Annotated in this window: 98 protein-coding genes and 1 tRNA gene (1 of these 99 running past the window's edge); 56 read left to right on the top strand and 43 right to left on the bottom strand. The window is 50.1% G+C overall.

Going from position 1 to position 115,343, the window contains the following annotated elements; translation table 11 throughout:
- The 7 genes from DUT67_RS12265 to DUT67_RS12235 all read left to right on the top strand — a co-directional run.
- Nucleotides 1-1,692, top strand: partial view of a ComEC family protein gene (locus tag DUT67_RS12265; protein WP_113631902.1) — the 3' portion only. Its footprint begins 582 nt before the window's first position; 1,692 of the gene's 2,274 nt are visible here — the last part of the coding sequence; its start codon lies beyond the left edge, outside the window; its stop codon occupies nt 1,690-1,692.
- A gap of 37 nt (nt 1,693-1,729) precedes the next feature.
- A complete protein-coding gene (gene msbA / locus DUT67_RS12260) occupies nt 1,730-3,478 on the top strand; it encodes a lipid A ABC transporter ATP-binding protein/permease MsbA (RefSeq protein WP_113625923.1) in 1,749 nt (582 codons plus the stop codon).
- On the top strand, nt 3,475-4,476 hold the full coding sequence (lpxK, locus tag DUT67_RS12255) for a tetraacyldisaccharide 4'-kinase (protein WP_113625815.1): 1,002 nt from the start codon (nt 3,475-3,477) through the stop codon (nt 4,474-4,476). Before msbA ends, lpxK begins: the two co-directional genes overlap by 4 nt.
- Nucleotides 4,477-4,585: 109 nt before the next feature.
- Nucleotides 4,586-4,768: a Trm112 family protein gene (locus tag DUT67_RS12250; protein WP_005967647.1), complete on the top strand. Its 183-nt coding sequence runs from the start codon at nt 4,586-4,588 to the stop codon at nt 4,766-4,768.
- On the top strand, nt 4,765-5,517 hold the full coding sequence (gene kdsB, locus DUT67_RS12245) for a 3-deoxy-manno-octulosonate cytidylyltransferase (protein ID WP_113625816.1): 753 nt from the start codon (nt 4,765-4,767) through the stop codon (nt 5,515-5,517). The genes DUT67_RS12250 and kdsB overlap by 4 nt, the downstream gene beginning before the upstream one ends.
- 301 nt (nt 5,518-5,818) lie before the next feature.
- Nucleotides 5,819-7,132: a pectate lyase PelN gene (gene pelN, locus DUT67_RS12240; RefSeq protein ID WP_113625817.1), complete on the top strand. Its 1,314-nt coding sequence runs from the start codon at nt 5,819-5,821 to the stop codon at nt 7,130-7,132.
- Between the two features lie 200 nt (nt 7,133-7,332).
- Nucleotides 7,333-8,226, top strand: coding sequence for a YcbJ family phosphotransferase (locus DUT67_RS12235; RefSeq protein WP_113625818.1), 894 nt, complete (start codon nt 7,333-7,335; stop codon nt 8,224-8,226).
- An 8-nt stretch (nt 8,227-8,234) separates the two neighbouring features.
- On the opposite strand, the gene elyC is transcribed toward DUT67_RS12235, so the two are convergent.
- Nucleotides 8,235-9,026 (bottom strand): envelope biogenesis factor ElyC, encoded by a 792-nt coding sequence (gene elyC / locus DUT67_RS12230; RefSeq protein WP_113625819.1) that lies wholly within the window; start codon nt 9,024-9,026, stop codon nt 8,235-8,237.
- A 167-nt stretch (nt 9,027-9,193) separates the two neighbouring features.
- On the opposite strand from elyC, the gene cmoM reads away from it, so the two are divergent.
- From cmoM to DUT67_RS12195, 7 genes are all read left to right on the top strand, one after another.
- Nucleotides 9,194-9,979: a tRNA uridine 5-oxyacetic acid(34) methyltransferase CmoM gene (gene cmoM, locus DUT67_RS12225; protein WP_048260517.1), complete on the top strand. Its 786-nt coding sequence runs from the start codon at nt 9,194-9,196 to the stop codon at nt 9,977-9,979.
- A complete protein-coding gene (gene mukF, locus DUT67_RS12220; protein WP_048260516.1) occupies nt 9,976-11,301 on the top strand; it encodes a chromosome partition protein MukF in 1,326 nt (441 codons plus the stop codon). The genes cmoM and mukF overlap by 4 nt, the downstream gene beginning before the upstream one ends.
- Nucleotides 11,282-12,004 carry a chromosome partition protein MukE gene (gene mukE, locus DUT67_RS12215; protein ID WP_048260514.1) on the top strand — a complete coding sequence of 241 codons (723 nt, stop codon included), beginning with the start codon at nt 11,282-11,284 and terminating at the stop codon, nt 12,002-12,004. The genes mukF and mukE overlap by 20 nt, the downstream gene beginning before the upstream one ends.
- Nucleotides 12,005-12,023: 19 nt before the next feature.
- Entirely contained in the window at nt 12,024-16,463 is a 4,440-nt protein-coding gene (gene mukB / locus DUT67_RS12210; RefSeq protein ID WP_113631903.1) for a chromosome partition protein MukB, read from the top strand.
- 418 nt (nt 16,464-16,881) lie between these two features.
- Entirely contained in the window at nt 16,882-18,624 is a 1,743-nt protein-coding gene (gene ldtD, locus DUT67_RS12205; protein WP_113631904.1) for a L,D-transpeptidase, read from the top strand.
- 178 nt (nt 18,625-18,802) lie between these two features.
- Entirely contained in the window at nt 18,803-19,351 is a 549-nt protein-coding gene (locus DUT67_RS12200) for a YcbK family protein (protein WP_039300556.1), read from the top strand.
- Between the two features lie 81 nt (nt 19,352-19,432).
- Nucleotides 19,433-20,080, top strand: a complete 648-nt coding sequence (locus DUT67_RS12195) for an MBL fold metallo-hydrolase (RefSeq protein ID WP_113625822.1) — start codon at nt 19,433-19,435, stop codon at nt 20,078-20,080.
- A 71-nt stretch (nt 20,081-20,151) separates the two neighbouring features.
- On the opposite strand, the gene DUT67_RS12190 is transcribed toward DUT67_RS12195, so the two are convergent.
- The 4 genes from DUT67_RS12190 to pncB form a co-directional block, all read right to left on the bottom strand.
- Complete coding sequence (locus DUT67_RS12190; RefSeq protein ID WP_113625823.1) at nt 20,152-21,342, bottom strand: amino acid aminotransferase; 1,191 nt, start codon at nt 21,340-21,342, stop codon at nt 20,152-20,154.
- A gap of 300 nt (nt 21,343-21,642) precedes the next feature.
- Nucleotides 21,643-22,707 (bottom strand): porin, encoded by a 1,065-nt coding sequence (locus DUT67_RS12185; RefSeq protein ID WP_317616498.1) that lies wholly within the window; start codon nt 22,705-22,707, stop codon nt 21,643-21,645.
- Nucleotides 22,708-23,002: 295 nt separating this feature from the next.
- Nucleotides 23,003-24,403, bottom strand: a complete 1,401-nt coding sequence (gene asnS / locus DUT67_RS12180) for an asparagine--tRNA ligase (protein ID WP_113625824.1) — start codon at nt 24,401-24,403, stop codon at nt 23,003-23,005.
- 192 nt (nt 24,404-24,595) lie between these two features.
- A complete protein-coding gene (pncB, locus tag DUT67_RS12175; protein WP_113625825.1) occupies nt 24,596-25,801 on the bottom strand; it encodes a nicotinate phosphoribosyltransferase in 1,206 nt (401 codons plus the stop codon).
- A 223-nt stretch (nt 25,802-26,024) separates the two neighbouring features.
- On the opposite strand from pncB, the gene pepN reads away from it, so the two are divergent.
- The 3 genes from pepN to DUT67_RS12160 all read left to right on the top strand — a co-directional run bounded on the left by pepN (nt 26,025) and on the right by DUT67_RS12160 (nt 30,643).
- Nucleotides 26,025-28,640, top strand: a complete 2,616-nt coding sequence (pepN, locus tag DUT67_RS12170; protein ID WP_113631905.1) for an aminopeptidase N — start codon at nt 26,025-26,027, stop codon at nt 28,638-28,640.
- A 203-nt stretch (nt 28,641-28,843) separates the two neighbouring features.
- Entirely contained in the window at nt 28,844-29,854 is a 1,011-nt protein-coding gene (gene pyrD, locus DUT67_RS12165; RefSeq protein ID WP_048260499.1) for a quinone-dependent dihydroorotate dehydrogenase, read from the top strand.
- Between the two features lie 201 nt (nt 29,855-30,055).
- Nucleotides 30,056-30,643, top strand: a complete 588-nt coding sequence (locus tag DUT67_RS12160) for a cell division protein ZapC (RefSeq protein WP_113631906.1) — start codon at nt 30,056-30,058, stop codon at nt 30,641-30,643.
- A 242-nt stretch (nt 30,644-30,885) separates the two neighbouring features.
- Here the strand turns inward: DUT67_RS12160 and DUT67_RS12155 are convergent, their stop codons facing one another.
- Nucleotides 30,886-31,989 carry a YcbX family protein gene (locus DUT67_RS12155; protein ID WP_113631908.1) on the bottom strand — a complete coding sequence of 368 codons (1,104 nt, stop codon included), beginning with the start codon at nt 31,987-31,989 and terminating at the stop codon, nt 30,886-30,888.
- Between the two features lie 112 nt (nt 31,990-32,101).
- Here DUT67_RS12155 and rlmKL point away from each other — a divergent pair, with 112 nt between their 5' ends.
- The 7 genes from rlmKL to DUT67_RS12120 all read left to right on the top strand — a co-directional run bounded on the left by rlmKL (nt 32,102) and on the right by DUT67_RS12120 (nt 42,255).
- Complete coding sequence (gene rlmKL / locus DUT67_RS12150; protein ID WP_113632005.1) at nt 32,102-34,219, top strand: bifunctional 23S rRNA (guanine(2069)-N(7))-methyltransferase RlmK/23S rRNA (guanine(2445)-N(2))-methyltransferase RlmL; 2,118 nt, start codon at nt 32,102-32,104, stop codon at nt 34,217-34,219.
- 3 nt (nt 34,220-34,222) lie between these two features.
- The gene (locus tag DUT67_RS12145) at nt 34,223-36,133 is read left to right on the top strand and encodes an ABC transporter ATP-binding protein (protein WP_048260494.1); all 1,911 of its coding nucleotides are present in this window, start codon (nt 34,223-34,225) and stop codon (nt 36,131-36,133) included.
- A gap of 196 nt (nt 36,134-36,329) precedes the next feature.
- Nucleotides 36,330-37,574, top strand: coding sequence for a membrane integrity-associated transporter subunit PqiA (gene pqiA, locus DUT67_RS12140; RefSeq protein WP_368350141.1), 1,245 nt, complete (start codon nt 36,330-36,332; stop codon nt 37,572-37,574).
- The gene (gene pqiB / locus DUT67_RS12135) at nt 37,561-39,201 is read left to right on the top strand and encodes an intermembrane transport protein PqiB (RefSeq protein WP_113631910.1); all 1,641 of its coding nucleotides are present in this window, start codon (nt 37,561-37,563) and stop codon (nt 39,199-39,201) included. Before pqiA ends, pqiB begins: the two co-directional genes overlap by 14 nt.
- Nucleotides 39,201-39,767, top strand: a complete 567-nt coding sequence (gene pqiC, locus DUT67_RS12130; RefSeq protein WP_113631911.1) for a membrane integrity-associated transporter subunit PqiC — start codon at nt 39,201-39,203, stop codon at nt 39,765-39,767. The genes pqiB and pqiC overlap by 1 nt, the downstream gene beginning before the upstream one ends.
- Before the next feature lie 330 nt (nt 39,768-40,097).
- Nucleotides 40,098-40,265, top strand: coding sequence for a ribosome modulation factor (gene rmf, locus DUT67_RS12125; protein ID WP_010276992.1), 168 nt, complete (start codon nt 40,098-40,100; stop codon nt 40,263-40,265).
- A gap of 430 nt (nt 40,266-40,695) precedes the next feature.
- Nucleotides 40,696-42,255 (top strand): methyl-accepting chemotaxis protein, encoded by a 1,560-nt coding sequence (locus DUT67_RS12120; protein WP_113631912.1) that lies wholly within the window; start codon nt 40,696-40,698, stop codon nt 42,253-42,255.
- A 99-nt stretch (nt 42,256-42,354) separates the two neighbouring features.
- Here the strand turns inward: DUT67_RS12120 and DUT67_RS12115 are convergent, their stop codons facing one another.
- Both DUT67_RS12115 and DUT67_RS12110 read right to left on the bottom strand, forming a co-directional pair.
- A complete protein-coding gene (locus DUT67_RS12115; protein WP_113631913.1) occupies nt 42,355-42,939 on the bottom strand; it encodes a hypothetical protein in 585 nt (194 codons plus the stop codon).
- 327 nt (nt 42,940-43,266) lie between these two features.
- Nucleotides 43,267-43,356: transfer RNA gene (locus DUT67_RS12110), tRNA-Ser, on the bottom strand.
- 276 nt (nt 43,357-43,632) lie between these two features.
- On the opposite strand from DUT67_RS12110, the gene DUT67_RS12105 reads away from it, so the two are divergent.
- Entirely contained in the window at nt 43,633-44,370 is a 738-nt protein-coding gene (locus tag DUT67_RS12105) for a phosphatase (protein WP_048260488.1), read from the top strand.
- Between the two features lie 61 nt (nt 44,371-44,431).
- Nucleotides 44,432-45,013, top strand: coding sequence for a molecular chaperone (locus DUT67_RS12100; protein WP_113631914.1), 582 nt, complete (start codon nt 44,432-44,434; stop codon nt 45,011-45,013).
- A 63-nt stretch (nt 45,014-45,076) separates the two neighbouring features.
- On the opposite strand, the gene DUT67_RS12095 is transcribed toward DUT67_RS12100, so the two are convergent.
- The 3 genes from DUT67_RS12095 to mdtH form a co-directional block, all read right to left on the bottom strand.
- Nucleotides 45,077-45,643: a lipoprotein gene (locus DUT67_RS12095; RefSeq protein ID WP_113631915.1), complete on the bottom strand. Its 567-nt coding sequence runs from the start codon at nt 45,641-45,643 to the stop codon at nt 45,077-45,079.
- Between the two features lie 185 nt (nt 45,644-45,828).
- Nucleotides 45,829-46,476, bottom strand: coding sequence for a glutaredoxin 2 (gene grxB / locus DUT67_RS12090; protein WP_048260482.1), 648 nt, complete (start codon nt 46,474-46,476; stop codon nt 45,829-45,831).
- A 181-nt stretch (nt 46,477-46,657) separates the two neighbouring features.
- The gene (gene mdtH / locus DUT67_RS12085; protein ID WP_048260479.1) at nt 46,658-47,863 is read right to left on the bottom strand and encodes a multidrug efflux MFS transporter MdtH; all 1,206 of its coding nucleotides are present in this window, start codon (nt 47,861-47,863) and stop codon (nt 46,658-46,660) included.
- 314 nt (nt 47,864-48,177) lie between these two features.
- On the opposite strand from mdtH, the gene rimJ reads away from it, so the two are divergent.
- The 4 genes from rimJ (at nt 48,178) to murJ (ending at nt 52,068) form a co-directional block, all read left to right on the top strand.
- Complete coding sequence (gene rimJ, locus DUT67_RS12080) at nt 48,178-48,762, top strand: ribosomal protein S5-alanine N-acetyltransferase (protein ID WP_113631916.1); 585 nt, start codon at nt 48,178-48,180, stop codon at nt 48,760-48,762.
- 9 nt (nt 48,763-48,771) lie between these two features.
- Nucleotides 48,772-49,410, top strand: a complete 639-nt coding sequence (locus tag DUT67_RS12075) for a YceH family protein (protein WP_113625840.1) — start codon at nt 48,772-48,774, stop codon at nt 49,408-49,410.
- A gap of 29 nt (nt 49,411-49,439) precedes the next feature.
- The gene (locus DUT67_RS12070) at nt 49,440-50,405 is read left to right on the top strand and encodes a Gfo/Idh/MocA family protein (RefSeq protein WP_113631917.1); all 966 of its coding nucleotides are present in this window, start codon (nt 49,440-49,442) and stop codon (nt 50,403-50,405) included.
- 127 nt (nt 50,406-50,532) lie between these two features.
- Complete coding sequence (gene murJ / locus DUT67_RS12065) at nt 50,533-52,068, top strand: murein biosynthesis integral membrane protein MurJ (protein ID WP_048260470.1); 1,536 nt, start codon at nt 50,533-50,535, stop codon at nt 52,066-52,068.
- A 164-nt stretch (nt 52,069-52,232) separates the two neighbouring features.
- On the opposite strand, the gene argS is transcribed toward murJ, so the two are convergent.
- Nucleotides 52,233-53,963: an arginine--tRNA ligase gene (argS, locus tag DUT67_RS12060; RefSeq protein ID WP_113631918.1), complete on the bottom strand. Its 1,731-nt coding sequence runs from the start codon at nt 53,961-53,963 to the stop codon at nt 52,233-52,235.
- A 657-nt stretch (nt 53,964-54,620) separates the two neighbouring features.
- On the opposite strand from argS, the gene DUT67_RS12055 reads away from it, so the two are divergent.
- Both DUT67_RS12055 and cutC read left to right on the top strand, forming a co-directional pair.
- Entirely contained in the window at nt 54,621-55,169 is a 549-nt protein-coding gene (locus DUT67_RS12055; protein WP_048260466.1) for a VOC family protein, read from the top strand.
- A gap of 278 nt (nt 55,170-55,447) precedes the next feature.
- Entirely contained in the window at nt 55,448-56,206 is a 759-nt protein-coding gene (gene cutC / locus DUT67_RS12050; protein ID WP_048260463.1) for a copper homeostasis protein CutC, read from the top strand.
- Between the two features lie 148 nt (nt 56,207-56,354).
- On the opposite strand, the gene cmoB is transcribed toward cutC, so the two are convergent.
- The 5 genes from cmoB to DUT67_RS12025 all read right to left on the bottom strand — a co-directional run bounded on the left by cmoB (nt 56,355) and on the right by DUT67_RS12025 (nt 60,943).
- Nucleotides 56,355-57,341, bottom strand: coding sequence for a tRNA 5-methoxyuridine(34)/uridine 5-oxyacetic acid(34) synthase CmoB (gene cmoB / locus DUT67_RS12045; protein WP_113631919.1), 987 nt, complete (start codon nt 57,339-57,341; stop codon nt 56,355-56,357).
- The gene (cmoA, locus tag DUT67_RS12040; RefSeq protein ID WP_113631920.1) at nt 57,338-58,081 is read right to left on the bottom strand and encodes a carboxy-S-adenosyl-L-methionine synthase CmoA; all 744 of its coding nucleotides are present in this window, start codon (nt 58,079-58,081) and stop codon (nt 57,338-57,340) included. The genes cmoB and cmoA overlap by 4 nt, the downstream gene beginning before the upstream one ends.
- 192 nt (nt 58,082-58,273) lie before the next feature.
- Nucleotides 58,274-58,669 carry an MAPEG family protein gene (locus DUT67_RS12035; RefSeq protein ID WP_048260454.1) on the bottom strand — a complete coding sequence of 132 codons (396 nt, stop codon included), beginning with the start codon at nt 58,667-58,669 and terminating at the stop codon, nt 58,274-58,276.
- A 153-nt stretch (nt 58,670-58,822) separates the two neighbouring features.
- The gene (locus DUT67_RS12030) at nt 58,823-59,635 is read right to left on the bottom strand and encodes a DUF72 domain-containing protein (protein WP_113632006.1); all 813 of its coding nucleotides are present in this window, start codon (nt 59,633-59,635) and stop codon (nt 58,823-58,825) included.
- 90 nt (nt 59,636-59,725) lie between these two features.
- Nucleotides 59,726-60,943 (bottom strand): EAL and HDOD domain-containing protein, encoded by a 1,218-nt coding sequence (locus tag DUT67_RS12025; RefSeq protein WP_048260450.1) that lies wholly within the window; start codon nt 60,941-60,943, stop codon nt 59,726-59,728.
- 543 nt (nt 60,944-61,486) lie between these two features.
- Here DUT67_RS12025 and aspS point away from each other — a divergent pair.
- The 6 genes from aspS (at nt 61,487) to ruvB (ending at nt 66,818) form a co-directional block, all read left to right on the top strand.
- Entirely contained in the window at nt 61,487-63,283 is a 1,797-nt protein-coding gene (aspS, locus tag DUT67_RS12020) for an aspartate--tRNA ligase (protein WP_048260448.1), read from the top strand.
- A 1-nt stretch (nt 63,284) separates the two neighbouring features.
- The gene (gene nudB / locus DUT67_RS12015; RefSeq protein WP_048260446.1) at nt 63,285-63,728 is read left to right on the top strand and encodes a dihydroneopterin triphosphate diphosphatase; all 444 of its coding nucleotides are present in this window, start codon (nt 63,285-63,287) and stop codon (nt 63,726-63,728) included.
- A gap of 23 nt (nt 63,729-63,751) precedes the next feature.
- Nucleotides 63,752-64,498: a YebC/PmpR family DNA-binding transcriptional regulator gene (locus DUT67_RS12010; protein ID WP_048260444.1), complete on the top strand. Its 747-nt coding sequence runs from the start codon at nt 63,752-63,754 to the stop codon at nt 64,496-64,498.
- Between the two features lie 77 nt (nt 64,499-64,575).
- Nucleotides 64,576-65,097, top strand: coding sequence for a crossover junction endodeoxyribonuclease RuvC (ruvC, locus tag DUT67_RS12005; protein ID WP_048260442.1), 522 nt, complete (start codon nt 64,576-64,578; stop codon nt 65,095-65,097).
- 91 nt (nt 65,098-65,188) lie between these two features.
- Complete coding sequence (ruvA, locus tag DUT67_RS12000) at nt 65,189-65,806, top strand: Holliday junction branch migration protein RuvA (RefSeq protein WP_113631921.1); 618 nt, start codon at nt 65,189-65,191, stop codon at nt 65,804-65,806.
- Nucleotides 65,807-65,813: 7 nt separating this feature from the next.
- The gene (gene ruvB / locus DUT67_RS11995; protein WP_048260438.1) at nt 65,814-66,818 is read left to right on the top strand and encodes a Holliday junction branch migration DNA helicase RuvB; all 1,005 of its coding nucleotides are present in this window, start codon (nt 65,814-65,816) and stop codon (nt 66,816-66,818) included.
- Between the two features lie 63 nt (nt 66,819-66,881).
- On the opposite strand, the gene DUT67_RS11990 is transcribed toward ruvB, so the two are convergent.
- The 3 genes from DUT67_RS11990 to DUT67_RS11980 all read right to left on the bottom strand — a co-directional run bounded on the left by DUT67_RS11990 (nt 66,882) and on the right by DUT67_RS11980 (nt 70,225).
- Nucleotides 66,882-68,261, bottom strand: a complete 1,380-nt coding sequence (locus DUT67_RS11990) for a carbohydrate porin (protein ID WP_113631922.1) — start codon at nt 68,259-68,261, stop codon at nt 66,882-66,884.
- Nucleotides 68,262-68,420: 159 nt separating this feature from the next.
- The gene (locus DUT67_RS11985; protein ID WP_143485664.1) at nt 68,421-68,723 is read right to left on the bottom strand and encodes a PTS lactose/cellobiose transporter subunit IIA; all 303 of its coding nucleotides are present in this window, start codon (nt 68,721-68,723) and stop codon (nt 68,421-68,423) included.
- Between the two features lie 173 nt (nt 68,724-68,896).
- Nucleotides 68,897-70,225 (bottom strand): PTS sugar transporter subunit IIC, encoded by a 1,329-nt coding sequence (locus tag DUT67_RS11980; protein ID WP_113625850.1) that lies wholly within the window; start codon nt 70,223-70,225, stop codon nt 68,897-68,899.
- Nucleotides 70,226-70,684: 459 nt separating this feature from the next.
- Here DUT67_RS11980 and DUT67_RS11975 point away from each other — a divergent pair, with 459 nt between their 5' ends.
- On the top strand, nt 70,685-71,644 hold the full coding sequence (locus tag DUT67_RS11975; protein ID WP_048260430.1) for a LacI family DNA-binding transcriptional regulator: 960 nt from the start codon (nt 70,685-70,687) through the stop codon (nt 71,642-71,644).
- 93 nt (nt 71,645-71,737) lie between these two features.
- On the opposite strand, the gene znuB is transcribed toward DUT67_RS11975, so the two are convergent.
- A complete protein-coding gene (znuB, locus tag DUT67_RS11970; RefSeq protein WP_048260428.1) occupies nt 71,738-72,523 on the bottom strand; it encodes a zinc ABC transporter permease subunit ZnuB in 786 nt (261 codons plus the stop codon).
- Complete coding sequence (znuC, locus tag DUT67_RS11965) at nt 72,520-73,278, bottom strand: zinc ABC transporter ATP-binding protein ZnuC (RefSeq protein ID WP_048260608.1); 759 nt, start codon at nt 73,276-73,278, stop codon at nt 72,520-72,522. The genes znuB and znuC overlap by 4 nt, the downstream gene beginning before the upstream one ends.
- 76 nt (nt 73,279-73,354) lie before the next feature.
- Here znuC and znuA point away from each other — a divergent pair, with 76 nt between their 5' ends.
- From znuA to lpxM, 3 genes are all read left to right on the top strand, one after another.
- A complete protein-coding gene (znuA, locus tag DUT67_RS11960) occupies nt 73,355-74,356 on the top strand; it encodes a zinc ABC transporter substrate-binding protein ZnuA (RefSeq protein ID WP_048260427.1) in 1,002 nt (333 codons plus the stop codon).
- Between the two features lie 12 nt (nt 74,357-74,368).
- Nucleotides 74,369-75,691 (top strand): murein DD-endopeptidase MepM, encoded by a 1,323-nt coding sequence (gene mepM / locus DUT67_RS11955; protein WP_048260425.1) that lies wholly within the window; start codon nt 74,369-74,371, stop codon nt 75,689-75,691.
- 176 nt (nt 75,692-75,867) lie between these two features.
- On the top strand, nt 75,868-76,845 hold the full coding sequence (gene lpxM / locus DUT67_RS11950; RefSeq protein WP_113625851.1) for a lauroyl-Kdo(2)-lipid IV(A) myristoyltransferase: 978 nt from the start codon (nt 75,868-75,870) through the stop codon (nt 76,843-76,845).
- A gap of 110 nt (nt 76,846-76,955) precedes the next feature.
- Here lpxM and pyk read toward each other — a convergent pair whose 3' ends face one another.
- Both pyk and DUT67_RS11940 read right to left on the bottom strand, forming a co-directional pair.
- Nucleotides 76,956-78,398, bottom strand: a complete 1,443-nt coding sequence (gene pyk / locus DUT67_RS11945; protein WP_011094029.1) for a pyruvate kinase — start codon at nt 78,396-78,398, stop codon at nt 76,956-76,958.
- A gap of 382 nt (nt 78,399-78,780) precedes the next feature.
- Nucleotides 78,781-79,650 (bottom strand): MurR/RpiR family transcriptional regulator, encoded by an 870-nt coding sequence (locus DUT67_RS11940; RefSeq protein ID WP_010275858.1) that lies wholly within the window; start codon nt 79,648-79,650, stop codon nt 78,781-78,783.
- A 382-nt stretch (nt 79,651-80,032) separates the two neighbouring features.
- Here DUT67_RS11940 and zwf point away from each other — a divergent pair, with 382 nt between their 5' ends.
- Both zwf and DUT67_RS11930 read left to right on the top strand, forming a co-directional pair.
- Nucleotides 80,033-81,508, top strand: a complete 1,476-nt coding sequence (gene zwf / locus DUT67_RS11935) for a glucose-6-phosphate dehydrogenase (RefSeq protein ID WP_048260423.1) — start codon at nt 80,033-80,035, stop codon at nt 81,506-81,508.
- A gap of 167 nt (nt 81,509-81,675) precedes the next feature.
- The gene (locus DUT67_RS11930; RefSeq protein ID WP_048260422.1) at nt 81,676-82,317 is read left to right on the top strand and encodes a bifunctional 4-hydroxy-2-oxoglutarate aldolase/2-dehydro-3-deoxy-phosphogluconate aldolase; all 642 of its coding nucleotides are present in this window, start codon (nt 81,676-81,678) and stop codon (nt 82,315-82,317) included.
- Nucleotides 82,318-82,413: 96 nt separating this feature from the next.
- Here DUT67_RS11930 and purT read toward each other — a convergent pair whose 3' ends face one another.
- Complete coding sequence (purT, locus tag DUT67_RS11925; protein ID WP_113631923.1) at nt 82,414-83,592, bottom strand: formate-dependent phosphoribosylglycinamide formyltransferase; 1,179 nt, start codon at nt 83,590-83,592, stop codon at nt 82,414-82,416.
- Between the two features lie 200 nt (nt 83,593-83,792).
- Between purT and DUT67_RS11920 the strand changes: the two genes are divergently transcribed.
- Entirely contained in the window at nt 83,793-85,832 is a 2,040-nt protein-coding gene (locus DUT67_RS11920) for a S9 family peptidase (protein ID WP_113631924.1), read from the top strand.
- 366 nt (nt 85,833-86,198) lie between these two features.
- Here the strand turns inward: DUT67_RS11920 and DUT67_RS11915 are convergent, their stop codons facing one another.
- Nucleotides 86,199-86,429, bottom strand: coding sequence for a DNA polymerase III subunit theta (locus DUT67_RS11915; protein ID WP_014699768.1), 231 nt, complete (start codon nt 86,427-86,429; stop codon nt 86,199-86,201).
- A gap of 371 nt (nt 86,430-86,800) precedes the next feature.
- On the opposite strand from DUT67_RS11915, the gene ftnA reads away from it, so the two are divergent.
- The 3 genes from ftnA to cspA all read left to right on the top strand — a co-directional run bounded on the left by ftnA (nt 86,801) and on the right by cspA (nt 88,689).
- Entirely contained in the window at nt 86,801-87,307 is a 507-nt protein-coding gene (gene ftnA / locus DUT67_RS11910) for a non-heme ferritin (RefSeq protein ID WP_113625853.1), read from the top strand.
- A gap of 281 nt (nt 87,308-87,588) precedes the next feature.
- The gene (locus tag DUT67_RS11905; protein WP_113631925.1) at nt 87,589-87,945 is read left to right on the top strand and encodes a YebY family protein; all 357 of its coding nucleotides are present in this window, start codon (nt 87,589-87,591) and stop codon (nt 87,943-87,945) included.
- 531 nt (nt 87,946-88,476) lie between these two features.
- On the top strand, nt 88,477-88,689 hold the full coding sequence (cspA, locus tag DUT67_RS11900) for an RNA chaperone/antiterminator CspA (RefSeq protein WP_005967874.1): 213 nt from the start codon (nt 88,477-88,479) through the stop codon (nt 88,687-88,689).
- 218 nt (nt 88,690-88,907) lie between these two features.
- Here cspA and DUT67_RS11895 read toward each other — a convergent pair whose 3' ends face one another.
- Nucleotides 88,908-89,216 (bottom strand): excalibur calcium-binding domain-containing protein, encoded by a 309-nt coding sequence (locus tag DUT67_RS11895; protein ID WP_113625855.1) that lies wholly within the window; start codon nt 89,214-89,216, stop codon nt 88,908-88,910.
- Nucleotides 89,217-89,472: 256 nt separating this feature from the next.
- On the opposite strand from DUT67_RS11895, the gene DUT67_RS11890 reads away from it, so the two are divergent.
- A complete protein-coding gene (locus DUT67_RS11890) occupies nt 89,473-89,619 on the top strand; it encodes a hypothetical protein (protein ID WP_189339478.1) in 147 nt (48 codons plus the stop codon).
- A 42-nt stretch (nt 89,620-89,661) separates the two neighbouring features.
- Here the strand turns inward: DUT67_RS11890 and DUT67_RS11885 are convergent, their stop codons facing one another.
- Both DUT67_RS11885 and DUT67_RS11880 read right to left on the bottom strand, forming a co-directional pair.
- Nucleotides 89,662-90,144, bottom strand: coding sequence for a hypothetical protein (locus tag DUT67_RS11885; RefSeq protein ID WP_113625856.1), 483 nt, complete (start codon nt 90,142-90,144; stop codon nt 89,662-89,664).
- Nucleotides 90,145-90,422: 278 nt separating this feature from the next.
- Nucleotides 90,423-90,650 carry a YdgH/BhsA/McbA-like domain containing protein gene (locus tag DUT67_RS11880; protein WP_048260412.1) on the bottom strand — a complete coding sequence of 76 codons (228 nt, stop codon included), beginning with the start codon at nt 90,648-90,650 and terminating at the stop codon, nt 90,423-90,425.
- A gap of 292 nt (nt 90,651-90,942) precedes the next feature.
- Between DUT67_RS11880 and DUT67_RS11875 the strand changes: the two genes are divergently transcribed.
- Nucleotides 90,943-91,638: an extensin family protein gene (locus tag DUT67_RS11875; protein WP_113625857.1), complete on the top strand. Its 696-nt coding sequence runs from the start codon at nt 90,943-90,945 to the stop codon at nt 91,636-91,638.
- A gap of 17 nt (nt 91,639-91,655) precedes the next feature.
- Here the strand turns inward: DUT67_RS11875 and DUT67_RS11870 are convergent, their stop codons facing one another.
- From DUT67_RS11870 to yebS, 4 genes are all read right to left on the bottom strand, one after another.
- On the bottom strand, nt 91,656-91,847 hold the full coding sequence (locus DUT67_RS11870; protein ID WP_048260408.1) for a YebW family protein: 192 nt from the start codon (nt 91,845-91,847) through the stop codon (nt 91,656-91,658).
- A 132-nt stretch (nt 91,848-91,979) separates the two neighbouring features.
- Nucleotides 91,980-93,434 (bottom strand): 16S rRNA (cytosine(1407)-C(5))-methyltransferase RsmF, encoded by a 1,455-nt coding sequence (gene rsmF / locus DUT67_RS11865; protein WP_113625858.1) that lies wholly within the window; start codon nt 93,432-93,434, stop codon nt 91,980-91,982.
- A 124-nt stretch (nt 93,435-93,558) separates the two neighbouring features.
- Complete coding sequence (locus DUT67_RS11860) at nt 93,559-96,201, bottom strand: PqiB family protein (protein ID WP_113625859.1); 2,643 nt, start codon at nt 96,199-96,201, stop codon at nt 93,559-93,561.
- A 2-nt stretch (nt 96,202-96,203) separates the two neighbouring features.
- Nucleotides 96,204-97,484, bottom strand: coding sequence for a membrane integrity lipid transport subunit YebS (gene yebS, locus DUT67_RS11855; RefSeq protein ID WP_113625860.1), 1,281 nt, complete (start codon nt 97,482-97,484; stop codon nt 96,204-96,206).
- Nucleotides 97,485-97,776: 292 nt separating this feature from the next.
- Between yebS and DUT67_RS11850 the strand changes: the two genes are divergently transcribed.
- From DUT67_RS11850 to prc, 3 genes are all read left to right on the top strand, one after another.
- Nucleotides 97,777-98,283, top strand: a complete 507-nt coding sequence (locus DUT67_RS11850; RefSeq protein ID WP_048260404.1) for a GAF domain-containing protein — start codon at nt 97,777-97,779, stop codon at nt 98,281-98,283.
- Between the two features lie 84 nt (nt 98,284-98,367).
- Nucleotides 98,368-99,117, top strand: coding sequence for an RNA chaperone ProQ (gene proQ / locus DUT67_RS11845; protein ID WP_113625861.1), 750 nt, complete (start codon nt 98,368-98,370; stop codon nt 99,115-99,117).
- 19 nt (nt 99,118-99,136) lie between these two features.
- Nucleotides 99,137-101,152 carry a carboxy terminal-processing peptidase gene (prc, locus tag DUT67_RS11840; RefSeq protein ID WP_113625862.1) on the top strand — a complete coding sequence of 672 codons (2,016 nt, stop codon included), beginning with the start codon at nt 99,137-99,139 and terminating at the stop codon, nt 101,150-101,152.
- A 117-nt stretch (nt 101,153-101,269) separates the two neighbouring features.
- On the opposite strand, the gene DUT67_RS11835 is transcribed toward prc, so the two are convergent.
- The 3 genes from DUT67_RS11835 to DUT67_RS11825 all read right to left on the bottom strand — a co-directional run bounded on the left by DUT67_RS11835 (nt 101,270) and on the right by DUT67_RS11825 (nt 103,845).
- Nucleotides 101,270-102,136: an AraC family transcriptional regulator gene (locus tag DUT67_RS11835; protein ID WP_113625863.1), complete on the bottom strand. Its 867-nt coding sequence runs from the start codon at nt 102,134-102,136 to the stop codon at nt 101,270-101,272.
- The gene (locus DUT67_RS11830) at nt 102,133-102,765 is read right to left on the bottom strand and encodes a YbhB/YbcL family Raf kinase inhibitor-like protein (protein WP_113625864.1); all 633 of its coding nucleotides are present in this window, start codon (nt 102,763-102,765) and stop codon (nt 102,133-102,135) included. Before DUT67_RS11830 ends, DUT67_RS11835 begins: the two co-directional genes overlap by 4 nt.
- Nucleotides 102,766-103,020: 255 nt before the next feature.
- Nucleotides 103,021-103,845, bottom strand: a complete 825-nt coding sequence (locus DUT67_RS11825) for a helix-turn-helix domain-containing protein (protein WP_113625926.1) — start codon at nt 103,843-103,845, stop codon at nt 103,021-103,023.
- Between the two features lie 141 nt (nt 103,846-103,986).
- On the opposite strand from DUT67_RS11825, the gene DUT67_RS11820 reads away from it, so the two are divergent.
- Together DUT67_RS11820 and DUT67_RS11815 are read left to right on the top strand one after the other, a co-directional pair.
- Nucleotides 103,987-105,237, top strand: coding sequence for an MFS transporter (locus DUT67_RS11820; RefSeq protein WP_113625865.1), 1,251 nt, complete (start codon nt 103,987-103,989; stop codon nt 105,235-105,237).
- 181 nt (nt 105,238-105,418) lie between these two features.
- The gene (locus tag DUT67_RS11815; protein ID WP_113625866.1) at nt 105,419-105,955 is read left to right on the top strand and encodes a methylated-DNA--[protein]-cysteine S-methyltransferase; all 537 of its coding nucleotides are present in this window, start codon (nt 105,419-105,421) and stop codon (nt 105,953-105,955) included.
- A gap of 67 nt (nt 105,956-106,022) precedes the next feature.
- On the opposite strand, the gene potD is transcribed toward DUT67_RS11815, so the two are convergent.
- The 4 genes from potD to potA all read right to left on the bottom strand — a co-directional run bounded on the left by potD (nt 106,023) and on the right by potA (nt 109,889).
- The gene (gene potD, locus DUT67_RS11810) at nt 106,023-107,066 is read right to left on the bottom strand and encodes a spermidine/putrescine ABC transporter substrate-binding protein PotD (protein WP_113625867.1); all 1,044 of its coding nucleotides are present in this window, start codon (nt 107,064-107,066) and stop codon (nt 106,023-106,025) included.
- Between the two features lie 90 nt (nt 107,067-107,156).
- The gene (potC, locus tag DUT67_RS11805; protein WP_113625868.1) at nt 107,157-107,933 is read right to left on the bottom strand and encodes a spermidine/putrescine ABC transporter permease PotC; all 777 of its coding nucleotides are present in this window, start codon (nt 107,931-107,933) and stop codon (nt 107,157-107,159) included.
- Complete coding sequence (gene potB, locus DUT67_RS11800) at nt 107,930-108,790, bottom strand: spermidine/putrescine ABC transporter permease PotB (RefSeq protein WP_113625869.1); 861 nt, start codon at nt 108,788-108,790, stop codon at nt 107,930-107,932. Before potB ends, potC begins: the two co-directional genes overlap by 4 nt.
- Nucleotides 108,774-109,889, bottom strand: coding sequence for a spermidine/putrescine ABC transporter ATP-binding protein PotA (gene potA, locus DUT67_RS11795; protein WP_048260389.1), 1,116 nt, complete (start codon nt 109,887-109,889; stop codon nt 108,774-108,776). Before potA ends, potB begins: the two co-directional genes overlap by 17 nt.
- Before the next feature lie 367 nt (nt 109,890-110,256).
- Here potA and pepT point away from each other — a divergent pair, with 367 nt between their 5' ends.
- Complete coding sequence (gene pepT, locus DUT67_RS11790; RefSeq protein ID WP_113625870.1) at nt 110,257-111,489, top strand: peptidase T; 1,233 nt, start codon at nt 110,257-110,259, stop codon at nt 111,487-111,489.
- 73 nt (nt 111,490-111,562) lie between these two features.
- Here pepT and DUT67_RS11785 read toward each other — a convergent pair whose 3' ends face one another.
- The 3 genes from DUT67_RS11785 to phoP form a co-directional block, all read right to left on the bottom strand.
- On the bottom strand, nt 111,563-112,684 hold the full coding sequence (locus DUT67_RS11785) for a cupin domain-containing protein (protein WP_113625927.1): 1,122 nt from the start codon (nt 112,682-112,684) through the stop codon (nt 111,563-111,565).
- 216 nt (nt 112,685-112,900) lie between these two features.
- Nucleotides 112,901-114,355, bottom strand: coding sequence for a two-component system sensor histidine kinase PhoQ (gene phoQ, locus DUT67_RS11780; RefSeq protein WP_011093997.1), 1,455 nt, complete (start codon nt 114,353-114,355; stop codon nt 112,901-112,903).
- A complete protein-coding gene (phoP, locus tag DUT67_RS11775; RefSeq protein ID WP_011093996.1) occupies nt 114,352-115,041 on the bottom strand; it encodes a two-component system response regulator PhoP in 690 nt (229 codons plus the stop codon). Before phoP ends, phoQ begins: the two co-directional genes overlap by 4 nt.
- Between the last annotated feature and the right edge of the window lie 302 nt (nt 115,042-115,343).

The following is a 115,343-nucleotide window of genomic DNA, read 5'->3' as shown; positions in this document are numbered from 1 at the left end:
AAAGGATTGCCTTGGCGGTCTATTTTACTGGCGCTGACATTTGGTGAGATGAAAACGGTTAGCCCAGAACTCAAGGCGTTACTTCAGAATACCGGAACGATGCATCTGATGGCGATCTCCGGTCTCCATATCGTGCTCGCGGGTCTGGTTGGTTGGGCAATGGCGCGGGTCTTACAGTATGGCTTTCCTGTAACGTGGATTGGCTACCGTTTCCCATTATTGATGAGCGCTGTGGCCGCATGGGGATATGTCTGGCTGGCAGGGGGGAATCCTCCTGCGGTGCGATCTGCGCTGGCACTTAGCGTATGGATCTGCCTAAAAGTGCGGAGCGTTAACTGCTCAGCCTGGCAGGTTTGGCTGTGGTGTGTCGCGTTGATTCTGGTCAGCGATCCATTAAGCGTGCTGTCAGACAGTTTTTGGCTATCTTGTCTGGCGGTGGCCTCGCTGATTTTCTGGTTTCAGTGGGCACCGCTTCCCCATCGGTTACAGACTCGGCGACGGTGGTTCTGGCTGCGCTGGATCCATTTACAAACAGGTATCACACTGCTATTGATGCCTTTGCAACTGCATATTTTCCATGGTTTCAGCATCACCTCTCTACCTGCAAACCTCTGGGCTGTACCTTTAGTGTCTTTCGTTACCACTCCACTGATTTTGCTGGCATTGACCACTATCGCGTTCGCGCCACTGAGTGAGATTCTCTGGTGGCTAGCGGATTTTTCGCTGCGCGTGGTATTCGCACCGCTGACTTATCTACAGACAGGATGGATTTATCTTGATGCGTCTCTGCTATTAGGGAGTATCGCGGGATGGGGCGCGGTGGTGATATGGCGCTTTAACTGGTGGCGAATCCATCCTATGAGTGTCGGTGCCATGATCCTGGTTTTACTCGTTTTTCGCACAAAGAGTGATGAACCGGATTGGCGTCTGGATATGCTGGATGTCGGTCACGGTCTGGCCATCGTGATCGAACAGCGTGGGAAGGCAGTGCTATATGATACGGGAAACCGCTGGGAAGGCGGCGACATGGCGACGCGAGAAATTCTACCTTACCTGCGATGGCGGGGAGTCGATGTAGAAAAAATCATCTTGAGCCACAGTCATATGGATCACATCGGGGGGCTGGAAACGCTACAGACTGCTTACCCTGAAGCAACGATATATAGCGCTATCAAATCTATAAATCATCGTCCTTGCCAGCGTGGTGAGCGCTGGCGTTGGCAGGATCTCACCTTTACCGTCCTGTGGCCTTTAGCGCTCGTTGAGAGAGCGGAAAATAACGACTCCTGCGTTATCCGCGTTGATGATGGCAAACACAGTGTCTTATTGACGGGCGATCTGGAGGCAGGTGCGGAAAAGGCGTTGATTAATTTAGAACGCAGTGCGCTGCGTGTGAATTTGTTACAAATCCCTCACCATGGCAGCAAAACGTCATCGTCACCTCCCTTTATTCGTGCAGTTAATGCTGAGTGGGCTATGGCCTCAGCGGCACGCTATAACCCGTGGCGACTGCCTTCAGTGAAGATTGTCGAGCGATATCGTCAATATGGTTGCTTGTGGCTGGATACTGCGTCATTTGGACAATTAAGTGCACGTTTTTTCAGCGATTCATGGCATGTTTTACGGTTCAGGGATCACATATCGTCGCGTTGGTATCATCAGTGGTTTGGCGTAGAGCGGTATAATGAGTAAAATGGTCGGCTATTTATTCCCTATTCAGGTTCACTACATGCTGAATGATAAAGATCTCTCCACCTGGCAGACTTTTCGCCGCCTATGGCCGATGATCTCTCCCTTTAAGGCAGGGCTTGCTGCCGCTGCAATCGCACTCATTATTAACGCCGCTGGCGATACACTCATGCTTTCACTGCTTAAACCTTTGCTGGATGAAGGGTTCGGTAAGGCAGACCGCTCAGTATTGCTTTGGATGCCGCTGGTTGTTATTGGGCTAATGTTAGTCAGGGGGGCGTCGGGTTTTGTTTCCAGCTACTGTGTGTCTTGGGTTTCCGGCAAAGTGGTGATGAATATGCGCCGCCGCCTTTTCTCCCATATTATGGGGATGCCGGTGTCGTTCTTCGACCAACAGTCTACTGGGACGCTATTATCTCGCATCACCTATGATTCTGAGCAGGTTGCGGCTTCATCATCTGGTGCGTTGATTACCGTCGTCAGGGAAGGGGCGTCGATTATCGGCCTGTTCATTCTGATGTTCTACTACAGCTGGCAGTTGTCTATCATCCTGATTGTGATTGCGCCGATCGTGTCGATCGCCATGCGTTTGGTGTCCAAACGGTTCCGCAGTATCAGTAAAAACATGCAGGATACGATGGGACATGTGACCACCAGCACGGAGCAAATGCTTAAAGGCCATAAAGAAGTGCTGATGTTTGGTGGCCAGGGCGTTGAAACTAAACGTTTTGATCAGGTTAGTAATCGGATGCGCCAGCAGGGCATGAAAATGGTGTCCGCCTCATCAATTTCCGATCCTATCATTCAGTTGATCGCGTCACTGGCGCTGGCGTTTGTACTGTATGCTGCCAGCTTCCCTAGTGTGATGGAGACGTTGACGGCCGGGACGATCACGGTGGTGTTCTCGTCCATGATCGCGCTGATGCGTCCGTTAAAATCACTGACTAACGTGAACGCTCAGTTCCAGCGAGGTATGGCTGCGTGCCAGACGCTGTTCGCCATTCTTGATATGGAACAGGAGCGCGACACCGGTAAACTGGAAATCGAACGTGCGAAAGGTGAACTTGAATTCCGTCAGGTGAGCTTCGCTTATCCGGCGAGAGAAAATCTGGCACTGAAGAATATCAATCTGCATATCCCAGTGGGTAAAACCGTAGCGTTGGTTGGCCGCTCTGGGTCAGGTAAATCAACGATTGCCAGTTTGATCACGCGTTTTTACGATATTCAGTCTGGAGAAATTCTGCTTGATGGCCATGATTTACGCGAATATCGTTTATCTTCCTTGCGTAATCAAGTGGCGTTGGTTTCTCAAAACGTCCATCTGTTCAACGACACGATAGCGAACAATATCGCTTATGCCCGTAACGAACACTATAGCCGTGAGGAAATTGAGCGTGCGGCGACAATGGCGTATGCGATGGATTTCATCAATAAGATGGAGCACGGTTTGGATACGGTCATTGGTGAGAATGGTGTGATGCTTTCTGGCGGACAACGGCAGCGTATCGCGATTGCCCGTGCGCTGCTGCGTGATAGCCCGATCCTGATCTTGGATGAAGCTACGTCGGCGTTGGATACGGAATCTGAGCGTGCGATTCAGGCAGCATTAGATGAGCTGCAAAAAGATCGTACCGCTCTGGTGATTGCACACCGTCTTTCCACAATTGAAAAAGCGGATGAGATTTTGGTAGTTGAAGACGGCAGAATCATTGAACGAGGCAATCATACCGCGTTACTGGCGACTAACGGCGCCTATGCTCAACTGCATAGAATGCAGTTTGGCGAATGATTGAGCGCATTTGGTCCGGACAATCGCGGCTTTATTGGCTGCTGCTGCCGCTATCGTGGCTCTACGGACTCATCACTTTTCTGATCCGCCAGAGCTATCGGCTAGGATGGCGGAAAAGTTGGCGATCGCCTGTACCCATCGTGGTCGTGGGGAACTTGACAGCGGGTGGCAATGGGAAAACACCGGTAGTCATTTGGCTTGTCGAACAATTGCAGCGCAGAGGCTATCGTGTTGGCGTAGTGTCGCGTGGTTACGGTGGAAAAGCTGAACGCTATCCGCTGCTGCTGGATGAATCGGTGACGACGGCGCAGGCAGGCGATGAGCCAGTGCTGATTTTCCAACGCACGGGTGCGCCCGTTGCGGTAGCCCCGCGTCGCGGGGATGCGGTAAGCGAGTTATTGACAAGGCACACGCTAGATGTGGTGATCACCGACGATGGATTACAGCACTATGCGTTGGCAAGAGATATCGAACTGGTTGTGATTGACGGGATGCGGCGTTTTGGCAATGGGTGGTGGCTGCCAGCGGGTCCGATGCGGGAAAGAGAAAGTCGCCTGGCGTCAGTGGATGCCGTCATTGTTAACGGCGGTGTTCCACAAACAAACGAGATAGGCATGACATTAACGGCGGGTATGGCGGTTAATTTACTGTCAGGTGAATCCTGCCCGCTAAGCCAGTTGCATGATGTCGTTGCGGTGGCGGGCATCGGACATCCTCCTCGCTTTTTTGCTACGCTGCGTGATGCGGGAGTGAACATTGCACGCGAAGTCGCCTTTGCTGATCATCAATCGTACCAGCCAGAACAGCTCGAATCACTGACTAGAGATGCGACACAACCTTTGCTGATGACCGAAAAAGATGCGGTAAAATGTAAGGCATTTGCTCATGATAACTGGTGGTATCTGCCTGTTGATGCGGTGTTAGCTGAGCCCCACGGCACACAATTGCTCGACAAACTAGAAGATATGCTTAATCGGAATGCTGGCAGCAGAACGTAAATCGTCCTTCTGCTACGGTTTTAGGTATCCCCTGTGGGTATCAACTTATTAGATCGCTGCTACGGCGAAAGAAAATGTCGGTCATTGATCGGCCAAAGATGGAGGAAGCATGGATCACCGTTTACTTGAGATTGTTGCCTGTCCTGTTTGTAATGGTCGGCTGTATTTTAATAAAGAGAAACTGGAGCTGATATGCAAGGTCGATGGGTTGGCCTACCCAGTTCGTGATGGTATCCCCGTGCTGCTGGAGAATGAGGCGCGTAAACTTGGGGCTGACGAGATAACACAATGACCTTTACTGTGATCATCCCAGCGCGCTTTGCATCAAGCCGACTGCCGGGTAAACCGCTGGCGGACATCAACGGCAAACCGATGGTCGTTCATGTGATGGAACGGGCTCTGGAATCAGGGGCTCAACGCGTTATTGTTGCCACCGATCATCCTGACGTCGAGGTTGCTGTACGGCAAGCTGGTGGTGAAGTGTGCCTGACTCGCGCCGATCATAATTCTGGCACAGAGCGACTGGCTGAAGTCATCGAGCGCTACGGTTTTACCGATGATGACATCATTGTTAACGTTCAGGGCGATGAACCACTCATTCCTTCCGTTATCATTCGTCAGGTAGCGGAAAATCTCGCAGCCAGTAAAGCAGGAATGGCGACGCTGGCAGTACCGATTGAAACCAGCGAAGAAGCCTTCAATCCGAATGCAGTAAAAGTAGTGACCGATGCTGAGGGATACGCGCTGTATTTTTCTCGTGCGACAATTCCCTGGGACAGAGAACGTTTTGCTCAGTCGAAGGAAACTATCGGCGATCATTTCCTGCGGCATATCGGTATTTATGCTTACCGTGCGGGTTTTGTTCGTCGTTATGTTACGTGGGCCCCGAGCCAACTGGAGCAAATCGAACTACTGGAGCAACTGCGTGTGCTGTGGTACGGCGAGAAGATTCATGTTGCAGTTGCTAAAGCCGTGCCTAGCGTTGGTGTTGATACACCAGAAGATCTGGCCCGTGTGCGACAAGTCATGGCTGGTCAGTAAAACGTATTACGCTAACCGACTATGAGTATTTTATGGGGCGTCTATTCATTACGGAGTAGACACCCATAAAATTCTTCTTAATACCGTCACTTTATTTTTAAATTCTTTAGTATTTATTTAGATAACTATTCTTAAATTTTCTCAAATTACGTTGCATCGCTTTATTTATACAGATACTGCATTCCCATCCTGAATTGAACCGCTGCGAGTGGAACTTTTATTTTCATATTTAAATGCTACTATCAATTCGCCATGTTTTTGCATGGCGTTTTTTGTTATTTCAACTAAGGATGGTAATGATATGAATGCTAAACGTTATATAGCAAAAGTTTTTCTCGGCGGTATGTTAATGGGGGCAGCTGCGAGCAGCAGTGCGGCGGTTTATTACATGGCACCTAACGGTGATGACGCGAGTAACGGCAGTAAAAACTCTCCTTGGAAAACGATCGATCGCGCACAGAAAACGTTAAATCCGGGCGATCGCCTGTGGATCCGTGGCGGTAAATACGTGTTCACTAAGGGGCTGAACGTCTGTGCGACGCGTACCGATGTAGTGAATGCGGTCACGCTGAGTAAGAGCGGTACGGAAGGTAAGCGCATTGAATATTGGGCGTCCAGCGGAGAAGTGCCAGTTTTTGATTTCAGCCAGATGCAGGACGATTGCCGAGTCAAAGGATTCAATGTTGTTGCCGATTGGGTTTCCGTTAAAGGGTTGGAAATAACCGGTGTTCCGCAACGTAATAACCTTAACCATGAATCCTGGGGCGTGTGGAACAGGGGCAGCAATAATATATTCGAGCAATTGAATATCCACCATATTATGGGTACGGGCCTGTTCATCCAGCGTGGAGGAAATAATCTAGTGTTGAATAGCGACTCTCACCATAATTACGATCCACTGACCTCTAATGGTGCAGGTCAAAGCGGAGATGGCTTCGGTGCGCATATCCCTGCTAACCAGCCGGGTAATATTTTCCGTGGTTGCCGCGCATGGGCAAACTCAGACGATGGCTTCGATTTAATCAATGCCTATTCTCCGGTGTTGATTGAAAATTCCTGGGCCTGGTCGCACGGCTATCTACCGGGGACGACACAATCACTGGCTGCGGGTAACGGCAATGGTTTTAAAATCGGCGGCTATGGTGGCGTTTATGTGGCAAATGCGGTGAAACATACCGTGCGTAACTCGGTTGCGTTTTTAAATAAGGCTGCTGGTTTTTATGCCAACCACCATCCAGTAGCGAACGATTTCTTTAACAACACTGGCTATAAAAATAACCCGAACTTTAATATCCGCGGCATTGATGCAAGCGGAAAAGCGATTGGGCTAGGTACGCTGCGCAACAACGTTTCTCACGGCGGTAAAGACTTGTCGTTCTCCGACGGGGCGAACATGCGTTATAACTCGTGGGATCTGAAAATTGTGGTATCAGATGCTGATTTCGAGAGCGTCTCTGTGACCGGATGGGATGCACCGCGTCAGGCGGACGGCAGCTTGCCAGTACTGAAGAGCCTGCATCTTGCTTCGGGTAGCGCGCTGATCAATAAGGGTGGGGATGTCAAACTGCCTTACAAAGGCTCGGCTCCAGACTTAGGTGCCTTTGAACGCGAATAATAATGAAGTATTAGTACACTAGCCCATCATTCACGATATCCCCTGCTGACAAGCAGGGGATATCGCTGCAATAACCTCGACAGGGCGTGTTCCCTGACGTCATTGATCCTCCTTTATTTGATCTGCGTTGAAGTATTTGTCCTTTGCTCGCCGCATCATGGTGGGTGGAGCTATTTGGCTCAGCTGAGGTATAGCCGTTTATGGAACAGTTGAAATCGGAACTCAGTACGGTTTTGGGGGAAAGCCTCAGCCGACTTGAGCGCATAAGCGAACAGCCCTATGCGGATCTGTATGCCTTGTATGATAAAGAAGGTAATGCGATTCCTTTGCTGGCTAAAAGTTATGTTTGCCAGGGGGTGGCGCAGCAGGAAGCTTATAAACTTTCGATGCTGGCGCGTGAAGGCGATGTCCGTTTGCCAACCGTTTACGGGCTGGTAGTGACACAGCAGCAGCCTTATCGAGAACTGCTGCTGATTGAACGCTTGCGCGGTGTGTCGGTAGAGGCACCGCCAAGAAATGGTCAGCGCTGGACGCTGCTGATGGACCAAATTGTTGAAAACGTATTAGCCTGGCACCGGATTGATAGCCATGGTTGCGTGGGCTCTGTCGATAGCACGCAGGACAATGATTGGTTCAGTTGGTATCAACAGCGCCTGGAAGTCCTGTGGTCTACGTTGCTTAATGTCAATGCCCCGCAGCTTACGCAGCAGGACCGTACCGTGCTTTATCGCTCGCGCCAGTGTCTGGAAATGTTGTTTGAGGATTTTGACGATAACTGCGTATTGGTGCACGGTAACCTTTCGCTACGCAGTATGTTGAAGGATGCGCGTAGCGACCAGCTATTAGCGATGATTAATCCGGGGATGATGTTGTGGGCACCCAGGGAGTATGAACTCTTTCGGCTTTGCGAATCCGGCATGCCGGAGCAACTGCTTTATCACTACCTCAAACAGGCACCGGTATCTGAATCTTTCGTCTACCGGCGCTGGCTCTATGTCATTTGGGAAGCAGTATCCCGTTATATCCATACGGGACAGCTAGACCGTCAGCTATTTGATGTGGCTTCCCGCGAGTTGTCTCCCTGGCTGGAATGAGTCTGCGGTTATTCCGCGTCGTGCGGTGTTGCCGTGGTTCCCTTTAGTAACTGCCAGAGTCGACCAAGCGTTTCATACCAGGCTCGCTCGCTGTGCGATAAATAGTAAGCGGACGGGAACACTTTCTCCCACGGATTGAGTGCCGACGTGATCGCCATCTGATTCGCCGGAGCGGGAATTGGCGCTAGCCCCTGAGCCTGGAAAAAACGAATCGCGCGAGGCAGATGGTTAGCCGAGGTCACCAGCAGGAAAGGGCTGTCGCCAACAATTTTAGCGGTTGCCACCGCTTCTTCTTCCGTATCCCTTGGCGTATCCAGTATGACAATATCCTGCTGAGGGATGCCCAAACTTTCTGCTACCAGCGCTGCGGTTTTCGCACTACTGACAGGGTTCCCTTGTGCTGCGCCCCCGGTAAAAATCAATTTTGCACCGGGGTTGGCATGATAAAGGCGAATACCTTCCGTGACGCGCGGGAGGCTGTTACTGATAAGGTTGGAGCTGGGTGCCCATTCCGCGTTATAGGTATATCCCCCGCCTAGCACGACAATATAGTCGGCTTTGCTCGCCTGCGGCGTCTGTTGCCAGGTTGGGTACTGTGATTCCAGTGGTAACAAGAGTCGATCGGCAACAGGTTGTAGGCTGAGTAGAATAAGCATCAGCCAACTGGCTAAAACTATCGTTTTTCCCGTGCGCTGCCGCCGAGTAAACCAGAGCAACAACAGGCCGACACCCATCAAAAGCAGCAGCAATGGCAGGGGTTGTAGAAGGCCACCGACGAACTTTTTGAGTGTGAAAAGCATAAAATCGCATTCCTTTTGAGTGAAAAACCCGCATCTGGGAAGATATCATGCGGTAAGGCCATTTATTCTAAGCCAGCCTGTGCCAAAATGGCAGGCCGGAAAAAATTGCATCGTGCAGACATGTGCTGCACGAGCTTCACCGTTTATATGATGCGGAACAATGACAGATGCAGGATCGCAATTTTAACGATATTGCCGAAAAATTTGCTCAGAATATCTATGGCACAACGAAGGGGAGACTTCGGCTAGCGGTATTATGGCAGGATCTTAGCAATCTTTTGGCCCAGCTTCCGGCACGGCCTTTGCGCATCCTTGATGCGGGAGGCGGTGAAGGGCAGATGGCCTGTCGTCTGGCTGCTTTAGGACATCAGGTATTGTTGTGCGATGTTTCCGATGAGATGATTCAGCGCGCCAAAAACACGGCAGCGGAGCAGGGCGTTACCCATAATATGCGTTTTGTGCAGTGTGCCGCACAGGATATCGCGCAATATATGGAAAGCCCCGCCGATCTGATATTGTTCCACGCGGTGCTGGAGTGGGTTGAGCAACCGCAGCAGGCGCTGAGAATATTGTATGATTGCCTGTCGCCGGGTGGTGCGCTGTCTTTGATGTTTTATAACCATCACGGACTGTTGATGCGTAACATGGTGCTGGGTAACTTTGATTATGTTCAGGTCGGTATGCCGAAGAACAAACGGCGCTCGTTATCGCCAAATCACCCGCTGAATCCGCAAGACGTGTACGGCTGGCTTGATGAGATGGGGATGACCATTAGCGGAAAAACTGGCGTGCGTGTGTTTCATGACTACTTGCAGAATAAGCAGCACCAGATTGATAAGTTTGCCGACATTCTGGAGCTTGAGCAGCGGTATTGCCGACAAGAGCCTTTTGTGAGTTTGGGCCGTTATATCCATGTCATGGCGCATAAACCCCCTTTGAAGGATGCATTATGAGTGATTTTTCCCAGACTGTACCCGAACTGGTCGCCTGGGCACGAAAAAACGATTTCTCCATTTCCCTCCCCACCGAACGCCTGGCGTTTTTGATGGCGATTGCCACGCTTAATGGCGAGCGTATGGATGGTGAAATGAGTGAAGGTGAGCTGATTGATGCCTTCCGTCATGTGAGTCAGGGATTTGATCAGACGAACGAAACCATTACCATCCGCGCCAATAATGCGATTAATGACTTGGTACGTCAGCGGTTGCTTAACCGTTTTACCAGTGAGCAGGCGGAAGGCAATGCGATTTATCGTCTGACGCCGCTGGGAATCGGTATTACCGATTACTACATCCGGCAGCGTGAGTTCTCGACGCTGCGGCTTTCCATGCAGCTTTCTATCGTGGCGCAGGAGCTCAGCCGGGCGGCCGATGCGGCGGAAGAAGACGGCGATGAGTTCCACTGGCACCGCAACGTATTTGCGCCGCTGAAATATTCCGTTGCTGAAATTTTTGACAGTATTGATTTGTCGCAGCGCGTGATGGATGAACAGCAGCAGGGTGTTAAAGACGACATTGCTGCGCTGTTAAATCAGGACTGGCGGGCGGCGATCAGTAGCTGTGAACAACTGCTGACGGAAACGTCATCTACGCTGCGTGAATTGCAGGATACGCTTGAAGCTGCTGGCGACAAATTGCAGACGAGTCTGTTGAGCATTCAGGATGCGATTATGAATAATCCGCATAATCTGGAATTTGTCGATAAGCTAGTATTCGACCTGCAAAACAAACTTGACCGCATTGTGAGCTGGGGACAGCAGACGATAGATCTGTGGATTGGTTATGACCGCCACGTACATAAGTTTATTCGTACCGCCATTGATATGGATAAAAACCGCGTCTTTGCTCAGCGGTTGCGTCAGTCCGTACAGAGCTATTTCGATAACCCATGGGCGCTGACGTTCGCCAATGCGGATCGTCTGCTGGATATGCGTGACGAAGAGCTGACATTGCGTAGTGAAGAAGTGACCGGTGAACTGCCGCCAGAACTGGAATATGAAGAATTTAGTGAAATGCGCGAGCAGTTAATCGCACTGGTCGAGCAGGCGCTGCATAAATATAAGGCGCAGCAGATCCCGCTTGATTTGAGTGAAGTGATGCGTGAATACCTCGCGCAGTATCCTCGCTCGCGGCATTTTGATGTTGCCCGAATCGTGGTCGACCAGGCAGTACGCCTGGGCGTAGCCGACACAGATTTCACCGGATTGCCTGCATTGTGGCAGGCGATCAATGAGTACGGAGCCAAGGTGCAGGCCCATGTCATCGACAAATATTGAACAATTTATGCCAGTAAAACTGGCAACCGCGCTGTCGAATAGTCTCTTTCCTGCGCTGGACAGCCAATTGCGCGCCGGGCGCCATATTGGTATTGAAGAACTGGAAAACCACGTGTTTTTGATGGATTTTCAGGAAGTGTTGGAGGAATTCTACAGCCGTTACAACGTGGAACTGATCCGCGCACCAGAAGGGTTTTTCTATCTGCGTCCGCGCTCTACCACGTTGATCCCGCGCTCTGTGCTGTCTGAGCTGGATATGATGGTAGGGAAAATTCTCTGTTATCTCTATCTGAGCCCGGAACGTTTGGCACATGAAGGCATTTTCAGCCAGCAGGAGCTTTATGAAGAGCTGCTGAGTCTGGCGGATGAAAGTAAGCTGCTGAAATTGGTTAACCAGCGTTCCACCGGTTCCGATCTGGATCGTCAAAAATTGCAGGAAAAAGTCAGAACCTCGCTTAACCGCTTACGCCGGCTAGGCATGATCTACTTTATGGGCAATGACAGCAGCAAGTTCAGAATTACTGAATCAGTATTCCGTTTCGGGGCTGATGTGCGCAGCGGCGATGATGCCCGTGAAGCACAGCTACGAATGATTCGCGATGGTGAAGCGATGCCTGTTGAAGGTAGTTTGTCGCTGAAAGATGACAGCGACGACAATGATCGCACCGATGATACCGCGCCAGAAACGGGCGAGGATGAATAAGTGTTGAGGATGAACAGGAATGATTGAACGCGGTAAATTTCGCTCACTAACGCTGGTCAACTGGAACGGCTTTTTCGCCCGCACCTTCGATCTGGATGAACTGGTTACCACGCTATCTGGCGGTAACGGTGCCGGGAAATCCACCACGATGGCTGCCTTTATTACGGCGCTGATCCCTGACCTGACGCTGCTGCATTTCAGAAACACCACCGAAGCTGGTGCCACCAGCGGTTCACGCGATAAAGGCCTGCACGGTAAACTGCGCGCTGGCGTCTGCTATTCCACGCTGGATGTCGTTAACTCGCGTCATCAGCGCGTGCTGGTTGGGGTTCGTCTCCAACAGGTTGCGGGGCGTGACCGTAAAGTCGATATCAAGCCTTTCACTATCCAGGGATTGCCGACGGCTATTCAGCCGACGCAAATTTTGACGCAGATTGTCGGCGATCGTCAGGCGCGCGTACTTTCGTTGCAAGAGCTGAAAGAGCGCGTCGAGGAGATGGAAGGCGTTCAGTTCAAGCAGTTTAACTCCATCACCGATTATCACTCGCTGATGTTTGATTTGGGTGTAGTGCCGCGCCGCCTGCGTTCTGCCTCCGACCGCAGCAAGTTTTATCGCTTGATTGAAGCCTCGCTATACGGCGGTATTTCCAGCGCGATTACGCGTTCGCTGCGTGATTACCTGCTGCCGGAAAACAGCGGCGTGCGTAAAGCGTTTCAGGATATGGAGGCGGCGCTGCGTGAAAACCGCATGACGCTGGAAGCGATTCGCGTCACCCAGTCTGACCGCGATCTGTTTAAGCATCTGATCTCTGAAGCGACATCCTATGTTGCCGCTGACTACATGCGGCATGCCAATGAGCGTCGCATCCATCTGGATGGGGCACTGGAGTTGCGTCGAGACTTGTTCTCCAGCCGTAAGCAACTGTCGAGTGAGCAATATCGTCATGTGGAAATGGCGAGGGAGTTGGCAGAGCAGAGCGGTGCTGAAGGCGATCTGGAAACGGATTATCAGGCAGCCAGCGACCACCTGAATCTGGTGCAGACAGCGATGCGCCAGCAGGAAAAGATCGAGCGCTACAGTGCCGATCTGGAAGAATTGAGCTATCGCCTCGAAGAACAGAATGAGGTGGTGGAAGAAGCACGTGATCAGCAGGCCGGAAACGAAGAACGTGCTGATGCCGCTGAACTGGAAGTGGATGAGCTGAAAAGTCAGCTTGCTGATTATCAGCAGGCGCTGGACGTTCAGCAAACGCGTGCCATTCAGTACCAACAGGCTCAACAGGCATTGGAACGTGCTCGCACGCTTTGCCAGTTACCGGATTTAACAGCAGACAACGCAGATGAATGGCTGGACAGCTATCAGGCGAAAGAGCAGGAAGCGACAGAAATTCTGCTGATGCTGGAACAGAAATTGAGTGTGGCAGACGCGGCACACGGTCAGTTTGAGCAAGCCTATCAACTGGTGAGCAAGATTGCCGGTGCGGTTAATCGCAATGAGGCCTGGCAGGTTGCGCGTGACTTGTTGCGCGACAGTTCTTCACAACGCTATCAGGCGGAGCGAGTGCAGCCGCTGCGGATGCGGTTGTCTGAGTTGGAACAGCGTCTGCGTGAGCAGCAGGATGCTGAACGGTTATTGCAGGATTTCAGCAAGCGCAACGGTCAGGACTATCAGCCAGAAGAGCTGGAGTCGCTCCAGCAAGAGCTTGATGCCCGTATCGAAACGCTGTCATCGCTAGTGTCGGAGGCGGGTGAACGCCGCATGACACTGCGTCAGGAACTGGATCAAACTCAACAGCGAATTCAGAAGCTGACGGCGCGTGCACCAGTCTGGCTGGCTGCACAGGAAACGCTGACGCAACTCAGCGAGCAGAGCGGCGAAACGTTTGAAGATAGCCGTCAGGTGACGGAATTCATGCAGCAATTGCTGGAACGTGAACGTGAAACGACGGTTGAACGTGATGACATTGCCGCACGCAAACGCCAAATCGAAGCGCAGGTTGAGCGATTAAGCCAGCCGGGTGGCTCAGAAGACCCGCGCCTGAACGCGCTAGCGGAACGTTTTGGCGGCGTGCTGCTGTCTGAAATTTATGATGATGTGACGCTGGATGATGCTCCGTACTTCTCCGCGCTTTATGGTCCATCCCGCCATGCGATTGTGGTGTCCGATCTTTCTCTGGTACGCGATCAACTTGCCGGTCTGGAAGATTGCCCGGAAGATTTGTATCTGATCGAAGGCGATCCGCAGTCGTTCGATGACAGCGTGTTTGCCGTTGACGAGCTGGAACGCGCCGTCGTGGTGAAAGTCGCGGAGCGCCAATGGCGTTATTCTCGTTTCCCAGAAGTGCCGCTGTTTGGCCGTGCCGCGCGTGAAATGCGTCTGGAAGGTCTGCGTGATGAACGCGAAGCGCTGGCAGAGCAGTACGCGACGCTGTCATTTGACGTGCAGAAAACACAGCGCTTGCATCAGTCTTTCAGCCGGTTCATCGGTACCCATCTGGCTGTCGTTTTCGATGAAGATCCTGAAGCGGAAATCCGTACGCTCAGCTCTCGTCGCGGCGAACTTGATCGTGCGATGGCTAGTTTTGATGGTGAAAACCAGCAGCAGCGTCAGCAATACGAACAGGCGAAAGAAGCCAGCGCACAACTGAATAAACTGATTCCGCGTATTAGCCTGCTATGCGACGAAACGTTGCAGGATCGTGTGGAAGAGATTCGTGCGGAGTTGGATGAAACCGAAGAGTCCGCCCGTTTCATTCAACAGCATGGTGCGACGCTGGTTAAGTTGGAGCCGCTGGTTTCTGTCTTGCAAAGCGATCCACAGCAGCATGAGCAGTTGCAGGAAGATTACACTCAGGCGCAGAACGCACAGCGGCAGGCAAAACAGCAGGCGTTTGCACTGACTGAAGTTGTGCAACGCCGTGCGCACTTTAGCTATGCTGATTCGGCTGGGATGTTGGGTGAAAACGCGGGTCTGAATGATAAGCTGCGCCATCGTCTGGAGCAGGCAGAGGCTGAACGGGCAAAAGCACGTGAACAGCTACGTCAGCACCAGACACAGCTGACGCAATACAGTCAGGTTCAGGCATCGCTAAAAAGCTCTTATGATGCCAAACAGGACATGCTGAAGGAACTGACGCAAGAACTTCAGGATATTGGCGTGCGTGCGGATGTGGATGCCGAAGCGCGTGCCCGTCAGCGTCGCGATGAATTGCACGCAGCATTAAGCACTAACCGCTCACGGCGTAATCAGTTGGAAAAGCAGATTACGTTCTGTGAAGCGGAAATGGACAGTTTGCAGAAGAAATTGCGCAAACTGGAACGCGATTATCACCAGATGCGCGAGCAGGTTGTCACGGCGAAAGCAGGCTGGTGTGCGGTCATGCGGTTGGTGAAAGACAACGGCGTTGAGCGTCGTCTACATCGCCGTGAGTTGGCCTATATGGAAGGCGACGAACTGCGTTCCATGTCGGATAAGGCGCTGGGTGCGCTGCGCTTGGCCGTTGCGGATAACGAACATCTACGTGATGTGCTGCGGCTTTCCGAAGATCCGAAGCGACCAGAGCGCAAGATTCAGTTCTACATCGCCGTTTACCAGCATCTGCGCGAGCGTATCCGTCAGGATATTATCCGCACCGATGATCCGGTAGAGGCCATTGAGCAGATGGAAATCGAGCTTAATCGTCTGACCGAAGAGCTGATGGCGCGTGAGCAGATGCTGGCAATCAGCTCGCGCAGTGTGGCAAACATTATTCGTAAAACGATCCAGCGCGAGCAGAACCGTATTCGGATGCTGAATCAGGGGCTGCAAGCGGTATCGTTTGGTCAGGTGAAGAGCGTTCGTCTGAACGTCAACGTGCGTGAAACGCATACCACGCTGCTCAATGTGCTGTCCGAACAGCAGGAAATGCATCAGGATCTGTTTAACAGCAATCGTCTGACCTTCTCGGAAGCGTTGGCAAAACTGTATCAACGTCTGAATCCTGAAATTGATATGGGGCAGCGCACGCCGCAGACGATCGGCGAAGAGCTGCTGGACTACCGAAACTACCTTGAAATGGAAGTTGAGGTTAATCGTGGTGCAGATGGTTGGCTGCGAGCGGAAAGTGGGGCGCTGTCTACTGGGGAAGCCATCGGTACCGGGATGTCGATTCTGGTTATGGTGGTACAGAGCTGGGAAGAAGAGTCTAAGCGTCTACGCGGCAAAGATATCATTCCGTGTCGCCTGCTTTTCCTCGACGAGGCGGCTCGTCTGGATGCCAAATCGATCGCGACGCTATTCGAGCTCTGCGATCGTCTGGAAATGCAATTGGTCATCGCTGCACCGGAAAATATCAGCCCCGAGAAAGGCACCACCTACAAGCTGGTGCGTAAAGTCTACCAAAACAACGAGCACGTCCATGTGGTTGGGCTACGTGGGTTCGGAACGGAAACGCCAGAGACGCAAGAGCAAGCCTCATAGCGATAAACCGTGCTGTTATTTTCTTCTATAATGATAAAGCCGCTTTTTTAAGCGGCTTTATTTTTGCGTAGAGGCTATTTTTGCTTAGAAAGTATGTTTGCGGGGAATCGGTTCATCAACGCGTAAGATAATAACCAGAAGAAGAAGCAAAAATATTTTTCTCTTTATATACTGACGAGAAATGATTACAGGCCGTAGAGGGATTTGCGGTTGTATATTGTAAAGCGGCGTGTCAGTAATAATTTACGCCATATAAAAAACGATCCTATTTCATTCTTTATCGTTTTCTACACGAGAAAAACGAAAGAATGTGTTTACGCCAGAGTGACCGTATGCGAGCGAATTCGGTTTTTTATTTCCATGTTCAACGTGGATTGTCGTGAAAGCATAGTGATTAATGAGTACAGGGGATAAATGGATGTTGTTGTTACATAAGCGAAAAATGGTCAGGCTACTGTTGCGCGTGGGTTGTATTTGGGTCGGAAGCCTGTCTTCTTCGTTTTCGGTGCAGGCAGCCTCTCCGACGGTAATTTCTGGCTTATCACAAAGTTCGGGTGTGGTTTCTGCGGAAAAGAGCCGTGCAGGGCTTCTTTCAGCGCTGCCGCACGGCGTGTCGTTACATTATCTCTCTGATTTATCATCGCTTTATGCCCAACACCAGATGCAACCTATGTGGGCAGACAATCGCGCGGTTCAGCAGTTTCAACAACAGCTGGCCGAATTAGCGATCGCGGGTGTACAGCCGCAGTTCACCACATGGGTGACCTCGCTGACCGATCCTCAATTGACTGGGTTTGCGCGTGATGTCGTGCTATCGGATGCGATGCTGGGCTATTTGCAGTTCGTCTCTGGCGTGGAACGCAGTGGTAATGACTGGCTGTACAGCAGCGTGCCTTATCGCCTGCAATCTCCGGCAGCTAATATTGTTGCTCAATGGCAGCAGGCCGTGAAATCCGGCACCAGCGCGGCCTATGTCGTGTCGCTGGCACCACAGCATTCGCAATACGCCAAAATGCATGAAGCATTGAAGACGATGCTGACGGACAATCGTCCGTGGCCGAACCTGACCCTGACGGAATCGCTACGTCCGGAACAGCAGAGTCAGGGACTGGCGGTACTGCGTGAAATTCTGCAACGTACTGGCATGCTGTCGTCAACAGAGAGTATCACGCTGTTTAACGAAAATACGGCTGCGACAACCACATCACTAACTGAGCAAGCGTCTGTAGTCGATGGCGTCACCAATGCAGACGATCGCTACACGGGCGAATTGGTTGACGCGGTTAAACGCTTCCAGCACTGGCAAGGGCTGGAGGATGACGGCGTTATTGGTAAACGTACCCGCGACTGGCTCAATGTGTCTCCGCAAATGCGTGCCACGCTGCTGGCGTTGAATATCCAGCGGTTGCGCCTGCTACCGGATAATGTTCACACTGGCATCATGGTGAATATCCCCAATTATTCACTGATCTATTATCAGGATGGCGCTGAGCGTTTATCGTCGCGTGTCATTGTTGGGCAACCTAAGCGTAAAACGCCGTTGATGAGCAGCTCGCTGTATAACGTGGTGGTCAACCCGCCGTGGAATGTCCCTACGACGCTGATTCGGCAGGATATCATTCCTAAAGTAGTACGCGATCCTGGCTATCTGGCACGTCATGGCTATACGGTGTTGTCCGGCTGGAGTCAGGATGCAGAAGTGATTGACCCCTCTATGATCGATTGGCCGGGGGTATCACCAGAGCGTTTCCCGTATCGCCTGCGTCAGGCGCCTGGTGCGAACAACTCGCTGGGGCGCTATAAATTCAATATGCCTAACTCAGAAGCGATTTATTTGCACGATACGCCGAATCACAATCTGTTCCAGCGTGATATCCGGGCACTGAGTTCCGGCTGCGTGCGAGTCAATAAGGCATCGGAATTGGCCAGTATGTTATTACAGGATGCGGGATGGAATAATAGTCGTATTTCTTCCACGCTGGATCAGGGAAACACCACCTTTGTTTCAATGAAACATCGGATTCCGGTCAATCTCTATTATCTGACCGCGTGGGTGGCTGAAGATGGCCGACCGCAGTTCCGAACAGATATTTACAATTATGATGATACCGCCCGAGCTGGGACGAAAGTGCTGTCCAGAGCAGGACTGTTGCTTCAGTAAGTATTGAAAACATGGGCATTAGCAGTCTTGGTATTTTATCGTTTTGCGGGGGATCGATGCGATCTCCCGCAAACCCGTAAGCAAAGCGGGTTGACTCACTTTTCTCTGGCAGTTAAGGTTCAAGGCGGTGCGTTTTGTGCCTCCTTTATACCGTTCTTTTAGCCAGGGTACTTGTTCTATGGATCACATTGACAATCATCGCCGTAAGTGGCTTGCACTGGGTGGTGCCGCACTAGGTATCGCACTGCTTCCCGGTCAGGCATTTGCAACGTTATCTACGCCCCGACCACGAATTTTGACACTGGACAACCTGAATACCGGAGAGCGGCTAAAAACGGAATTCTTTGATGGCAAACGGTATAACAAATCAGAACTTTCCCGCCTGAATCATTTTTTCCGCGATTACCGCGCTAATAAAGTCAAAATGATTGACCCCCAACTTTTCGATCAGCTCTACCGTTTACAGGTCATGCTGGGCACCAACAAACCTGTGCAACTGATTTCTGGCTATCGCGCGATAGATACCAATAATGAATTACGTGCGCACAGCCGGGGAGTGGCAAAACAGAGCTACCACACGAAAGGGCAGGCGATGGATTTCCATATTCAAGGTGTTCAACTGGCCAACATTCGTAAAGCTGCCACCAAGATGCGCGCCGGTGGAGTTGGCTACTATCCTCGCAGTGACTTCGTTCATATCGATACTGGCCCCGTCCGCACCTGGTAATTCTCTACCGCAGCCTAAATTTTTTCTGATACGGTTCGTGAATACATCGCGAGCCGTTCAGTTTATTCAACATGGAGTGATATGAAATATCAAATTGTTCCGGTGACGGCATTTAGCCAGAACTGCACGTTATTATGGTGTGAAAAAACCAATGAAGCGGCAATTGTCGATCCCGGCGGTGATGCAGAAAAAATCAAATGCGCTGTCGCAGATGCAGGGATTTTAGTTAAGCAGATCCTGTTAACGCATGGCCATCTGGATCACGTTGGCGCGGCTGCGGAACTGGCGGATCACTATCAGGTCGCGATTATTGGCCCACAGATTGAAGATGCTTTCTGGCTGGAAGGGCTACCAGCACAGAGCCGGATGTTTGGTCTGGAAGAGTATGCGCCGCTGACACCATCACGTTGGCTACAGGAAGGTGATGAGGTCAGTGTGGGGGAGACGACACTGGCGGTTTTCCACTGCCCAGGGCATACACCCGGCCACATTGTCTTCTTTGATGTTGAGTCGCGTCTGGCACAGGTAGGCGATGTTATTTTCAACGGTGGTGTGGGGCGCACGGATTTCCCACAGGGTGATCATCAGGCGCTGATTGCGTCCATCAAAAATAAGTTACTCCCGCTAGGCGACGATGTGACCTTTATTCCTGGACACGGCCCGATGTCGACCTTAGGGCATGAACGTAAAACCAATCCTTTCCTACGTGAAGATGCCGCGATTTGGTAGTGTTTTATAGACTTGAAAAGCAGAAGTAGAAAAGCCGACACAATGTGTCGGCTTTTTTGATCGCAGAAGGATCAGAGTACGGCAACAATCGCTTCGCAGAGCGGTGCCATGTTTTCAGGCGTCATCCCTGCAACGTTGATACGGCCGGAATTCACTGCGTAAACGCCGAATTCGTTACGCAAACGTAGAACCTGCTCCTTGGTCAAGCCGCTGAATGAGAACATCCCATTCTGGTTGATGATGAAGGAGAAATCCTGCTCCGCGCCTTTTTCCTGCAAGGTATTTACGAACAGCTGACGCATACGCTGAATACGCTCACGCATTGCCGTCAATTCCTGTTCCCAAATGGCTTTCAGTGCATCGTTGCCCAGAATGGTAGCAACAATGGTAGCGCCGTGTGATGGTGGGTTAGAGTAGTTGGCGCGAATGGTGGCTTTCACCTGACTGAATGCCTTGTCTGCCGTTGCTGCATCAGCAGCAACCAGCGTGCAGGCACCGACGCGCTCATTGTACAAACCGAAGTTTTTAGAGTACGAGCTGCATACGATCAGTTCATCATGCGTCGCTGCAAAGAGTCGCAGGCCTTCAGCATCTTCTTCTAACCCACGGGCAAAGCCCTGATAGGCGAAGTCAAACAGCGGCAGCCAGCCTTTTGCTACCGAGAGCTCAGCCAGTTTAGCCCACTGCTCAGCGGTAGGATCGATACCGGTTGGGTTATGGCAACAGCCGTGGAACAGCACCACGTCACCCGCTTGTGCGGCGTTCAGGCTGTTCAGCAAGCCATCAAAATCCAGCGCATGATTCGCTGCATCGTAATAGTCATATTGGCAAACTTCCAAACCAGCAGCAGAGAAAACGTTATTGTGATTTGGCCAGGTTGGGTTGCTGATCCAGATACGCTTTGCAGACGTCTGATTTGCAATGAAATCAGCGGCTACACGCAACGCACCGGTTCCGCCTGGGGTTTGTGCCGTACGGGCACGTTTGTCGGCAATGATGGCATTCTGCTTGCCAAACAGCAGTTCCTGTGTGCACTGACCGAATGCTGGCAGACCGTCAATGCCCAGATAGTTTTTGGTGGTTTCATTTTCCAGCAGATAGTGTTCTGCTTTTTTTACGCTGGTCAGAACCGGAGTTTTGCCGGTTTCATCTTTATAGACACCAATACCCAGATTGATTTTATCCGCGCGGTCATCGGCGCGGAAAAGATCGGTCAGCCCGAGAATAGGATCGGCCGGTGCGGCAGAGATATTTTCAAACATTGCCAGAATGTTCCATAACTGAGATGAAATAAGAATTCTCAGAGTACCGTCAGTAAAAGGCTTTGCCAACCGTTGATGTCAAAAAGAAAGGGAAATAACAGGGAGAAGGAGAGAGACGAAATAAAAGACTGGTTAGGCGAGAATAATTGGCGCAAAGCAGAAACAAAAAATACGGAGAGCGTTTTTCAAGTCGCTGGCAACGAGCGCGTGCAATCGGAATGCTATAAAAAAAGACAGAGCCGAAGCTCTGTCTTTTCATGCAATACGAACGATTAACTCGTTACGTTATGCGGTGACAACTTAGAACTGGTAAACAACACCAACGTCTACGCGGTCATTGTTTTCGAGACCGTAAGCGTTGTCTTTATCAAGCAGGCTGATATCGTATTCAACATAAGTAGAGAAGTTTTTGTTGAATGCGTAGGTTGCACCAACGCTTGCATATTTAACGCCGTAGTCGTTTGCGTTCACAGTAGTATTGATTTTGTCTTTACGAGAAACGTAAGCCAGAGTCGGAGTCAAACCAAAATCAAAGTTGTACTGTGCAACTACTTCAAAGACTTTACTTTCGTCAGCTAAAACAGAACCAGTAGTTCTGAAGAAGTTACGACCTTCACCGTAAGTTGCAGCAACGTAGATGTTGTTTGCGTCATATTTCAGGCCAGTAGCCCATACGTCTGCGCGCTCACCACCAGCACTTGACGTGCGTTGAGCAGCGGTACGCTCCTGAGAACCGTAAGAAGCAACAACACCTACACCGAAATCAGTGTCGTAAGATAGAGAAGTTGCCCATGCATCACCGTGGCTGCGATCGATACGTGTGCCACTTTCATTTTTAGCAACGTATTGCAGACCAAATCCTAAATTGTCAACCAGACCAAAGAAGTTAGAGGTGTTGTAGGTTGCGGCACTGCTGACACGACCAGTCAGGGTGTCGGTAACACTGCTGTCGCCGCCGTTTTCTGGCAGTACGTCAGTATAAGCCAAACCGTTGTAAGCCACACCAGTGTTACGGCCGTAGTCAAAAGAACCGAAGTCAGCAAATTTCAGACCAGCAAACGCTTTACGGGTTTTTCCTTCCCCAGCACTAGTGCCTTGTTCTTCAACGCTGTTACCATCAAACTGGTATTCAAAGGTGCCGTAGCCAGTCAGGTCGCTGGTGATTTGAGTTTGGCCTTTAAAGCCCAGACGTGCATAGGTATTGTCTTCGTTTTCTGCACTTTGGTTCATAAATGCATAACCAGCATGTACACGACCAGTTAGATCCAGCTTGTTCGCATCTTTATTATAGATTTCTGCTGCGTTGGCTGCGCCTGCGACTAACAGAGCTGGGATTACTACTGCAAGAATGTTGCGTTTCATCATTATTACCCTCATTGGTGTTATTTAGACACCTGCCACTGCCATAAATAATTCTTTAGGGAACTATTCCTGAAAGTTTGGTGTCTTCCTGTGTCTGAACGCAGTTTTCCATTCACTCGCCCGTTTATCCACCCTAAAGATGCTACAAAGTTCGCAATCGAGTAACAAATGGAAATAATGTGTATCAAAATGTAAAATTCAGGGAACTTTGTGAGACATAACAAAAATTAAAAAAAAAGAGCCGGAAAATCCGACTCTTCTTTTCTACATATTTGTTTTACTTATATTAAATTTTTATTTAGAAACTGGCATTCCTTGGAGTACGCGGGAAAGGGATCACGTCGCGCACATTTTGTACACCGGTAACATAGGCAATTAATCGTTCAAAACCTAAACCAAAACCGGAATGTGGAATGGTGCCGTAACGACGTAAATCACGATACCACCAGTAGTCTTCTTTATTGAGACCCATCTCTTCCAGACGGTTATCCAACTCTGCCAGACGCTCTTCACGCTGAGAACCCCCGATGATTTCACCGATGCCTGGTGCCAGAACATCCATTGCAGCCACGGTTTTACCGTCGTCATTCATGCGCATGTAGAACGCTTTGATGTCTTTCGGATAGTTTTTAACGACAACCGGCGCTTTGAAGTGTTGCTCCGCCAGATAACGCTCATGTTCGGAAGAGAGATCGACGCCCCAGTAAACGGGGTTCTCAAACTGTTGTCCGCAGTTCAACAGAATCTCGACGGCATCGGTGTAATCTACCTGTGCGAAATCGGAACTGACGAATTTCTCCAGTCGAGTGACCGCTTCTTTATCGACGCGCTCAGCAAAGAACGCCATATCATCAGCACGTTCGTTCAGTACGGCCTGGAAAACATACTTCAGCAGATTTTCCGCCAGAGCAGCGACATCATCCAGAGAAGCAAAAGCTACTTCTGGTTCGATCATCCAAAACTCAGCCAGATGACGGCTGGTGTTGGAGTTTTCAGCGCGGAAAGTCGGCCCAAAGGTATACACGTTGGACAGCGCACAGGCGTAGGTTTCACCATTCAACTGGCCGGACACGGTCAGGAATGCTTCTTTCCCGAAGAAATCTTCGCTGAAATCTACTTTACCTTGTTCGGTACGTGGCAAGTTTTCCAGGTCGAGTGTGGAAACACGGAACATTTCACCTGCACCCTCGGTATCAGATGCGGTAATCAGTGGGGTAGACACCCAGAAGTAACCGTTCTCGTGGAAGAAACGGTGGATCGCCTGCGCCAGCGTATGACGAACACGCGCAACGGCACCGATCAGATTGGTGCGCGGACGCAAGTGCGCGACTTCACGAAGGTATTCGATGCTGTGGCGCTTTGCCGCCATCGGGTAAGTATCGGGATCGTCAACCCAGCCGACGACATTAACGTTGGTCGCTTGCAGCTCGAAGCTCTGGCCTTCACCTGGAGAGGCGACGACGTTACCGGTGATTTCAACGGAGCAACCGGTGGTCAGGCGCAGTACGTCATCCTGATAATTCGAGAGATTATTATTAACGACAGCCTGTAATGGATTAAAGCAGGAGCCGTCATAAACGGCGATAAAGGAGATACCGGCTTTAGAATCTCTCCGGGTACGTACCCAGCCGCGCACGGTGACTTCGCTGTCAACGGCGACACGGCCTTGCAGTACATCGACTACAGGCACTACGCTCATAAAATTCTCTCTTTAATTAATCGTGTATAAGAAATGTATCGTGTTTAAAACGGTAAGTGGCCCAATCCGAACCATTTGCTATGTTACTTGCGATGCAACAGGACACAAGCAGAAATCACCGGAATGGCGCGAAGTTTTCGCTCATGTCGGTGAATCTGCTGCAAAGTTGGTCAACCTCTATGAATGAAAGCCTTAACTGGCCTTTTTTACGCGGGGTAAGTCAAACGCTTTGCGTAACTCACACACGAAGTTCTGATCCTGACAGATGGTTTTACCGGGGCTATCGGAGAGTTTTGCCACTGGTTTACCATTGCATTCCACCAGTTTGATAACGATATTCAGCGGCTTCACGCCGGGAATATCACACGTCAGACGCGTCCCCATGCCAAATACCAGATTCACGCGTTGGTCGAAGTGACGATACAACGCCAGCGCTTTATCCAGATTCAAATTGTCGGAGAAGACCAGCGTTTTGCTCATTGGATCAATGTCCAAGCGTTGATAATGAGCAATGGCTTTCTCTCCCCAGTCAACCGGATCGCCAGAATCGTGACGTAGTCCCTGATAGGCTTCGGCGAACGGTAAATCGAAATCGCGCAGGAAGGCATCCATGGTGATGCAATCGGTCAACGCGATGCCTAAATGCGTGGGGTATTCACGTAGCCACATGTGTAGTGCGGCGCGCTGGCTGTTTGCCAGCGTCGGGCTAATTTGCTGATGTGCCTGAAACCACTCGTGCGCCTGCGTACCAACAGGTGTGATACCCAAACGGCGTGCCAGATCGTAATTGCTGGTGCCAATGAGATAAGGAAAATCGGCTTGCAGCGCCGTAACAATAGTTTGCTGAACATCGCGTGAGAAGCGGCGACGTGTGCCGAAGTCCATCAATTTGAACTGGCTGAGATCCACATCTGTGCTGTGTTGACGGAAGCTCTCCAGTGAGGCTGACAGCTGGATCAGCGCTTGATCTGTCGTGACGTTGGGCGAACGATGCCGATGTACGACTTCACTGATCACCGCCAGCAGAGGGACTTCCCACAGAATTACTTCACGCCACGGTCCGGTGATGCGGATATCCAGCTTACCAGCATTATTCTTGATCGAAACCTGCTGCGGATTGAAACGGAAGTCTCGGAGCCAGTGAAGATAGTCCTGCTGAAAGAATGGCAGAGAAGAAAGATAGGTGAACTCATCGTCGCTTAATGACAAGAAACGCATCAGATCAACCTGATGGGCTATCTCGTCGGCGTAAACACCTAATAACTCATCACCGCGACAGCGAAATTCAGCCGCAACGTCGACATCATAATAGTGATGATACACCGCCTGTTGCATGTGCAGCTTGTAGGCATCGGTATCCAGCAATGAGTGTAAAATCGGGGAAGTGTGCAAAGTCATAATGCGTTACAGCATCCTTGTAAGATGCTTATCCACCATCGAGACAATCAGCAATGTCCGGTCAGTATACCTTGATTATCCGTTTATTACATTACGACAACATAGCGAGACGTGCGGGAGTGAAGCACGGTACGATGATTATCCTCATTATTTTGTCGTGGTAACATTAAGATAACAGGCTTAGACTTGATCTTTGATGCTTATGACGAGGTGGAAACTTTATATGAATCAACAGCCGCAAATAAAATATCGCCATGACTACCGTGCGCCGGATTATACCATTACCGATATTGCACTGGATTTCGATCTTCATGCCGAGAAAACTCGCGTAAAAGCGGTCAGTCAGGTGGTGTTGCAGGGGGAAGCAGGAGCGCCGTTGAAGTTGGATGGTGAAGGGCTGACGCTGATTAGCCTGAGCGTTGATGGACAGCCGTGGACACATTACCAGCAGCAGGACGATGGCTTGATTGTGACACAATTGCCTGCGCGTTTTACGCTTAGCATCGAAACGGACATCAATCCTGCCGCCAATAGCGCACTTGAAGGGCTATACCTCTCTGGCGACGCGCTCTGTACGCAGTGTGAGGCCGAAGGTTTCCGCCACATTACCTACTATCTCGACCGGCCGGATGTGCTGGCGAAGTTCACGACGCGTATCACTGCGGATAAAGCTCGCTATCCTTATCTACTCTCTAACGGCAATCGTATCGCACAAGGAGAGCTGGAAGGCGGCCGTCATTGGATTGAATGGCAGGATCCGTTCCCGAAACCTGCTTATCTGTTTGCGTTGGTTGCCGGAGATTTTGATGTCCTTCAGGATCGCTTCACGACACGTTCTGGCCGTGATGTTGCATTAGAGTTGTTTGTTGACCGTGGCAACCTCGATCGTGCTGGCTGGGCGATGACCTCGCTGAAAAATTCGATGAAGTGGGACGAAGAGCGTTTCGGCCTGGAATACGATCTCGACATTTATATGATCGTCGCCGTTGATTTCTTCAACATGGGGGCGATGGAAAACAAAGGGCTGAATGTATTCAACTCTAAATACGTACTGGCCAAGGCAGAAACCGCGACGGATAAAGATTATCTGAACATTGAAGCGGTGATCGGCCATGAATATTTCCACAACTGGACCGGCAACCGCGTCACTTGCCGCGACTGGTTCCAGCTTAGCCTGAAAGAAGGGCTGACGGTGTTCCGCGATCAGGAATTCAGTTCCGATCTGGGTTCGCGTCCGGTAAATCGTATTGATAACGTGCGTGTGATGCGCGGTGCACAGTTTGCTGAAGATGCCAGCCCGATGTCGCATCCGATTCGTCCCGATCAGGTGATCGAGATGAATAACTTCTACACGCTGACGGTCTATGAAAAGGGATCGGAAGTGATCCGTATGATGCACACACTGTTAGGTGAAGAAGGCTTCCAGGCTGGCATTCGTCTGTACTTTGAGCGTCACGACGGCAGTGCGGCGACCTGTGATGATTTCGTTCTGGCTATGGAAGAGGCTTCCGGTGTTGATCTCACGCAGTTCCGCCGTTGGTACAGCCAGTCGGGCACGCCGGTGCTGACCGTGCGTGATGATTACGATCCGCAGACGCAACAATATTTGCTGAGCGTGAGTCAAATGACGCCAGTCGGTGCCGACAAGCAGCAGAAACTGCCGCTGCATATTCCGTTAGATATTGAGCTGTACGATCCGCAAGGGCAGGTGATCCCGCTACAGAAAGAGGGGCAACTGCTGGCATCAGTGCTTAATGTGACTGAATCCGAACAGACCTTCATTTTCGATCAGGTACCTTGTCGTCCGATTCCTTCTTTATTACGTGAGTTCTCTGCGCCGGTAAAACTGAACTATGCCTGGAGCGATGAGCAACTGACGTTCCTGATGCGTCACGCGAGCAATGCATTTTCACGTTGGGATGCGGCGCAGAGTTTGTTGGCCAACTATATTCGTCTGAACGTTTCCCGCTATCAGCAGAAGCAGCCGCTTTCCGTGCCAATGCATGTTATCGATGCTTTCCGCGGTGTGTTGCTGGATGAAACGCTGGATCCGATGCTGGCTTCTCAGATTCTGACATTGCCTAGCGAAAATGAAATTGCTGAGCTGTTTGACATCATCGATCCGACGGCGATCGCTGCCGTACGTGAAAGCATGACGCACACCATGGCGAAAGAAATGGCCGATGAGTGGCTAGCGGTATACCACGCGAATCACGCGCCGCAATATCGTATCGAACACGCGGATATGGGCAAACGCGCGCTGCGCAATGTCTGCCTGCATTATCTGGCGTTCAGCGATGCTGATCAGGCGAGTAAACTGGTGCTGGAGCAGTTCCGTCAGGCGGATAACATGACGGATTCGCTGGCAGCGCTATCGGCGGCGGTAGAGGCTCAGTTGCCAGTACGTGATGAACTGCTGACGCAGTTTGATAACCGCTGGCATCAGGATGGTTTGGTCATGGATAAATGGTTTGTGCTGCAAGCCACCAGCCCGGCTGCCGATGTGCTGACTCGCGTGCGTGAACTGCTGCAACACCGTTCATTTAGCCTGAACAATCCTAACCGCCTGCGTTCGCTGGTGGGGGCGTTTGCGGCCTCGAACCCGTCTGCGTTCCATGCTGAAGATGGCTGTGGTTATCGCTTCCTGACGGAGATTCTGAGCGATCTGAACACTCGTAATCCGCAGGTTGCGGCACGTGTGATCGAACCATTGATCCGCTTGAAGCGTTATGATGCTAAACGTCAAGCGCAAATGCGTCAGGCGTTGGAGCAACTGAAGACGTTGGAAAATCTGTCTGGCGATTTATTCGAGAAGATCAGCAAGGCATTGCAAGACTAATCCTGCCACGCTACTCCTTCTGTCACACGCGGCAGCCGACCGCGTGTGACATTTTCCCTCACGCTAATTTCTTACTTCCGCAAACGTTTTACTTTCCGCAGAGATGGCACTACCATCACCGACCGTGAGTTAAACCGTAATCCACTATTGCTTACCCCCAGCGTAGGCAAGATACCTTTGCGATAGGGATCTCAGGAGACAATATGTTCTATCCCGTTATCAAAAAAGCCCTGTTTCAGCTCGATCCAGAGCGTGCACATGAGCTGACCTTCCAACAATTACGCCGTATTACCAACACGCCTTTTGAATTTCTCGTCCGCCAATCTGTTCCGACTAAACCTGTTACCTGCATGGGATTATCTTTTAAAAACCCGCTTGGTTTAGCTGCGGGATTAGATAAAGACGGCGAATGTATCGATGCATTAGGCGCAATGGGATTTGGTTTTATTGAAGTGGGAACGGTAACGCCGCGTCCACAATCCGGTAATGACAAACCGCGACTATTCCGCATTGTGGAAGCTGAAGGTCTGATCAACCGGATGGGCTTCAATAATAAAGGCGTGGACTATCTGGTCGAAAATGTAAAGAAAACACGTTTTGGCGGTGTATTAGGGATCAACATTGGTAAGAATAAAGATACGCCGGTTGAGCAGGGTAAAGACGATTATTTGATCTGTATGGATAAGGTTTATCCTCACGCGGGTTATATCGCTATCAACATTTCGTCACCCAATACGCCGGGATTACGCAGCCTGCAATATGGTGAAGCGCTGGATGATCTTTTGCTGGCGATAAAGAATAAGCAGACAGAATTAAATGAGAAGTATCAAAAATACGTCCCTGTAACGGTAAAGATCGCGCCGGATCTTTCTGAAGAGGAATTGATCCAAATTGCCGATAGTCTGGTTCGTCATAACATTGATGGTGTGATTGCCACCAATACAACGCTCGATAGAAAACTGATTCAGGGATTAAATCACTGCGGACAAACAGGCGGATTAAGTGGACGCCCGTTGCAGACGAGCAGTACGGAAATTATCCGCCGTTTGTCACAGGAATTAGCGGGACGTTTACCCATTATTGGCGTTGGCGGAATTGATTCTCTGGTCGCTGCTCGCGAAAAAATGGATGCAGGTGCGTCGCTGGTACAGATATATTCAGGCTTTATTTTCCACGGTCCTCGTCTGATTAAAGATATCGTTACACATATTTAATCCGAAATTCCTTTCATTTCTAGCTGGGGGTTTATTTATCCCTCCAGCTAGTCTATATTTTATCCGTTTGCGTAAATAATCCATCAATCGATGTCTGACCTTCTGACTGCGATGTTTATGACGGTGAATGATTATTGCGATGTAAGAAAACACAATCAGTCATTTCTGATATTTCTACTGTGAAGGCGAAGGGTAAATAATATGAAGTTAAAACCTGACGATAACTGGCGTTGGTATTTTGATACCGAACACGATCGCCTGATGTTAGATTTGGCTAACGGCATGTTATTCCGTTCTCGTTTTCCGTCCAAAATGCTAACGCCGGATGCATTTAATGAATGTGCATTTTGCGTTGACGATGCCGCGTTATTTTTTACTTATAATGACAAATGCCAGAAAGCGGCACTGCATCGCGACCTTCAGGGCGAATTAGTCTTGAATGCGTTAGTAGCAAGCCGATTCCTGAAACCGTTAATGCCGAAAAGTTGGCATTTCATCCAACAGCCGGATGCCGTGATCTATTCACCGCAGGCGGGTGATGTTGTACAGGTGCAGCTCACTGAAACTCACGAAACAGCATGTTTTTTGGTGGCGGAAGCGGGGGATAAAGCTTGTCTCTGCCTGCTGGCGCAAGAACAGCTCTCATTAAGTGGGAAAACCATGGTGCTGGGTGATGCCATAAAAATCATGCACGACAGATTAATTCTGGCCGTTGTTCAGAATAGGTCTGAGTGGGAAACTACGCTGGGTGAAGGCACTTCGGCATTTGAGTACGCCAAGGTCGTCTAATCCCCGTCATACTTCAAGCTGCATGTGCGTTGGCTGCGTTCAAATACTCGGCCCGTCGTAGGCCTCGCCCTGAAGGGCCGCTGCAAGCAGCGTTCAAATCTGCCCCCAGCAGATTTGTCACCCGAATCACTTACTTGTGTAAGCTCATCGGGATTCCTTCTCTTGCCGCCTTCTTGCAACTCGAATTATTTAGGGTATCGATTCGTCATACTTCAAGCTGCATGTGCGTTGGCTTGTCTTGACTATCGCAGATGAATGTCGCTCTGCGGAATACAGCTGCAGCTAAGAATCTCACCGTTTGCTCTGATGGCACTTTGCTTCAGTGCAGAAACCTCTCCGCTGACTAACGTCAATTTACAGCAACCGCACAGTCCAGCCCGACAAGAGTAGGGGACGCGAATACCCTGTTGCTCCAATTGCTCTAGCAAAATTTGCTGATTATTCCCTTGTAACGATTTTCCCTGATAGTGGATGGTAACGGCCTGTTCGCTTTTTTCAGGAACGACAAGGCTTTCGACTACTTGACCGGAACCATAAGGACGCGGTGGTTTGGTCGCTAAGACTTCCAGCGTGTCGCCTACGCGAATGATACCCGTATTTCTGGCGACCAGATTTTGCCCGAAATCCACGTCGCCGTTGTCAGCAGTACGGAAAGATTGCAGCGTTGCCAGCGGTTCTGACGACGGGTGCTTACGCCCACGTTCGATACTGACGGTGGTCAAAATGCAGCGGCTACAGGGTTTGACGACGTCAAAAATAATCTCGCCGATACGAATGGTCTTCCAACTGTCTTCGGCAAAGGCTTCCGCGCCAGTCACCACCAGATTAGGGCGAAACTGTTCAATTTTAATTCCGGCGGAGCAGCGCTGGCGTAGCGCCTGAAATGATGCATCATTGATTAATAGAAACGGATAACCGTCGGCGAACGCTAATGGGACATCGGGATGATGCTTAACCCGTCGTGACGGTTCATTACCGACCCAGCGAAGTTGCACGGAACGCTGAAAATAGTGGCTTAGCCAGGTGTTGATGGCATCCGGGGCGACGAGCGCGGTGAAATGCGTGCCCCAAACTTCTGTCGGTTGAGGCGCTTCGATGAAGTCGGCAAAGCGTATCGTGGCAGTTTGGCCATCCGGAGCGGCAATAAACAGCCCATCCGGTAGCAACGCGGGAGTAAATAACACCATTTGTGGATACTGGCGGGCGGTAATAAATGTGCCATCAGGTTCGGTAATCATGAACGCACGATCGTTCGCCAAACCGCTGACAGACGCCATCGCGTGGGACAGCTGTAGCCCCCGCATCGATTTTACTGGGTGTATATAAAGCCGCGTTACGCCGATCACTGACCTTTCCTTGCCGAAGTAAAGCGGCAACTTTATGACAAGCGTCTCGGATTAGCTATAATGCGCCCCAATTTCTTTTTTAATGTTATTTCTTTTTGGTGATAGTGACGACATGAATGCTTTGTTTGCCAGCACGGCGCGGGGACTGGAAGAGTTATTAAAAAGCGAACTCGAATCATTGGGTGCGCAGTCCTGTGCGGTTGTGCAGGGTGGTGTCCATTTTGAGGGTGACAACCGCCTGCTGTACCAGAGCCTGCTGTGGAGCCGTCTGGCGTCGCGCATTCTGCTGCCGCTGAATGAATTCAAGGTACATAGCGATCTGGATTTGTATCTGGGTGTGCAGGCGATTGACTGGTCAACGATCTTTAGCATCGATAAAACCTTTGCCGTGCATTTTACCGGTACCAATGAAGATATCCGCAACAGTCAGTACGGCGCGTTAAAAGTAAAAGACGCGATTGTGGATAGCTTCACGCGTAAAACCGGGCAGCGACCGGATGTAGCGAAACAGCAGCCAGATATTCGCGTTAACGTCTTTTTGCAGCGTGATACAGCTAGCGTCGCGCTGGATTTAAGCGGTGATGGCCTGCATCAGCGCGGTTACCGCGATCTGGCCGGACTGGCTCCGCTCAAAGAGAATCTGGCGGCGGCAATTGTTTCACGTTCTGGCTGGCAAAACGGTACGCCAATGGTCGATCCAATGTGTGGTTCCGGTACGTTGCTGATCGAAGCGGCAATGATGGCATCCGATCGCGCACCCGGTTTGCATCGTACACACTGGGGATTTAACGCTTGGTTAAAACATGATGCTGCACTGTGGCATGAATTGACCAGTGAAGCACAGCAGCGTGCTAGTCAAGGTTTACAGGCGACCACGTCACGCTTCTTCGGATCGGATAATGACCGTCGAGTCATTGAGATCGCGAAAGCCAATGCGCGCCGCGCAGGCGTTGCTGAGCTGATTTCTTTCGGCGTAAAAGATGCAGCACAGTTGCAGAATCCGTTGCCAGAAGGGCCGAAAGGCACAGTCGTCAGTAACCCGCCTTACGGTGAGCGTCTGGAAAGTGAACCCGCGCTGATCGCCTTGCATAATATGCTGGGCCGTAAGATGAAAAGCGATTTTGGCGGCTGGCAGTTATCGCTGTTCAGTGCATCGCCGGAGCTGCTGAGCTGCCTGCAACTGCGTGCTGAACGTCAATTCAAGGCGAAAAACGGTCCGCTGGATTGTGTGCAGAAGAATTATCAACTGGCGGATACGCAGGGTGAATCTGCGGGACAAATCGCGGAAGATTTTGCCAACCGTCTGCGTAAGAACTTGCGCAAGCTGGAAAAATGGGCGAAACAGCAGGGAATTGAATGCTATCGCATCTATGATGCCGATCTGCCTGAATACAATGTCGCCGTCGATCGCTACGGCAGTTGGGTCGTTGTACAAGAGTATGCACCGCCGAAAACCATCGATGCTCAAAAAGCCCGTCAGCGGCTGTTTGATGTGATTAACGCTACGCTGAGCGTGCTGGAATTACCGTCGAACCGTCTGGTGCTGAAAACGCGTGAACGTCAGAAAGGCAAAAACCAGTATGAAAAACTGGCGCAGAAAGGCGACTTCCTTCTAATGGAAGAGTTTGGTGCCAAGCTATGGGTCAACCTGACTGACTACCTCGATACCGGTTTGTTCCTTGACCACCGTATCGCCCGTAAAATGCTGGGTGAGATGAGTCGTGGCAAAGATTTCCTCAACCTGTTTGCTTATACCGGTACGGCGAGTGTTCACGCTGGATTGGGAGGCGCACGTTCAACGACCACTGTCGACATGTCGCGCACCTATCTGGAATGGGCAGAGAAAAACCTGCGGGTGAACGGCCTGACCGGGCGTCAGCATCGTCTGATCCAAGCGGATTGTCTCTCATGGTTACATAACGGCCATGAACAATTTGATGTGATCTTCATCGACCCGCCGACCTTCTCTAACTCAAAACGTATGGAAGAGTCGTTTGATGTTCAGCGCGACCATTTGGCGCTGATGAAAGATCTCAAACGCCTGCTGCGCCGTGGCGGCACCATCATGTTCTCGAACAATAAACGCGGCTTCCAGATGGATGTTGCTGGCCTGACCGCGCTGGGGCTGAATGCCAAAGAAATTACCGCGCAGACCCAATCGCAGGATTTTGCCCGTAATCGTCAAATTCATAACTGCTGGCTGCTGACGCATGCCGGTGAGGAAAAGTAACCGATGTCTTTAATTAGTGTTTCAGGTGCATGGCTGTCGTTTAGCGATGCGCCGCTGTTGGATAACACCGAACTCCATATCGAAGAGAATGAGCGCGTTTGTCTGGTTGGTCGCAACGGTGCGGGTAAATCGACGCTGCTGAAAATTTTGGCCAAAGAAACTCCGCTGGATGATGGTCGCATCACCTATGAACAGGATCTGATTGTCGCGCGTCTGCAACAGGATCCACCGCGTGATGTTGCGGGTAGCGTGTTTGATTTTGTTGCTGAAGGCGTCGCCGCGCAGGCGGATCACCTGAAAAACTATCATGCCATGCTGCGTTTGGTAGAAAGTGATCCCAGCGAAAAGAACCTGAACCAGTTGGCTAAATTGCAGGATATTCTGGAGCATCAGGGGCTGTGGCAACTAGAGAGCCGCATTCACGAAGTACTGGAACAGCTTGGCCTGTCCGCCGATGCGCCACTGGCTTCGCTTTCTGGCGGCTGGTTACGTAAAGCCGCACTCGGCAGAGCGCTGGTGAGTTCACCGCGCGTGCTGCTGCTGGATGAACCGACTAACCATCTGGATATTGAGACGATTGACTGGCTGGAAACCTTCTTGAAAACGTTCCAGGGCAGCATCGTCTTTATCTCCCATGACCGTTCATTTATTCGCAATATGGCCACCCGTATTGTCGACCTCGACCGCGGTAAATTGGTTTCCTGGCCGGGTAACTACGAAAAGTATCTGGAAGGGAAAGAAGAAGCGCTGCGGGTTGAAGATCTGCAAAATGCAGAGTTCGATCGTAAACTGGCGCAGGAAGAAGTATGGATCCGTCAGGGTATCAAAGCCCGTCGTACCCGTAATGAAGGCCGCGTGCGGGCATTGAAGGCAATGCGTCAGGATCGTGCCCAGCGTCGTGAAGTAATGGGTTCGGCGAAAATGCAGGTTGAAGAAGCGGCTCGCTCCGGCAAGATTGTGTTTGAATTGGAAGACGTCAGCTATCAGGTTGACAATAAGGTGCTAACACGCAATTTCTCCGCTCAGGTACAGCGCGGTGACAAGATTGCGCTGGTAGGGCCGAATGGCTGCGGTAAAACCACGCTGCTAAAATTGATGCTGGGTGGACTAGAGCCTATCAGCGGACGTGTGCACTGTGGCACGAAGCTGGAAGTGGCCTATTTCGATCAGCACCGTGCTGAGCTTGATCCAGAACGCACAGTGATGGACAACCTGGCGGAAGGTAAGCAGGAAGTGATGGTCAACGGCCGCTCACGTCATGTGTTGGGCTACTTACAGGACTTCCTGTTCCATCCGAAACGTGCGATGACGCCGGTAAAAGCGTTGTCAGGTGGAGAACGTAACCGTCTGCTGCTGGCACGCTTGTTCCTCAAGCCTAGCAACCTGTTGATTCTTGATGAACCGACCAACGATCTGGACGTGGAAACGCTGGAACTGCTGGAAGAGCTGATCGAAAGCTATCAGGGAACCGTTCTGCTGGTCAGCCACGATCGTCAGTTCGTTGATAACTCGGTTACCGAATGCTGGATCTTTGAAGGCGATGGCAAGATTTCTCGCTTCGTCGGTGGATATTTCGATGCGCAGCAGCAGCGCGCAACGACAACGCCACTGCGAACGACGGCAGGTCCGGCAGTAACTGCGTCAGCGACAACTGCGAGCACCGCACCGTCCGCTAAACGAAGTGTCGGGAAATTAAGTTATAACCTTCAGCGCGAATTAGAGCAGCTACCGCTGCGTATTGAGCAGTTGGAGCAGGAAATTGAGTCACTGCAAGCGCAGATGAATGACGCCAATTTCTTTAGCCGCCCACATGACGAAACGCAGCAGGTATTAGCTGCACTGGCGGAAGCGGAAAGTGCGTTGGAAATCAGCTTTGCCCGCTGGGAAGAGCTGGAAGCACAGAAAAACGGCTAATCTGCGTTGTTTGTGTTATGTCATCAATACGGGAGGTTAACTCCCGTATTGATAGAAGATGTTTTCGGTCAGAAGCTGACGAGTTTGAAGGAGAGGACGCGTGTGTTCCCATCACGATCGGCATGACTGTAATCTTCAACGTGAGCATGGCCATGAACACGAATATGGCCTTGAACATCATAACCATGATGATTATATGCTTTGCCCACAGTGTGACCTGCTGGTGGAATTACCCATGCTGTCACACGGACAGAAGGCAACGTGCCCGCGCTGTAAAACCGCGTTAACTAGCCGCCAGACGGAGCCGCGTAAACGGCCAGTCGGCTACGCGGTAAGTGCACTATGCATGCTATTGCTGGCAAACCTCTTCCCCTTCGTTTCTATGCGCGTAGCGGGTATCACCAGCGAAATTACCCTGATACAGATTCCTAAAGTGATGGTGGCGGAAAACTACGCCAGCGTCGCGACACTGTTTATGCTTTTTGTTCAACTCGTCCCCGCTTTCAGTATGGCGATGCTCATTCTGCTTTGCTTGCATGCGTCGCTGCCGTTGGCACTGAAAAAAAGCATGGGCAAGATGTTGTTTCATCTTAAAAGTTGGGGCATGGCGGAGATTTTCCTGGCTGGTGTGTTGGTCAGCTTTGTCAAACTTATGGCCTATGGTGACATTGGCATCGGCACCAGTTTTATGCCTTTTGTTCTGTTCTGTCTGCTACAGCTGTTAGCCTTCCAAAGCCTCGACCGCCGCTGGTTGTGGAATGATATTGTGCCGCCCCCTGCATTACCCGCTCCCCCTATTTTGGGGAAGAGTGGGTTATCGCAAGGGCTGCGTTCGTGCTCATGTTGCACCGCTATTCTGCCAGCCAACCAGTTAATATGTCCGCGCTGTCACTCACGCGGGCACGCCCGTAAGAAACATAGCCTGCAATGGACGCTAGCCCTGCTGATCACCTCGGTGATGCTATATATCCCCTCGAATTTGATGCCGATTATGGTGACTGAAGCCTTCGGTGATCGGATGGGATCGACGATCATGTCGGGCGTCATCCTGCTGTGGGGAATGGGATCTTACCCTGTCGCGCTAGTGATTTTTGTTGCCAGCGTGATGGTGCCGACGCTAAAAATGCTGGCGTTAGGCTGGCTGTGCTGGCAGGCCAATAGCAAAACTAAAAAAACAGAAGACAGTGAGCGAATGCACGTCATCTATGAGATGGTTGAGTTTGTTGGGCGATGGTCAATGATTGATGTGTTTGTTATTGCCGTGCTGTCTGCGATGGTGCGTATTGGGCGTTTAATGAGTATTTATCCCGCCGTTGGGGCGGTACTGTTCGCGGCCGTGGTGATTCTGACCATGTTTGCTGCGATGATGTTTGATCCCCGTTTGTTATGGGATCGTCGTGATGATGTTCTTCATAAGGAGCCTTCCGTTGGCGAAAGATAATCATGCCGTTGCGGATGTAGAAACAATTAAACGCTGGTCGCCGGTCTGGATTGTGCCGATTGTCACCGTGCTGATCGGTGCCTGGATACTGTTTTATCATTTCAGCCACCAAGGGCCGCAAATTACGCTGATTACCAGCAACGCCGAAGGCATCGAAGCGGGTAAAACCGCAATCAAAAGCCGCAGCGTCGATGTTGGCGTGGTCGAGAGCGTTGTGCTGAGTGACGATCTTCATCGGGTGGAAATCAAGGCACGCCTGCATGACGGCATGGATAAACTACTCAAGCAGGATTCTGCTTTTTGGGTGGTGAAGCCACAGATTGGACGAGAAGGGATCTCTGGACTGGGTACGTTATTATCCGGTGCCTACATCGAGCTGCAACCTGGGGCGAATAAGGATGAGAAGCGCGAGTTTACCCTGCTCGATGCGCCGCCGCTGGCCTCACCGGATGCGAAAGGCATCAGGGTGATACTCGACAGCGATCAATCCGGGCAGTTGAATGCCGGTGATCCTGTCCTGTTCCGTGGCTATCGCGTAGGGTCGGTGGAAACCAGCGAGTTCGATCCGAAAGCGCGTAAAATGCGCTATCAGCTGTTTATTTCTGCCCCATATGACGGCCTGGTCACCAGCAATGTTCGTTTCTGGAAAGACAGCGGCGTAGCGTTCGATATGTCGGCACAAGGCATGCGTGTCGAAATGGGCTCGCTGACCACGTTGTTCAGCGGTGGCGTCAGCTTTGATGTCCCGACTGGATGGGAACTGGGTGATGCGGCCAAGGCAATGGCGCAATATCGACTCTTTGATAGCCAGCGCAGCATTCAGGACTCGTTGTACACCGAATATAAAGAGTATCTGCTGTTCTTCAGTGAATCGATCCGTGGTTTACAGGCTGGTGCTCCGGTTGAATTCCGTGGTATTCGGCTGGGCACGGTTGCCGAAGCGCCATTTTTCCCCAAAAATATGAAACAAGAACTGGATGATGATTATCGCATTCCGGTGCTGATTCGTATTGAACCCGATCGGTTCGAGAAGAAGATTGGCGGCTCGTTCGACTTTGAACAGCACTTGAAGCAGGCTCAATCGCTGGGGCTGCGCGCCTCGATGAAATCGGCTAACCTCCTGACGGGGGCGCTCTATATCGATCTCGATTTTTATCCAAAAGAAAAAGTGGATAAACAGTTGTTCGTTCTGGATGGCTATCCGATTCTGCCTACCATTGACGGTGGCCTGTCACAGATTCAACAGAAGCTGATGGCGGTGCTGGATAAAGTGAATAACCTGCCGCTGAACCCGATGGTTAATGAAGCAACGAAGACGCTGACGGAAAGCCAGGCGACGCTGCGTGAAATGCAAAAAACGCTGGCGACACTGAACAAGCTGACATCCAGCAAAGCGATGCAGGATCTGCCGGAAGATATGCAAAAAACGTTGCTTGAGCTGAATCGGAGCATGAAAGGCTTCCAGCCGGGCTCACCGGCATATAATAAGATGGTGGCGGATATGCAGCGGTTGGATCAGGTCTTACGGGAACTACAGCCTGTGCTGCGTACCCTGAACGAGAAAAGCAATGCGTTGGTGTTTGAGGCCTCTGGTAGTCAAGATCCTCAGCCGAAGAGGGCAAAATAATGATGAAAGTATGGACGCTAGCTCTGGTGCTGGTATTGAGCGCCTGTAGCAGTAGCAATACGCAGAAAACGTACTATCAGCTACCGACAATAGCGGATACCAGCACGACGCAGACTGCTGTGACTCAGGGGCGTCCGCTATGGGTTGAGCATGTCAGCGTGGCGGATTATCTCGTCAATACGGGGCTGGTCTATCAGACCAACGATGTGCAGTATGTTATTGCCAGTAATAACTTGTGGGCCAGCCCGTTGGATCAGCAATTGCAGCAGGCGTTGGTGGCTAATCTAGGGCATAAACTGCCCGGTTGGGTCGTGACCACGCAGCCGCAGGGAAGCGAGCAGGCTGTACTGAACGTTTCTGTTACAGGTTTTCACGGCCGTTATGATGGCAATGTGGTCATCCGTGGAGAATGGATACTGACCTATCAGGGAAAGGTGCTTAAACGCCCCTTCAGCGTGTTGCTGCCACAAACGGAAGATGGTTATGACGCGCTGGTAAGAACGTTGGCGCAAGGCTGGCAGCAGGTTTCTCAGTCGATTGCTCAGCAGGCAGGCTCGCTTAACTAAGTGTGACCGATGGTGGCATTACCTGATCGTTGTTTGAAACAAAGGTGACGCTAAAAACCAAACTTCTAAAAAATAAGCTTCTAAAAATCAGACCTCTAAAGATGTAATGCTGTGATTGCATTGCGTTTTTAGAGGTTTTTTATTGTTTTCAATTGGTTAGGTTTTTTCGTTCTTTGACGGGGAAAATTCCTATTTTGGATCACAAATATGACACTGGTGTGAATTTTGCGCCTTGACCTTTGGCGGCAGAATCGGTATTGATAGTCTGTGGTTGCTTATAAAGTAATCATTGTTTTCTTTCCACCAGATTAATAATGAGGGAAATAAGGCATGAAGAGACAGAAACGCGATCGCCTTGAACGGGCTCATTCACGTGGTTATCAAGCTGGTATTGTCGGTAGACCAAAGGAATTTTGTCCTTATCAATCAATTAATGCCCGGTCTTACTGGTTGGGAGGCTGGCGAAAAGCCATGGAGGACAGGGCTGTTACCGCTTAGCGCGCCTTGTCATTAGAGGGAACGCCTCCGCTTTTGCGGAGGCTTTTGTTTTTTTAAAGGTAAATGTTTTTAAGGGGCTAAATGCCCTGATTCTGCATCTTCTCTGTTCAATCGACACAGAGCTCAACCGACAGACACGATCAACGAACACGATCGGCAAATGTACGCGCCTCGGATGACGATCCGAGGTTTTCTTACTTTTGTAACGTCACTTACGTATTACTTTCGATTTCGATCATTTATCGCCATTTTATTAGTCGTTATTGCTCGATTCGGTCTTTAAATTGAGCGAATAAGGTAATTGTTCATTATTTATTGTTAAAAAATCTATCATTACTACCTGAATGGTATGGTTCAGGGCGGCAATGTAGTGTAATTTTTTTGTTCGGAATTTTCTGAAAATCAGTTAGCGAGTAGAGAGAAGAATATAGTGAAATTACGAACCAGAATTGCACTGCTATGCGGTACGACCTTGTTAGGGATGCTTATTTTATCTGCGGTGGCGCTGAACACGCTCTATAACACGATGATGAGTGAACGCACTGGCCAGCTTTCTACGCTGGTTGAACTGGCTCATTCGGCGGTGCAGAAAGCGTACGAGTTGGAGAAAAGTGGTCAGTTGTCGCGCGACGAAGCAGAGAAAGAGGCCAAACGGACGATCGGGAGTTTCCATCAGGGCGATCGCTATTTCTTCGTGCGCGGCTACACGAATGATGTGAACTATGTACACCCTAATCCTAAGCGCATTGGCATCGTTGATGCGAATGGCGGTAAAGAAGCTGGAGAACGCTATCGTGCTTCGCTTCAAGGCAATACGATTGGTACCGTGATCGCGGAAGGGACGCGTCCAGGGCAGCAAAATAAGGTTGAGAAGCTCTATGCAGTGATTAAATTCGAGCCTTGGGACTGGACGATTGGTTATGGTGATTACATTGACGATATTCAGCAGACGTTCTGGCACAATGCGCTGATCTTACTGTCTTTAGGGCTGGTTCTGCTGTTAATTATTTCCACGTTTGCATGGAATATGCTGCGCACGTTGATGCGCCAGCTTGGCGGAGAGCCGCAATACGCCGTTGATGTTGTTCGCGAAATCGCGGAAGGTAATTTACGCGTTGACGTTGAAACGAAACCGGGCGATCAAACCAGTATTCTTTACGCTATCCGTGCGATGCGCGACAACTTGTCGCATCTGGTTAATCAGGTTCGCAGCAGCACAAATTCTATTGCCACGGCGTCGACGCAGATCGCATCAGGCAACGGCGATTTGTCCGCCCGTACTGAATCGCAGGCCAGCGCATTAGAGCAAACGGCATCGGCAATGGAACAACTGACCGCCACGGTGAAGCAGAATGCCGATAATGCGCGCTATGCAAATGAACTCGCGGTATCGGCATCGGACGTGGCAGTGCGCGGTGGCAACGTTGTCAGCCGGGTCGTCGTAACGATGGATTCCATCAGTTCATCATCTCGCAAAATTGTGGATATTATCGGCGTCATCGATAGCATAGCTTTCCAGACGAACATCCTGGCGCTGAATGCAGCGGTGGAAGCTGCGCGTGCCGGTGAACAAGGGCGTGGCTTCGCCGTGGTCGCAAGTGAAGTGCGCACGCTGGCGCAGCGCTCGGCATCCGCTGCCAGAGAAATTAAAGGTTTGATTGATGATTCGGTTGCCAAGGTTGGAGAGGGCACGGATTTCGTGAAGCAGGCTGGCGATACGATGAGTGAAGTGGTTGAGAGTGTGCATCGCGTAACGTCCATGATGGGCGAGATCAGTATTGCGAGTGCAGAACAGCGCTCCGGTATTGAACAGGTCAATCTCGCGATATCGCAGATGGATCAGAGCACTGAACAGAATGCGGCATTGGTTGAAGAAGCACTGGCTGCGGCACACTCGCTGAACGAACAGGCACAAGAGCTGTCACGTACCGTTGAACAATTCCGTGTGGATGAATCTGCGGGCAGCTATCTGGCGCTGGGCGCAAGATAGATTTACGTGTAGCTATCTCTGAAAGATGTGGCTGATAATATTTATAGCCACACTTTTCAGGCTCTTGATATTTATCTAACAACGAATCAACGAGAGGAATTATAATTTGCCATTGTACTCTATTGGGGCTTGATCAATTCCTACGTCTTTTCTTATCTCGTTGATAAGGCCTATCGCTATCGTGCGTATTTCTTCCCATACATATGGCCTATTGTCATAGGCAACTTGAAGAAGATAGTCAATGAGTTCGTCTTGAGTATCCATAACTCTTTGGGGCGCAAACATAGCCATGTATCCATAGAGCCGTATTCGCTGTTCGTTGAATACATCAAAATGTTTCATTGCTTCATCTTGTGATAAGCGGTTCATATGATATGCATCCAGCTTTGCTAGGAGACTGGCAATGAGGTCAATGATACCTCGATAGATTAGAACTTTATCATTTCGGATTGAGACATATTTGTCCTTCATAAAGTCGAGTTCTTTCTCGATAGTTTTCAGCGACACATTTAGTTTATGCTCCGCTACGTTCAATTGTATTTTTAGTTCATGAGCTTCTTTTTGTAGGATGCGCTGTGCCCAGATTTTACCAAGCCAAGACGAAAGGCCTAAGATAATTGCTCCTGCTGAAAATACAGAAAACAGGCCTGTACCTACTACACTAAATACTTCATCCAAAGCCATATTTATGAATGCCTAATAATTTCAGGAAATAAGCGCAGTAATTATGTATGGGGTAGATTGGGGCTGGTTAGCTGCGCAAAAGATATACCATGAATCGCTATCATAGCATGGGGTATTAAGTGAGTAGAACAAGCTTACGGTGTCGCTCTCAGATTATACAGACGTTGTCTTTTCGCTATGTAAGAGCGACTCTGCAATGTGTATGCTGGAGGGTTCTCGCGGTATTCTGCCGCTCGCCCTTCGTGCCACCATTGACAGGCTTCTCACCTGTTCCAACACCATAAAAGAAAACGCCCTTAACTTGCGTCAAGGGCGTTTTCTTTTATATGGCGGTGAGGAAGGGATTCGAACCCTTGATACGTTTTCACGTATACACACTTTCCAGGCGTGCTCCTTCAGCCTCTCGGACACCTCACCGTGGCCTCGCGGTATGTCATACCAGCGGACGGCGCTAATGTAGGTAAATTGCCGGACAGCGTCAACAAACTTCTGCATTCCATGCGCGCAATTAGCTAAAGTTAACGCAATTTGTTGGTTTGCTCACCGTTTTGCTCTCGCCTTCGTTCATCCCCGGCATTAATCCAAAATGCCATGTTTCATTTGTGTTAATCATGCGTTGTAAATTCGCTCGCTGGCTGCGGAATATCCCTGGAAATGGTATGCTGACTTGCAAACATTGACCCAGGAGAACCTATGTATCCCGTCGATTTACATATGCACACCGTTGCCAGTACACATGCTTACAGTACCCTTCATGATTACATCGTCGAAGCGCAGCAGAAGAATATCCGCCTGTTTGCCATTACCGATCATGGCCCAGATATGGCGGATGCGCCGCATTACTGGCATTTCATGAATATGCGCGTTTGGCCACGTCTGGTTGATGGCGTCGGAATCCTACGCGGTATCGAAGCGAATATTAAAAATATCGAAGGTGATATCGACTGCACCGGACCTATGTTGGATCAGGTCGATGTGATTATTGCGGGCTTTCACGAGCCAGTTTTTCCACCGCAGGATAAAGATACGCACACTGCGGCGATGATCGCGACCATGGCGCGTGGCGATGCACATATCATTAGTCACCCGGGTAACCCGAAGTTTCCCGTTGATATCCGCGCGATTGCGGAAGCAGCGGCGAAATATAATGTTGCGCTGGAGTTGAATAACTCCTCTTTCATGCATTCACGCCAAGGCAGTGAACCAAACTGTCGGGCGATTGCTGAAGCTGTTCGTGACGCGGGTGGTCTACTTTCTTTAGGTTCAGATTCCCATATCGCGTTTTCTCTGGGAGATTTTACCCACTGTGAGCGTATTTTGCAGGAAGTGAATTTCCCGCAAGATCGGATATTAAACGTAAGCCCTCGGCGCGTGCTGGATTTCCTCGAACAGCGTGGAATGCCTGCTATCACCGAACTTGCCGACTTGTGACGGTGTCACTTAAAAGCCGTTACTTAAAAACAGTGCCACTTAAAAATAAATAGGGTTATGAATGAACGAGTTTTCTATTGTGTGCCGCCTATTAGGCACGCTGTTTTATCGCCAGCCGCAGGATCCTTTGCTGACACCGTTATTTACGCTGATTAAAGACGGGAAACTGGCGCAGCATTGGCCGCTGGAACAAGATGCGTTGCTGGCTCGTTTGCAAAAGGGGCTGGATTTACCCGAGATGGCGGCGGATTATCAGGCGCTGTTTGATAGTGCAAGCGGTTCAGTTTCACCGTTGCGCTCGTCTTATGAAAGCGATGGCGATGATGCAGACATTCGTACCTTCCTGCAACAGCGCGGCATGCCGTTAAATGACGGTGCGGTCGGTCATTTTGGTAGTTTGCTGCTTGCGGCGTCATGGCTGGAAGATCAGGCACAAGAAGACGAAACGGCTGCGCAGATTACCCTGTTTGATGAATATCTATTACCGTGGAGCGATCGTTTCCTCGGGAAAGTGGAAAGTCATGCCACTACGGCATTTTATCGCACACTGGCGATAGTGTGCCGCGAAGCGCTGGAGGCCATGCGGGATGAGCTGAGTGAAAGCGAAGAAGATGACGAAGACGAGTCTGAAGCCGAAGAGTAATACGCCAAGCCTACTCAAACATAGCCGATAGCAGACATCGCGTATGCTATCGGCAAGTGAGCGTTAATCAGTAAACAGGATAACAATCTGGCCGGGTTTGATTTCGATGCCTTTTGCCATTTTCTTCGCCATTGATTCCGTTGTGCTCTTATCCGCATTCAACACATAAGCTGGTTTTTGGTCAAAATAGCTTTTCAGTGATTGATTGAGGTAAGGGCTTAGCGTTTTCATTATCGTCTGCATTTTTTCCGGCTGTACGGTGTAATCAACCAGTTCCATGTCCTTCAGGTAAATTGCCCCCTGAGCTTTATCAAATACTGGCTGTGCTTTCAGTGTAAGTTTCATATCCGCAGTCTGGTTTCCCAGCAGGGACGAAATATCGACCTTCGCATTGCCTGCTAGCGTGATTTTACCCGGTTCTGCACGACCAATCTGACTGGATAGCTCGGTCAACACGATATGCGCATCGACTACGCCGGGTACGCCCAGCTGTTTCTGGTAATCATTGTGCTTTTGCAGATACTCATTCACTTCCTGTTCGCTGAGCGTGTATTGCGTGAGTTTATTACAACCGCTGAGTGTAAAGGCGAGTAGCACTGCGGCGGCTGCCATCCATCCTGATTTTTTCATTATTTTGACCTCTTAATGCTATTTTTTACGCGCACAATTTATTTATCTGGGCGGTTTATTCATGCGAAAAATAACCATGATTTCGCTTGGGCATCGTGCGCCCGATGCACAGGGTAAACAATAGGATAGCACTGAAATGGTCGATAACGCCGCTTCAGAACGAAGCGGCGGAGTAAACTGAATGACTAGATTGCCAGACTGCTGAGTAGCGTTACTTGAGTCTGCTTCGCCATGTTATCCCGATAGTCCGCAACGCGGGAAGGCGGCGTAACGCCCGCAACAATAGACAAAGAGCGGAGAAGTGGAAAGAGGTCGATGTCATCTGTTGATAGCACGCCGTTACAGGCATTCGGCTGAACAATCAGTGGATCAAGATCCTGTAAGTCACGGTTCAGTTTCTTAATCAGCCCCTGAGAATGGCTCAGATGATCAGCAAAATTACCGAGCTGAGCTTCTTTCTTGTTAATAAAATATTGTCGGGCAGGCGCGGAGGCAAACTCTTCAAAGGCTGCCTGAGCAAAGCGGGGGATAATCAAACGCGGCGTATATTCGGTAACTTTACGTAGCCAGGCAGCGATTGCTGGATTGGTTGACCCCGTCAGCAGCGGCTTGCGGTCGTAACTATCGATGAAATGAACGATGTCCATGCTTTCTGGCATATAGCTGCCGTCATCTTTTTGCAGAATAGGCACCATCTTTTGGCCGATCAGCCGTTCTGGCGTCGCCGCGTCATCATTCGCCAATATTTGCAATTCGACAGGGATATTTTTCAGACCGAAGATCATGCGCGCTTTAACGCAGTAGGGGCAGTGATCGTAAATGTAGAGCTTCATACGTCGTCTCCTAAATTACAAGGTATAGACAAAGGCCGCGGTGCGACCACGTGTGTAACCCATCATCAAACAAGATAAATTGAGTGTGCGAGAGGGCTCGCGACGAAACAATTGTTTGAATGTATTAGGAAAGTATAGAAGGGCTTTACCGACGAGATCAAACTCGTCGGTAAAATTCAGACTAATGACCACCCAGCATGGCGGGCTCGATACGGCGTTGATTGAACTGCCAATACAGCGCAGCTAACGTCAGGAACCCGATGGTGCCGAGCATGAACCACGGTAGTTCTGGCTGATTCAATGCGTGTCCGGTATCGAATAACCAGCCGCCGCCGCTATAGCCAATCGCGCCACCGAGCGCCAGTCCAAGCCGACTAAAGCCCATATAGCTGCCTCTGGCCCTGGAATCGGCCAGCGAGGCGCTCAACGTTTCACGCGCAGGTTCAGCGATAATCGAGCCTATATAAAACAGACTGATAAGCATCAGCAGTGGCTGAAGCTCTGTCGTCATTCCAATTGGGAACATGCTGACGGACATGATGAAAAGCCCCACCATCAGGCGCTGTTCCAACCGGAAACGCTTCTCGCTCCAGCGGGCGATAGGATAAAGCAGCGTCAGCGACAGTGCCGCTTCAATGGCGTACATCCATTTCACCGCAGACGGTGTCCCGGCGATTTCGTTGACCATAATGGGTAGCATTAACAGCACCTGAACGGCCAACATGTAGTAGCCCGTCAGCGTTAATACATACATCAGGAAACGGCGGTCGCGAATCACTCGCATCAGCCCTTCCTTGATTGGCGTTCTTACCGTTGAAATACGGTAGGCCGGTAGCAGCCAGGCATTTAGCCCTGCTACAAGCACGAAAATAACCGCGCCAACCCAGCAGACAATCTCGAAATCGTACTGAAGCAGCCAACTGCCGAGCAGGGCACCGATAACAGCACCGGCACTGTCTTGCATCATCAGCAGTGAATAGAAACGACCACGTTCTTGTGGGCGGATCAATTTGATCACCAGTGCGGTACGCGGCGGATCGAATAGCGTGCCACCCAAACCTGACAACGCACAGGACAGCCAGAGCAGCCAAGGCTCGTCGGCAATTGCCATGAACACAAAACCGGAAGCACGCAGCAGCATCCCAGTGATAATCATCGGTTTGGCACCAAAACGGTCAGCAATGGCACCGCCAAAAATACCCAGACCTTGCTGAATAAATTGACGCAATCCCAATGCAATACCGACTAATAATGCGGCCCAGCCGAGTTGATCGACAAAACGAATGGAAATAAGGGGGAAAACAACGAAGAACCCTAAAACCACCAGCATATTATCTAGTAATAAAAAATATTTACCCAAGCTCCGAGCTTGCGACATCAGAGGCATGTTTCACCACAACGAAGAAAGGAGGAAAATAACAGACGTGACTATTTTGTACTCTAATTCAACTTTGGTATAGCCTATTGTTGGATAATATTTTTTTATCGATTTAACGTTATCCGAGTAGCATTTCAGCGAGAAAAAATGGTTTTCCTGATTCAACTGCGCAATAACTCGGCGACGAGGATTTTACGTCCATGAATTTATGTGGTTATAGTAAGGATTATCGGGAATGCCGATATTTTCTGCTTATGTGAAATAGTCACTTTTTCAGCGCCGATGAATTTTACTTATCGATAACATGGAGAGTAGGGGGCAAAATGTTTGGCTATCGTTCAACGCCGGCAAAAGTGCAATTGACAACCGATAGGCTGGTGGTGCGTCTGGCCCATGAACACGATGCATGGCGTCTGGCTGAATACTATTCTGAAAACCGTGATTTTCTTAAGCCGTGGGAACCCGTGAGAGACGCCAGCCATTGCTATCCATCAGGCTGGCAAGCGCGGCTTAGCGTGATTAACGAAATGCATAAACAGGGCAGTGCTTATTACTTTCTCCTGTTGGATCCGAATGAAAACGAAGTGTGTGGCGTAGCGAATTTCAGCAACGTGCTGCGGGGATCGTTCCACGCCTGCTATCTGGGTTACTCTCTCGGCCAGAAATGGCAGGGGCAGGGGCTGATGTACGAAGCCTTGCAGTCGGCTTTGTATTATATGCAGCGTCAGCAGCATATGCATCGCATCATGGCTAACTATATGCCGCATAACCAGCGCAGTGGGAACCTACTAACGCGTTTGGGGTTTGAACGTGAAGGCTATGCGAAGGATTATCTGCTTATTGATGGCAAATGGCAGGATCATGTATTAACCGCGCTGACCAACGCCGAGTGGAAGTCTCCGCGTTAAGGAAAAATGATGAAATACCAATTGGATGCTCGTGAAGCCCGCGTGATCGGATGCATGTTGGAAAAGCAGATTACTACGCCGGATCAATACCCGATGTCGTTAAACGGCATCACCACGGCTTGCAACCAGAAAACCAACCGTGAGCCAGTGATGGAACTGAGCGAAAGTGAGGTACAGCAAACGCTGGATTTGCTCGTGAAGAAGCATTTCCTACGCACGCTCAGCGGCTTTGGTAATCGTGTTGTGAAGTACGAACATCGTTTTTGCAATTCGGAATTTGGCGATCTGAAACTCTCTCCCGCGGAAGTGGCTCTGGTGACGACACTTCTCCTGCGCGGCCCACAGACTCCGGGTGAATTGCGTACGCGCGCCGCTCGCTTGTATGAGTTTTCAGATGTTGGCGAAGCCGAATCTACACTTGAACAACTGCAACAGCGTGACGATGGCCCGTTTGTTGTACGGCTCGCGCGGGAAGCGGGAAAACGTGAAAGTCGCTACAGGCACCTTTTCAGCGGTGACGCGAGCGATGCTGCGACTCCTGAAGAGGAAAGCGTGAGCGACAATTCGCCTCCGTTGGTCGAGCGAGTTGAGGCGTTAGAGAAAGAGGTCGCTGAACTCAAACGTCAGCTTGCCGCACTGTTAGCGTAATAGAATTTGTATCAGGGAGAAAATCAGCCATGAAACCTCAGTTTTCATCTGCGGAAAACGTTGCAGAACCTACCGCGTCCATCCAACGTCCCCGTATCGGTGTCGTCGGATTAGGATCTATTGCGCAGAAAGCCTATTTGCCTATTCTTAGTCAGGCTGAACGTTGGGAACTGGTTGGTGCATTTTCTCCCGATCGACAAAAAACGCAGCGGATTTGCCAGCACTATCGGATGACGGGTTTCTCTGCATTGGATGATGTGGCAGCACATTGCGATGCAGTCTTTGTCCATAGCAGTACCGCCAGCCATTTCTCCGTGGTAAAGCAACTGCTTGAGGCGGGTGTCGATGTCTATGTGGATAAACCGCTGGCAGACACGCTGGAGCAAGCGGAAGCGCTGGTTGACTTGGCAGAGCAACAACAAAAAATTCTCATGGTCGGCTTTAACCGTCGGTTTGCCCCCTGTTATCAGCAGCTAAAACAGCGGTTGGATCAACCCGCATCCTTGCGTATGGATAAGCATCGTATTAATGGCGTCGGGCCGCACGATGTGCGTTTTACCTTATTGGACGACTATCTGCACGTGGTGGACACCGCGCTTTGGCTTGCAGGAGGTGATGTCGAATTGATTGATGGTGTTTTACATGCGAATGCGGACGGCCAACTGCTGTATGCCGAGCATCATTTCCAGAGCGGAAACTGTCAGGTGACAACCAGTATGCATCGTCAGGCTGGGAGCCAGCGAGAGTGGGTTCAGGCTGTTACCAACGGTGGGCTATATCAGGTGGATGAGATGCGTGAATGGCGTGAAGATCGTGAAGGAGTGACGCTTCACCCAGCCGTGCCATCTTGGCAAACTACGCTAGAACAGCGTGGATTTGTCGGTGCGGTGCATCATTTCATGGCGGCAGTTGAACAACGGAAACCAGCGGAAACATCAGGTAACCAGGCGTTGCTGTCGCAGCGTATGATTGAAAAATTGCTGGGAAAAAGCTGAAAAGTTCAGCGGTTATGGCAATGTTCGGTAGCTATTACACGCGCAATGCGTAGACTAGTCGCACCTCGCAATCAGGATGACCCCAATGGGTTAATAATCACGCCTGAACCGTTCAGAACATAATCGGATGAATTTACTTAAATCACTGGCTGCCGTCAGTTCCATGACCATGTTATCGCGCGTTTTAGGGTTTGTGCGTGATGCTATCGTCGCCCGTATTTTTGGTGCAGGTATGGCGACGGATGCCTTTTTTGTCGCGTTCAAACTGCCCAACCTGCTTCGGCGTATTTTCGCGGAAGGTGCATTCTCACAGGCGTTCGTGCCGATTTTGGCCGAATACAAAAGCCAGCAGGGTGAGGAGGCCACGCGAACGTTCCTCGCTTATGTCTCCGGTATGTTGACGCTGATACTGGCGTTAGTCACTGTGGCGGGTATGGTCGCCGCGCCTTGGGTCATTATGGTCACTGCTCCCGGTTTTGCTGCGACGCCGGAGCGCTTTGAGTTGACCTCGAATCTATTACGCGTCACGTTTCCTTATATCCTGCTGATCTCACTGACTTCCATGGTGGGTTCGGTGCTCAACACCTGGAACCGTTTCTCGGTGCCAGCCTTTGCACCGACGCTACTTAACGTCAGCATGATTGGCTTCTCGCTGTTTGCCGCACCGTATTTTAATCCCCCAGTGATGGCGCTGGCATGGGCGGTATTGGTGGGCGGTTTACTGCAACTCGGCTATCAGCTACCGCATCTGAAAAAGATTGGTATGCTGGTATTGCCGCGTCTGAAATGGCGTGACCCGAGCGTCTGGCGGGTTATGAAGCTGATGGGACCTGCGGTTTTAGGCGTGTCAGTGAGTCAGATTTCGCTGATCATCAACACCATTTTCGCCTCTTTCCTCAGCGAGGGGGCAGTGTCATGGATGTACTACGCCGATCGCCTGATGGAATTTCCTTCCGGTGTGTTGGGGGTGGCGTTAGGGACGATCTTACTTCCGTCGCTGGCGAAAAGTTTTGCCAGTGGCAATCACGATGAATATTCCCGCCTGATGGATTGGGGGCTTCGCCTCTGTTTCCTGCTGGCGCTACCGAGCGCGGTAGCATTAGGCATTTTAGCCAAGCCCTTAACCGTGTCGCTGTTCCAATACGGTAAATTTAGCGCCTTTGACGCGCTGATGACCCAACGCGCGCTGGTGGCCTACTCAGTTGGGCTGATGGGATTGATTGTCGTCAAAGTGTTAGTACCCGGCTTCTATTCCCGGCAGGATATCAAGACGCCGGTAAAAATAGCGATCGTGACGCTGATTCTGACGCAAGTTATGAACCTGATCTTTATCGGCCCATTGCAACATGCGGGTCTGGCGTTGTCCATCGGTCTGGCCTCCTGCCTGAATGCCGCGCTGCTGTATTGGCAACTGCGTAAGCAGGATATTTTCCAACCACTGCCTGGTTGGAAGGGATTTTTGATTCGTCTGTTGGCCGCCGTTATCGTGATGTCGCTGGTTTTACTGGGCATGCTGTGGTGGATGCCTGCATGGGATGATGGCAATATGACAATACGAATCCTGCGTTTACTGCTGGTCGTCGTCGTGGGCGCAGGCTCCTATTTTGCCACGCTGGCGCTGTTGGGATTCCGTCCCCGAGATTTCGCCCGCCGCAGCGTGTAACAACGTTGTTGAATAAAAAAACGTCTGGAACGTTTTTCAACGTTGCGTAGCAACGGCCCGTAGGGTGACGGACAAGGATGTCCGTCATAAAAAAACGCCATTGGTGCTGCCACCGATGGCGTTTCAGTTTTACGTTGATGGATACGTTTTTAGTCGATGGAGAATTACATCTTATCGACGGTTTCGATACCCAGTGTATCCAGTCCCTGCTTCAACGTTTTCGCCGTGAGCAGCGCTAGTCTTAGACGGCTCTGACGCACATCATCATTTTCGGCGTTCAGGATTGGGCAGTGCTCGTAGAAACCAGAGAACAGGCCAGCCAGATCGTACAGGTAGCTACACATCACATGCGGCGTGCCTTCGCGGGCGACGGAGGTGATGGTTTCCTCAAATTGCAGCAGGCGCGTTGCAAGCGCAAATTCGCGCTCATCACCCAGCGTAATCGGCTGCGTTAAGGTGTCTTCCTGTATTCCCGCACGCTTGAAAATGGACGCGACGCGCGTATAGGCATATTGCATATACGGCGCAGTGTTGCCTTCAAACGCCAGCATGTTATCCCAATCAAAAATGTAGTCTGTGGTACGGCTCTTCGACAGGTCTGCGTATTTAATCGCACCGATAGAAACCACTTTTGCTAACGCTGCCAACTCGTCGCTTTCCATCTGTGGATTTTTTTCCGCGATGAGTTTCAGTGCACGATCGTAGGCTTCATCCAATAGTTCAGACAGCTTGATCGTTCCGCCTGCACGCGTTTTGAATGGTTTACCATCTTTACCTAGCATCATGCCGAACATGTGGTGTTCCAGGCTGACAGAATCCGGCACGTAACCTGCTTTACGCACGATGGTCCAAGCCTGCATCAAATGCTGATGCTGACGGGAGTCGATGTAGTAAAGCACGCGATCGGCGTTCAGGGTTTCATAACGGTATTTGGCGCAGGCGATATCCGTTGTGGTGTAGAGGTAGCCGCCATCCTTTTTCTGGATGATGACGCCCATTGGTTCGCCTTCCTTGTTTTTATACTCATCAAGGAAAACGACCGTAGCCCCTTCGCTTTCAACGGCCAGACCTTTTGCTTTCAGATCGGCAACGATGTTCGGCAGCATACTGTTATACAGGCTTTCACCCATCACATCCTGTTTGGTCAGCGTGACATTAAGGCGTTCATAGTTGATCTGGTTCTGCGTCATGGTGATATCGACGAGCTTGCGCCACATCTGACGGCAATATTCATCGCCACCCTGTAATTTCACCACGTAACCGCGTGCGCGCTCAGCGAAATCGGCATCTTCGTCGTAGTGTTTCTTTGCTTCACGATAAAACGCTTCAAGATCGGACAGATCCATCTCGTTGGCGTTTTCATTTTGCATTTTTTCAAGGTAAGCAATCAGCATGCCGAACTGCGTACCCCAATCGCCAACGTGGTTAGCGCGGATGATGTTGTGGCCTAAAAACTCCAGCGTACGGGCTGCGGCATCACCAATAATGGTTGAGCGCAGGTGGCCGACGTGCATTTCCTTTGCGACGTTAGGGGCGGAGTAGTCAATCACGATCGTTTGTGGTTCAACCGGTGTTAAACCCAGTTTTGGTGCATTCAGGGCATTCTCAACCTGGCTCGCAACCCACTGCTTATCGAGAAAAATATTAATGAATCCCGGGCCTGCGATTTCTGTTTTTTCCGCAATGCCTTCCAGCGCTAAAAGCTGGACGACGTTTTCAGCCAATTGTCGCGGTGGCATGCCCAGTTTTTTCGCCACGGCCATGACGCCATTAGCCTGATAATCACCAAACTGTGCTTTTGCCGACTGACGAACCTGAGCTTCGCTGTCTGCTGGCGCGCCCGCGGCGGTTAACGCCTGGCTGACTTTTTCGGAGAGAAGAGCCTGAATATTCACCGGTTTACCTTAAATAAAAAATTAAGCCTTGCTTATACCATATTTGCCTTTCCTCGTCAGCAGACGGGGGGAGGCAAAAGGATATTCAGGCGAAAAAATACCCGCAGGACGGGAGATAAAAAAGGCGTGGTGATATGAAAAAAATGGATAAGGGGGGCATGGCAAAGAATAAAAGTAGTTTTAGGTAGAATAAAAATAAATCAAATCGCGATCTTAACGTTTTCTTGACCGACTATTTACACCAATCTTATGCGAGTCTCTGGTTTTAAAATGACGAAAAATAGCGTATGCCGCAATAGCGATAAGCGCGATGGATATAATGAGTAAAACCATGATGATATCTCTGCGTTATTATTTGTTTTCTTAATTTATACGTTTTTTTTTCGGCGTTCAATGGGGCAGATCTTATTTAAGATTCATCCCAGAATAGATTGCGAGAAGTATCGCAGATTAACATCGGGTAAAAAGCGTTTCCGTTTATTAATCAAACAGCATGCTTACCTTTTCTTTGCATTTGATGCGTTTCACGTAACGAAGGTGTAAATAAATGTGCATGGAGAAAAGTAGAATTTAATTAGAATGTACTATGGCTATGATATTCTCACTATCGAAAATGGTTATTGATAATGTGATATGCCGCGAGGAGTTTTACCCGATATGTTACCCAATGATTTGATAATGGATTTAGCGCGTTTTGAGCGAGACTTACAGGAATTAGCGGGTGTGCTACAGCTGGATTTGGGCGCGTTTCATGCTGACCATATCTCGCTGCGTTGTCATCAGAACACGACGGCTGAATCATGGAAAGCGGCGTTGCTGAAGGCTGGCAGCTTGCTGTCTGAAAACCAAATCAATGACCGTCCAATCTGTCTGTTTATACTGGATAATGCAATATCTGTCGGCCCCTGGCAGATTGATTGTATCGAATTACCGTGGCCGGGGAAAAAGCATTATCCCCATGAGGGATGGGAGCATGTGGAACTGGTGCTTTCCGGTGATACGGAAACACTGCACCAGCGTGCTTTGACCTGCTTGTCTGATGATGCACTACGTACGCCGGGCATCAAGCTTAAATTTAGTTCTCCGCAAGGCGAAAAAGAACGAATTCCTAATCCGACGTTAGCGGTGACCAATGGAAAAGTGACAATAAAATTTCATCCATTTGATATTCGAGATGTTGTCGCGAGCGAAATGCCGTCGTTATGAAAATAGCTGAGTGTGTAAAGTAATCAGAAGGGTGTCATTGGCTAAACGGTAAAATGGCGTATCACGTTATTCATGCCATTTTCTTTTGCGGTAGAACAGATTAATAAAACTGTGGTTTATGTCATGTTTATTTCGGCAGTGTATCGCGTTCGTTGTGACTCCCGTCTCCTCACGATATGAATGCGAATGCCATAGTTATTACTTTAGTCGACGTGATGATTCGTCGATTTTTTGATAATTAAGAAAAGTAGTCTGGGAGTTTATATGGAGGAGCGGCGATGACGAAACTGGAAGTATGCTGTTATAGCGTTGATTGTGCGATAACGGCAGCGCAGTCTGGGGCTGACAGGATTGAACTCTGTGCAGGACAGCGAGAGGGGGGGTTAACGCCATCCTACGGTGCGCTGCGCGGTGCGCGTGAAAAGGTCGCGATTCCTGTTCACCCGATTGTGCGTCCGCGAGGGGGCGATTTTTGCTACAGTGCGGCGGAGTTTGCTGCCATCAAATACGATATTGAGCAGATTCGTGAGATGGGGTTTCCCGGTGTTGTTGTCGGTGTGCTGAATGAGGAAGGGCACATTGATTTGCCCAAAATGCGCGAAATCATGGTGGTGGCTCAAGGAATGGCGGTGACCTTTCATCGCGCGTTTGATATGTGCCTGAACCCTTACATTGCGCTGGGACAACTCACCGACCTTGGCGTATCGCGCATATTAACCTCTGGGCAACAGCAGACGGCGGAGAATGGGTTACGGTTATTACGTGAACTAACACAGGCGAGTCGCGGTCCAATTATTATGGCAGGTTCTGGCGTACGATTGACTAACGTGCACAAATTTCAGCAAGCCGGTATCCGAGAGCTGCATAGTTCAGCAGGCCAGTGGACGTCATCCCCTATGCGTTATCGCAAAATCGGCGTGTCGATGTGTGCGGATACGGAATTAGATGAATTTAGCCAGTATTGCGTGGATGGTGATGTGGTGGAAGCAATGAAACGGGCGGTCAGCCCGGATCGTGAAATGCAGTACGTATCGTAATGCAAGGTGTTTCATGGTGTAGCGGTTGATAGACTGGATTGCTATAGGACACCACATCGTCATTCTTCAGTTTTGCCGCGCCGCATACCGTTAGGTCTGCATGGCAAGTACCAAGCCCCAGCGTGTTGCTGGGGCTTTTTTTGTCGATTTAGGACTGGTAGATCCCAGGTTTACGTGCAACCAATACCGCTCGTACCGGAGCGGGGTAACCTTCTACCGTTTTCGTTGGATCCTCAGGATCGAGGAATTCAGCCAGCGACTCGGTGATCATCCAGTCTGTCCGGCGCTGTTCCTGCGTTGTGGTGGTGCAGATATCGACGACGCGGACATCAACAAATCCACATTTCTCAAGCCATTTCGTTAAAGCCGCAGCAGACGGGATGAAGTAGACATTGCGCATTTGCGCGTAGCGTTCTCCCGGCACCAGCACCTGATTTTCATCACCGTCAATGACCAGCGTTTCGAGCACCAACTCACCACCTGCCACCAGCTGATTTTTTAATTGCCACAGGTGATCGAGCGGGGAACGGCGATGGTACAACACGCCCATGGAAAACACGGTATCGAACGCAGCCAGTTCGGGGAGTTGCTCAATGCCAAGCGGCAGAACGTGTGCTCGCTGGTCGTCGCCGAGTAGCTTACGCACGGCTTCAAACTGACATAAGAATAGCTGCATGGGGTCGATGCCAACCGCCATCGTTGCGCCTTCACCGACCATCCGCCACAGGTGATAGCCGCTGCCACAGCCTACATCGAGTATCAGACGATTTTTCAGCGGGCTGATATGTGGCAGAACGCGTTGCCACTTCCAGTCTGAACGCCATTCCGTGTTGATATCCACACCGTAAAGCGAAAAAGGGCCTTTACGCCAGGGCATCAAATTACGCAGCAGTTTTTCAATCCCTTCACGTTGGCCGATGGAAATATCGGGCTCCATGCGTGTCGTGACGCTGTCGTTCAAATCCAAAGAAGTTGGCGTCAGCGACGGGAGATGCTCCAGTGAGTTAAACCAGAGTTTGAACTTACCGTGTAAGGATTCTTGTTGCCAACTGCTGAGCTGAGAAGGCAGTGTATTGAGCCAGTGACTAAGCGGGCCCTTCGCGATTTGCTGATAAAAATTGCCGAAATCGATCACGCCTTTTCCTCTGCTTTCACGGCTAATAACGAACCAAAATTAAAACACTGAAACCAGATCTCGCTGTGCTCAAAACCCGCAGATGCTAGTCGAGCTTTATGAGTTTCTACCGAGTCGGTCAGCATGACATTTTCCAGCATGCTGCGCTTCTGACTGATTTCCAGTTCGCTGTAGCCATTTGCCCGTTTGAAATCGAGGTGCATGTTGAACAGCAATTCGCCGACGTCTTTGTCCGCAAAATTGAATTTCTCAGAGAGCACCAGCACGCCGCCGGGATTCAATCCCTGATAAATACGCTCAATAAGCACCTTGCGTTGAGAAGGCTCCAGAAACTGAAGAGTAAAGTTCAGCACCACCATGGAAGCATTCTTGATATCAATGTCCAAAATATCTGCTTCTATAATCTCGACGGGCGTATCGGAACGGAAAGCGTCAATGTGGCTACGGCAGCGTTTCACCATCGCCGGAGAGTTGTCTACCGCGATAATTTTGCAGTTCGGCACATGTATATTGCGTCGCACAGACAGCGTGGCCGCGCCCAGCGAACATCCCAGATCGTAGACGAGACTATCCGGACGGGCGAACCGTTCTGCCAGCATGCCAATCATTGAGATAATGTTGGAATAGCCGGGTACGGAACGTTGGATCATATCGGGAAATACGTCGGCAACGCGTTCGTCGAATGTCCAGTCACCTAAATTGGCAATTGGCACAGAAAAAAGCATATCGCGGTTTGGCATGGCGGAAAGTGCACTGAGAGTAATAAAGAGGCGCGTATTCTAGCAGAAGACGCCGTACCCGTCATACTGCAAGTTGCATGAGCGTTGGCTTCGCTTACTCACCGAATACATTGTGTGGGCGTGGCGTTTGATTCCCGGGCGCATCATACTTGTGCGCCCGAGAGAGGCGGATATCGTTTTTATCTCACGCTATCAATACAGCGTGAAAACTAGATCCCAGGGAAGATAATAGAGATTTGCTGCAATCATCAGGATGAGTGAGGCATAGGTTGCCGACATACCTGAACGCCGCCAGCGGAATTCGCGATGCCGAAGACCGTAGTAGTGAACTAAACGCCCGGTAATCAATAGAATGCCGCAAAAATGGATCATGATGATAAGGGCGCCGTTCATCTCCATCAGTACCAGCAAAATTGCCGCAATGGGAATATATTCCACCGCGTTACCATGTACCCGGATCGCCGTTTGCAATTCATAAAATCCGCCGTCGCCGTAGGCCACGCGATACTGCATTCTCAGTTTTACAACATCAATAGACAGCTTTATCAACAAGATTGCGCCGAGCACGATATAGAGCGCACTTACCATTTTTTACTCCGTGACCTAACCGAAAACGGCTTGCAGAATAATAGCTTTACCTAACGTAACTGTCGCCTGTAAAGGCTGATTTTTTTAGCGGAAATAGGTTACGTTATGAAAGTGTTTATAACTAAATGAACTAACATACCCGAATCCTATGGTTCAAAAGAGCGTCGCCTGCTGCGGCCAATCTGGCTGGGGCGGCAGTGTTGGATAGATCTCGGCGAGTAACGGCCAAAGCTGTTGCGCTAACGGTGGGGCATCACCGATATCCGGTGTGTGAATAAAGAAGAAGGGATTCGCTTCAGGCCACTGCGGCAGTTTGTTACGCCATGACTCGAACCAGCGCAGATTTTCTTCCAGCGTTTCACTCCCGATGAAGCGGATCAGCGGCTGTGTAGCGGTCAGCACGGCGTGTACTGGCACGCGGGGCTTCTTCCGCTGGGCTTCACGCATGGCAACGCTGTCTGGTGCGGCGTGATGAACTGGACGACTGTCGAGAATCACGCGATTTATGCCGCGCTGTTGTAGTCCCTGATTCAGCGCACGCTCCTCATCACCTTTAGCAAAAAATAGCGGGTGACGCACTTCTACACCGTAGCTAAATCCCTGCGGTAAGGCATCAAGAAAGCGCCACAGAACGGGCAACTGTGCTGGCCCAAAGGTTGCGGGGAGTTGCAACCATAGCTGTCCGATACGGTGTTCAATTGGTTCAAGACATTGATAAAAAAGGCTGACATCGTTATCGCAGTTCTGCAAGGCGGCTTTATGGCTGATCGTTGAGGGAAACTTGAAACAAAAGCGAAACTCATCATGCGTCATATCACGCCAGCGTTCGACAACCTCGCGTGAAGGCAACGCATAAAAGGTCGTGTTACCTTCGACGCAGCTAAAGTAGCGGCTGTAGTCGGCAAGATCGTTTAACCCCAACCGACTCCATGCAGGGTGCTGCCATTGCGGTAATCCGATATACATCATCGCACCATAATTTCATTGAGCCTCAATAGGATGGTGACGATTATCGCGTAATTGTCAGGGCAGTGCGAGTGAGCCGAGATAAATCGTTTATAAAATCTCATCCGCCCACTGTGTTGCCTCCATTATCATGGTAAAGAAGTTTTCTTCATCGATACCCAACTGGATTAAGAGGCGTTCAAGTTCTTCCCACTCTTGCTGTTCGTATTTAGCGATTAGCGTCAGATAAACGGCAAGTTCGCCGGTGTTTTCTAATAAGCTTTGATTAATTTTTTCCGATAGTGCGATTTGTGAAAGCAGTAGCGGCATCGGTGAGTCCAATACGGCATCAAGCAGCGATAATAACCCGCAGAGAAACGCCTCGGTGGTATCCGCTTTCACATTAAAAGAGGCATACAGTAACTCGAAAAATCTGGCGCGAATTAAGCTGGTGCGATAAAGCTCGCTAGGTTTATTTTCATTACTATTGGTAATACTAATTAATGACACAAAGCGTTTAAGTTCTCGTTGCCCAAGCAGCATCGCCATGGCACGGAATGACATCGTGGTTGCAGTGATACCGAAACGCGTGTTGTATTTGATATTGGTGATGTGGCGCATCAATTTATAATAAAGCGACAAATCAGCACAGACCAATTCTTCGATCGTAGCATAGTTGATTTCAGGTTTATTAACCTCTCTCAACAACCTGATGGTATTACTGGAGTTATTGACCAATTTTCTCGATTTAATCATTTCAGGACGACTGAAAAAATACCCCTGAAACAGTGAAATACCTAGCTTTTTGCTTTGCACGTACTGCTCATACGTTTCTACTTTTTCTGCCAGATAAATTAACTTACGCTGTGAAGTTCTTTTGATGAAATTTTCAATGTCGCCAAAATCCGACAGGGTTAAATCGAATTTGATGATATCAATGTAAGGCAAAAAACGATCCCATTCTGAACCCATCGAAAAGTCATCAAGCGCAATTTTGAAGCCCTTTCTTTTTAGCTTTTTTACGGCAGCAAATAAATCGTTATCGGGTATCGCATTTTCAAGAATTTCTATAACGACCTTTTCCTGTGGCAATACTTCAGCCTGACCGTTGATCAACATCTGATGGGGGAAGTTAATATAGTAAGGTTGTTCGACCACGGATTTTGTCAATGGATTGGTTAAGAACTGATCGGAAATAAGCTGCGCAGTCGCAAATTCAGGGCTGACGTCGGGGAATTTATTGGTGACGTCCATGCGAAAAAGTAACTCGTAAGCAACGGTTTGGAGGTGTTGATTTAAAATGGGTTGACGGGCAACAAATGAATACATACTTGTTCTCCATGTAAACCATACGCATTAGCCAATAATGGAAAAGCGCTTTTTATTAAAATTTTTATAAAAATAAGCAGTTACTTGGTAATTTTAGCAGATTTTATTAAAAGGGAAGGTCAGTTTCCACAAATCATCATGCTGTGTGCATCGGCATGCCCTATGTCTTTGGGCCGATGACACTTAAGAAAATTAGCCATTTGGAATGCCGCTTTTCTGACGATTTTCGGATCACTGCATGTTGGTGACTCCGTTTTCCTCTGGTGTTCAGTTTTGCAACAATTTTGCCTCGGTTAATGAACATTCCGTTAACTGAAAAGGGAATTTCGTAAAAAGAGTAGGCGACTGCGTCGCAGAGCGTTACCTTCATGCTTATCGTTCGGGCGAATATCCTTTATAATAGCCGCCTTTTTTCATCAGACAGTAACCCAGAAAAACCATGCCGTGCAGCGAAAATGCCACTGTTTTTGCGTTGTGATCTACCGTGAAGAGTAATCTGCCGCGAAAACGTGTGAGTTGACGGATGAGTAAAAGGACATCGTGATGCGTACTAATTATTGCGGGCAGTTGAATTCGTCCCATGTGGGCCAGGAAGTGACATTGTGCGGTTGGGTTAACCGCCGCCGCGATCTGGGTGGTTTGATTTTTATTGATATGCGTGACCGCGAAGGGCTGGTTCAGGTGTTTTTTGACCCTGACCGTCAGGATGCATTTAAACTGGCATCCGAGTTGCGTAACGAGTTCTGCATCCAACTTACTGGTGTAGTCCGTGCCCGTCCAGAAAGCCAAATCAACAAAGATATGGCGACGGGTGAAGTCGAAATTTTTGCCAACGCCCTGACGATCGTTAACCGTTCTGAAGCGCTGCCGTTGGATTCCAACCAAACCAATACCGAAGAAGCGCGTCTCAAATACCGCTATCTGGATTTGCGCCGTCCTGAAATGGCGCAGCGCCTGAAAACGCGTGCACGTATCACCAGTTTCGTACGCCGTTTTATGGACGACCACGGCTTCATGGACATCGAAACGCCGATGTTGACGAAAGCGACGCCAGAAGGCGCGCGCGACTATCTGGTGCCAAGCCGCGTACATAAAGGCAAATTTTATGCGTTGCCACAGTCCCCACAGCTGTTCAAACAGCTGCTGATGATGTCCGGGTTTGACCGCTACTACCAGATCGTCAAATGCTTCCGTGACGAAGACTTGCGTGCCGACAGACAGCCTGAATTTACCCAAATCGATGTGGAAACCTCTTTCATGACCGCGCCACAAGTGCGTGAAGTGATGGAGAAATTGGTGCGTGAACTGTGGCTGGACGTAAAAGGCGTCGATCTGGGTGATTTCCCGATCATGACGTTCGCGGAAGCGATGCGTCGTTTCGGTTCCGACAAGCCAGATTTGCGTAACCCGCTGGAACTGGTCGATGTTGCCGATCTGCTGAAAGATATCGAATTCAAAGTGTTCTCCGGCCCGGCAAATGATGCCAAAGGCCGCGTTGCCGCTATCCGCGTACCGGGCGGCGCACAACTGAGCCGCAAGCAGATTGATGAATACGCCAAATTTATTGAAATCTATGGCGCGAAAGGGTTGGCTTATATCAAGGTCAACGAGCGTGCCAAGGGGCTGGAAGGTGTTCAAAGCCCGGTAGCGAAGTTCCTGAGTGAAGATGTTCTGTCTGCCGTGTTGGATCGTACCGCGGCGCAAGATGGCGACATCCTGTTCTTCGGTGCTGACAGTGCGAAAGTGGTGACCGACGCGCTGGGTGCGCTGCGTCTTAAGCTGGGCCGCGATCTGAGCCTGACGAAAGACAACAGCTGGGAACCGCTGTGGGTAGTTGATTTCCCAATGTTTGAAGAAGATGGCGAAGGCGGGTTGTCAGCGATGCACCATCCGTTTACCGCACCGCGCGACATGTTGCCTTCTGAACTGGCGGCTAACCCCGTTTCGGCGATCGCTAACGCCTATGACATGGTCATTAACGGTTATGAAGTGGGCGGTGGTTCCGTTCGTATTCACAGCGGCGAGATGCAGCAAACTGTATTCCGCATTCTGGGCATTACTGAGCAAGAGCAGCGTGAGAAATTTGGCTTCCTGCTGGACGCGCTGAAATATGGTACACCGCCGCATGCAGGTCTGGCATTTGGCCTTGACCGTCTGGTGATGTTACTGACGGGCACCGATAACATTCGTGACGTTATTGCCTTCCCGAAAACGACGGCAGCAGCGTGTCTGATGACGGAAGCACCAAGTTTCGCCAACCCAGCTTCGCTGGAAGAGCTCGCCATTGCGGTTGTCGTGAAAGGGAAAGCGGCTCAGGATGGAAAATCCGAGAACGAATAAGATGGTATACAAGCGACCCGTTTCGGTTCTGGTGGTGATCTATGCCCGTGATACCGGGCGGGTGCTGATGTTGCAGCGGCGTGACGATCCTGAATTCTGGCAGTCGGTGACTGGCAGTATAGAGGAAGGAGAAAGCGCGCCGTATGCCGCACAGCGTGAAGTCAAAGAAGAAGTTAACATTGATATATCCGCAGAAGCGTTATCACTCTTTGACTGTCAGCGCTGTATTGAGTTTGAGCTATTTACTCATTTGAGACGTCGCTATGCGCCGGGGGTGACGCACAATACCGAGCATTGGTATTGTTTGGCGTTACCTGCTGAGCGCGAGGTGCAATTATCCGAGCATCTTGCTTACCAGTGGCTGGATGTGCCCCATGCGGCACAGTTGACCAAGTCCTGGAGCAACCGGCAGGCGATTGAGGAATTTGTTATTTATCCGGCCTGAACAGGCTTTTTTCGGAGATTTTTATGGCAGGTCATAGTAAGTGGGCGAACACAAAGCATCGTAAAGCAGCACAGGACTCCAAACGCGGTAAAATCTTTACCAAGATTATCCGCGAACTGGTCACCGCAGCCCGTTTGGGTGGTGGCGATCCAGGGTCTAACCCACGTCTGCGCGCAGCGATCGATAAAGCACTGTCCAACAACATGACGCGCGATACTCTGAACCGCGCGATTGCCCGTGGCGTTGGCGGTGATGATGATACCAACATGGAAACCATCATTTATGAAGGCTACGGCCCGGGTGGCACTGCTGTCATGGTGGAATGCTTGAGTGACAACCGCAACCGTACCGTTTCCGAAGTGCGCCACGCGTTTACCAAAACGGGCGGTAATCTGGGCACTGATGGGTCCGTTTCGTACCTCTTCACCAAGAAGGGCGTCATTTCTTACGCGCCAGGTCTGGATGAAGATACCGTGATGAACGCCGCGCTGGAAGCGGGTGCCGATGATGTCGTCACGTATGATGACGGTGCGATCGACGTCTTCACGCCGTGGGAAACATTCGGTGAAGTGAAGGATGCCTTGGATGCGGCAGGCCTGAAAGCTGAAGCCGCCGAAGTCTCCATGATTCCGTCCACGAAAGCGGATATGGATGCAGAAACGGCACCGAAGCTGATCCGTTTAATCGATATGCTGGAAGACTGCGACGATGTGCAGGAGGTTTACCATAACGGTGAGATCTCCGATGAGGTGGCTGAGCTGCTGGAATAACCAGTCGGTGATGCAAAATAAAAACGGCTATCCACACGGGCGAATCGGCGGAGCGGCACGATGACAATCGTAGCATCATGACAATCATAGTAGGCATCGACCCCGGTTCGCGCGTGACAGGTTATGGCATTATCCGTCAGCAGGGGCGGCATCTGACCTATCTCGGTAGCGGTTGTATTCGCACCATAGTCGATGACATGCCCACGCGGCTTAAGCTGATTTACGCGGGCGTCAGTGAGATCATTACGCAATTTCGCCCAGACTGTATGGCGATTGAGCAGGTTTTCATGGCGAAAAACCCAGATTCAGCATTGAAGCTGGGGCAGGCGCGTGGTGTAGCCATCGTCGCTGGTGTGAATCAGGATCTACCGGTGTTTGAATACGCCGCGCGTTTGGTTAAGCAAACGGTGGTGGGAACTGGCGCGGCAGATAAAAAGCAGGTACAGCATATGGTTCGGTCATTGCTGAAACTGTCTGCCAGCCCGCAGGCGGATGCTGCCGATGCACTGGCGATTGCCATTACTCACTGCCACTTTAACCAGAGCCTGCTGCGTACGGCAGCGGCGAAAGTAAACCCGCTGGCAGGAAGACTGCGCTGAAACAGGAGGCTGGATATTCATCCAGCCTTTTTTATGTTATATACTCGTCATACTTCAAGCCATTCATTCCCTATGTAAAAGGAAGCGCAACGTGATAGGTCGTCTCAGAGGCATTATCCTGGAAAAACAGCCGCCGCAGGTGCTGATAGAAGCTAACGGCGTGGGTTACGAAGTCCATATGCCGATGACGTGCTTTTACGAACTCCCTGAACTCAATCAGGAAGCGATTATTTTTACCCATTTTGTTGTCCGTGAAGATGCGCAACTGCTGTTCGGTTTTAATGACAAACAGGAAAGGGCGCTGTTCCGTGAGTTGATCAAAGTGAATGGCGTTGGACCTAAACTGGCGCTGGCGATTCTCTCTGGGATGTCCGCAACGCAGTTTGTCAGCGCGGTTGAGCGCGAAGAAATTGGTGCATTGATTAAACTTCCCGGCGTAGGTAAGAAAACGGCGGAAAGGCTGGTTGTTGAAATGAAAGATCGCTTCAAAGGCTTGAGTGGCGATCTGTTTAATCCGGTTAGCGATATTCCGTTGGCGTCACCCGCTAACGCAGACAGCCGCGTTGGCGAACCTGAAGCGGAAGCTGCCGCGGCACTGGTGGCACTGGGCTACAAACCGCAGGAAGCTAGCCGCATGATTTCCAAAATCGCGCGTCCTGATGCGGACTGTGAAACCCTGATCAGGGATGCACTGCGCGCGGCGCTGTGAGGTATTGATGATAGAAGCCGACCGTTTGATTTCCGCTGACGCCGTTCCTGAAGAAGAATTTCTCGACCGCGCGATGCGACCTAAGCTGCTGACCGAATATGTAGGCCAGCCGCAGGTGCGTGAGCAGATGGAAATTTTTATCCAGGCTGCGCGTAAACGTGGGGATGCGCTGGATCATCTGCTGATTTTTGGGCCTCCTGGTTTGGGCAAAACGACGCTGGCGAATATTGTTGCCAATGAGATGGGCGTGAATATGCGCACAACGTCAGGCCCCGTGTTGGAAAAAGCCGGTGACCTTGCTGCGCTGCTGACCAATCTCGAACCGCATGATGTGTTATTCATCGATGAAATCCATCGCCTGTCGCCCGTCGTGGAAGAAGTGCTGTACCCCGCGATGGAAGATTATCAGTTGGATATCATGATCGGTGAAGGGCCTGCTGCCCGCTCAATTAAACTCGATCTGCCTCCTTTCACACTGATTGGCGCAACGACGCGTGCGGGGTCGTTAACCTCGCCGCTGCGCGACCGCTTTGGTATTGTGCAGCGCCTGGAGTTTTATAATGTGGCGGATTTGCAGTATATCGTTGGCCGCAGCGCACAGTGTTTGGGACTGGATTTGACACCAGAGGGTTCCCTTGAAGTGGCACGCCGTGCGCGTGGTACACCGCGTATCGCCAACCGATTATTGCGTCGGGTGCGCGATTTCTCCGAGGTTAAATCGGAAGGTGCGATTACTGGCGATGTGGCGACACAGGCGCTGGATATGCTGGCGGTAGATACCGAAGGTTTTGACTACATGGACCGCAAGCTGCTGTTGGCAATCATCGATAAATTCATGGGCGGCCCCGTTGGGCTGGACAATTTAGCTGCGGCGATTGGCGAAGAGCGCGAAACCATTGAAGACGTACTAGAGCCGTTTCTGATTCAGCAAGGATTCATCCAGCGTACGCCGCGTGGTCGAATGGCGACGCAGCATGCTTATCGGCATTTTGGCTTAACGCGTGAAGAGTAGTATTGCCTGAAAGATGTTTTTCCATATTTAGGGAGACCAGACGGTCTCCCTAAATTTATGTGATTAAAACCAGGCTTCCCACATTGCCCCAACGTTAAACGAATCGAGCTGCGTGTTGACCCCAGTCGTTGTCCGTGCGGTGTGTTTGTTATCGACTTCCCCGCCAGTGACATAGAAGCGCAACATCGGTCTGAACTCCGGTCCCATCGCGATCGAGACATTCTGGGAAAGCGTCAGTTTCCACCCCTTATTGTCACCGTCCTGGCCGTAATCTACATGCTGATAGCCTGCTTCAAGCCAGGTAGAATGCACGTCATTCCAGAAATACATAGGGCGAACGATAGCATTGTAGTTACGACGGTCGTCCTGACTCGCTGAGTCATTCGAGTAGTCGTGGTAGGCTAACAGGTATGCGACCTGCGTTTGTGGTGTGAATTTGTAGTTACCTTCGAAGCTGGCATAGAAGGTTTTCAGATTGTTCGTTTTGTTATAAACGCTGTTATCCGCATTGTCTGAATAGCGGGTGATGAACTGATTGAGGCTATTCTTTCCCGTGTGGCTCAGAACGGCGCCGCCTTGCCAGGCTTTCATCCGCTCATCGTTATTCACCGCTTTTGAGTCAAAACCATAGTTAGCGTACAGCGCAAGATCCAACGGCCCCAGCTTGATGCCATGCACTTTGGAGGTCAGGGCGTAATTGCCTTTATCGCCCGTGCCGGAGCCACCGGTACAGCTGATGCGTGAGGGGTTCGCATTATTGGCTAACACTTGGGGATTACAGGATTCCACGGCACCGACGGCCGCCACATCGAATTGAATACCGCCGAGTTCAAAATTCTTTATCCCCGCACCCTGACCGTCATGGTTCATCCAGAAGTAGTCGTTGATACTTTGCTGTGGGCGCTGGTGGAAATCTCGTCCCGCCCAGAGATAGGCGTTTGGCTGAGAGGCGAAAAGATTGGTGACGCCGGCATAGGCTTTTTTCAGGTTAACTTCATCGCCCCAGTGGTCGATCATCACGACGATATCCCAGATAGCGCCATTATCACTTTTGAAAGCTTTGGAAAGCTGAAATTCACCGCCATTACCTTCGTTGCCCAGACGGCCTAATGCGGAAGCTCCGTTATAGGAACCGTCAACCCCAACATATTTCTGGTCACCGCCCTGGAATTGCGCGCCGTAACGCGCATAGCCAGTGAATTCGACACCATAAGGTATCGCCATGTCAGGCGTCTTCGGGGCATCCGGTGTCGTCAGAGGATCGACCTGTTTGCTGGCAATCGCGTCTAACTTAGCCTGACGTTCCGCCAGCGCTTTTTCCACGGCTTGAGCAACGATACGATCTAATTGTTCCTGAGTAATGATTTCTTGTGCGAGTGCGGAACTGGAGCAAAGGGCGGCCAGCACCGCCAGCGTAACTGGAAGTTTTTTGCAATTTTTCATAGTCATCTCAATTCGGTAAGTTATTTTCAGACAATAACCATCCGGTTCTGATTGACGTGAATAATTGCACGGCGCTCAGAACAAGGTGATTGTTATTTTTCTAATAGTGCAAGGTAATTAAATAACTGACGTAATCTACCCTCCCTTTAAGAGGTAATATTACCGCTGGTAAAGATGAATAATTTCTTCTGATAATTCGCGGGCGAGCAGTGATGTCATTAAATGGTCTTGAGCATGAACCATAATTAAAGTCATCGGCTGTCTGGCTTCACCTGCATCCTGTTCGATTAGCTGGGTCTGCATATGGTGTGCCTTGCGTGCATAGCCATCGGCTTCCTTCAGCAAATCTTTGGCTTCATCAATGTTACCTTTGCGCGCAGCGTGCAGTGCCTCGAAACACAGGCTGCGCGATTGCCCCGCATTGACAATAATATCCATTACTGCATCTTCTAATGTAATCATGATATGACCTATTTTTTATATGACCGAATACCAGCGGCAATGGTTATTCCCTCTGCCGCATGCTTGAATGCTATTCAGGGCGGAATATCATAGATGATGAAAATATTCCGTCACTGAACGCGTTATTTTATTTATTCTATTTAATACGTTTAACCAATTCTTTATTTACCCCATTAATTACTACCTGCCGTTTTTGCCATCGACAGGCCGCTCTGCATTTTTTGCTCCTCGGTCTTCATCAGCGTACGTTCATAAGCGCGCAGGAACGGTAAATACATCAGTGCGGAAAACATCATGCATAGCAAGCACATGATAAACGGGCTAAAACTCCAATTTGCGGCCCATGATGCACCAATAGGAGCGGGTGTCGTCCAGGGGGTTAGCGATACGACTTGTGCCAGCCACCCCATTTTGGTTGCCGTGTAAGCCAGTACGGCATTGATCATGGGGACGAAGACAAAAGGCAGAAACAGCATCGGGTTCATGATAATGGGCGCACCGAACATGATCGGCTCGTTGATGTTAAAGAAGCTCGGTACGACGCCCATTCTGCCGATGGTACGCAGGTGAGTCACTTTGCTGCGTAACAGCAGGAAAGCTAAGGGCAGCGTTGAGCCGACGCCACCAATTAACAGATAGTGATCCCAAAATCCCTGTAAATAGATATGCGGTAGTACTTCACCTGCTGCCAGCGCTGCCTGATTCACGGCCAGGTTAGTCATCCAAAATGGATTCATAATACCCGTGACAATCAGTGAACCGTGGATACCCGAAAACCAGAAAAGCTGGCATAGCAGCACAGATAGCAGAATGGCGGGCAGCGAGTCTGAGGCAGAAACCAGTGGTGCCAGCAGATGCATAATTGCTTCGGGAATGATCATGCCCGTTTGCGCCTCAACGAAGAGGTTGAGTGGGTGCAGTGTCGCGACAATAACCAACACGGGAATGAGAATTTCAAATGAGCGAGCGACCCCTGTTGGCACTTCTTTCGGTAAGCGAATGGTAATGTTGTGTTGTTTCAGCGCGGCATAAACACGGGTGGAATAGATAGAGGTGAGTAAAGCGGTGAATATCCCTTGCCCTGACAGATACTCCGTAGAAATTTTGTCATCGGCGTAAGGCGCGGCGACGAGCAGAAAAGCCATAAATGCCAGCAGACCGGACATCACAGAATCGAGATCAAACTGTCGCCCCAGACTGGCCCCGACGCCAACGGAAATGAAGAAGGTCATCACGCCCATACTCAGCTCGAAAGGCAGCATCAGTTGGTCGCGATAGGTGATGGAAAAATCTAGCCAGGTGCGGGCAAACCCGACAGTGGTATCGGCAGAGAAGGGAGGGAAAATAAACACCAACATAAATGAGCCAATGATCATAAAGGGGAGTGCGGCAGTAAAACCATCGCGGATAGCGATCACATACTTTTGTTGCCCTAAACGCCCGGCCAGCGGGGTAATCGATTGTTCGATAGAAGCAATCATTGATTGATATAAGGAACTCATGTGAACACCTTTTCGTATGCCACCGCGAAGGCGACAGTTCATCATCAAGTACGTATCGCCACGGTGCATACCGTAACCCGTTGTCTTAACGGGCCGGATAGATAAATCGTGTGTGGCAGCCTTTTGTGAAAGTGAGCCTATATCCGTTATTTTTCTTCCGCGACGGACCGCATTTTCCGCCAAGCACAATGTAAAAACTTATTGCTAAGATGATTGGATATCATATGGAAACCGTTTTCCATGCAAAGAAAAGAGAAGTGTGATGACCGTCAAGGTGTGATGATTTCTGGCCGTATTAATTAGATTTGCATCACATCTTATCGGAAAGAGTGTCTATTGGATGTTAAATGGATAATCGGTTTCCATGCTGAATGGAAACGGTTATACTGCAAAGCAATACAATGCGCTGTTGGTGTTAAAGGTTTCGAGTCGAGTTTAGCGTTTTTCCAGGGGCAAATGATGTCTACAATCAACGATGTATCGCGTTTAGCTGGGGTCTCCAAAGCCACAGTCTCCCGGGTGTTGAGTGGTTCACGCGGCGTAAAGGAAGCCAGCCGCCTTGCAGTGTTAAAAGCGGTTGATGAGCTTAAATACCGACCCAACGTCATCGCCCAATCGCTGTTAAGCCAGTCAACCGGATGTATTGGTGTCATTTGCGCTCAGGACAATATCAACCAGACGACCGGCTATCTTTATGCGTTGGAAAAACACTTTAGTCGACATCAAAAACATCTCTTGTTGCGGTTTGCCAGCAGCAAAGCAGAAGTCATGAATGTGCTAGATGAGCTAACCAGCGGTCTATGTGATGATATTTTAATCATCGGTGCGCGCTTCCCGCTGAATCTGGCCGATAAGAGCATCATCCTGATCGATTGTATGGAGGCTGATACCACTAACAGCCTGCAATTCGATCACGCCTTCGCCACAGAAACGGCATGTAATTACCTGATCCGACAAGGGCGTAGGCAAATCGCGCTGATCAATCCTGCCGCCAGCAGTTCTGCGGATCAGGTGCTTTTGGGATATAAGCGGGCGCTGGAAAATAACTTCTTGCCGTTTAACCGCAACCTGATTTTTATGGATGCGTCTTCCTCGTCGTCGGTAGCGCTGCAAGTGTTGCTCAATAACAGCACGACGCTGAATTTCAATGCGCTCCTAGTGGCGGATGAGCAAGAAGCAAAACGAGTCATCGCACAGCTTCAGGCGTTTAATAAATCCGTGCCACAGGACATTATGGTATTCAGTCTTGCCGGTTCTCTCGATATTCCTGGTATTCCGGCGATTCCTGCAATTGAGTATTCGATGGATGCGGTGGCAGCCAGAATCGTGTCATGGCTCAATGAAAAAACGCAGGATGTTCTGGAGTCGTATGTCTTACGGGGTGATTTAATCATTCCAGATATGGCTAACCGGAAATAAACGCTGTTCGCGTGAACTTACTGATTTTCAAAGTATAAAGCCCTTCTGAAATGTGTATTCGGAAGGGCTTTTTTTTTAGCGGTTTACTGCGGGTTAGGCGGGTTGTGGCTTAAGCAGACTGACAATAAATAGCAGAGATGCACACAGCACCACCGACGGCCCCGCTGGCGTATTGTAGCCAGCCGAGAAGGCCAAGCCGCCTGTCACGGCAATCATTCCAACAATAATAGCGATGCTTGCCATTTGTTCCGGCGTCCGTGCGAAACGTCTGGCGCTGGCGGCGGGAATAATCAACAGTGACGTAATGATCAATGCGCCAACAAATTTCATGGCAATACCAATCGTTAATGCGGTGGTCAGCATTAAAAGCAGCTTGGTGCGCTGTAATTTCACGCCGTCGACGTGTGCCAATTCTGGGCTAATCGTCATTGAAAGTAACGCCCGCCATTGCCAACGCATAACAGCAATAACGACGATCACACCCGCACCGATCACCCACAAATCCTCTGTTGTGACGGAAAGTAAATCGCCAAATAGGTAGGCCATTAAATCTACACGCACATTGTTCATCAGGCTGACAACAACCAACCCAAGCGACAGGGCGCTGTGAGCCATGATGCCGAGTAATGTATCGACGGCCAGATAGGGACGTCGTTCCAGCCAGACGAGGCCAAGCGCCAGAATGAGCGTCACGGCAATAACGGCAGAAAACAGGTTAATGTTCAGCAACAGGCCGAAGGCGACGCCAAGTAAGGAGGCGTGCGCCAGTGTATCGCCAAAATAAGACATCCGCCGCCAGACGACGAACGAACCGAGCGGGCCTGCCGCAATCGCCAGCAAAATCCCTGCCAGCCAACCGGGAAATAACAGCTCTATCATGCGTCGTTTCCACCTTGTCTTTTCAGAATGATACGTCCTTGTAGGTCATGACGATGATTATGATGGTGGCGATAAATTGCCAATTGCTCCGCGCCGCGGTGGCCAAACATCGCTAAAAATTCGGGGTGAAGAGAAACGACTTCAGGCGTGCCGGAGCAGCAGACATGTTGATTAAGGCAGAGAACTTCATCGGTTTTTGCCATCACCAAATGTAGATCGTGCGACACCATCAGCACGCCGCAGTTGAATTCCTGCCGCAGTTGGTTAATCAGATCGTACAGCGCCAGTTGCCCATTGACGTCAACACCCTGTGTCGGCTCATCCAGAACCAGCAGTTGAGGCTGATTGAGCAGTGCACGAGCCAATAGCACGCGCTGGGTTTCGCCACCGGAGAGTTTCTGCATCGGTTGTTCCAGCAGATGTGCAGCCTGAACACGTTTAAGGGCAGGTAAGATATCCTGCTTTTTCACACCGGGGCGCAGTTGCATAAAGCGGCTGACGGTCAAGGGCAGGGTGGTATCCAGATGCAGTTTCTGCGGAACGTAACCGATACGCAGTGCAGGATCCCGTACCAGAGAACCGGAAGTAGGAGAAAGTAGCCCCAATACCACGCGGACTAGCGTCGATTTCCCTGCGCCATTCGGCCCCAGCAGCGTCAGAATTCGACCTGCCTGCAAGGTCAGAGAGATATCTGACAGGATCTTTCGGCTGCCAAATGTCACTGAAATATTATTAAGTGATACCAATGTGGACATATAATTCGGCTTGCATAACCCATGTAACGTTATAATATAACAAACAACACAATAAAAATCGATGGGATCGATCTTCATGCAGCAATCTATTCAGCAAAGAAAATGGTTAAAAAGTGTGTTTGTTGCCGGTGCGCTACTCGCAAGCGGAATGTCAATCAGCGCGGCATCCGCTGCGGTCATTACTTCAATTCGTCCTTTGGGATTCATTGCGTCGGCGATTGCCGATGGCGTGACGCCAACCGAGGTGTTGTTACCTGATGGCGCGTCGCCCCACGATTATGCCTTGCGCCCGTCTGATGTCCAGCGTTTACAGTCCGCCGATCTGGTGATTTGGGTCGGGCCGGAAATGGAAGCCTTCCTCGGGAAACCGTTAGCGAAAATTTCGCCAGCAAAGCAGATCGCGCTTTCTGCGCTGCCAGCCATTAAATCTGAGCTGAAAAAAGAGGCTGGGCATGACCATGAAGATGGGCATGAGCAGGCACATGATGAGCATGAAAAAGGCCACGATCACAGCAATGCCGCCCATGATGACGACGACGATGGTCACCATCATGGTGAGTACAATATGCATATTTGGCTATCGCCGGAGATGACAATACAGGCAGCTGTCGCCATTCATGCAAAATTATTGGAACTTATGCCTCAGAATAAGGACAAACTAGACGCGAATCTGCTTTATTTCACGGATAAAATTGCGCAAGCAGATGAAAAAATTGTTAAGATGCTAGCGCCTGTGCAGGGTAGAGGCTATTTCGTGTTTCATGATGCCTATGGCTACTTTGAGAAACACTATGGGTTAAGTCCCTTGGGTTACTTTACGGTTAACCCCGAAATTCAGCCCGGTGCACAGCGTTTACATCAAATACGAACACAGTTGGTTGAGCACAAAGCCGTATGCGTTTTTGCTGAACCACAATTCAGACCAGCCGTTATTAATGCTGTTGCCAAGGGAACCGACGTGCGCTCGGGTGTGCTCGACCCATTGGGAAGCAATATTGCACTGGGTAGAGATAGCTATGCCGATTTCTTGTTGCAGCTATCGAACCAGTATGTGAGCTGTCTGGAGGAAAAATTATGAGGATACGAATAAGTGCAGCAGATAGTCCGAACTATCGCTCTGGCGTATAACAGTTTACCTCGGCCCCATCGCGTCATGCTGGGGTCGCTTACCGTTGTGACATTGGCCGTTGCTGTTTGGCGGCCTTTTGTTTATCCCCATGTCGATGATGCGCCCGTCATCGTGAAAGATATCGACCTGGAAACCAGCCAACTGCGTACGCTGACGCCTGAAGCCAGTGAACCGATAGACCAACCCTCGCCAGATGACGACATTCCGCAAGATGAGCTCGATGATAAAGTTGCCGATGAAGCTGGCGTACATGAGTATGTGGTCTCTACGGGTGATACTTTAAGCAGCATTTTGACGCAGTACGGTATCGATATCGCGGATGTCACCCAGCTCGCAGAGCAAAATAAAGATTTGCGTAACCTGAAAATTGGTCAGCAAATATCGTGGGCTCTGGCAGAAAATGGCGATCTGCAAAGTTTGACCTGGCAGATGTCTCGTCGCGAAACACGGATTTATGAGCGTGTAGGTGCCGATTTCAAAGAGCGCATTGAGACGCTGAAAGGCGAGTGGCGCAACAGCGTTCTGAATGGTCGGGTTAGTGGCAGCTTTGTCAGCAGCGCGAAAAGCGCCGGTTTAACCAGTACAGAAGTGCGGGACGTAATCAAAGCGCTGCAATGGCAGTTGGATTTCCGTAAGTTACGTAAAGACGACACGTTCTCTGTGCTGATGTCCCGCGAAATGCTCGATGGCAAAAGTGAACAGAGCGAACTGGTCGGCGTTCGTCTGAATACCGGCGGTAAAGACTATTACGCTATCCGTGCAGAAGACGGTAAATTCTACGATCGCGAAGGTTCCGGTTTGACGCGTGGCTTTATGCGTTTCCCGACCATGAAACAATTCCGTATTTCCTCCAATTTCAATCCACGTCGTTTGAACCCGGTAACGGGGCGCGTTGCACCGCATAAAGGTGTCGATTTTGCCATGCCGGTAGGTTCGCCAGTTCTGGCCGTCGGGGATGGCGAAGTCGTGATTGCGAAACGCAGCGGTGCAGCGGGCAACTATGTAGTGATTCGTCATGGTCGCCAGTATACGACACGATTTATGCACCTAAATCGCATATTGGTTAAACCTGGGCAGAAAGTGAAACGTGGCGATCGTATCGGGTTGTCTGGTAATACCGGTCGTTCCACTGGCCCACACCTGCACTATGAACTCTGGGTTAACCAGCAGGCAGTAAACCCACTAACGGCTCAACTGCCGCGTTCTGAAGGGCTGGCGGGTAAAGAGCGTCGTGATTATCTGGCGCAGGTGAAGGAAGTGGTGCCGCAGCTTAAGTTTGATTAACGATACTGACTGCATGTTGTGCCGGTGGCTTGCTGCCGGCATTTTTATTTATAGAACACTGGTTCCTGATTTTTTATTGTCGAGCAGACGTGTTTTTGCGTAATTGTCAGTAGGTGTTGCTAAACGCCGAGCGGCAATTATGATTATGTTTATTGATTGATCTGAAGAGTTTAGGCATGGAAAAAGAAAAAAAATCGAACGCTGAATTTGTTCCCCAGTTTCAACGCGCCTTTTTTCATCCGCGCTATTGGGGCGTTTGGTTAGGCGTTGGCGCGATGGCACTTGCTGCCTATATTCCCGCGCGGTTAAGAAACCCGGTTCTGGGTGGGTTAGGGCGTTTTGTCGGGAGAATATCAAAAGGCGCACGCCGCCGTGCCCGCATTAACTTGCTGTACTGCATGCCGGAGTTAACGGAAGCGCAGCGCGAAACTATCATTGATGACATGTTTGCGACGGCACCTCAGTCGATGATCATGATGGTAGAAGTGGGAATTCGTAACCCAAAGAAAATCGAAAAATATGTTCGCTGGCATGGCGAAGACATTCTGGAACGCATCAAAGCACAAGAGAAGAACGTGATTTTTCTGGTGCCGCACGGCTGGGGAGTTGATATCCCTGCGATGTTGCTGACCTCTCGCGGGCAGCGCATGGCGGCCATGTTCCACAATCAGAAGAATGCACTGGTGGATTATTGGTGGAATCGGTTACGTCGTCGCTTTGGTGGCCGCATCCATGCTCGTAACGACGGCATTAAGCCGTTTATCAGCTCCGTACGCTCTGGGTGCTGGGGTTATTACTTGCCCGATCAGGATCACGGCCCCGAGCACAGTGAATTCGTTGATTTCTTTGCGACCTATAAAGCAACGCTGCCTGCTGTCGGACGGCTGATGAAAGTGTGCCGTGCTGATATTGTGCCGCTGTTCCCAGTATATAACGCCAAAGACGGTTGCCTTGATGTATTTATTCGCCCGCCGATGGACGATTTGGCGGAAGCGGATGATGCCTACATTGCACGGCGCATGAATGAAGAAGTTGAAATTCTGGTCAGACCGAACCCTGAGCAATACACCTGGATTCTTAAATTGCTGAAAACCCGCAAGCCGGGTGAGATTGAGCCATATTGCCGCGATGAGCTATACCGCAACAAGCAGTGAGCTGAGTCGTGTGTAGACGTATGGATAAAAAAGCCGGACGAGAAATCGTCCGGCTTTTTACTATCATAATATCGTCCGCCAACTCAGCTGCGGGTCGGTTATTACAATGATTATTCCACGCGCAGGATGCGGATGGTGTTGGTTGTGCCTACGGTGCCCATGATATCGCCCTGTGTGACGATAACCAGATCCCCAGACATCAGGAACCCTTTATCACGCAGCAGGATAACAGCATCATTGGCGGCAGCAACGCCGTCAGTGTAGCTGTCGAAATGCACTGGTGTAACACCACGATACAGTGCGGTCAGGTTCAGCGTGTGCTCATGACGGGACATGGCGAAAATCGGTAAGCCAGAACTGATACGAGACATCATCAGGGCGGTACGGCCAGATTCTGTCATAGCGATCAGTGCCGTCACCCCTTTCAGGTGGTTAGCCGCATACATAGAAGACATCGCGATGGATTCTTCCGTGTTATCAAACTGCACGTCAAGGCGGTGTTTGGAGACGTTGATGCTTGGAATCTTCTCCGCGCCTAAACAGACTTTCGCCATGGCAGCGACGGTTTCAGCCGGATATTGACCCGCAGCAGTTTCTGCTGACAGCATCACGGCATCGGTGCCATCCAGCACGGCGTTGGCGACGTCCATTACCTCAGCGCGCGTTGGCATCGGGTTAGTGATCATCGATTCCATCATCTGCGTGGCGGTAATGACCGCACGGTTCAACTGACGGGCACGACGAATCAACTTCTTCTGAATCCCTACCAGTTCTGGATCGCCGATTTCAACGCCCAGATCGCCCCTCGCGACCATAACCACGTCGGAAGCCAGAATAATGTCATCCATTGCGGCATCTGAACAGACGGCTTCAGCACGTTCAACTTTTGATACGATCTTGGCGTTACAGCCAGCGTCGCGTGCGAGGCGGCGTGCATAGTTGAGATCTTCACCGGTACGTGGGAAAGAGACAGCCAGATAGTCGACGCCAATTTTTGCGGCAGTAATAATGTCGGCTTTATCTTTTTCCGTCAGGGCTTCGGCAGACAGACCGCCACCGAGTTTGTTGATGCCTTTATTGTTAGACAGCGGGCCACCAACGGTGACTTCGGTGTAAACTTTCAGACCTTCAACCTGGAGGACTTTCAGCTGTACGCGACCGTCATCCAGTAACAGAATGTCGCCAGGCACTACGTCGCTCGGCAAGCCTTTGTAATCGATCCCGACTTTTTCTTTATCGCCTTCGCCTTTCGCTAAGTTAGCATCCAGCAAGAATTTGTCGCCGATATTCAGGAAGATTTTACCTTCTTTGAAGGTAGAAACACGAATTTTTGGACCCTGTAGATCGCCAAGAATGGCAACGTGGCGGCCTAATTTAGCCGCAATTTCACGAACTTTGTTGGCACGTAATTGATGATCTTCTGCTGTGCCGTGAGAAAAATTCATGCGTACTACGTTAGCGCCCGCATTGATAATCTTTTCAAGATTATTATCGCGGTCGGTAGCGGGCCCCAGGGTGGTAACAATTTTGGTTCTTCTGAGCCGTCTGGACATGTATAACTCCGTTCACTTGTGAAGCTGTAGTGTTGCGATTAAGCGTCGAATAACGGTGCAAAATGTCACTTTACAACAAAACTATTTCACCTGCGTTATCCGAACATCGTGTTGAGTCTGATTATCATACTGTACAGGTAATGCTCGTCATCTTTCCATAACCGCCGTTTGTGGTTACATCGAGATGAGGCGGGTAGATGATACCGCTCATTTTTATTACCCGTCATACTTCAAGTTGCATGTGCGTTGGCTTCGCTTACTCACCCGAATCACTTACTTGAGTAAGCTCATTGGGACTCCTTCGCTTGCCGCCTTCCTGAAACTCGAATTATTTAGGGTATAGGATATAACTAAAAGCAAAGCACAACGTAAAACTTACCTATCACCTGAAAGGGTTAATCAATCGTTCGTCTTTATCAAAGCGCGATTCACGTAAGGCTTCTTTGACCCGTTTCAGGTTATCTCGAAATTTTTCCCCACGACGAAGTGTGAACCCCGTCGCCAGAACGTCGATCAATGTCAACTGAGCGATGCGGGATACCATCGGCATATAGACATCGGTATCTTCAGGCACGTCAAGCCGTAAGGCCAGCGAGGCTTCACGCGCCAGCGGCGTGCCATCCGACGTGATGGCGATCACTGTCGCATCGTTCTCACGTGCCAGTTGCGCCATTTCGACCAGACTTTTGGTTCTACCAGTATGGGAGATCAACACCACGACGTCGCCGTCGCTGGAATTCATGCAGCTCATGCGCTGCATAACGATGTCATCAAAATAAACCACGGGGATGTTGAAGCGGAAAAATTTGTTCATCGCATCGTGTGCGACTGCGGCGGAAGCACCCAGACCAAAAAAAGAAATTTTCTTCGCCTGCGTCAGCAAATCTACGGCGCGGTTGACGGCGGTAACATCCAGGCTCGATTTCACCTGCTCTAAGCCCGCCATCGCGGATTCAAAGATTTTACTGGTATAGGCGTCAACGCTGTCGTCTTCTTCAACGTTACGGTTCACATACGGCGTACCGTTCGCCAGACTTTGCGCCAGATGTAGTTTAAAATCGGGAAAACCTTTAGTTTCAAGGCGGCGACAGAAACGATTAACCGTTGGCTCACTGACGTCGGCCATTTTGGCCAGCGTCGCGATGCTGGAGTGAATAGCCGTCTGCGGAGTGCTCAGGATCACTTCAGCCACTTTTCTTTCTGATTTGCTCAAGAGTTCTAAGTGACTCTGGATTTTTTCCAGCATATTCATACGACAAGGGCCATGTAAGTTTTTTCCGATTTCAACTAAAGGTACAACTGGCATGCATTACGTGAAAAAATGCACGTCGTGAAAATATACTACGACCTGTGGTGGTTGGCAGAGAGCAACGCGCTAAGTTGGCGCCTTTTTTTGCCAGAACATGACATGTGTCTAACTTTCAGAAAAGTAATCGACTGTCAGAAACGACGAAAAATTTCGTTTTAGGGCGAACGCATAAGTGACTTCAGCCACTGCACAGACCGATTTATGCAGGTTTTCAGTCAATACTGATCATTATTTAGCATTTTTATGATGGGTTTACTGGCTGTAGTCAAAAAGAGTACATTATCGCTGTAATAAAATTACAGCATCCTGCAACGAGGAGATGAACATGGCGGTAACTTCAACAGCCCAAGCGTGCGATCTGGTTATTTTCGGTGCCAAGGGCGATCTGGCGCGCCGTAAATTGCTGCCTTCCCTGTACCAGTTGGAAAAAGCAGGTCACATCCATGCGGACACCAAAATTATTGGCGTAGGGCGTGCGGATTGGGATAAAGCGGAGTATACCCGCGTCGTGCGCGAAGCGCTTGACACCTTTATGAAAGAAGCCATCGACGATAAGTTGTGGGAAACGCTAAGTAGTCGGCTGGATTTCTGCAATCTTGATGTGGAAGACACGAAAGCCTTCAACAAGCTGGGCAAGATGCTTGACCAGAAAAATCGCACCACGATCAACTATTTTGCGATGCCGCCCAGCACATTTGGGGCGATCTGCAAAGGGTTGGGAACCGCAGGGCTGAATAAAGAACCTGCTCGCGTGGTGATGGAAAAACCGCTGGGTACCGACCTGGCATCTTCTCGCGTGATTAACGATCAGGTCGCGGAATTCTTCAACGAGTGCCAGGTTTACCGTATCGACCACTATCTGGGTAAAGAAACGGTTCTGAACCTGCTGGCGCTGCGTTTTGCCAACTCGTTGTTCTCCTCAAATTGGGATAACCGGACGATCGATCATGTGCAGATCACGGTAGCCGAAGAAGTGGGGATTGAAGGGCGCTGGGGCTATTTTGATAAAGCCGGTCAGATGCGTGACATGATCCAGAACCACTTGTTACAGATTCTGACGATGATTGCGATGTCGCCGCCGTCTGATTTGACGACCGACCGCATCCGCGATGAAAAAGTAAAAGTGTTGCGTTCACTGCGTCGTATCAATCGCTCCAACGTGCATGAAACAACGGTGCGTGGCCAATATTCTTCTGGTTTTGTTCAGGGACATAAAGTGCCAGGCTATCTGGAAGAAGAGGGGGCGAACAAAAGCAGCAGCACGGAAACGTTTGTCGCCATTCGTGTCGACATCGATGACTGGCGCTGGTCTGGTGTGCCGTTCTACCTGCGTACCGGGAAACGTCTGCCAACGAAATGTTCAGAAGTGGTGGTGTACTTTAAAAATCCGGCACTGAACCTGTTCCATGATTCTTACCAGCAGTTACCGCAGAACAAGCTGATCATTCGCTTGCAGCCGGATGAAGGCGTGGAAATCCAGATTCTGAATAAAATTCCAGGGTTAGAGCACAAGCATCGCCTGCAAACGGTGAAGCTGGATCTGAGCTTCTCGGAAACCTTTAATCAGCAGCACTTGGCGGATGCCTATGAGCGCCTGTTGCTGGAAACCATGCGTGGGATTCAGGCGTTGTTCGTTCGTCGTGATGAAGTTGAAGAAGCCTGGAAATGGGTGGATTCCATCATGGATGCGTGGGCGATGGACAACGATGCGCCGAAGCCGTATCAGGCAGGAAGCTGGGGACCGGTCGCATCTGTCGCGATGATTACTCGCGATGGCCGTTCCTGGAATGAGTTTGAGTAATTTTTTGATAATACGTCAGTAACGGGAATGCGGAGGTTATTCGGCATTCCATCGTTTTAATGTATGGCTAACGGTGCGGTCGGACATCTGCGGCGACGCAGATCCCTGTGGCAGGGGCGCGCTATATAATTAATGATGCCTTCGGGCATGACTGGAGATAACTTTTGATGAAAAACTGGAAAACGAGCGCGGAACAGATTTTGACAACGGGTCCCGTTGTTCCTGTGATTGTGGTCAACAAACTGGAACACGCGGTGCCGATGGCAAAAGCGTTAGTCGCGGGCGGCGTTCGCGTTCTGGAACTGACATTGCGTACCGACTGTGCCATCGACGCGATCCGTGCGATTGCTAAAGAAGTACCGGAAGCCATCGTGGGTGCAGGCACGGTGACAAATCCTCAGCAACTGGCTGCGGTTGTTGAAGCGGGTGCGCAGTTTGCCATCAGCCCCGGTCTGACCGAGCCGCTGTTGAAAGCTGCGACGGAAGGCAACATCCCGTTGATTCCAGGTATTAGCACCGTGTCTGAATTGATGCTGGGTATGGATTACGGCCTGCGTGAGTTCAAATTCTTCCCAGCAGAAGCTAACGGCGGCGTGAAAGCGCTCCAGGCGATTGGTGGGCCGTTTGCTCATATTCGTTTCTGCCCGACTGGTGGCATTACGCCGAACAACTACCGTGATTATCTGGCGCTGAAAAGCGTGCTGTGCGTAGGCGGTTCTTGGTTGGTGCCGAACGACGCGTTGGAAAGCGGCGATTACGCGCGAATTACTGAGCTGGCACGTGAAGCTGTTGCGGGCGCAAAAGCCTAAGTTCGCTGGTTACTGAATGACGAAGGCCACTCACTGAGAGTGGCCTTTTTTATGACGGACATCCTTGTCCGTCACCCTGCGAGCCGTCGCAATGCATCAGCCGCTGACTTTTACGCCTGCTGCGACACGCTTTGCGATGTCGACAGCATCGTCTGTCGTTTCTGCACTGGCTAACGCAACGCCCATACGGCGTTTCCCGCTGATATCCGGTTTACCAAACAGGCGAATTTGCGTATGAGGGAGGAGCGCGTTTTCCAGTCCCTGATAACGTACGTTGTTGCTATCAAGTTCCGGTAAAATTACCGCGGAAGCCGATGCACCGTATTGACGAACGGATCCAATTGGCAGCCCCAGGAAAGCGCGAACGTGCAGGGCAAACTCAGACAGATCCTGAGAAATCATCGTCACCATGCCAGTATCGTGTGGGCGAGGGGAGACCTCGCTGAAAATAACCTCATCACCGCAGACGAACAGCTCAACGCCGAACAGACCATAACCGCCGAGCGTTTTCACGACATCGCTAGCCATCTTCTGTGCGCGTTCCTGCGCTAGTGCACTCATCTGCTGCGGCTGCCAGGATTCGCGATAATCGCCGTCTTCTTGTCGATGACCGATTGGCGCACAGAAATGAATGCCGTCAACGGCATGGATGGTCAGTAGAGTGATCTCAAAATCAAAATTAACTAACCCTTCAACGATGACGCGTCCACCGCCCGCTCGTCCACCCTGTTGGGCATAGCGCCATGCCAGCTCTAACTGCTCAGCGGAACGAATCAGGCTTTGTCCTTTGCCAGATGAACTCATGACCGGCTTAACAATGCAGGGATACCCAATTGCATCTACTGCTTGACGAAAGCTTTCTTCGCTGTCGGCAAAACGGTAGGTGGATGTTGGAACGCCGAGTGTTTCGGCAGCCAGACGACGGATGCCTTCACGGTTCATCGTCAGGCGTGTCGCTTCAGCACAAGGGACAACGTGGTGACCCTGTTTTTCCAGCGCCACCAGCATGTCGGTAGCGATAGCCTCAATTTCCGGCACGATGTAATCAGGGCGTTCGGCTTCAACCAACGCTTTTAATGCGTCGCCATCCAACATATTGATGACGTGGCTGCGATGCGCAACTTGCATCGCGGGTGCATCGGCATAGCGATCGACTGCGATCACTTCGATTCCAAGGCGCTGACATTCAATCGCCACTTCTTTGCCTAATTCACCGGAGCCAAGCAGCATCACTCGTGTGGCATCCGCACGCAGGGCGGTTCCAATCGTTAACATAACCTTATACCTGATCGGGTTGTGAAAAATGGCCGCAGTATAAACGAAAACGTTTGCGTGCGCATTAAAGAGGGGACGCTCTGGAATGCGTTACGCAAAAGCGCATCAAGAGACAAGGACGTGGCTTGGCATTGCTAGGCAATCGTGCCACTCTTCTTGCAGTGTGAAAATTTTATGTCAAGACAACGAGATCCGACGCGATGAAGACACCGCAAGCTGAAAAAAGACCCCACGCGATAAGTACACATGGCGATACGCGCATCGACAACTATTACTGGCTGCGTGATGACGAGCGTGCCGATCCGCAGGTGTTGGCCTATCTGGAACAGGAAAACGCCTACAGTGAAGCGATCATGGCTCCTCACGAGGCACGGAAACGGTCGTTGTATGACGAAATGGTTAACCGTATTCCGTCGACGGATATGTCTGTGCCGTATGTCAGGAAGGGGTATCGCTACCAAAGTCGCTATGAGCAGGGTAAAGAGTACGCCATTTATCTGCGCCAACCTGAACAGGCAACAGATGCGTGGGACACGCTGTTGGACGGAAATCAACGTGCTGAAGGGCATGAGTTTTATAGTCTCGGCGCGCTTGAGATTAGTCCTAGCAATTCGCTGTTAGCACTCTCGGAGGATTTCTTATCTCGTCGGCAGTACACGATTCGCTTTCGTGACCTGAATCGCGACGAATGGCTACCGGATGTGATCGAGAATGTGACTGCAGGTGCGGAATGGTCGGCAGATTCAACAGTGCTGTACTACGTGCGTAAACATGACAAAACGCTGTTACCGTATCAGGTCTACCGTCATCGCTTAGGCAGCGATCCGGCGCAGGATGAGCTGGTGTATGAAGAGAAAGACGATACGTATTATGTCAGTCTGAGTAAAACGACATCAGAGCATTACATCACCATTTATCTCAGCAGCACTACGACGACCGAGGTGCTATTGCTTGATGCGACGATCCCAGATGCCATGCCGCAGGTATGCATTCCACGTCGAAAAGATCATGAATATGGCATCGATCACTATCAGGACCGGTTTTATCTGCGTTCCAATCGAGACGGAAAAAACTTTGGTCTTTATCGTTCGGATAAGCCTGATGAACACGCGCTGGAAACACTGATTGCCCCACGTGAGCACTGCGTGCTGGAGAGTTTTGAACTTTTCCGTGATTGGCTGGTGGTGGAAGAAAGAGAGCGTGGTTTGACCAGCTTACGTCAGATTCACTGGCATACGCAGGAAGAGAAAGCGATCACCTTCAATGATGCGAGTTATGTGACGTGGCTGTCGTACAACCCTACGCCAGAAACGGCATTGATGCGATATGGCTATTCATCAATGACAACCCCCAGCACGCTGTATGAACTGAATCTGGACACGGGCGAACAGCAGTTACTTAAACAAGCCGAAGTGAAAGATTTCTCCCCAGATAACTATCGGAGCGAACGTTTGTGGATCACTGCCAGAGATGGCGTCGATGTGCCCGTTTCTTTGGTTTACCATCGCGACCATTTCAGCCCAGGTAAGAATCCGATACTGGTCTATGGCTACGGCGCTTATGGGAATAGCATGGATCCTGACTTCAGCGTTAGCCGTCTGAGCCTACTAGACCGAGGGTTTGTTTTTGCCTTAACGCACATTCGTGGTGGCGGTGAACTGGGTCAGCAGTGGTATGACGATGGCCGGTTACTCAATAAGATGCATTCCTTCACGGATTTCATCGATGTGTCTCAGGCATTGATAGAAAAAGGCTATGGCGATAGGAAAAACATGTTTGCCATGGGGGGCAGTGCGGGAGGTTTGCTGATGGGCGCGGTCGTGAATATCGCCCCTGACCTATTTAAAGGCGTTGTCGCTCAGGTTCCGTTCGTTGATGTGTTGACGACAATGTTGGATGAGTCTATTCCGCTGACGACGGGAGAGTATGACGAGTGGGGCGATCCGAATGAACAAACCTACTATGACTACATCAAGCAATACAGTCCGTATGACGGTGTTACCGCACAACGCTATCCACATTTGTTGGTGACTACCGGGTTACACGACTCTCAGGTTCAGTATTGGGAGCCTGCAAAGTGGGTGGCGAAATTACGGGAAGTCAAAACGGACGATCGTCTGGTGCTGTTGTACACCGATATGGAAGCTGGGCACGGCGGAAAGTCTGGTCGCTTCAAACGCTATGATGATATTGCGCTGGAGTATGCTTTCCTGTTGATGGTGCTTGAAAAGGCTGCGTAAAGTCAGGAATAAGAGCTAACAGCTGCGGTTATGAGGGTAAACCCGTTTTCGGGTTTACCCGATCGGCATGGGACATTACTTCGGTAATACCCGTACTCAGGTGATATCAGCTTGCGGTTTCTTCGCCTTTTTATCGGCACGTTTTTCGGCTGCCGTTTTCAGGGGCTTTTTCTTACTGTTCTTTTTACTATCCAGTCCTTTACTCATATCTTGCCTCGCTTGATAAAAGGTAAGGTTGCCACTCCATTAACCTCTTGTGTGGGTCGATATGCAAGCAGAAAATTGTTTTTGCTGTGTAAGAATGTAACCCGTGGAAAGGGATGTTTTCCACGGTAAAGCCGTCTTAGATTGGAATGAGGGGAATCGCTATTTGGACTTCGGTTCGTAGGGTAAACGAGAGAATTGTAGTGAACGCTGGCGATAAAACATTACACGCTCACGAAAGTAGTTACGCAGGTGCTCGGGTTGTTCTCTCTCAACGACCTCTGGAATGACCGGCATATTGTAACGTTCTTTGAAGGCAACCCCTGACGCCGCCAAGTCTACATTAACCTTATCCATATCCTCTTTGGATAATTCTGCCAGATTATGCCCCATACTACTTTCTCCTGCCTATTGGCCACAGACTGATGTGTGCCACGGTAAAGTAGCAGCGGGGAAATGGCAAGTGTTCGACTTATCATATGAATGTTTATTCTTCTCATTACGGAATGGGAATCATTTTTAATATCTGAACATCATAAAAAATATAGATCGAAGTTGTTATTTTTGATAATAAAAACGATTCGCAATAATATAGTAAAAATCACTCTTAAGTGATAATAAATATCAATAACAATAATTTTAAGATGCTGTTTTTTATGGTTATTTTAATGTTATTGTATTGATGTTAATAAAGTGTTTTTATTTTATTTTTTCAGGCATAATATCCAGAATAATTTCACCTGCCGAGAAAATAGGGAGTTACTATGTTAAAAAAAGAAATGATTCAGAAGCTCAATGAGCAACTTAATCTGGAGTTTTATTCTGCGAATTTGTATCTGCAAATGAGTGCATGGTGCGGTGATAAAGGTTTTGAAGGCGCATCCAGTTTCCTGAAGACGCATTCTCAGGAAGAAATGCAACACATGCAGCGCCTGTTTGACTATCTGGATGACACGGGAAGCTTGCCTGTGTTAGGCGCGATTGCGGCTCCGCCGATTGATTTCGATTCACTGGCTGATGTCTTCAAACTGACCTATGAACACGAACAGCTGATTACAGCAAAAATTAATGAGTTGGCACATGCGGCGATGGCGTTGCAGGACTACTCTACATTTAATTTCCTGCAATGGTACGTTGCCGAACAGCACGAAGAAGAAAAACTGTTCCGTTCTATTCTGGACAAACTGGCGTTGGTTAATGCTAGTGAAGGTGGCCTGTTCTTTATCGATCAGGACCTGAAAAAAATGTCTACGGCAGCACCGTCAGCCTAACGACAACCGGCACCTCTGTCGGTTAATACATATTTGAATAACGCGGGATAATGTTCTCTTTATCCCGTTCTTTCTTCTCTCGAACGACTTGTCACCCTATACCTCGCTGTAAGCTTTATTCTTGGTTTCACACTCGACTTCATCTTCCTCTGTCGCTATGATCGCGTTAGTCGTGATACACAACGTTATGTTTTATAAGGTTTGATGCCGTCTTTTTCTGATTTGGATAAGGCTGCAAAACTCACACACATCATCGTCTGAATACGCATGTCGGGAATACCATGATGAAGAAATTGTTGCTATCTATCGTGCTTACCTCACTTTCTGCGAATGCTTTTGCTGCCGCCAAGTTGGCCAATATCAGCCGATTGGAATATGGCGATCGCTGGGCTTTCACTCGTGAAGAAGTTCAACTGATTTGTCGGCCTGGCAATGCGCTATATGCCTTACATACCGGTACGCTGATGCAATATCCGCTGAATGATGTTGCCATTGAGCAGATGAAATCTGGGCAAGTGAGTGCGCAGCCGATAGACGTCATCTGGCTAGACGATCCTAAACAGCCTGGACAGAAAAAAAGTCTTCAGCCATTTATCGAGCGTGCAGAACAACTGTGCGGGCCAGATGCTAAACCATGAAGTGATTGATTTGATTATTAATGTTAATTGCTTGCCTCTTTATGGTTAATGCAAAGTGTGAAATCTGTTCCATTTGTGATAATTGCGAGCGGACTGATGCTGGAAAACGCGGGGGAGTTGGCTACGCTTTAAGGTACAGGGCTAGTACAGCTTGTATAAATGCCAACTTTTAGCGCACGGCTCTCCCAAGAGCCATTTCCCTAGACCGAATACAGGAATCGTGTTCGGTCTTTTTTTTTGATGTATCGGTTGGTAAACCATCACCAATGAACGAGTGGGGCGAGAGGAATTTCTTCTCAGTCCTTCTTTTAAAGGCTTTTAAGAATAAATGCTTGCTAAAGATTTTCATACATGCGTTAATAGCTCGTCGGTTTGATTCGCAGACCTAAAAAGCAGTTTAGTAAAGCAGTTCTCATTTCAAAGTGTTATCCATAGATATCCCTTCTTTGAGCCTCCTTATTGTTGCTAATTAAATTCTGTGCACAGGCCCTATTCGCCGGAAGGCGCTATAAAAAAATTAAGGTAATTTCTATGTCTAATAAAATGACTGGTTTAGTAAAATGGTTTGACGCTGGTAAAGGTTTCGGTTTCATTACTCCTGACAACGGTAGCAAAGATGTATTCGTACATTTCTCTGCTATTCAGAGCAATGATTTCAAAACTCTGGACGAAGGCCAAAAGGTTGAGTTCACTATTGAAAATGGCCAGAAAGGCCCATCAGCTGGCAACGTTGTTGCGCTGTAATTGAATTAATATTTCTCTTGCGATAGCGATGATGGTGTAAACCGGAGCAGCCAAGAAGAATAGTAAAAAAACCCTAGCGTAAAAGCTGGGGTTTTTTGTTTATGTATCTAGCGAATATCAATAGAGTTTTTATACTTAGGGTTCACCAGAATCACTGGACTATCATCTCATCGTGCATGATTTTTATATTTATGATGCACTATATGCCTATGAGATAGTTAATATCGATCGGCTCTAAGTGGAGGAAAACGTGAGTCGCGTTCGCAAGGTATCCCATCATGGTCGCCATCCATTTTGGTCTTAGGGCAGTTTTGAATGAAAAAATAAGCCTCTTCTCTCGAGTTCATCTGGCTACAATACTGCCTGCCGTCACAAACAAAGCGATTTTCTTTTTGTTTTCGATCTTGTGTTTTTATTTTTTCCGCTCTCCGGCTATCACCATCATGACGATATTGATAGGACGATTCCGACTGAGCAGTAAAAGAGAATGCAGTAGATAATAGAATAATGAAGAGTTTTCGTTTCATCGATACATCCATGAAATAATTGTATAAGAGAAGCCTATCATTCTTGATAGGGCCTAATTATTAATAATTCTTCATTATCAACGGAGGGGGTGTGATAACTACGACATTGATGCTGTCTGAAAATTAAGCTTTTCTATGTGCCGTCGTTCGTCACATTGTGCTTCTTTACGGGTTTTTAACGTGATTGACGAATTTATTTCTCGGTAACAGAAACTATCGACTAAATTTATAGAACACGAAATGACGGGAGGAAACGATGACTGATAAAAATACGGGTACCAAAAATAAGGATAAAGACGATCATCCTGCAAAAGATGCGCCGAAAGATCAGGGAGAAATTCCTCGTAAGCGTGATGACAGCAAAGATGATGTCGAAGATCCGTTTGATGCCAATAAGGATTAATATGCTGGCGACAAGCCTCTGCCGCCAACGTTCTGTGAAAAATTAGTGTGCTTTGACCGCCGCAGTAACTGATGAGTTGGGAGTGAAATAATCATTATCTTCCATAATCGGAATATAAACTCTAACCCACTCGGTGCCTTCAACCATCTCCCAGCTATGTCCTTCGCCCTGTGTATCGGCGGCAATTAAAACCGTCCCGGGAGAAAGCAGGAAAGTGGAACCATCGCTGACTCGAAATTTTAATGTGCCCTTCAGCGTGATGACATATTGTTTACGCGGTGCTGCGTGAACGTTCATCTCCCACGCTTCAGTAGAGTTACTGAGCCAAAATTTTTGTGCGGCGATTTTTTCCAGAGCGGGAACACTGCCTGTTACGAAGGCTGAGTGATTGTCCGGCGTATTGATCAGTTTAATAGCCGGTATCCGGTTTTCCTCAGCATGAGGTGAGGGAGACGTTGCTGAATACGCAGTAACGGAAACCAATAATCCGGCCAACGCCAGAAGAAAACGCGATGTCTTTTTCATTTAAATAAAATCCATATTATTTATACCTGATGAACAGGTAACCCTATGTACGTCAGCTCTTTATATAGCCGTTTATATGTACGCCTTACAACGTCGGGGATGGTACTGCTGAAGTTTATTTTTCACCAGATGGTTACAGCAATTGCATTGATTGGTATATCGCTGGATTTGTTTATATTTTATTCACGATGGTGTGGTGTGCGGGATAGTTGGGGCAGGGAAATTGTTGAGCAAAATACGACAGAGGAGCCCTGAGGCTCCCTGACGTCTGGCTTGATTTATTTATACAGAACTGCAGTGCCGTGTAGCTGATCTCGACCGGTAGCGGAAACGATGCGGTATGATGACGCGCCAGCTTTTTGGGCTTTTTGAGCGACCTGCGCTTCAAAAGCGTCTAACGTTTTTGCACCACTAACGGAGACCGTTGCGATTTCCTGCGCAGCAAAAGCGCCGAAAGACAAAGTAGAAAGAGCGATAACTGCGATAAAATTTTTGATGGTTTTCATGGTTTATTCCTTCACGTTTTATTGTGTTAATTAGGCGATTTGCCTTGATGTGAGAAATGATAACGGCATAAGGTGGCAATGAATATCAGAGAGATTTGTTATTCTCTTTCAAAAATATTGTTCTTTTTTGTTGCGCTCGCAGGAAAAATGCATGGCTGACGGTATTTATCTGTCCGATCAGGAGTGGCAGAAAATCGTTGAGGCGAGTGTATCGTTGGGGATGAATCCGGCCGAGTTTGCGTTAATAGCATAATATTACTCAGGAGAAGAAAATAATCAGGAGACGACGCTGATGCGAGGATGGATGATATTTGCGGTGATACTGGGGGTGTTAGTGGCTCTTGCACCCTGGATTCAGCGCCAGCTTCCGCCCGGTTACGATCCTTTCTCTCCGTTGTCCGTCGTTGACCCGCCTACATTTATTACCCGACTGAAAATGAAGTCTGTCGCCAACGATCCCGAAGCCTGTCTGGAGGTGCTAAAGCAGGCGCAGGAAAATGGGCGGCTGCGATTCTCCAAGGCCAATGATATCAGTGGGCAATGTCCGGTAGCGTCGCCCGTTCGGGTTCAAGGTTTTGGCACGGTCACGCTCAGTTCCCGCTTTCTTGCCAGTTGTTCATTGGCGCTGAGTAGCACGATGTTTGTGGCGCAGGTTGCAGTGCCGCAGGCGGAGTCTCTTGGTACGTCGCTGACGCGTATCGATCATATGGGCAGCTATGCCTGTCGAAATGTCTATCATCGACCAGAAGGGCGTTTGAGTGAGCATGCAACGGCAGATGCGTGGGATATCGCCGCTTTTCGCCTGTCTGACGGACGGCAGGTTAGCGTGCTGAATCAGTGGTCGGATACGGACGATCGTGGACGCTATTTACGCAATACGTTTGAGGAAAGCTGTCGTTTTTTCGGTAACGCGTTGGGGCCGGAATATAACGCTGCACATGCTAATCATTTTCACTTTGGCATGCGTGGTTTTGGCGTGTGTCGGTAGGCATATACAGGAAGGGGTTAAAAATCAGCGTACTCCTGCGCTGGGATCCAGAAACCATCAATATACTCTTCGATAGGGAAGCAGCCAGCACGGCGCAGGCGCTGTTCATCCATCGCTTGCAGACACTGAGCTTCGGTGTTGTAGGCGCCGACGACCAAATCGTCACAGCCATGCCCGAGATAACAAACAAATATCACTAATGCAACCATGCTGTTCTCCAGACATTACTATTACCGCGATGCTTTCTCTCTATCGAAATAATTGTAGATGAAAATCAGTGAGGAAAGGGAGAACGGCTGTTCATCAGGTGGTTTTCTCGCCACCTGATGCAGAAACCGCATTTATTCTTTAGAAAGAGGCAGTGCGGAAGACGCGCCATCTCGGACTAAATCGCGCGGCAGACTGTTTTTTATCCGGCTGCTGATGCGTTTTGCCAGGCCAACGGGCGTGTTCTGGTAGGTTAAAATCAATTCATCCGCAGTAGGAAGCGGCTCTGGATAGCTGTCTTTGCCCTGAAACCACTCGCAGGCGATGCTATTGTTCAGTGCATAGGCATTGCTTGCGTTCGGATCGGCCAGCGCGACAATGGCTTCATGCTGCCAGCGGAAACCCTTGGGGAAGCGTTCGGCGAGTTTAATACCAATGCGTGAGAATTTAATATTACCGAAAGCAGAGGTCAGTGCCGCAGGGAAGAGCCAAATCTCACTATCGCGCTGCCACAGCTGAAGTAACTCCTCATCCCAGCGAATACCTTGTTTACGTGCAGCTTCTGTGAGTAACGCACGATCTTTGTGTGCGACCGGAGAGAACGGGAATTTACCGACTTTATAACCAGGGCGTGGTAGCGGCGGCACGCTGGCCGTTTTACGCAAACGGGCAACAAAGAAGCCTTCACTGTCATAAATCTGTGGGAAGACGTGCAAGAAGCCTTCTTCCGTTGTGGCGAGTTCAGCGTCGGTGAAGAGATCGTCTAACGATTCAAATTCACATGCATCAGGGAACTGTGCCTGTAGCCAACGGCAGACCTGCTGGTTTTCCTGCCTATTCAGCGTACAGGTGGAGTAAACCATTACGCCACCCGGTTTCAGTGCATGGAACGCGCTCAGAATCAGATCGCGCTGCGTAGCGGCAATGTCAGTAATGCTCGCTTGCGACCAGTGGCTCATCGCCGCCGGATCCTTACGTACCACGCCTTCGCCCGAGCATGGGGCATCCAGCAAAATTGCATCAAAGTATTCCGGCAGTGCGGCACCGAAAACCCGCCCGTCGAAGTGTGTAATCGCGGTATTGCTGACGCCGCAGCGGCTGATGTTGGCATGCAGCACTTTTACCCGGCTGGCTGAATATTCGTTGGCGATGATTGCCCCTTCATTATTCAGTCGTGCCGCGATCTGCGTTGTTTTGGAGCCCGGTGCGGCCGCGACGTCCAGAATCGTGCCCAGCGCAGTGTTACGATGGAACAGGGCGCTGACGGGCAGCATGGAGCTGGCTTCCTGAATGTAGAATAGCCCGCTCAGGTGCTCCAATGTATTGCCTAGTCGCGTGTTTTCCTCTTCCACATTAAGCAACCAGAAACCTTCCTGGCACCAGGGAATCGGCTCAAGCTGCCAACCATAAGGCTGCACCAACTGTAGAAAGTCATCGACGCTGATTTTTAACGTATTGACGCGGATGCTCCGGCGCAGCGGGCGCTGGCAGGCGGCAATAAAATCCTCCATCGAAAGGGATGAAGGCATGATGTCCCGCATAGTGTCGAGAAATTCAGCAGGCAGGCTGGCTGGGGTAAATTTTGCCACGGCGTGGTTCCGTACAGGTTATTCGGTCAAACGAGGGGAAGAAGCGGCGAAGTGTAGCACGGATTTTTAATTGATAGCGTGAAAACGACAGGGCGGCAATCGCCGCCCTGATAGGTGATGAACGTTAATTCTCTGGAATATTGGGGATCGCCGTACCCCATTGCCGCCACTCTTTAGGCTCTTCGTTCCTTAGCAGGAAATGCTTTCCTTCCTGTGCTTTGGGGGCGAGTGGTGTGCTGGGTGGAGTGGCAAAAGCGATACCACCGCGAATAAACTGCTGGAAGGTTCCGCTTTTAATGACGCCGCCAACCAGCCCGAATTCCAGATTGTAGCCCGAAGCCTGCCAGAAGACGGAATTATCGCGTACCAGATGTTGATAGCGTTTGCTGATGCGTAGTGATACGGCGATGCGATCCGACAAATTGCCCAGCGACAGTCCGGTTACTGTACCCACCTCGATACCGCGGAACAGAACCGGAGTGCCAACCTGTAATGCTCCCGCTTCCGGCGCATCAACGCTGATATTCAGGCCGTCCTGATAGCGGGAATCAGTGATAGTAGCCTGTTGCAGTTCAAAATTGCGCGTTACGCTGCCGTTGCCCGGCTCGACGTTGATATAAGGCTGGAATAGCGTTTCGAGATGATTCACTCCCGCTGCGGAAATTTCTGGGGTGACGACGGAAAAACGCGTCCCAGAACGAGCAAAATTACGCACATATTCAGGATAGAGCACTGCCTGCACCAGCACTTCATTACGCTGTTCGGACAGCTTCAACGAGTCCAACTGGCCGATGTCGATGCCCAAATAGCGGATAGGCATACCCGGTGCGAGTTTGCTGGCATCGTAGGTACGCAGAATGATGCGGCTCCCCACGGCGCGCGCGGCGGTTTCGTTGTTGTACAGAACGCGCTTACCGCTTTTAATTTCCGGTGCACCTTCCAAATTATCAAAACTGATCGCACCTTTGAGCGCGCGATTCAACGGTGAAGCCTGCACGGTCAGACCTGAGGTGTTCAACTGCACACGGGCACCACCTTCTGCCCAGAACACGCTGTTTTCCGTCAACAATTTGCGGTGTTCAGGACGGATATAAACCTCGACTTCAAAGGTATCCGCTTTGGGGCGCACCTGCATGATTTCGCCCACCTGGAATTTACGGTACAGCACGATGGAACCGTCCTGAATATCAGGCAAGCTATCGGTCACCAAGGTGAGGGTAGGCGAGGGGGTGGCTCCACGAATGCCTTCCTCGGCTTTTTCGAGATCGCTGAACAGTGGGTAGCGTGCCTGAACATCACCTTTGTTGCCCGGTAGAACCTGAATACCGCCGCTGATCCATTCTTGTGCGCTGGCACCCAGCACTTGAATCCCATCCAGTCCCATCTTTACATTCAGGCGGCTGTTAACGATGAATTTGCTGTCGCGATGTAATAGCTGACGATATCGCGGCTCGATCACCAAAATGAAGCTGACACCTTGCTCGTCCAACGTACGTTTCACCACCTGACCAATCTGCACGCCGTGCAGCAGCACGGGCTGGCCGCTATCAATGCCGTAACTTTGTGCCGCTGTAAGCTGGATGGAGAGCGCGCCGGGCTGGGTGAGCTGTTGCTGCCCGCTATCCAACACCTCAAAGTGCTGGCGTGGCTCGCCTTCGCCGGGTAGTAACGTCAGCGTTGGGCCGCTCAGCAGGCGTGACACATTCAGGTCGCTAAGTGAAAGCTGGGGTTTGCTGAGTTCGATACGCGTCCCTTCCCGCATCAGCGAAATTACGGAGGGATCGATGATCAACTCTCCGCTGACCTTACCGTCACCTGGATTTAACGTGATTTTATTAAGTGTCCCGACTTCCAGCCCTTGATACATTAGCGGTGTGCGGCCTTCGGATAAGCTGTCGCCCGAAGGTAAATCCAGCGTGATTTTCACCCCACGCTGGCTTTGCGCCAGATCGGGATAGAGGCGATAGGATTGCTCAGCACCAGCATCTTCACTTTCTTCCGGCGAATCGAACGCAATCGCACCGTTTACCAGCGCCGCCAGATTCTCCATTTCAATTTTTGCACCGCTGACGCTGATGTCAGCATTAAAACCGGACACATTCCAGAAGCGGCTATTTTTCTTCACCAGATGAGTGAAACGGCGTTCAACCAGCACGTCAATCATGACACCGCGGCGATCTTGGGAAACCGTATAGTCATAGACCTTACCTACCGGAATTTTGCGATAGTAAACCAGCGAACCGGTATTCAGCGAACCCAAATCGTCCGCGTGGAGATGAATCAGTAATTCCCCGGTATTAACGCGATATTTGGGCTGCGTATCCAGCGCGGAGAAGTGCTCTTGTGCCTCGCCGGAACCGGGCATCATTCCGATGTAGTTACCGCCCACTAGCGCATCCAGCCCTGAAACCCCAGCGAGAGAGGCTTTCGGTGTGACCAACCAGAACTGCGTACCGCTGCGCAACGCTTCTTTCATATCGCTTTTGATGCTGGCTTCGACTTCTATCGTGCGCAGATCGTCGCTTAGCTTGATATTTTGCACCGTGCCGACTTCTACGCCTTGGTAGCGCACGGGGGTACGCCCAGCGACAATACCGTCGGCGGAGACAAAATCAATGGTGACCGTCGCCCCGCGTTCCTGCTGATTGGTGTAAATCAGCCAGCCGGCAATCATCAGTGCAATGAGCGGCAGTAGCCAAAATGGCGACAGGCGACGCTTGTTTTTCACCGTAGCTTCGGTTGGTGTCCCAGACGAATTATCTTGCATTGTTATTCCACATCAGTGTTATCCCACATCAGACGGCTATCCAGCCATTCGACTGCAAGGATAGTGAGAATCACCGCTGCACCAAAATAAAAAGCAGCAGGCCCCATGGTAAAAGCGAGTAGTTGATCGCGGTTGACGAGCGACATCGTCAGGGCAATCACAAATAAATCGAGCATGGACCAGCGACCAATCCAACGGATAACGCGCAGCATCTTCATGCGCATTATTATGCTGCTTTCTGACCGAATATGAATACTGATCAGTAGCCCAAACAGCACAATAACTTTAGTAAACGGCACCAAAATACTGGCGATAAAGACCACCAGCGCGACCGGAACATTGCCTGATGCGAGTGAAAGAATACCGGAAAAAATCGTGTCCTCCGTACGTGCGCCGTTGACATAAATAATCGATATGGGCAACAGATTCGCGGGGAACAGTAAAATTATAGAGGCAATGAGCGCTGCCCAGGATTTTTGCAGACTTTGCCGCTGACGCAAGCGAAGCGGAATGTGGCAGCGGGGGCAGCGTCCTCGGTTATCCGGCGAGCTAGTGAAATGGCAAGAAAGACAGATTCGATAACGATCCGGTGCAATCAACGGTTTCAGTCGTGGGTAAAACCGCTGCCAAAGCTGGTCGGTATTTAAGTGAATCAGCGTCAACAGGCTTAAGATCATCAGTGCCAGAAAGGCGACTAGCCCGATGCCCGCCTGAACATCTGCGAATTCGCGGACTTTGATTGCGGCGACGGCCATACCGACCAGATAGATATCCAGCATCATCCACTCTTTTAATCGTTGCAACATGAGCAGAATGGGCCGCAGGTTCATACCGATTCGAGGGGCAAAAAACAGGTATAGCAGAGAAAAAACCAGCGTGAGCGGCGCGCCAACGGTACAGAAGGCGACCATACTTGCCGTGAGCGGATCTCCCTGCCGGGTGATCTGCCAAATGCCTTCGAACAGGCTGGCATTAATGGTGACACCCAGCAAACGAATGCTGATCAACGGTTCGGTAAAGGCAAACGGCATGAGTACCAGCATGGCGACGGCCATTGCAGCAAGCCGAGAAATGGTCCAGTCTCTGCCTGAACTGACTTTGGCATCGCAGCGTGGGCAGTTTGCTGTCTGGTTTCGCTTCAACTGTGGCAGCGCAAAAAAAGCATCACATTCCGGGCAGCGATGATAGCGAGCTAGAGTGGATACGGTGCTTTTCGCACCACTGGTTAGCGGTGGTCGGGGAGAAGAAAACGGCGCAGGGCTGGCTATATTATGTATTTTCATCTTTCCTGCGATCCGGTAGAAGGTGTCGAACCCCGTTATTCCCGATGGATAACGTATTCACTGCGACTCAGTGTAACTGAATGATCAATTCATAAAAGGATATGATCTCTGACCGATGTTATTTTGCTGCTGGGAATAGCACTATATGCACGACAACGATACAGTAAAGCGAATGATTCTTCGCGCGAAGGCGTTAATCTTATGGCATTCTGTAATAGATGCTTATGCAGTCTGTGTGGGATCTTTCCGCACCGTTTTGAAAAGACAACGATTATTTTATGAATAAACAGGTATGAATAAACAAGAATTTTATCAGGATCTCATCCGCGATATGTCATCGCTTATTGCGGATGAAAACCGTTTTATTACGATTTTATCAAACAGTAGTGCGCTGCTGTTTGAACGTTTGGATGGGGTTAACTGGGCAGGGTTTTACCTGTTGGATAACGACACGCTTTTCCTGGGACCGTTTCAGGGCAAGGTTGCCTGTGTACGTATTCCGGTTGGCAAAGGCGTATGCGGTGCGGCAATTGCTGAAAATCGCATTCAGCGCGTGGATGATGTTCATGCGTTCCCTGGTCATATTGCCTGTGATGCCGCGAGTAATGCTGAAATTGTGCTACCGCTTGTCGTTAACGGGCAGTTGATTGGCGTTCTGGATATTGACAGTACCCTTTATCAGCGTTTTGACGCGGATGATGAAGAAGGGCTGAAGGCCGTGGTGAGCGTACTTTGTGCTCAACTGGAAGCGAGCGATGTGATGACATTCATCAATTCTCTCACGTTGAGACAAGGTTAACGTGGCAATTGCCGATGGCGTCATTATAATGACGCCTGTTCATGCCTGCGCCGGTTGGCAAACCCGTTGTAATCAGGAAATTTCATGGAAAATCAACCTAAGTTGAACAGTAGTAAAGAAGTCATTGCCTTTTTGGCAGAGCGGTTCCCGCTTTGTTTCACCACTGAAGGTGAAACTCGTCCGTTAAAGATCGGTATTTTTCAAGATCTTGTTGAACGTGTACCGGAGTCTGATAACGTCAGTAAGACGCAATTGCGCTCTGCGCTGCGCCTTTATACCTCAAGCTGGCGATATCTGTACGGTGTGAAATTGGGTGCCCAACGTGTGGATCTGGACGGTAACCCGTGCGGTGAGTTGGAACAGCAGCATGTCGATCATGCCCGCAAGCAATTGGAAGAAGCGAAAGCGCGAGTTCAGGCTCAGCGTGCTGAGCAACAGGCGAAAAAACGTGAAGCAGCCGGAGAAACGGCAGAAGCGGCACGTACTCCTCGTCCTGCTCAGAAGCGTGCGCCGCGCCGCGATGGTTCAAACAATGCATCTCGAAACCATGCATCTCGAAGCAATACATCGCGTAAACCTTCTTCCGGCCAATCGCAGTCCTCTTCTCAGCAACCAGCGAACGCTCAACCGCGTCAGGCGAAGCCTGTCAGCAATGAACGTCAGCGGGTTGCGGTTACGGATGTTTCCAAACTGCAAATCGGTCAGGAAATCAAAGTCAGAGCCGGCAAAGACGCCATGGATGCCACCGTGCTTGAAATTGCCAAAGGCGAAGTCAGAGTACAATTGGCTTCTGGACTGGCAATGATTGTACGCGCAGAACACTTGCAGTTCTGATACGGAGGCCAACCTGGGCATGAACAACTTAATCAGAATAACCGCCATTGCAGGCTTACTGCTGGCGGGCTCTAGTTTTGCAAATGAAAACATTACGCGTGTTGAGCAGATACCTCAGCTACATCAGGAGCCTCAACATGCTACCGTTAGCGACAGGGTGGCCTCACGTTTCCTGCGTTCGCATTATCGTCAGTTTATGTTGGATGCGCAGTTCTCCGAGAAAATTTTTAACCGCTACCTCAACATGTTGGACTACAGCCACAACGTGCTGTTGGCCTCTGATGTGGCGCAATTTTCCGGGCAAAAAGCCCAGTTGGGTGACGCGCTGAAATCTGGTCAACTGGATATTCCGTACGCGTTGTACAATCTGGCGCAGAAACGTCGGTTTGAGCGTTTTCAATATGCATTGTCGCTGCTGGATAAGCCGGTAGACTTGACGGGCAATGATACGTTTGAACTCGATCGTAGCAAAGCCCCTTGGCCGCAGAACGCGGGTGAACTTAACCGCCTGTGGGATGCCAAGGTAAAATATGACTGGCTCAGCCTAAAGTTGACCGGTAAAGATGATAAAGACATCAAAGAGACGCTGACCAAGCGTTACCAGTTTGCGATTCGCCGTTTGGCGCAGAGCAACAGCGAAGATGTCTTCCAACTCGTCATGAACGCCTTTGCGCGTGAAATTGACCCGCATACCAGCTACCTGTCACCACGTAATACCGAGCAATTCAATACCGAAATGAGCCTGTCGCTCGAAGGGATTGGTGCGGTGTTGCAGATGGATGATGACTACACCATGATTAATTCCATGGTGCCAGGCGGTCCAGCAGCGAAGAGTAAAAACATTACTGTCGGTGACCGAGTGGTTGGCGTAAGCCAAAGCGGCAAGCCGATGGTGGATGTTATCGGCTGGCGTCTGGATGATGTGGTCGCGCTGATCAAAGGGCCGAAAGGCAGTAAGGTACGCCTGGAAATTCTGCCCGCAGGCAAAGGGACGAAAACCCGTATTGTCACGCTGACGCGCGAACGTATTCGTCTTGAAGACCGCGCGGTTAAAATGTCCGTCAAGACGGTCGGCAAAGATAAAGTCGGCGTGCTGGATATCCCAGGCTTCTATGTTGGGTTGACGGATGACGTAAAAGTTCAGCTCCAGAAACTGGAAAAACAGAACGTCAGCAGCATCGTGATTGACTTGCGGACTAACGGCGGCGGTGCGCTGACGGAAGCAGTAGGCCTTTCCGGTCTGTTTATCCCAAGCGGCCCTGTGGTTCAAGTACGTGATAATAATGGCAAAGTGCGCGAAGACAGCGACACCGATGGCATTGTGTATTACAAAGGCCCACTGGTGGTGCTAGTAGACCGCTTCAGTGCTTCCGCTTCTGAGATCTTCGCGGCGGCGATGCAGGATTATGGTCGTGCATTGATCGTGGGTGAACCGACGTTTGGTAAAGGCACCGTACAGCAATATCGCTCGCTGAATCGGATTTACGATCAGATGCTGCGCCCTGACTGGCCTGCGCTGGGTTCCGTGCAATACACGATTCAGAAGTTCTATCGCATTGACGGCGGCAGTACTCAGATGAAAGGCGTGACGCCTGACGTGATGATGCCAACGGGCACCGAGACGGTAGATACCGGCGAAAAGTTCGAAGATAATGCGTTACCGTGGGACAGCATCAAAGCGGCCAACTACATCAAGAGCGGCGATCTGAAGGCGCTGATTAGCAAACTGAATGAGCATCATCAGGAGCGTATCGCCAAAGATCCTGAGTTCCAGTTTGTTGCGCAGGATATTGCCCGCTACAACGCGATGAAGGATAAGCGCAACCTCGTGTCGCTCAATCTTGCTCAGCGTGAGAAAGAGAATGACGATGATGAAGCGATGCGTCTGAATCGGATTAACGACCGACTGGCGAGAGAAGGTAAGAAACCGCTCAAATCGCTGGAAGATTTGCCAAAAGATTACCTGGCTCCCGATCCTTATCTGGATGAAACGGTGAAAATCGCTAACGATTTGGCGCAAGACCAGAAAGAGTAATACGCCAACGTTGTTCTGATCATCTTTTGACCGTCCTCAAGCGCCCTGTTGGTTTATCTGACAGGGCGCTTTGTTTTAGATATTGCAGGATGGTGGCGCTACTCCGCCAAGAGTGGATTAACGAATCTTGGTAGGTGAACAGCCAAAACGGGTTTTAAATCGTTCAGAAAAACGAGCCGAGGATTTATACCCACAAGCCTCAGCCAGACGTTGCATACTCCATGACGTCGTCTGTACCAACATCATCGCGTGCTGCATCCGCGTCTCTAATAACAGCACTTCAAAACGCGTCTGCTCGGCGGATAACCTTCGGCGTAGCGTGGCTTCGCTCATTGCCAGCAAACGGCCCGCAGACTGTGCGGTCCAGTGGCGTTCCGGTTCCTCACTGATAAGCGCACGTAGCTGGGTGGAAACGCCAGGCTGTGGCGGTGCGCCAAAGCGATATCCTCGTTCTGACAGCACCAGCAGCATATCCATCAGCCGGAGTTCGAGACGTGATTCATTGAGCTCGTTGCCTGTAATCCCTTCAACCAAATACTGCAATGTGCTGGTGAGTGCGCTATCCAGCGTGAGGATAGTGAAGAGATGAGGATGATGCGCCGATGCGGATTCATCAGGATAGCGGAGATAAAAACGCGCCAGAAGCATGGGTGAAAACGTCAGGAAGATTGATCGAAAAACGGAGTCATAACCGCCGGGTGTTTTCGTCAGATCGACATTCGCATCAGGTGTAATCAGGCAAAGCTGAGACGGCGTGTCGACAATCGTCGTTTTGTTCTGTTCGATAATGGTCAATTGACCAGAAAGAACCAGCAGAAGCGTGGCCTCATAAAAATGAAAACGCGTTGTTTGCTGTGGTGTGCGCAGATGAGGCTGTGCTAATGCGCACAGGCCATACCGCTGTAGCGGCTGGCCTGATGGCAAACGCCACTCCGCCTCTGCAATGAGAGACGGAGAAGCAGGGCGTAAAGCGGTCACACTCATAGCAATTGAGGATTCAGCGTATACAGTCCGGTGAGTTTCGCTTCTGCGAGTACTGGTGCGTTAGCCAGCGCTGCTCGGACATTAGCGCCGTTAATCTCACCTTCTATCGCTAAAGACGGCGTCGCGAGAGCATAAAGTGTGAAAATGTAGTGATGTACGAGCGCATCGTTCCACGGCGGGCATGGGCCATCATAGCCATAGTAAGTGCCTTTCATCTGTTCGTCGGTGGCGAACCAAACAGTGTAGTCATTGATGCCGTGTTTGAGTCCTGTTGGGGCATCTGGGCCTGCTTTTCCGCGCGGAGTAATGCTGCTGGAATGCGAAGCGGCGGCGATTTCGCTGACGCTGGCTGGAATATCCAGCAACAGCCAATGGTTGAAATCAACACGCGGCAGGGAGGCGCTAACCTCGCGGCCTTCCTGATTCACATCGTCACCACGGCTGGGTACATCCGGGTCGTGACAGATCAACACGAAAGACTGTGTCCCTTCAGGAGCGCCGTGCCAGACAAGGTGGGGATTGTGATTAGAAGACAGTGCAATGTGGTTGTTTGCATCAGGAACGGCAAAGGCAAATTCACCCGGGATATTTTCGCCGTCCTGAAAACTATGGCTGGAGAGTTGTAGCATGATGGTGCTCCTATCGTGATCCTTATGAGTGTTGAATCATTATAGAAGAATCCGCGTGTAATTATTTTCCTAATGCCGTCAGGATAATGCTTTTAGCTGTCAATATGATGGCTTTAGGTGCGAAAACTTGCCAACTGATGTTAAAGAAATGACGTCACATATGGATGCAGGGGGCTGACAAAACCCGTCGAGTGATGATTCGGATGCGCTAAACGAGCGTTCAAGCCACCAGCAAGTGTTAGCGCATGGACTACGTCACTCATCATTATGAATGTCAGATAGTCCTGAAAAACCTGAAGGAGTCTGACCCGTCACTGAGCGAAATGCGGCAACGAAGGAAGAGGGGCATGAAAAGCCCAGTTTATAAGCCACATGTTTGACCGGCATACCGTTAGAAAGCAGGTCCATAGACACAAAAATCCGTGCCCGTTGCTTCCAGGTCCGAAAACTGCATCCGGTATCCTCGGTGAAATAGCGTGAAAAAGTACGTTCAGACATTGCAACCCGCCCCGCGAATTCACTTAGGGAAACGTTCCATCTATCGTTGACGAGCATATCTTGAGCCACTTTATGTAGTTTATCGTCACATGGCATCACCAGATCGACAGGAAGCGCTTCGGTTTCATTCACTATTCTGAGCAATAATTGGGCGATCAACTTTTGTGTCAAGTGGTTGAAAGATTTCTCAAACAAACTGGATATCAGGTGTTGTGCGAAAGGCGTCATGCCGATGACATGAATGTGATCCAACGTTTTCATACCGCAGGCTTCTGCCACAAACGAAGGTGTGAAGTACAACGTTCTTAATTCAGTATGAGAAAGCAAGGTGAAGGAATGCCACTGCTCTGCCGGTAGCCAAAGCGATCGTTGAGGGGGAACGACCCACTGCCGACTATCTGTTTGAACCAACATCACACCTTTTACCGCATAAAGCAGTTGCCCTCGCTTATGCTTGTGTGACGGATTCAATGTGCCCCGTTCGTATGATCGGGCGAGACATCCCCAGTCGGCATTGTTCATTTCTATTGTCATTTCATCTATATCGATTGGCGTATCAAATTCAGTTGATGCCGTTATCATAGTTTTTTTCGCAAGTATGTACGAATGAAACGACATTTTTTCTGTGAAATATTCGGAGTCAGGTACCGGCCAACAAGGGGTTATGGTGAAAACTGGCATGCAGATAATGTTGTTTCTCACCTGCCAATGAGAAAGTAAAATATGTCTTCTACTGAAGTAAGCGAACCAACACCAACACAGTCACATGTTGGGAATGACACTGGAAAATTTTTGGTTAACATCGTCGGTGCAGTGGCGTTAACTCACGCATGCAATGATGTTATTCAGGCGACACTGCCATCAATTTACCCGATGTTGAAAGAAAATTTCACGCTGTCGTACGCACAAATCGGCATGATTGCGTTGGTTTACCAAATCACGGCCTCCCTTCTTCAGCCTTGGGTCGGTTTGTATACCGACAAACGTCCTAAACCCTATCTTTTACCCGCAGGGATGGTCGTTACGTTTATTGGTATCGGTTTGTTGGCAATAGCTGACAGCTTTACCTTGTTGCTCGTCTCTGCGGCATTAGTTGGTGTGGGGTCGTCCACATTTCACCCTGAGGCTTCACGGGTGGCCCGCATGGCTTCCGGCGGAAAGTTTGGCACCGCTCAGTCAGTTTTTCAGGTCGGGGGAAATGCTGGCACCGCATTCGGTCCTTTGATTGCCGCACTTTTGATACTTCCTCACGGGCAAATGTCAGTGGCGTGGTTAATGATCATCGCGTTCATTGCCATTGTTATTTTGACCCGTATAAGCCGTTGGACTATCGCTCACGGACATGCGCAGAGCAAAAAACACGATAGCCTCAGTGGTGAAAAGTTACCCCGAGACAAAGTTATTCTTGCCGTTGCCATTGTCAGTATTTTGATGCTGACAAAGTTCACCTACATCGCCTCCATCAGCAATTACTATACATTTTACCTGATTCAACGTTTTGATATTACCTTACGCGACGCACAGTTCTGCCTGTTTGCTTTCCTTGCAGCTGTCGCGATTGGAACGTTTGCGGGTGGGCCGGTTGGCGATCGTATTGGTCGCAAAGCAGTGATCTGGATATCATTTTTAGGGGTTATTCCTTTTGCTCCGATCCTGCCGCATGCAAATTTTTTCTGGACCGTCACGCTAACACTCATCATTGGTTTTGTACTGTCTTCTGCGTTTGCTGCACTTGTGGTGTATGCACAAGAGGTTGTGCCAGGAAGAACGGGTATGGTTGCTGGAATTATGTTCGGCACCATGTTTGGTGTGGGCGGAATTGCTGCCGCCAGTTTAGGTAAGTTGGCAGATATCTATGGAATTGTGTCGGTCTATGATGCCTGTGGTTATCTTCCGTTGCTTGGGCTAGCGACTTTATTGATGCCGGATTCGCGCAGAAAATCAAAATCGCTGCCGCTGAATAATCTGTCTTGATATTTATAAGTCATTTATCGTAAGCGTGATTCGCTTTGGCATGACGGGTGAGTGCGTAAGTGTTGTTAGATCTGTCACCGTTTCATCACAGTACGTCTCTGTGTTGTTTCTACCTAAAGCAACACATAGCCACTACTTCAGATGTTTGTTAATGCATCTCACCCAACAAAAGGGACACAATATGTTTTTCAGCCAGTATGATTCTCCAATGGGGGAGATTACGATAGCAATCGATGGGGAAAACTTGACTGGGCTCTGGTTTGTCGGTCAAAAATATTACGCGCAGTCCTTTCAAGTAGAACCGTCGATAAGCCCCGAACTTCCGCTTTTTTCCGCCATTAAACGATGGTTAGATGCTTATTTCTCCGGCCATAATCCCGCCCTCGATGCACTGCCATTGGCACCAAGTGGCAGTGATTTTCGACTGGCTGTTTGGCAACGGTTATGTCAGATCCCGTATGGTGAATATGTCACATACGGAACCGTAGCCAGAGATGTTGCGGCTGTTATGGGTAAAACCAGCATGTCAGCGCAGGCTACCGGTGGGGCGGTTGGCCACAACCCAATATCTATTATCATTCCCTGCCACCGGGTTATTGGCACCAATAACAGCTTGACCGGGTATGCGGGAGGTATCGCAAAAAAAATTCAGCTACTTGAACTGGAAGGGGTTAACACCGTGAATATGAGCGTCCCTATCAAAGGGACGGCTTTATGATAATGATCGTCTCTAGTCGATCGGATAAAGAAGCAGCATTGCTATCACGTGACACGATATCTCGCGATTAACGACCCGCTTTTAGCTGTTGGAAATAAGTTTCATACAGCGTGCTGGCGCTGCCAACGTCGTTCTGCCATTCGCCTTTGCCGATGGTTTCATCATCTGGGTACAGTGTTTTGTCACCTGAAACTTCAGGTGGTAGTAGTTTCTTTGCCGCCAGATTAGGTGTTGGATAGCCGATAGTTTCTGCAACTTGAGCCGCCACGTCTGGGCGCAGCAGGAAGTCGATCAGCTTCATCGCACCGTCGACGTTCTTGGCGTTGGCTGGAATTGCCAGGCTGTCCATCCAGAAGATGCCACCTTCTTTGGGCCAGATGACATCCAGCGGTGTGCCAGCTTGACGTGCCACATAGGCAGAACCGTTCCATATCATACCCAGATTAACCTCACCTTCAATGAACGGGTTACCGGGGTTGTCCGAGTTGAACGTCAACACGTTCGGCATTAGGGTTTGCAGCGCTTTATAGGCTGCCTCAATCTCTTTAGGATCGGTGGTGTTTGCGGAATAACCCAGCTTACGCAGGGCGATTTGGAACACTTCACGTGCATCGTCCGTCAGCAGCAGGCTATTTTTGTACTTCGTATCCCACAGATCGGCCCAACCGGTGACGCTGGCAGGGTCAATCACTTCATGATTAATACCAATCGCCGTTGCGCCCCAGATATAGGGAATAGAGTAATCGTTGTTTGGATCGAAAGATTTATGTAGCAAGTTTGGATCGAGATTATGGAAGTTGCTGAGCTTGCGGGTATCAATCTTTTGCAGCATGCCTTCTTTACTCATCTTGGAGATGAAATAGGTCGACGGCACGACCAAATCGTAGGCGCTGTCTTTATAGGTTTTCAGCTTAGCGTACATGCTCTCGTTGGATTCATAGGTGGAGTAAATCACCTTGATTCCCGTTTCTTTAGTGAACTGTTCCAACAGACCCGGCGGCACGTATTCGGTCCAGTTATAGAAATAGAGCGTTTTGCCATCGTTGGCATTGGCGGTGCTGATGCCGAACGCCATCGCGCACGCTGCCAGTAGGTGTGGCCACTTTTTCATTATGTTTACCTCCTTATAGGTCCCAAAGAAAATACCTGTCTGATGCCGACAGAGATGAAAATAACGGTATTTATCGTGCGAGCTGCAATCTTATTTTCTGGTGCGGTCACGTAAAATTAGCTGGCTGCTGAGCACCAGCAGGAGCGACAGAATCAGCAGGATCGTCGCCAGCGCATTGACTTCCGGGGATACGCCGACCTTTACCATTGAGTAAATCTTCAAGGGCAGAATTTCATACGCGGGCCCGGTGACAAACGAAGAAACCACCACGTCATCCATCGACAGCGTAAAGCTGAGTAGCCAACTGGCGGCCACCGCGGGCATCGCCAGCGGCAGAATAATCTTGCGCAGAATAATCACTTCGCTGGCGCCTAAATCGCGCGCGGCTTCCAGCATTCGTACGTCAAACCCTTTCAGACGCGAGTAGACGGTCACCACCACGAATGGCAGGCAGAATGTGATGTGGGAAAACAGCAGCGACCAGAACCCGAGTGAGATGCCCAACAACATGAAAAGCACCAGTAGCGAAATTGCCATCACGATATCCGGCGACATCATTACCACGAACAGCATGCCGCCGACAAAAGGCTTGCCGCGAAAACGGTAGCGATACAGCGCGACGGCTGTCAGAGAGCCAATCAGCGTGGCAAACGTCGCGGAAAACACCGCCATCGTCAGCGAGTGCTGTGCGGCCTGAAGCAGGCTGTCGTTGTTCATCAGCAGCCGATACCAATCCAGCGTAAATCCCTGCCAGTTGATGCCAAAACGCGCCTGATTAAATGAATTCACGATCAGAATAATGATCGGAATGTACAGATAAGCGTAAATGATGGACATAAATCCACCGCGGATTAAGCGTCCAGTCATTCCAGCTCTCCCTTTTTATTCAGCAGTCGAGCCGTGCGGTAGTAGATAAACAGCAGTACGCCCATGACTAACGTCAGGCAGATGCTGGTGGCAGCACCAAACGGCCAATCACGTATATTAAGGAACTGGCTTTTAATGACGTTACCGATCAGCAAATTCTTTGCACCACCCATCAGGTCGGCCACGAAGAACAGCCCCATGGCGGGCAGCAACACCAGCAAGCATCCAGCGATAATTCCCGGCATAGTCAGCGGGATCACCACGCGAATAAAGGTTTGCCATTTATTGGCACCCAGATCGCGGGCGGCTTCAAGGTAGGCTTTATCGAGTTTTTCAATACTGGAGTAGAGCGGTAGCACCATGAACGGCAGCAGGATGTAAATCAGGCCGAGAATCACCGCTTCAGACGTGTACATAATCCGCAGCGGCGTATCGATTAGGCCGGTCCAGAGCAAAAATTCATTCAGATGACCACGCGTGCTGAGGAAAATTTTTAGCCCGTAAATACGGATCAGTGAGTTAGTCCAAAACGGCACAATCAGCAGAAACAGCATCAGTGGCTGAATTTTTTTCGGTAAACGCGCCAGAATAAAGGCAAACGGATAGCCCAGCAGTAAACAGCAGAGCGTAGCGATAACGGCCATGTTCAGCGAATGCAGTAGTACTGAAGCATAAAGCGGGTCGACCAGACGCGTATAGTTTTCCAGCGTAAAGACCAGACTGACGAAATGCGTGTCATCGCGCGTCAGAAAACTGGTTCCGATGATCATCAGATTGGGCAGGAAAACAAACAGCACCAGCCAGGCAACGATGAGTGTGATAATGATATTTTGAAAGCGTTTACGCGACGTCTTCATCGTGCAGGACTACCTCCCAACTTTCCACCCAGGTAACGTCCACTTTCTGGTTGAGTGAATGATCGAAGTCGGGATCGTCTTCGTTAAAGAACTCGCTGACCATGACCATTTTGCCGTTTTCCAACTCGATGTTGGATTCCAGCGTCATGCCTTTATAGTTGCGCTCGCGCACGTAGCCAACCATCCCTTCAGCCTGCATGCCGTCGCCCAGTTCTTCAACGCGTAAATCCTCCGGTCGCAGCAGCACGTTAAGGTGTTGTCCGACGTTGACCAGAAAACTGACGGTGATCACGCATTCGTGGCCTTCGACCTGAGCGCGTACTCTTTGTTCATCCAATAGCTCTAGTACGATGGCATCAAAAATATTGATTTCGCCGATAAAACTGGCGACGAATAGATTTTTAGGCTCTTCGTAGATTTCACGCGGCGTGCCGTCTTGCTCGATGCAACCCTCGCGCATCACCACGATGCGGTCGGACATGGTCAGCGCTTCTTCCTGATCGTGCGTGACGAAAATAAAGGTGATGCCCAACTTGCGTTGCAGCGCCTTAAGCTCGTTCTGCATCTGCTTGCGCAACTTATAATCGAGTGCGGACAGAGATTCATCCAGCAGCAGAACCTTCGGCTGGTTGACGACGGCGCGGGCGATAGCAACGCGCTGTTGCTGGCCACCGGATAACTGGTGTGGGCGACGCTGTGCTAACTCGTCCAACTGCACCATTTTTAGTGCTTCAATTACGCGCGGCGTTATTTCTGCGGCAGGTGTTTTCTGCATACGCAGGCCAAATGCCACGTTCTCAAACACGCTGAGATGAGGGAATAGCGCGTAACTTTGAAATACGGTATTAACGTGTCGCTGCTCAGCCGGCTGGTGGGTAATATCCTGCTTTTCCAGCATGATGCTGCCACTATCGACCGTTTCCAGACCCGCTATCAGACGCAGTACGGTGGTTTTTCCGCAGCCGGATGGCCCGAGGATCGTCAGGAACTCACCGTTATTAATGGTGAGATTAAAATGCGAAATGATGTCTTTACCATCAAAGCCTTTATGGACGTTGAGCAATTCAACGACTGGCACAGTCAGGGAGTTTTCTTTCATTAAGGTATAGCTCTATTTCCTGATTTGGCAGATCAACGGCATCTCCGTTGCGATCGTGCCAAGGGTTATCACCTTTCAGCTAGCGTGCGCGGTTAAGGGCGGCATTTTACGGGAAACGTTACCTAACGCCAACTTGTGTGGCCCGACTTCCTGCCACTATAGACGTGAATGGCGGTGATTCAGCCAATGAATTAGCACGCATGTTTCCTTATTGTTACCTGATTTGGGAACACTTCGTGACGCTGCTACCGCTTTTTGCTCTGAATTCTAGTCCTATGGTTTGTTAAATCGGAAAAAAACTGACCTGACGCAATATCTGCCGTGGTAGCCCTATCCATAATGCCTTTCAGGGTTCAGGGGGCATAAGATGGATAAATTACTCGACAGATTTTTAAACTACGTTTCGTTTGATACACAGTCTAAATCCGGTGTTCGGCAGGTGCCGAGTACCGACGGCCAGTTGAAACTGGCGCGTGCGTTGCAGCAAGAACTGCTCGAACTGGGATTTGAGCAGATCGTACTTAGCAAACAAGGTTGCCTGATGGCGACGCTTCCGGCGAACGTTGCCTGGTCAGTACCTGCTATCGGCTTTATTTCACATATGGATACGTCGCCAGACTTTAGCGGCAAAAATGTGAATCCGCAGATTCTAGAAAACTATCGCGGTGGTGACATTGCCTTGGGCATGGGGGATGAAGTGCTGTCGCCCGTCATGTTCCCAGTGCTACACCAACTACTGGGGCACACGCTGATTACGACAGACGGCAAAACGCTGCTGGGAGCCGATGATAAAGCAGGGATCGCAGAAATTATTACCGCACTGGTGCGTCTGAGAAAGAACCAACTGCCGCACGGGGATATTCGTATTGCCTTTACGCCTGATGAAGAAATTGGCAAGGGCGCGCAGTTTTTTGATGTCAAAGCGTTTAACGCGCAGTGGGCTTACACCGTAGACGGCGGTGGCGTCGGCGAACTGGAGTATGAAAACTTTAATGCCGCGTCGGTTCAGGTGAAAATTGTCGGTAATAATGTACATCCTGGTAGCGCCAAAGGCGTGATGGTGAACGCGCTGACACTGGCCTCTCGCTATCATCAGCATGTGCCTGAGAGTGAATCACCGGAGCAGACAGAAAGCTATCAGGGGTTTTACCATCTTCACAACATGAAAGGCTCTGTAGAGCGGGCTGACTTGCACTATATCGTCCGGGATTTCGATCGTAACGGCTTTGAACAGCGTAAACAGACAATGCTGGATATTGCGGAAAAGGTCGGCGCGGGGCTGCACCGAGATTGCTACATTGAAGTCACGATTACTGATACCTACTACAACATGCGTGAGCAGGTTGAGCAGCATCCGCACATTATCGCGCTGGCACAGCAGGCGATGCGGGATTGTGATATTGAGCCAAATATGAAGCCAATTCGCGGTGGTACTGACGGCGCACACCTGTCATTCCAAGGGTTACCATGCCCAAATCTGTTTACCGGTGGCTACAACTATCATGGCAAACATGAATTTGTCACGCTGGAAGGAATGGAAAAGGCCGTGTCTGTGATTATGCGCATTGCAGAGCTGACTGCGCTGCGTGCGAAGCCGTAAGCATTACCATTTTGCAGAGACGAATAAGGCGGGAAATTCCCGCCTTATTCTTGTGTAACCGATTATCTTGGTTTTAATCCGCAAAATACCAGTAACCGCTGTTAATCAGTACCGTGAGCTGCGCAAGGAAAGAAGGATCTTCCAGCGCATCACCCAGCAGTTCCGCATTGATGGCGGGGTGCTCAGCCAACGCAAACAGCGCTTCCTTGTGTGTACTGTTCACTTTCTCCCCGTTAACGAAGCAGCCATCCCCAACGCAGATAACACGCAGACCGCCTAGACGACGCAGTGGTTCACCCTGTTGCAGATACTCATACACCTCGCCAGCCTGATACGGTGGTTCCGGTGGCGAGAGGTCAAGCTCATGGCGAGACTGGGAAATAAACTCACCAAACCAGTTCTGGAAATGTTCCGGTTGCTGTACTAGCTCCAGCATCATTTTTTGCAGTGCATCCAGCTCTTGCGGCAATACGCTGGCGATATGATCTCGGGATGGGATGTTGGGATCGCTGTAGCGATAGCTGCCGAGTTCGCGGGAAAGCACATAATCCGCAAAACCGCTGACCAGTTCGCGAGCATTTGGCGCCCGGAAACCCACGGAGTAGTTGAGCGAATTCTCCAGCGAATAGCCTTCGTGCGGGAAGCCCGGCGGAATATACACGATATCGCCCGGTTCCAGCTCTTCATCAATAATGGCTTCAAACGGGTCGACCTGAAGCAGGTCTGGGTGCGGGCAGTGCTGCTTCATCGGTATTTTTTCACCGACACGCCAGCGGCGACGTCCCGTTCCCTGAATAATGAAAACATCATACTGATCCAGATGTGGTCCTACGCCACCACCGGGAACGGAAAACGAAATCATCAAATCATCAGTACGCCAGTCTGGCAGTTGTCTAAATGGCTGCATCAAGGCGGAAGAGGGCTCATGCCAGTGATCGACCGCCTGCACTAACAGCGACCAATTGCTTTCACCCAGATGGTCGTAGCTCTCGAAAGGACCATGGCTCACCTGCCAACGCCCATTCTGATGGCTGACTAGCCGGCTATCGACCTCATTTTCCAATGCCAGACCCGCAAGTTCATCGGGTGAAATCGGATCGATAAAATGGGTAAAACCGCCTTTAATCAGGAGCGGACGTTTTTGCCAGTAGTTCGCTAAAAAATCCTGCCAGTCGAGATTAAGTTGATAGTCCATACCGTTTTCCAGAAATTCGTTTTTTGAGGAAATGACTGTTCTTGAAGACATGATTTTTCTTGAAGTAATCCGTATTTTAAAACAATCCGCATTTTGACAATAAGTATATACCCTAAATAATTCGAGTTTCATGCAGGCGGTAAGAGAACTAATCCAACGTACATGCAACTTGAAGTATGACGAGTATAGCGGAAGCATTGCTGGCTGTACTGTCTTTCACCCTTCGTTCGAACTAAGGTTCTGGCGGGAGAAAATGGCCTCGACTCGGGCACCACCCAGTGCGCTGTCGCTGATGAGGATCTCACCCTGATACTGTTCGATAATTTCGACGGCAACGGCGAGACCGATACCTTGTCCGGGGCGCATGCGGTCGGCTCGTTGCCCACGCAGGAAGATCATTTCGCGCTTGCTTTCGTGGATGCCGGGGCCATCGTCATCGATAATCAGATGCAGCTTGTGATCGGAATATTGCACGCTGATTTCAACAAATTCCAGGCAGTACTTACAGGCGTTATCAAGGATATTGCCCAGTACTTCCATAAAATCATTCTTCTCGCCCACGAAGGTCAGCTCGGGTGGAATATCGAGCGTCAATACCACGCCTTTGCGCTGATACACCTTATTTAACGCAGAACACAGGCCATCCAGCAGCGCCGGAACCGAGTGTACTTCACGTATCAGCAGATTATGCTCGGAGCGCACGCTGGCGCGATGCAGGTAATAACCAATCTGCTGTGAGATGCGACTGATCTGTGCCAGCATGATCGGCTCAGCCTGATCGATAGTGATTTCTTTGCCGGTACGCAGCGCGCGTAACGTGGTCTGCAAGACCGCCAGCGGCGTTTTCAGACTGTGGGTGAGGTCAGTGAGCGTCGTGCGATATTTATGGTAGCGCTGGCGTTCGTTATTCAGCAGAATATTCAGGTTTTTCACCAAACTGAACAACTCACGTGGCGGCTTTTCATCCAACTGATCGCGCGTGCCTTTTTCCAGTTCAGCGATCTGTTTTACCAGATGCTGAATAGGGCGCAGGCTCCAGTGAGCGCCTAGCCAAAGCAGGGGAAGCACCAGCAGAAGGTTGGCGATCAAGACATAGCTGAACCATTCCCACACCACGTCTTCCTGTTGTAACTCTTGCGGGATGCGGTCAACGACGACAATGGTGATGGAGGGGAGATGATCGGTCTTGGGATACACGTTCACGGCGATGGAATGGGTTAGCGCATTGCTATGTGCGCCATTCAGCGCCCGCAGGCTGCTCAGTAATAAGGTATTGCCTGTTAATACCGCGCTGCTGGTATCGGTGTCGGTATCCAATTCGTGATAGGCCGTCTTGTTCAGCCACTCTGGTTTTATCAGCGCTTCCAGCTCGGGAACATGCTTTTCGCGCCAGAGTACGTTGCCATTCTCATCATATATCAACACCAGCGTGGGGAAATTGATGTCGACATCGGGGGGCGTGACGATATTCAACTGGTTATCGCGCCACTGTGCAAGGCTGTAGTAGAGGTTACTTTCGCCACGTAACAGGCGGAATGAGGTTTTATCAAAATTGACGCTGTAACCGATAATGGCGACGACGCCATAGGCCAACGACAGCGCCAGCACGATGGCCGCTGTCGCGAGTAGAAAACGAATGCGAAGCGAGAAAGGCTGCTTCTTATCACTCATACTGGGCCTGAGGGCGTATCAATATCAAAGCGATATCCTTGTCCGCGTACGGTAGTAATTACATCTTGCGCGTCCGCCTGCTGAATTTTCTTGCGTAACCGTCCCATCAGTACATCAATGGTGTGGCTTTCCCGTAGTTCCGCATCGGGATACAGCTGTAGCATCAGCGACTCTTTGCTGACGACTTTACCCTTGTTGCGAATCAGCGTCTCGATAATCGTGTATTCAAACGCAGTCAGCTTGATTGGGGCGCTGTGGATCATCAGTTCGCGGCGCGACAAATCGATCTCGAAGGGCGGCAGACTGATAATTTGTGATGCCAAACCACTATTGCGCCGCATCAACGCCTGCAAACGCGCCACCACTTCTTCCATATGGAACGGTTTAGTCACGTAATCGTCCGCCCCCGCTTCCAGCACGGCCACTTTGTCCTGCCAGCCTTCACGGGCGGTCAACACCAGAATAGGCAGTTTGACCTGATGCGCACGCCAGCGACGAATCATGCTCATGCCATCTTCATCGGGCAATCCGAGATCGACAATCGCAATATCCGGCATGTTTTCATGCAGAAAATAATCTGCTTCTTTAGCGTCAGACGCCGCGTCAACCTGATGCCCCATTTCGTTCATCTGAACGGTTAAATGATGGCGTAGCAATACATTATCTTCAACGACCAGAATCCGCATCGTTATATCCTCTGTCGAATAGATAGAATCATATTTATTGAAATGCTTTTATGTAGCCTATCTTTCACGTCTGTCGCTCCCGCGTATCAGCATTATACGCAGAGAAAGTCATTTATTTTATTTGTTAAATTATCCACAGGAAGGGTAAACCGGGTATAAACAGGCTGGAAATGGTTATACTCGTCATACTTCGAGTTGCATGTGTGTTGGCTACGCTCAGTCACCCGAATCACTTACTTGAGTAAGCTCATCGGGATGAAATGAGAGACTTCCTGTCTCTCACCGAAGGCCAGCCGTTGGCT

Origin of the sequence: Pectobacterium peruviense (assembly GCF_003312355.2) — a bacterium.
GTDB lineage: Bacteria > Pseudomonadota > Gammaproteobacteria > Enterobacterales > Enterobacteriaceae > Pectobacterium > Pectobacterium peruviense.
Note: the sequence above shows the minus strand (reverse complement) of the source record. Positions and strands in the feature narration are given on the sequence as shown.

What these genes read in the sequence shown, in the direction of transcription:
- msbA (WP_113625923.1), top strand. Translation starts at nt 1,730, where the DNA reads ATGCTGAATGATAAAGATCTCTCCACCTGGCAGACTTTTCGCCGCCTA.
- lpxK (WP_113625815.1), top strand. Translation starts at nt 3,475, where the DNA reads ATGATTGAGCGCATTTGGTCCGGACAATCGCGGCTTTATTGGCTGCTG.
- DUT67_RS12250 (WP_005967647.1), top strand. Translation starts at nt 4,586, where the DNA reads ATGGATCACCGTTTACTTGAGATTGTTGCCTGTCCTGTTTGTAATGGT.
- kdsB (WP_113625816.1), top strand. Translation starts at nt 4,765, where the DNA reads ATGACCTTTACTGTGATCATCCCAGCGCGCTTTGCATCAAGCCGACTG.
- pelN (WP_113625817.1), top strand. Translation starts at nt 5,819, where the DNA reads ATGAATGCTAAACGTTATATAGCAAAAGTTTTTCTCGGCGGTATGTTA.
- DUT67_RS12235 (WP_113625818.1), top strand. Translation starts at nt 7,333, where the DNA reads ATGGAACAGTTGAAATCGGAACTCAGTACGGTTTTGGGGGAAAGCCTC.
- elyC (WP_113625819.1), bottom strand. Translation starts at nt 9,026, where the DNA reads ATGCTTTTCACACTCAAAAAGTTCGTCGGTGGCCTTCTACAACCCCTG.
- cmoM (WP_048260517.1), top strand. Translation starts at nt 9,194, where the DNA reads ATGCAGGATCGCAATTTTAACGATATTGCCGAAAAATTTGCTCAGAAT.
- mukF (WP_048260516.1), top strand. Translation starts at nt 9,976, where the DNA reads ATGAGTGATTTTTCCCAGACTGTACCCGAACTGGTCGCCTGGGCACGA.
- mukE (WP_048260514.1), top strand. Translation starts at nt 11,282, where the DNA reads ATGTCATCGACAAATATTGAACAATTTATGCCAGTAAAACTGGCAACC.
- mukB (WP_113631903.1), top strand. Translation starts at nt 12,024, where the DNA reads ATGATTGAACGCGGTAAATTTCGCTCACTAACGCTGGTCAACTGGAAC.
- ldtD (WP_113631904.1), top strand. Translation starts at nt 16,882, where the DNA reads ATGTTGTTGTTACATAAGCGAAAAATGGTCAGGCTACTGTTGCGCGTG.
- DUT67_RS12200 (WP_039300556.1), top strand. Translation starts at nt 18,803, where the DNA reads ATGGATCACATTGACAATCATCGCCGTAAGTGGCTTGCACTGGGTGGT.
- DUT67_RS12195 (WP_113625822.1), top strand. Translation starts at nt 19,433, where the DNA reads ATGAAATATCAAATTGTTCCGGTGACGGCATTTAGCCAGAACTGCACG.
- DUT67_RS12190 (WP_113625823.1), bottom strand. Translation starts at nt 21,342, where the DNA reads ATGTTTGAAAATATCTCTGCCGCACCGGCCGATCCTATTCTCGGGCTG.
- DUT67_RS12185 (WP_317616498.1), bottom strand. Translation starts at nt 22,707, where the DNA reads ATGATGAAACGCAACATTCTTGCAGTAGTAATCCCAGCTCTGTTAGTC.
- asnS (WP_113625824.1), bottom strand. Translation starts at nt 24,403, where the DNA reads ATGAGCGTAGTGCCTGTAGTCGATGTACTGCAAGGCCGTGTCGCCGTT.
- pncB (WP_113625825.1), bottom strand. Translation starts at nt 25,801, where the DNA reads ATGACTTTGCACACTTCCCCGATTTTACACTCATTGCTGGATACCGAT.
- pepN (WP_113631905.1), top strand. Translation starts at nt 26,025, where the DNA reads ATGAATCAACAGCCGCAAATAAAATATCGCCATGACTACCGTGCGCCG.
- pyrD (WP_048260499.1), top strand. Translation starts at nt 28,844, where the DNA reads ATGTTCTATCCCGTTATCAAAAAAGCCCTGTTTCAGCTCGATCCAGAG.
- DUT67_RS12160 (WP_113631906.1), top strand. Translation starts at nt 30,056, where the DNA reads ATGAAGTTAAAACCTGACGATAACTGGCGTTGGTATTTTGATACCGAA.
- rlmKL (WP_113632005.1), top strand. Translation starts at nt 32,102, where the DNA reads ATGAATGCTTTGTTTGCCAGCACGGCGCGGGGACTGGAAGAGTTATTA.
- DUT67_RS12145 (WP_048260494.1), top strand. Translation starts at nt 34,223, where the DNA reads ATGTCTTTAATTAGTGTTTCAGGTGCATGGCTGTCGTTTAGCGATGCG.
- pqiA (WP_368350141.1), top strand. Translation starts at nt 36,330, where the DNA reads ATGCTTTGCCCACAGTGTGACCTGCTGGTGGAATTACCCATGCTGTCA.
- pqiC (WP_113631911.1), top strand. Translation starts at nt 39,201, where the DNA reads ATGATGAAAGTATGGACGCTAGCTCTGGTGCTGGTATTGAGCGCCTGT.
- rmf (WP_010276992.1), top strand. Translation starts at nt 40,098, where the DNA reads ATGAAGAGACAGAAACGCGATCGCCTTGAACGGGCTCATTCACGTGGT.
- DUT67_RS12115 (WP_113631913.1), bottom strand. Translation starts at nt 42,939, where the DNA reads ATGGCTTTGGATGAAGTATTTAGTGTAGTAGGTACAGGCCTGTTTTCT.
- DUT67_RS12105 (WP_048260488.1), top strand. Translation starts at nt 43,633, where the DNA reads ATGTATCCCGTCGATTTACATATGCACACCGTTGCCAGTACACATGCT.
- DUT67_RS12100 (WP_113631914.1), top strand. Translation starts at nt 44,432, where the DNA reads ATGAACGAGTTTTCTATTGTGTGCCGCCTATTAGGCACGCTGTTTTAT.
- DUT67_RS12095 (WP_113631915.1), bottom strand. Translation starts at nt 45,643, where the DNA reads ATGAAAAAATCAGGATGGATGGCAGCCGCCGCAGTGCTACTCGCCTTT.
- grxB (WP_048260482.1), bottom strand. Translation starts at nt 46,476, where the DNA reads ATGAAGCTCTACATTTACGATCACTGCCCCTACTGCGTTAAAGCGCGC.
- mdtH (WP_048260479.1), bottom strand. Translation starts at nt 47,863, where the DNA reads ATGCCTCTGATGTCGCAAGCTCGGAGCTTGGGTAAATATTTTTTATTA.
- rimJ (WP_113631916.1), top strand. Translation starts at nt 48,178, where the DNA reads ATGTTTGGCTATCGTTCAACGCCGGCAAAAGTGCAATTGACAACCGAT.
- DUT67_RS12075 (WP_113625840.1), top strand. Translation starts at nt 48,772, where the DNA reads ATGAAATACCAATTGGATGCTCGTGAAGCCCGCGTGATCGGATGCATG.
- DUT67_RS12070 (WP_113631917.1), top strand. Translation starts at nt 49,440, where the DNA reads ATGAAACCTCAGTTTTCATCTGCGGAAAACGTTGCAGAACCTACCGCG.
- murJ (WP_048260470.1), top strand. Translation starts at nt 50,533, where the DNA reads ATGAATTTACTTAAATCACTGGCTGCCGTCAGTTCCATGACCATGTTA.
- DUT67_RS12055 (WP_048260466.1), top strand. Translation starts at nt 54,621, where the DNA reads ATGTTACCCAATGATTTGATAATGGATTTAGCGCGTTTTGAGCGAGAC.
- cutC (WP_048260463.1), top strand. Translation starts at nt 55,448, where the DNA reads ATGACGAAACTGGAAGTATGCTGTTATAGCGTTGATTGTGCGATAACG.
- cmoA (WP_113631920.1), bottom strand. Translation starts at nt 58,081, where the DNA reads ATGCCAAACCGCGATATGCTTTTTTCTGTGCCAATTGCCAATTTAGGT.
- DUT67_RS12035 (WP_048260454.1), bottom strand. Translation starts at nt 58,669, where the DNA reads ATGGTAAGTGCGCTCTATATCGTGCTCGGCGCAATCTTGTTGATAAAG.
- DUT67_RS12030 (WP_113632006.1), bottom strand. Translation starts at nt 59,635, where the DNA reads ATGTATATCGGATTACCGCAATGGCAGCACCCTGCATGGAGTCGGTTG.
- DUT67_RS12025 (WP_048260450.1), bottom strand. Translation starts at nt 60,943, where the DNA reads ATGTATTCATTTGTTGCCCGTCAACCCATTTTAAATCAACACCTCCAA.
- aspS (WP_048260448.1), top strand. Translation starts at nt 61,487, where the DNA reads ATGCGTACTAATTATTGCGGGCAGTTGAATTCGTCCCATGTGGGCCAG.
- nudB (WP_048260446.1), top strand. Translation starts at nt 63,285, where the DNA reads ATGGTATACAAGCGACCCGTTTCGGTTCTGGTGGTGATCTATGCCCGT.
- DUT67_RS12010 (WP_048260444.1), top strand. Translation starts at nt 63,752, where the DNA reads ATGGCAGGTCATAGTAAGTGGGCGAACACAAAGCATCGTAAAGCAGCA.
- ruvC (WP_048260442.1), top strand. Translation starts at nt 64,576, where the DNA reads ATGACAATCATAGTAGGCATCGACCCCGGTTCGCGCGTGACAGGTTAT.
- ruvB (WP_048260438.1), top strand. Translation starts at nt 65,814, where the DNA reads ATGATAGAAGCCGACCGTTTGATTTCCGCTGACGCCGTTCCTGAAGAA.
- DUT67_RS11990 (WP_113631922.1), bottom strand. Translation starts at nt 68,261, where the DNA reads ATGAAAAATTGCAAAAAACTTCCAGTTACGCTGGCGGTGCTGGCCGCC.
- DUT67_RS11985 (WP_143485664.1), bottom strand. Translation starts at nt 68,723, where the DNA reads ATGATTACATTAGAAGATGCAGTAATGGATATTATTGTCAATGCGGGG.
- DUT67_RS11980 (WP_113625850.1), bottom strand. Translation starts at nt 70,225, where the DNA reads ATGAGTTCCTTATATCAATCAATGATTGCTTCTATCGAACAATCGATT.
- DUT67_RS11975 (WP_048260430.1), top strand. Translation starts at nt 70,685, where the DNA reads ATGTCTACAATCAACGATGTATCGCGTTTAGCTGGGGTCTCCAAAGCC.
- znuB (WP_048260428.1), bottom strand. Translation starts at nt 72,523, where the DNA reads ATGATAGAGCTGTTATTTCCCGGTTGGCTGGCAGGGATTTTGCTGGCG.
- znuC (WP_048260608.1), bottom strand. Translation starts at nt 73,278, where the DNA reads ATGTCCACATTGGTATCACTTAATAATATTTCAGTGACATTTGGCAGC.
- znuA (WP_048260427.1), top strand. Translation starts at nt 73,355, where the DNA reads ATGCAGCAATCTATTCAGCAAAGAAAATGGTTAAAAAGTGTGTTTGTT.
- lpxM (WP_113625851.1), top strand. Translation starts at nt 75,868, where the DNA reads ATGGAAAAAGAAAAAAAATCGAACGCTGAATTTGTTCCCCAGTTTCAA.
- pyk (WP_011094029.1), bottom strand. Translation starts at nt 78,398, where the DNA reads ATGTCCAGACGGCTCAGAAGAACCAAAATTGTTACCACCCTGGGGCCC.
- DUT67_RS11940 (WP_010275858.1), bottom strand. Translation starts at nt 79,650, where the DNA reads ATGAATATGCTGGAAAAAATCCAGAGTCACTTAGAACTCTTGAGCAAA.
- zwf (WP_048260423.1), top strand. Translation starts at nt 80,033, where the DNA reads ATGGCGGTAACTTCAACAGCCCAAGCGTGCGATCTGGTTATTTTCGGT.
- DUT67_RS11930 (WP_048260422.1), top strand. Translation starts at nt 81,676, where the DNA reads ATGAAAAACTGGAAAACGAGCGCGGAACAGATTTTGACAACGGGTCCC.
- purT (WP_113631923.1), bottom strand. Translation starts at nt 83,592, where the DNA reads ATGTTAACGATTGGAACCGCCCTGCGTGCGGATGCCACACGAGTGATG.
- DUT67_RS11920 (WP_113631924.1), top strand. Translation starts at nt 83,793, where the DNA reads ATGAAGACACCGCAAGCTGAAAAAAGACCCCACGCGATAAGTACACAT.
- DUT67_RS11915 (WP_014699768.1), bottom strand. Translation starts at nt 86,429, where the DNA reads ATGGGGCATAATCTGGCAGAATTATCCAAAGAGGATATGGATAAGGTT.
- ftnA (WP_113625853.1), top strand. Translation starts at nt 86,801, where the DNA reads ATGTTAAAAAAAGAAATGATTCAGAAGCTCAATGAGCAACTTAATCTG.
- DUT67_RS11905 (WP_113631925.1), top strand. Translation starts at nt 87,589, where the DNA reads ATGATGAAGAAATTGTTGCTATCTATCGTGCTTACCTCACTTTCTGCG.
- cspA (WP_005967874.1), top strand. Translation starts at nt 88,477, where the DNA reads ATGTCTAATAAAATGACTGGTTTAGTAAAATGGTTTGACGCTGGTAAA.
- DUT67_RS11895 (WP_113625855.1), bottom strand. Translation starts at nt 89,216, where the DNA reads ATGAAACGAAAACTCTTCATTATTCTATTATCTACTGCATTCTCTTTT.
- DUT67_RS11890 (WP_189339478.1), top strand. Translation starts at nt 89,473, where the DNA reads ATGACTGATAAAAATACGGGTACCAAAAATAAGGATAAAGACGATCAT.
- DUT67_RS11885 (WP_113625856.1), bottom strand. Translation starts at nt 90,144, where the DNA reads ATGAAAAAGACATCGCGTTTTCTTCTGGCGTTGGCCGGATTATTGGTT.
- DUT67_RS11880 (WP_048260412.1), bottom strand. Translation starts at nt 90,650, where the DNA reads ATGAAAACCATCAAAAATTTTATCGCAGTTATCGCTCTTTCTACTTTG.
- DUT67_RS11875 (WP_113625857.1), top strand. Translation starts at nt 90,943, where the DNA reads ATGCGAGGATGGATGATATTTGCGGTGATACTGGGGGTGTTAGTGGCT.
- DUT67_RS11870 (WP_048260408.1), bottom strand. Translation starts at nt 91,847, where the DNA reads ATGGTTGCATTAGTGATATTTGTTTGTTATCTCGGGCATGGCTGTGAC.
- DUT67_RS11860 (WP_113625859.1), bottom strand. Translation starts at nt 96,201, where the DNA reads ATGCAAGATAATTCGTCTGGGACACCAACCGAAGCTACGGTGAAAAAC.
- yebS (WP_113625860.1), bottom strand. Translation starts at nt 97,484, where the DNA reads ATGAAAATACATAATATAGCCAGCCCTGCGCCGTTTTCTTCTCCCCGA.
- DUT67_RS11850 (WP_048260404.1), top strand. Translation starts at nt 97,777, where the DNA reads ATGAATAAACAAGAATTTTATCAGGATCTCATCCGCGATATGTCATCG.
- proQ (WP_113625861.1), top strand. Translation starts at nt 98,368, where the DNA reads ATGGAAAATCAACCTAAGTTGAACAGTAGTAAAGAAGTCATTGCCTTT.
- prc (WP_113625862.1), top strand. Translation starts at nt 99,137, where the DNA reads ATGAACAACTTAATCAGAATAACCGCCATTGCAGGCTTACTGCTGGCG.
- DUT67_RS11835 (WP_113625863.1), bottom strand. Translation starts at nt 102,136, where the DNA reads ATGAGTGTGACCGCTTTACGCCCTGCTTCTCCGTCTCTCATTGCAGAG.
- DUT67_RS11830 (WP_113625864.1), bottom strand. Translation starts at nt 102,765, where the DNA reads ATGCTACAACTCTCCAGCCATAGTTTTCAGGACGGCGAAAATATCCCG.
- DUT67_RS11825 (WP_113625926.1), bottom strand. Translation starts at nt 103,845, where the DNA reads ATGATAACGGCATCAACTGAATTTGATACGCCAATCGATATAGATGAA.
- DUT67_RS11820 (WP_113625865.1), top strand. Translation starts at nt 103,987, where the DNA reads ATGTCTTCTACTGAAGTAAGCGAACCAACACCAACACAGTCACATGTT.
- DUT67_RS11815 (WP_113625866.1), top strand. Translation starts at nt 105,419, where the DNA reads ATGTTTTTCAGCCAGTATGATTCTCCAATGGGGGAGATTACGATAGCA.
- potD (WP_113625867.1), bottom strand. Translation starts at nt 107,066, where the DNA reads ATGAAAAAGTGGCCACACCTACTGGCAGCGTGCGCGATGGCGTTCGGC.
- potC (WP_113625868.1), bottom strand. Translation starts at nt 107,933, where the DNA reads ATGACTGGACGCTTAATCCGCGGTGGATTTATGTCCATCATTTACGCT.
- potB (WP_113625869.1), bottom strand. Translation starts at nt 108,790, where the DNA reads ATGAAGACGTCGCGTAAACGCTTTCAAAATATCATTATCACACTCATC.
- potA (WP_048260389.1), bottom strand. Translation starts at nt 109,889, where the DNA reads ATGAAAGAAAACTCCCTGACTGTGCCAGTCGTTGAATTGCTCAACGTC.
- pepT (WP_113625870.1), top strand. Translation starts at nt 110,257, where the DNA reads ATGGATAAATTACTCGACAGATTTTTAAACTACGTTTCGTTTGATACA.
- DUT67_RS11785 (WP_113625927.1), bottom strand. Translation starts at nt 112,684, where the DNA reads ATGGACTATCAACTTAATCTCGACTGGCAGGATTTTTTAGCGAACTAC.
- phoQ (WP_011093997.1), bottom strand. Translation starts at nt 114,355, where the DNA reads ATGAGTGATAAGAAGCAGCCTTTCTCGCTTCGCATTCGTTTTCTACTC.
- phoP (WP_011093996.1), bottom strand. Translation starts at nt 115,041, where the DNA reads ATGCGGATTCTGGTCGTTGAAGATAATGTATTGCTACGCCATCATTTA.